This is a genomic window from Moraxella sp. ZY200743 (assembly GCF_050885545.1).
Lineage (GTDB): Bacteria > Pseudomonadota > Gammaproteobacteria > Pseudomonadales > Moraxellaceae > Moraxella > Moraxella haemolytica.
In genome coordinates, this window is record NZ_CP091313.1 from 2,133,847 (window position 1) to 2,249,189 (window position 115,343).

Consider the following 115,343-nt stretch of genomic DNA (forward strand, 5'->3'; position numbering starts at 1 on the left):
GAAACAGACACAGAGGTTGAGTTTCCAAAGATTGATGATGCTGTTGTTTCATCAAATAACTATAAAGGCTCACGGGCTAATTGGAGTAACATTGCTCAGATTGAACATGGCATGAGTAAAGATCAGCTGTATCATTTGATTGGCTATCCGCATTATCATGAAGGCTTGTATGGTGTTTATGAATGGAATTACATCTTTAATTATCGTGATCAAGTAGGTGATTACAGACAATGTCAATTCCAAATTCGTTTTGATAAAAACAAAACCATCAATGCCATGTACTGGTCTGCACCTGAGTGTGAAGAGAAAGTAAAACAAGCAGGTTTGCTACACACTCAAGCAGTGATTCAAGACATCGTTCAGCAGATGCCATCTTCGCCTGCGACACCAACAGAAACTTTTGCCTTGCAAGCAGATGCTTTATTTGCTTTTAATAAATCAGGTATAAAAGATATGTTACCAGGTGGTCTGACCAAACTTGATGAGCTTGCAGATAAGCTAAAAGACTATCAAAGCCAAGGTAAAGTAAAAGCCCATATCATCGGTCATACTGACAGACTAGGTTCAAAAGAGTATAATCTGGCTTTATCAAAAAGTCGTGCTGATACGGTTGCTACCTATCTGTTATCAAAAGGTATTGCATCAGATATACTAAATACCACAGGTGCAGGTGAGTATATGCCAATAAAAGACTGCTCTATCAATGGCACCAAAAAACAACAAATCCGTTGTCTACAACCTAATCGCCGTGTTGAGGTGCAGATTTATGTTGAGCAGTAGTTTTTGGTAGAATTGTTTAAAAAGATGCCACCCTGATGGGTGGTGTTTTTTATACATGGTAGATTGATACATGGTAAAACAATCTACCACCTTTTATTATGACATAGACCAAAATAAACATTTCATACAATCCAAAATTTTGTTAGAATAGGCAGTTTGGGCTTATTTATTTTTAATGAATGCCCAATTTGTATTTATTCTGATACTTTTTGATATTTCGATAGTTTTATCATTGGCTTTTGGTATTTTTTTAGTAAGGCATTTTTGTGTTTGATTTACACGGCTACGGTCCGATTTTACTCAAAGGCACATGGCTGACCATTCAGCTAGGAGCGACAAGTTTGCTGTTTGGTCTGCTATTTGGTTTGATGGGTGCAGGTGCCAAACTCTCTGGCATCTGGCCTCTGCAGCGTCTTGCTGACATTTATACAACGGTCGTGCGTGGCGTGCCTGAACTACTCATGGTGTTTTTTGTTTATTTTGGGGGCGAGGCATTACTACAACTCATCGCCAATCAAATGGGCTATACAGATCGCACTGATTTGAGTAGGTTTTGGGCAGGTGTGACGGCATTGTCTTTGATGTTTGGTGCTTATGCCACCGAAGTCTTTCGCATGGCAATCCAAGACATTCCAAAGGGTCAATGGGAATCCGCCCAAAGTCTTGGCATGAGACCTGTTCAGACCATCAGACGCATCATCTTGCCACAGATGTGGCTGGTCGCCCTGCCTGGTCTTGGCAATCTGACTTTGGTTTTGCTCAAAGACACCGCCCTTGTCTCCTTGATTGGTTTGCAAGATTTGATGTACTATGCCACTCGTGCCGTTCAAAGCACCCAACAGCCTTTTACTTTTTATATCGTTGCAGCACTCATTTATTTGGCATTAACCACCGTCATCACTTTACTTTTGACGCATTTTGAGTGGCGTGCCAACCCCGCTGCTCGCTACGCCAAGTCCATGACCAAACACAAAGGGGGGCAAGCATGAGCCTAAATTGGGGTGCTATTATTGACCAACTGCCCACCATGCTACAAGCATCGGTTCTAACCATTGAGCTTGTGGTGCTGTCGTGTTTGTTTGGTTTGATTGTTGGCGTGGTTTTGGGGCTGATGCGTTCATCTAGGCATTTATGGATAAAAGCCCTACCCTTTGCTTATATTTTCTTTTTTCGTGGCACCCCGCTACTCATTCAGATTTTCTTGATTTATCAAGGGCTAGGTCAGTTTGACTTCATCAAAGACAGCTTTCTGTGGGATCCGATTTTCTCCAAAGCCTACTGGTGTGCCATCATTGCGTTTACCCTAAATACCGCCGCTTATATCGCTGAGATTATCAGAGGCTCTATCGCTGCCATTCCTAAAGGCGAGCTTGAAGCAGCTGATGCCATCGGTATGTCAAATACCCAAAAAGTACGCCGCATCATCTTGCCTCGTGCCTTTGGTATCATGATTCCTGCATACAGCAACGAGGTGCTATTTATCCTAAAAGGCAGTGCATTGGCGGCATCCATCACACTGGCGGAACTGACTTATACCGCCAAAAATTTGGGGGCGGTCAATTATATGCACCTTGAAATGTACACCGCAGCAGGCATCATCTACCTACTGCTTGCGTGGATTTTGATGATTGGTTTTAGACTATTTGAAAACCACATCAATAAGCACAAACGCTACATACCACCAACCACCTAGCATCACAGCCAAACAAAAAGAGCGTTCCAAACGCTCTTTTTTAGTGCCAATACAGCCAAGGTTAAATGAACAAGGCGTTAATTTTCGCCTCATCAAATTGATACGACTGCCCACAAAAACCACAGTCAAGTGCCAACACGCCACCATGTGCGTCCAACGCATTCAAGGCTTCTTCATGCCCTAACTGCAAAATCGCCCCCTCACTTTTTTGGGCAGAACAAGTACAACCAAAACTCAGCGGATTCGCCTCAGGAGTGACCACTTCTTCTTCATGATATAGACGATATAAAATTTCATCTGCCTGCAATTCTGTCAGCTCATCGGTCTTGATGGTGCCAGTCAATGCACTCATACGCTCCCATAGGTCTGGATCGTTTTCACGGTCTTCGTCCGTCTGCGGTAGTAGTTGCACCAAAATCCCACCTGCCACTTCATCACTGGTGGCAAGTTTTAAGAGAGTAGGAATCTGGGCTGACTGCTTTTGATAATGTGCCAAGCACTCTGCCAAATCATCACTGACACGCTCTACAATGCCTTGATACGCCTCGCCTCGCTCTGGATGGATACTGATGAACAGCACCCCCTGCCCTAGCTGACCGAACGCCTGACGACTGGTGTTGATATTCTGCCATGCCTGATTCTCTTTAAAACCTGCTAACGCACGCACGCACCCTGTGTGATCACACTCCGCCATCGCCCATGACAGCAGGCTTGTCTCATCTGATGATTGTAATTGTACAGACAGTCTGCCATTGATTTTTAGAGTACCAATCAATAAACTTGCCGCCACTAGCATCTCGCCAAGCAGTGCTTTGACGGCGGTGGGATAATTTTTTTTGGTGATGATGGTCTGATATGCCTCCGTTAAGCGTACCACATCACCACGCACAGGCGACCGCTCAATAAAAAATCGCTGGCGGTATTGGTTGGCAGAATTTGGGGTTTGAATGTCGGTCATAAGATTGCTTCTTTATTAGATACAGATGATGACTAAATGGGGACGACTTAAAAAAATACAAATCTACATCCAACAGCTGACCGCCCTGCCATATTTTGTTATGAATACTGCCCATGACTGTGCTAAAATAGAACAAATGTAAGCTGATTTTATGTTTTGGTTTGATAAAATTTTGGCAATACCAAACCAAGCACACACCACCCCATCACAACAATCAACAAGGTCATTTATGAGCATTAGCACAGACAAACAACCTCATTGGAAAAAATTCATCTGCCTTGCCTGCGGATATATTTATGATGAGCAAGCTGGCGACCCCACCAGCGGACTACCTGCTGGCACTCGCTTTGATGATATCCCTGACGACTGGCATTGCCCTGTATGTGGCGTTACTAAAGATGGTTTTGAGCCTTATGATGAGCATCAAATCAGCAGTACTGACAGCACGCATAAACAAGGCGTTGTCATCATCGGTGCAGGCTTGGCTGGTTGGAGCGTGGTTGATGCCCTACGCACGCTAAATAAAGACATTCCCATCACGCTCATCTGTGCTGACTTGGGCGACCGTTATCATAAACCCATGCTATCTGTCGCCATCTCTCAGGGCAAGACCGCCCAAGAGCTTGTTCGAACCACAGCGGTACAATCAGCTAAAGACAATCAAATCACACTATTGGCAAACACTGTCGTTACTAGCATTGATACCGCCACAAAAACAGTGCATACGCCTAGCGACAGCATAAGCTATAATCACCTAGTGCTTGCCATTGGGGCGACACCTGCCTATCCACCTACCATCAACCCAAAGGCGACTTGGCATGTCAATAATCTTGAGCAATTTAGCAAACTACAAGCAACTCTTAATCACCAAGACGCACCAAGACACATCGCCATCATCGGTGCTGGCATGGTTGGCACCGAACTTGCCGAAGACCTAATCAATGCAGGGCATACCGTCAGTTTGATTGATGTTAATGCTTATCCATTATCTGCCATGTTGCCTGTGGTGGCAGGCGAACGCATTTTAGCTGCCATCATAAATAAAGGCATCAGTTGGCTAGGTTCAAGCATGGTAAAAGCCATCAGTGAGAACCAATCTGGCGGTCATGACATCACGCTACACGATGGCACAGACAGCGAGCAGACTGTACACGCTGATGAAGTGATTGTGGCGACAGGGCTTGTCATTGACGAGCAACTCCCCACCCAAGCAGGTCTTGACTTTGACAGACGCACAGGCATCGCCATCAATCCTGCTACCTTGCAGACGAGCGTGCCGAACATCTATGCCTTGGGCGACTGCATCAGCATCCATGGCACGCCTTGTCGCTATGTCGCACCACACCGAGCCCAAGCTACCGCCATTGCTCATGAAATCTTGGGCCTACCCCATGCAGGATACGAGCATAAAGCACCAATGATTCGCCTAAAAAATAAGAGCATCAATGTTACCGCCAATGGCAATCCACGAGCAGATGGTGATTGGCATATCATCAAAGATGATAAGGACGAGCTGTCTCTTGAGCTACATGATGGCGGTCAAGTCATCGCTAAAGCCCTACTCAAATCCCCTCAAAGCTAAACTCATCACTCACACACAACCAAAATGAAACACCTTACACGCCATAAGGTGTTTAATTTTTGTAAATCATTGTCAATTTAGCCCCACACAGCACCAAAGTCCACTATAATAACAAGACCAATAAAAAGCATCTGTGATATTGGTCGTATTCTAAGCGATGAAGCTGTTCGCTTAATTTTTCATTGATTTTTTTGATACTAAGGAATGTTTATGTGCGGTATCGTTGGGGCCATTCGTAGCCAAGCTAATGTTGTTGATTTTTTGACCGATGGTCTAAAACGCCTAGAATATCGAGGCTATGATTCATCTGGTATCGCTGTGTATAGCGAAAACGAAAACAAAATCAAACGAGTTCGCCGTGTTGGTCGTGTGGCACTCATGGAAGAAGCAGCCAAAGCCAAAGGGTTATTTAGCAACATCGGTATCGGGCACACTCGCTGGGCAACGCACGGTGGCGTAACAGAGCCAAACGCTCACCCACACATCTCAGGCGGTACGATTGCGGTGGTGCATAACGGCATCATTGAGAATTTTGAGGCGGAGCGTACTCGCTTAGAAGCATTGGGGTTCCATTTTGAATCCCAGACTGACACCGAAGTCATCGCCCACAGCATTCACCACGAATACACCCAAAATGGTGGTCATCTTTACCGTGCCGTTCAGACTGCCTGCTCTCGCTTTCATGGTGCTTATGCCATCGCTGTCATTACCCCAAACGACCCAACCAAAATGGTGGTCGCTCGCATGGGTTGTCCGCTACTCATCGGTTTTGGCGAGCATGAAGTATTCATTGCATCTGATGTGTCGGCGGTGGTGTCATTTACTCGTCAAATCAGCTACCTAGAAGATGGCGACATTGCCCTACTTAGTGCAGACGGCATCGAAACCCTGCTAGATAAAGACGGCAACACCCCACAGCGTCAAATCAAAACTTCTCAGCTATCATTGGCAAGCCTTGAGCTAGGTCCATACAGCCACTTCATGCAAAAAGAAATCAATGAACAACCAAGAGCGGTTGCTGATACGGCAGAGATTTTCTTGGACGGTGGCTTTATTGCCAAGAATTTTGGCGAAAATGCCCCAGAGGTATTCTCCAAGATTAACAGCATTAAGATTCTCGCCTGCGGTACTTCGTACTATGCCGCTTTGACGGGCAAATATTGGCTAGAATCCATCGCCAAAATTCGCTGTGATGTTGAGATTGCCAGCGAATATCGCTATCGTGATGTCATCGCCGACCCAAGCGAGCTGATCATCACCATCAGTCAGTCAGGCGAGACACTAGACACAATGGAAGCCTTAAAATACGCCATCAGTGAAGGTCATGAATACAGCCTATCTGTCTGCAATGTCATGGAGTCTGCCCTACCACGCAATAGCACGCTTGCCATCTATACCCGTGCAGGGGCAGAGATTGGCGTAGCAAGCACCAAAGCCTTTACCACACAGCTTGTGATCTTATTTGGTCTGGCAGTAACCTTAGGCAGGTTGCGTGGACACATCAGCGATGAGCAGGTGGCACAATATGGCGAAGAGCTACGCCTACTGCCCGGTAGCATTCAGCACGCCCTAAATCTTGAGCCACAGCTTTCTACTTGGGCACAAAAATTCGCCACCAAACCATCAGCATTATTCTTAGGTCGTGGCATTCACTATCCAATCGCCCTAGAAGGGGCATTAAAACTAAAAGAGCTGACCTACATTCATGCAGAGGCCTATCCAGCAGGCGAGCTAAAGCATGGTCCGCTAGCACTTGTTGATGAAAATATGCCTGTGGTGGTCATCGCACCAAACGATAAGCTACTCAATAAAGTCAAAGCCAATATGCAAGAAGTCGGTGCAAGGGGTGGCGAGCTGTTTGTTCTGACCGACCTTGACAGCGACTTTACCGAGACCGAAGGGGTTCATGTCATCCGTACACCACGCCATGTCGGTGTGCTATCGCCCATCGTTCATACCATCGCCGTACAGCTACTGTCCTATCATGTCGCTTTGGTGCGTGGCACTGATGTTGATAAACCAAGAAATCTGGCAAAATCGGTAACAGTTGAATAGCCCATTAGCCCATATATAAAAAAGGCGAATTGCTTTATCAGCTCGCCTTTTTTATGTCTCATCAAATAACCAAAATACCAATCGCACAGTAACAAAAACTACATGGGCATTTTATAATCAATCTACACCAACCCCACCACCGCACTGATTGGTAGATGGTCGGATAAATTTGACCACGGAATGCCAGCATGAACAGTGGCGTGATGGACTTTTAGGTTTCGTACATAGATGCGATCAAGGCTTAATACAGGCATTTTGGCAGGATAGGTGGCAGGATACGCCCCATGAATGTCATAAAACGCCTCCACCATGCCTAAAGATTCTAAAACCTTGGTTGATTTTTTTGTCCAATCATTAAAATCTCCTGCCAAAATCAAAGGGGTATCTTTGTTGATATTACCATCAATATAATCAATGATGGCTTGATACTGTTTCACTCTATCCATGTGAAGCAGGTTTAAATGAACACACAGCACCACGACAGGCACACCCCAGCCATCAGGATACACCTCACAATGCAACACCCCTCGCTTTTCTAGGCGAGTTACCGTGATATTGACATTATGCTTGGGGTCAAGTGGGTGGCAAGACAGCACAGCATTGCCATGATGACCGTGTTCGTACTGTGCATTTTTACCATAGCTGTCAGCATATGACAAATACTCACCAAACCATTCATGTTGCGACTGATTAGGATACTCATTAAAAGCAACCGCTCGTTTTAGGTTTTGTCCTTGTACCTCTTGTAAGCACAAAATATCAGGATTAAGGGACTTAATCGCCCCTGCCATGCCATCTAGCTTAACAAGACGATTAAAAGGAGACATACCTTTATGGATATTATAACTGGTAACAGTAATGGGGTTCATGGGGCATGATATTTTTAGCAATAAACAAATCAGTCATTGTAGCACGATTTTTGGCACATTTTTTATCTGACTATCAATTTTATCTCAACTTCAAAGCTCCCAAAAACTGACACCCACAAATAGCACAGCCCAAACCAAAATAAAATCCCCAAAAAACACCGCCCGTCATTGCAAATTGTCCTACTCGCCCTTATAATTTTATAACATTTATTCATATTGGACATACCATGAGCATTGATTTTAACCACAACAACTTTGATTCACGCTTACGCTTAGTAGATTTTAGTAAAGCCAGCCCCCAACAACTTGCAGATGACATTACGCACGCACTTGGTGTTGCTCATGCGTTTTTGGATAAAATAGAGCAAGCAGAAACGGGCGGTATGCCACTTGCCATCATTGATGAATTTGACAGCCTAAACCACGCCATTCATCGCCCTTTTGGTGTGCTATCACATCTCAATAGCGTCATGAATAATGACGAGATTCGCCATGTTCATCACGAGATTTTGCCAAAACTCAGTGAGTTTGGTGTGCGTGTTGGTCAATCAAAACCTTTGTACGACTTGTATAAATCCGTGGAAAGCCAGTTGTCTGACAGTAACGACATCGCTCGTGTGCGTGCTGTCGCTCTTGCCTTGCAAGGCTTTGATTTATCAGGAGTGAGCCTACCTGATCACAAAAAAGCCCAATTTGCCGACATTCAAAGCGAGTTGTCGCTACTGTCTGCTAAGTTTTCAGACAATGTGCTAGATGCCAGTGCTGCTTTTGCCCTGCCACTAACACAGGCTCAATTAGACGGCATCACCCCAAGCGGACTTGCCCTATTAAAAGCAGCAGGCGACAACTACAAAGCCAAGCACCCCACAGCCACTTTGCCAACTGACTATGTCGCCACACTGGATATGCCGATGTATCTGGCAGTCATGCAGTACGCCACCGACCGCAACCTGCGTGAAACGCTATATCACGCCTACAACACACGAGCATCTGACCAGATGACTTTTGATGGCGAAAAAGACGGCAAGCCTAGCAAATTTGACAACAGCGACATCATGACACGCATTCTAACCTTGCGTGCCAAACAAGCTGCCCTGCTTGGCTTTGATAACTACACCCAAGTATCGCTCGCCACCAAGATGGCAGATACCCATGAAGAAATTGAAACTTTCTTATTAAATCTTGCTGATAAGGCACGACCTTTTGCTGAAGCGGATTTAGCACAAGTTAAAGACTTTGCCAAAACTTTAGGGATTGATGAAGTCCAACCATGGGACATTCCATTCATCAGCGAAAAGTTACAAAATGCCAAATACAGCCTAGACAACGAGGCAATTCGCCCTTACTTCCCTGTACCTGTGGTGCTAGAGGGTATGTTTGATATCATTGATACGCTGTTTGGTGTACGCTTTATTGCCAAAGATGCACCAACTTGGCATGATGATGTGCAGTTTTTTGAGGTGCATGACAAAGATGGCTTGATTGGCGGTGTTTACATTGACCTATATGCTCGTGCGGGCAAATCAGGTGGTGCATGGTTGTCAGATTTTCAAAACAAGCACGCCACCTTGGCAGGCGATGAGACTCTACCTGTATGCTTTGTTGTAGGCAACTTCTCGCCTGCCGTCGATGGCAAGCCAAGCCTACTGACCCATGACGAGGTTTTAACTTTATTCCATGAATTTGGTCATGCTCTGCATCATTTATTGACCAAAGTCAGTATCGCCGATGTCTCTGGCATCAGTGGCGTGGAGTGGGATGCGGTTGAGCTACCTAGCCAGTTTATGGAAAACTTTGCTTGGGATAGTGATGGCATTGCCAAAATCAGTCGTCATGTCAAAACAGGCGAGCCACTACCTAGTGATAAGCTATCTGCGATGCTTGCTGCCAAAAACTTCCAGTCAGGCTTGCAAACACTGCGTCAGATTGAGTTCGCTTTATTTGACCTGCGTATCCACACAGGTAATCTAGACAACTACGCCCAAATCTTAGACACCCTGCATAAAGTCCGCCAAGAGGTATCGGTCATCATACCACCTGCCAATAACCGCTTTGGTAATGGGTTTGCCCATATCTTTGCAGGTGGTTATGCTTCAGGCTATTATTCTTATAAATGGGCAGAGCTGTTATCGGCAGATGCTTTTGGCTTGTTTGAGGCGAATGCCGATACCGTAGGCGTGCTAAACCCTGCCATAGGTCAAGCGTTTTATCATCATATCCTAGCGATGGGCGGGTCACGCACAGCCAAAGAGAATTTCATGGCCTTTGCTGGGCGTGAGGCACAGATTGATGCCTTACTGCGTCATAGTGGCTTTACCGAGGCGGCGTGATGCGTTATCAATCCAACCGTCCAAAACGCCAGTTTCTCGCTGGCGTTGCCTGCCCAAAATGTCGCACCATGGACGCTATCGTACAGATTCAAGTTTTTCTCCCTGAATTTGACGAATGGATAGAATGCACTGCCTGCGACCACAGCGAACGCCGTCCCACCATCGATGAGACCGCCACCATGCGTGAACAAGATGGTTTCACACCTGATGGCGTGGGCGTGGTGAAGTTTAAATAAGTGAGCAACATCATGAACCTGCACGACATTCGAGAAGAATACAGCAAACAAGAATTGGACAAATCACACTGCCATGACCACCCCATTGAGCAGTTTAAGATTTGGTTAAACGAGGCAATGACCACTAAGGTCAATGAGCCTACTGCCATGAACATCGCTACCATTGATGCCAACGGTCGCCCAAGTAATCGCATGGTTTTATTAAAAGAAGTCAATGATGACGGCTTTGTGTTTTTTAGCAACTACCACAGTCGCAAAGGTCAAGCATTATCACACAACTCTTATATCGCCATCACTTTTTTTTGGGCAGAATTAGAACGCCAAGTGCGTATTGAAGGCATGGTAGAAAAACTTGATGAGCAAGCATCTGATGAGTATTTTAACAGTCGTCCCTACACCAGTCGCATCGGTGCATGGGCAAGTGAACAAAGCCAAGTCATCAGCGACAAATCCGTCATCGTCAAGCGTGCTGCCATGTTTGGCATCAAACACCCCCTGCATGTGCCTCGACCAACACACTGGGGGGGCTATCTGGTGCGAGCAGATGCCATTGAGTTTTGGCAAGGTCGTCCCTCTCGCCTGCACGACCGCATTCGCTATCGCCTAGATGGCGATGATTGGGTGATTGAACGCCTTGCTCCTTAGGCTTGTGCATCATTAATAGCAACTGCGATATAGGCTGTAGAATGTGTAAACTAAAGCCCGACAGCTAAAGCAAGACTAGCGAACGGCTCTACATCAAGATACAGCTTGTCAGATATATCTGGCATTGTTAAAAGCACACACCAATCAAAACAGGCACAAAAAGTAGCAGTCAAAAATTGGTTGACCCACCCAAGCATACAAAAAAATAAGGGCGGATATACGCTCCGATTTTGCCAACTGCTCTATGACCGCTTTGACTTACCAAAAATATTCTTAGCATTCATCTGCTCAATGGCGGTTGCGATGTCGCCATCATTTAAACTTGCTGTATGGCGAAGCAACTGCATCATGTCAGGAGTTAATACAAACTTGGCATTTTGGGCGATATTATCAATCCGCTCATCAAAGACCACCACACCTGTGTCATCCATCCGTATGTAACCTAGACGCTGCAAGGTGTCAATAAAACTTGTGAACAATGCCTTATCAAACATATCTGGCAAATCATCTGCATATAACACCGAGATTCGCTGTCCAAGTACATGGCACAGATTAACCACTTGCTCTGCCGTCAAGCGACCACTACCCTGCTCTGATAATAATGCTAATGCCATAAAATAGCGTTCAAGACTCTGCTGAGCGGCACTTGCCAATACGATGAGTTGTTGATAGCTATCCGAGTTGGTCTCAGGCACACCCAGAACACCATCACCCAAATCCACAATAACCGCTTCATCAATCAGCACAGACAAGATTTTATCGGTTAGCTTGCCAGTATTTTTTAGGGCGGTGTTTAAGAATAATTCGGCTTGCAAGAATGGATACATCAGCTCAACAATGGCGTCTAGCTTACTACGATAAATGCGACCATTACGCTGTACCAATGCCGCTAAAAAACTTGCCATGATGAACACATGCAAAATGTTGTTTCTAAAATAGCTCAGTAGCGGTGCTTGCTTGTCTGCCACACGAATCATATCACCCAAGACATGGGGCGTGCGTTCGATGAGTTTTAATTTTTCACCATAAGCTATAATCTCTTTGGGCGATAAATCCGTAATATAGGTATCTGCATCATAAGGTAAGGCGTTGGCGATGCGTTGATACAGGGCAAGCTGTTCGGTGCATTGCTCTTCATCTAAGGCGGCTTTTGGTGTGGACAACAATACCAACGCCAAAAGCGATACAGGATTAACCACCGCAGATTTATTGATATTTTGTAATACTTTTACGCCCAAGTTTTGTACCATGGCGTGGGTATTTTTGATGTTTGTTGGGCTTCGGTCTTGGGGCTTGACCGAAAATTTGGTTATAAAATCATCTAAATAAAGCGGTTCGCCAAAGGACAGATTCACCGTGCCAAAGACACGCTCAATCTTGCGTGCAGCTTTTAAAATCCCTAGCCAGTTTTCAGACTCCTTTGGTTTACCCTTTAGCTCACCCACATAAGTTGCCCCCTCCATGATGCGTTCATAGCTAATGTAAGTAGGGATAAATACCACCGGTTTGGCAGGCTCACGCAGATGGCTGTTTACCGTCATCGCCAACATACCCAGCTTCGGTGGCAACAAGCGACCCGAACGAGAACGCCCGCCTTCGATGAAATACTCCATCGGCACCGCCCTTTGCATCAGGCTATGTACATATTCTTTAAACACCGTGCTATAAAGAGCATTGCCTTTAAAGCTACGACGCATAAAGAATGCTCCGCCATTTCGTAGCATCTGACCAAGCACAGGAATATTTAGGTTCTCGCCTGCGGCAATATGCGGAATACGAAGCCCTCGCTTATAAATCACATAAGATAACAGCAGATAATCCATGTGACTGCGATGGCACGGAACATAGACGACCTGATGGTCAGGAGCAAGTCGTCTGACTCGCTCAAAATTACGCACCTCAACACCATCATACAGACGAGTCCATAACCATGTCAAAAAATGGTCAAAAAATCTTAACACCGAGTGCGAATAATCGCTAACGATTTCGTTAATGTAGCCTGCTGCTTCTTTTTTAACAGCAGCGATGGATTTGCCAGATTCTACTGCTTGCTTTTCGATGGCAGCCAACACCACAGGTGATGATAAAATTTTTCCCGCTTCGTTGCGTCTATCGGATAAATCAGGGCCAACGATACTGGTGTGTTGCTTATCCAAAAACCCTTTTAACCTTAGATGAATGGTGCAAGGTAGATTGTCGCTCACCCCTGCTTTGGCATCTTTGATGAGTGTTTGTAGTGATTTAGCTTCAGAGAATCGCACAAAGGTATCACGCCCCATGACAACGATATTAAACAGCTGTTTAGGAATGCTAGGCGAACGCCACTCATCAGCAAACAGCAAACGAAACATGGATTCTTCTTTATCAGGGGCACGCCCCCACAAGATGGTAACTGGTATCAAATTAACATCAAAATCAGGATTATTAAGACAAATCTCAACCAGTCTTTGTAAGCGTGGAGAGACACTTTCTTCACGGTCTTTGTTACGCCCACGCAAAAAAATCATCGCAGATGACTCCGCCAAAAGCAGATGATTGACCTGTGCCAAGGCTGATGGCAACTCCAGCTCATCTGTCATCATGCCCACCAACAGACTGTTTGAACGAGAGTAATCTCGTATCACATAAAAAGTCGGATTGTCATTGTCAATAACAGGTGCATGACCTATCACGGTCGGCTTAACCATCAAAGACAGGCTTTTTGCAGAGGTTTTGCGGTAGGCATTTGGACTCTCCCCTGTCTTTTTTGGGGTGGTTTTGGTGGTATCATGCTCATCATGTGCCGTCAGTGGCGATGCAGTTTTTTTTCCAAAACCTAGTAGGTTGGTCAATTTTGATTTGGGCAGTTTTAACATGGCTTGAATGTGTCGTTATGATTGGTGATATTTTACCATTTTTTATGGCATTGGGCGACAAAAGTTATCAAGAAAATCACCGAAAGAATGCTAGAATAATGCACATTTGTACACATTTGTTATACCATCAAGGCAAGGACTCTGTTTGGTGGCAGATTGGGTAAATTGTTGGCAACCCTACGCACACAACCGTATTTTCGGCTATTTTTTGAATAGCATTCCCCAATCAGTCAGATGATTCATGTAAAATTCATACACAAAAAGGTAATATAATTACCCCCATAAATATTGACAATAGAAAAAGGCCATTAGATAATATCAGATTTTTTAATTCGCACAAATCATCAACACAAGATAAATACCAAACAGGTCTGCATGATTGCTTGTTTTTTGTGTTTTAGCCTGCTTGTTTTTATTATTGAACATTATTCACCAATCGGACCGAGCTTTGACTATGTAGGACCTCGCATTTTTGGTGGTCAGGTGTTAGCACAGGCGCTCATGGCGGCAGCGATGACGCTAGAACATGATAAGCCCTGCCACTCTTTGCATGGGTATTTTTTGCGTGGGGGTGATATCCGCTACGATGTGCATTATCAAGTTCGCCGTCTGCGTGATGGGCGCAGTCTATCCGCCCGAGAGGTCATCGCTGTGCAGTACACCCCCAATGATGCAGGCGAGCTGACCGAGCAGGTGATTTTTTCGATGATTGCATCATTCTCACCGATGGAAGGCGGACTTGAATACCAAAAGACCATGCCAAGCTATCCTGACCCACAGACACTGCTGAACGAACAAGAGCTTAAATCGTCTTATGTGGACAGCATTCCAGATGCCCTAAAAACAAGATTCATGCGAAAACGCCATGTAGAAATCAAGCCCATTGAGGCAAGAGACCCAATCACGCCCAAACCCATGCGACCACGCCAAGCCAACTGGCTACGCATTAGCGAGCTAGGCGAGCATCCTGTAGCGGTACATCAGGCATTGCTAGCTTTTGCTTCTGATTTTTATTTGGTGGGGACAGGGCTGATGAGTCATGGGCTAAGCTACCTAAGTCGTGGATTGCAAGTGGCGAGCATTGACCACTCCATGCACTTTCATCGTCCCTTTGACATCAATGAGTGGTTGCTGTACGATATGTGGAGCGACACCACAAGTCATGCCAAAGGACTCAACCACGGACAATTTTGGCAAGCTGGCAAGCTGGTCGCCACCACACAACAAGAAGGTCTGATGCGTCTGCATTCATCATAGGTTTTATAGTTATTATGCCAAAACGCACATTACCCATCGTGCTTGGTGCTGTTTTTTTGACAGCGTGTAACAGCCCAGAAAGCACCCCCATCAATACATTGAGCGATAAACAAATCGCCAAACTCATTCCTGCTCGTGTGTCCGACAGGGCTTCTTGGGCAGGCGATATCGCACAGATATTTGACCAACTAAAACTACCCAAAACCACCCAAAACATCTGTACTGCCATCGCCGTCATCGATCAAGAATCCAACTTTCGTGCTGATCCGCCTGTTGCCAATTTGGGCAACTTGTCTTTAAAAGCCATCGATGAAAAGCTAGAAGCGAAGTTTGGCAAAATGCTTGCCAAGACCTTTCGTACCATGCTTGAGACCAAACCCTCTACCGAAAACAGCTTCATCAAGCAAATCAAACAAGTCAAAACCGAACGAGAGCTTGATGAACTGTACCAACAAATCTTTGATTATTTTACCAGTACTTATAAGGTCTCAGGGTTGGCACACATTACCAAACTGTCGGGCGAAGGCATTGATGAGCGCATCAATCCCATTACCACACTTGGTTCAATGCAGGTTCATATTGACTATGCTCGCACCCATCGTCGTAGTAGCATGGATGACCGCTCCCTAAGAGCTGACCTATATAGTCAATACGGTGGGCTATACTATGGCATTCACCGCTTGATGATGTACAAGGCAGACTATGACAAGCCTCTGTACCGCTTTGCTGATTATAATTCTGGTATGTATTCTAGTCGCAATGCCGCCTTTCAACAGCGTATCAGTAGCCTAAGTGGCTCAAAAATAGACATTGATGGCGACCTGCTTTTATATAATGGCGGTAGTATCAGCAGTAAAAAAAGCCAAAGCGAGACCGTGCTTATCAAACTGCTCACTAGTGGTCCAACACCATTGAGTGAACGGCAGATTCGCAGCGACCTAAAAAAAGAAAAGTCCAAAGACTTTGAGACAACACAGACCTACCATGCCATCAACGAAATGTTCAAGAAAAAATACAAAAAAGAGCCAAGTTATGCCATCATGCCTCAAGTAATCATTTCAGGTCCTAAACTTAGCCGTGATTATAATACCAATTGGTTCGCCTCTCGTGTGGATAAACGCTACCAAACTTGCATGGCAACCGCCAAAAAATACAAAATCAAATCATAATCCAAAAAGACCGCAGTCAAGATAAGCCAACAGCATGAGCATACCAACCACCCCTACACGCACACCTACCACACTCATCACAGGATTTTTAGGGGCGGGTAAAACCACTTTTATCAACGCCTTGCTGTCTTATAAAGATGATGAAAGATGGGGCATTTTGGTAAATGAATTTGGTAACATTGGTATTGATGGAAGTTTATTTGACACCAAAGACATTGATATTCAAGAAGTGAGTGGTGGCTGTATTTGTTGCAACAGTCAGCTACCCATGCAAGTGGCACTACTACAACTATTAAAACATCAGCCCACCCATCTCATCATTGAGCCAACAGGCTTAGCTCATGCAGATGAGCTGATAGAACAGTTTGAACTACCCCATTGGCAAAACACCCTTCGCCTAAATGCCGTCATCTGTATTCTAAATGCCTCACAATGGCAACAAGAACAATATCGCACGCACACCAGTTATCAGATGCACATTAAATATGCCGACATCATCATCGTCAGTCGTGCCGACACACTAAACGATGATGATTATCAGCAGATGATGAGTTGGGCTGATACCATCAATAATACCGCCAAGATCATAAAGTTTACTGATGATGCCTGCCTGCTTGACCTACTACATACCCCAAGAAAGGCACAGCAACCACACACAAACCCCCTGTCTATCAGACCGCCATCACAAATGGCATCACAGCATACCAACGATGGCACATCTTTACCCTATCGTTATCATGAGCGAATGTCAGGCTATGAAGTCGGTGGGTGGCGACTGCCTAAGTCGTGGCGATTTGACAGCTATCGACTACAAAAATGGCTACTTAATCTGCCCAGCTACGCTCGTATTAAAGGCATCATGCACACCGATGAAGGTTGGCTGTCTTTGAACATCACGCCAGAAAGCATCACCATCAGCCCCACCACCAAAAGAGATGATGGTAAACTTGAGCTGATTTTGACAAACACTGTCTGCTGGGAAAGCCTTGATGATGAACTGATGGCATTTATTCTTTAAATTTCGTTATTTTCTTATCTATTTTCATTCCATAAAAAAAAGAAGAAATACCCCCTCTTTTTTTATCTAACTTATCATAAAACCAACTGAACAAACCTCATCATGGCTATATCCAATCCCGATCTGCCTCATCGGCAGGTAGACGAGTAACAAGCACTTGGTCAATCTTATAATAGTCAATGTCCACCACTTCAAATTTGAGATTCTCATGCACCACAAAGTCAGCAGGTCTAGGAATCTTACGCAAGCGATACATGATAAATCCTGCCAATGTCTCATAATGATCCCAATCATCAAACTCTGTAATATCCAAAGCGTGCTTGACATCATCAATCGGTGTACTGCCATCAATCAACCAAGAATGCTCATCTCGCTTGATGATTTGTTGCTCCTCTTCAATGGGTGCGACCCAATCCCCCATCACAGTTATCATGATATCAGATAAGGTAATCACGCCAACCACAAGGGCGTACTCATTGATGGCAACAGCAAATTTTTCTTTACTAGCACGAAATTTATCCAGTAGCTCTGATAAAGTAAGCGTATCGGGGATAATCAGCACATTTCTAATCGCACTTTCATGGATATTTAAAATAGACTGGTTATTCAAAATTCGCACCAAGATATCTTTGGTGTCAATATAGCCAATCACATTATCAATACTCTCACCACACACCAAAAATTTAGAATACGGATATTCAGCAATCTTTTGGCGGATGCTCTCTTCGCTCTCGTCTAGTGTAAAATACACCACATCTTCACGCACAGTCATAGAAGATGGCACGGTACGCTCTTCTAGCTCAAAGACATTTTCAATAAAATGTTGTTCTTGTTGCAACACCACGCCCGCCTCCGCTCCTGCATCCATGATGGCAGAGACATCATCAAAGGTGATGCTTTCTTCTCGTACGGTATTGATTTTAAAAACACGAAATACCAAGTTGGCGATACCATTGATGACCCAGACAAGGGGTTTGACAATCCTAAACACGACAAGCACAGGGTCAATAACCATGAGTGCCATTTTTTCAGGGTTAATCATGGCAAGGCGTTTGGGAATTAGGTCGGCATACAAGATAAATAGTAGCGTTACCACCACGAAACTGGTAAAAAACGCAATGTTGTCTAAATACTGCCCATCATAAAGATAACTAATCCACTGAGCAAAATAAGGACGCAACGCCCCCTCACCCACCGAACCACCCAAGATGGCAACAGCATTTAGACCAATTTGACTGGTGGCAAAAAAATCAGCAGAGTTTTCTTGCAGGTGCATGATTTTATCAGCACGGGCATCACCACCTTCACTGATGAGTTTCAATTTTAATTTTCTAGCACCCGCTAGGGCGATCTCCGAGATGGAAAAAAAGCTAGACACCAAAATCAAAACAGCAATTAAAAATAAATTTTGTAGTAATTCCATGTGAATGACGAAAGTATTGGGTAGATGAAAGATAGTTTATCAAGTTCATGATAAATTGCAAGTGGCATCCGCACGCACCAAAAAGGGCGAACACTCGCCCTTTTATTATTTTGGTTGGCAATGAATAACTTGCCCCTTAATACCAGATGCCGAATCGGTCATCAAATACACATAAGCACTCATGATATCCTCAGGTGTTTTTAAAGTATTTGGGTCCTCACCAGGAAAGGCATGAGCTCTCATGTTGGTGCGAGTCGCCCCAGGGTTAATGCAATTAAAGCGTAGGGCGGTGTGGTTTTTGGTCTCTTCGGTAAAAATCGTGCTCATGCCTTCTACCGCTTGCTTGGATAAAGCGTATGCCCCCCAAAATGGTCGCACCTTCGCCACACCAGAGCTAGTAAACACCACCGAGCCACTTGGAGCAGACATCAGTAAAGGAAATAGCGACTGGGTCAGCATAAAGACAGCGGTGGTATTTACACGCATGACTTGCTCAAAAGTGATGGGGTCATACATTTCAAGCGGTGTTAATGCCCCCAAAATTGCAGCATTGTGCAACACCCCATCTAGTCGCCCAAACTCTTTTTGGATTAAAGTGGCAAGCTCATTCATCTGAGCAAAACTTGCATTTTGTAGATCCATTGGCAAGATGGCAGGCATGGCAAGCCCCAACTCTTCTATCTCATCATAGACCGTCTCTAGCTTAGATTGTGTCTTGCCCAACAGTAGTACGGTCGCACCACACTTAGCATAAGTTAAAGCAGCCGCCTTACCAATACCAGAGCCAGCCCCTGTTACCAAGATGATTTTATCTTTTAGGCAGGTGGTAGTCGGTGTGTAATGAATGATGTCGTGATGTGTTGTCATGATTGTATCTTTGATTAAAATTGTCAATATCAATGCTTAATTGAGTGCGATGGCTGTTTAATCAATCCTTAAAACACTGTCATCTTAGCAGTTTATTATCTTAATGCCTGCCATGTTACGCTTTAGTCTTAGGCTCATGTTTGTCGTCAACAGCAGTTGGCACAAAAGCATAAAAGTGCGTAGTTCTGATAAGCACATCAACAAGTGCCTAACAGCCATCACCAAGCTGAGCCAAAATAAATTCGCCAAGTTCATGTGTGCTTGCCACCACTTTATCCGCTCCCCACTCGTGTGGGTTCTCATTGGGGACAATATAACCAAACTCCACCGCAACCGTCATCATGTTAGCAGAACGACCTGCTTGTATGTCACGGATATGGTCGCCCACATAAATGCAGTGATCAGCAGTGATTTTTGTGTCATACTTATCATTTAAAAGGCTGACTGCCAAATACATCGGTTCAGGGTCGGGCTTGGTATTGACCACATCATCAGGGCAGACCAGTACACAGCAACGGTCGGTTAAGGCAAGTTTAGCCAATAATTGCTCGGCTAAATATCTAGGTTTATTCGTAACAATGCCCCAAGCCACACCTTGACGCTCAAGGGTCGTTAATAGCTCATCTAGTCCGTCAAAGAGTCGGCTATCCACACAGATATCCTGCTCGTAAAGGTCTAAGAATTCTTGGCGGTAGGCAAGCAATCTCTCATCAGTATCCATACTCTGAGCAAGCTCATCACCGAACATCAGGCGTACCATCGCCCTTGCACCTGCCGAAACTTGCTCACGAATGGCAACATCTGTTGGCGGTAAGTGGTCGTATTTATGACACATCTGCTTGATGATGCGGATAAAATCAGGGGCGGTATCAATGAGCGTGCCATCTAGGTCGAATAAAACAGCCTTGATTGTTGTCATGCTTACTTACCATCATGCTTTTTGGTAAATGCCATCATATAATTAACATCAACATTCGCATTAGATAGCCAAAATCTTTTGGTTAGTGGATTATAATGCAGTCCTGTCATATCCATGCGGTCAAAACCCGCTCGGATTGCCATTTGATCAAGCTCGGCTGGCGTGATGAATTTATGGTAATCATGCGTACCCTTATCCACCAATCTCAACACATACTCCGCCCCCAAAATGGCGAACAAATAGGATTTGGGGTTGCGATTGATGGTTGAAGCAACAAATACGCCACCAGCTTTTAATAGAGTAAAGCACACCTCAATGATGGCAGATGGATTGGGCACATGCTCCAACATTTCCATGCAAGTAACCACATCATAAACGCCCGCCTGCTCTTTGGCTAGCTCCTCTATCGCCACACATCGAAACGACAGGCTGTCTGCCATGCCAGTCCGCTCAGCATGAATCCTGCCAGCATGAAGGTTTTCTTCTCCTATATCCACACCCAACACTTTCGCCCCACGCACCGCCATCGAATGCGACAAAATACCACCGCCACAACCAACATCCAGTACGCTTTTGTTTAACAGTGGTGAGCCATACTGCTCGTGTGCCTTATCTTCAATCCAGTTTAATCGCAACGGATTGATGTCATGCAAAGACTTAAATGCCCCATTTCTATCCCACCATTCATCGGCAAGACGGGTAAATTTACCAATTTCATCAAAATCAACATTCTGCTGTGCTGTGTGCATATTTATTCCAAGATTAGGCATACTGCCAATATCTTATCATCTTAGGCAAAATTAAGCAAAAATTTACGCTTCTGGCAATACATCTCTAACAATACGCACCAATAAACCACAACCATTAACCTGCTCACCAAAACACCACCAAAACCCACAAAAATGCCAAAGTATCACCCCAATCAGCCAAACACAGTCTATCAAATCGCATGAGTATGCAAAATCACCACAATCTGTAAGAGAGTGTTAATAAATCTGTTACTCTTTTTTACCAAAAATGCGGTAAACTATCGCAATATTTTTATTTGCATTATTTCAATGACGAGTCAAATTTGATAAAATGAGTAATCTTGACAATTTTTATCAATGAGTGCTAACAAAAGCGGGTGAAAGTTTCTTGCCCAATGCCGTTTTATAAGGATTTCCAATGAAATACATCCCAAAGTTCTCTCTACTGGTAACTGCCATCGCCTTAGCAGGTCAGGCATTTGCTGCCGATTTTGTTGAAGGCAAAGACTATCAAAAAGTCGCCAACCCTGAAAACATTGCAGGGGACATCATCGTTGTTCGTGAGTTCTTTTGGTATGGTTGCCCCCATTGTTACGCCCTAGAACCACATATGCAAAAATGGGCAAAAACTCGTGCCAAAGATGTGGCATTTTTCCGCACCCCTGCCGCCATGAATCCTGTCTGGGAAGTGCCTGCTCGTGGTTTTTATGCTGCTCAGCAGATGGGGCTTGAAAACAAAACCCATCAAGCACTATTTGACGCTGTGCATAAAGATGGCAAAAGAAACATCATCTCTAATCAAGAAAATTTAGCGAACTGGTATGCTTCACAAGGTGCCGACAAAAGCAAATTTAACAGCTTCTACAACTCATTTTCCGTAAGCACTAAGATTGAGCGTGCCAAACAAGGGGCAACTCGCTACCAGTTGACAGGCGTGCCTGCGGTCGTAGTACATGGTAAATATGTCGTACCTGGTACAGATGAAAAAGTAACACAAGTTGTTGATTTTCTTATTAATAAAGTGCGTAATGAAAAACAATAACTCATACAAATCCCTTCAAAAACCAAGCCTGCATTCTCATGCAGGCTTTTTTGTCGGCAATCGCTTACACTCATTGACGACATTTACCAATAGCAAAACATGGCTGATTTTGAGATACTATGCACACAGCGAAGGATAAGGTAAACGGAGCTACCAACTAAGGATAGATGCTGTAACATGGAGTAAACGCAAAGGACAAGATCGCCGAAGGACTAAAGTAATAAAGCCGAGTGTTTGACATTCGGCTTTATTACTTTAGTCTAGTGCATTTATTCGCTTGATTACATTGGCATGGGCGATGATGCATGGACATTCATCACATTGATAAGATTGCCACTTCTTTGACATAGCTTGTAAAATCTGCTTCACTCTCCAACAATAGTTCATCATCACCTAAATGCTTGGCGTATGCTATCCACAATAACAACTGATAGACACTGTTGTATTCTGCCTTTTTAAACTGCTTAACAAACTGCTTCATCGCACCATCATCGTGTAGCTGTAAGCGAGAGAACCACGCTTCAATCTTGGTGCGTTGCTCAGGCGTAAACAACATCTCAAATAAAGCCTGCGTCAGCACATGACGATCTTCTTCAATGATGAGTTTACCCACTCGCTTGATTTGACGGTTTTTGGCGGCAACACTATTGATTTGGATAAGGTGCTTTAATTCTTCCAAAAAATACTCACTGACAGGCAGATTGTCTAACTGTTTTTTGGATAAATTGGCAAGTGGCTCGCATAGAGCTTGTAGACGCTCATGAGCTTTTTTAATCTCGGTGCGAGATACTCGCATGTCTTGTTTTGACCAGTCGATGTTCATGGATATTCTCTTTTTGATTAACTGAATAAATTCACCAGTGGCGTTTTTCACGGTGCTTGACGATGACTGGCATATTGGCAGGCAATCTAAGCCTTAACAGCTCACCCACCATCTCATTGATATACACCGAGCGATGTTTACCACCTGTGCAACCGATGCCAATAGTAACAATATAGCGGTTATTATTTAAGAAGCTAGGCAACCATTTTTCCAAAAAGTCTGCGATGTCATGTGCCATGTCATCCACTTCTGGATAACCAGCAAAAAATGCCTTAACTTCATCATCACGACCTGTCCGCACCCGAAGACGCTCTTGCCAATATGGATTGGGCAAGATACGCACATCAAAGATAAAATCAGCGTCAATAGGTGCACCATTTTTAAAGCCAAAAGACAGCAGATTGACCACCACGACATTATCCACGCCGATGTGGTCTCTTACCTTTTCTTTTAGCTCGTGGATATTAAGCATACTGGTATCTATCTTAATATCTGCAAGGTTAGCGACAGGCTGTAATAACTCTATCTCTTTGGCCAGTGCGTTAGGCAGGCTATTGACAGTTGGCATGAGCGGATGCACACGGCGAGTCGCTCCAAAACGAGCCACCAGTACGCTCTCTTGGGTGGTGGCATACAACACCTTAACCGCATCGCCATATTTACTCATCAAAGTGGCATAAACCGCAGGAAAATTAGATAAATCCGCTTTCGGTGCACGCACATCAATGCCAAGTGCAACTTTTTTCATGTCGTTGCCAATCAAATCATCCACCGCTTGACCAACCAATGACAACAACAGATTATCAATGACATAAAAACCAAAATCTTCTAAGATATTGAGTATCGAGGTTTTGCCAGAGCCTGATCGCCCTGAGACGATGATGATTTGTGTATCTGTCATACAAAATTCCTTACCGTAGTCATCTGCTTTATGACAAGACCATCTCCAAATTATCCAAAAGCCTTGCACGCCCCACAAAGACAGCTGCCAATACAACCAAATTTTTATCGTCAGGGCTAATCGGTTGTAGCCGATCATTTAAAAGCTCTAAATAATCAACTTTTAGATTTAGGGCTGTCAATTCATCATTGTACTTTTGAATGATATTGGCATAGTCAGCAAAATCTGCCTTTTGAATGTCGCTTTTAATTTTTTGCAAGGTTTGCTGAATGACTGGGGCAATTTTTCTTTGGTCATCAGATAAATAGCCGTTTCTTGACGACAACGCCAAGCCGTCATTAGCACGCACAACATCCACCCCAACGACATCAATGCCAAAATTTAATTCATCATTTAACTGGCGAATGATGGCAAGCTGTTGATAGTCTTTTTTGCCAAAGACCGCCACATCAGGACGCACAATATTAAAAAGCTTTGAAACCACCAACCCCACCCCATCAAAATGCGTAGGACGACTTTTACCGCATAAAACTTTGGTTATCTCACAGCTTAATACCTGTACATTCGGCGGATAAGTCGGATACATCTCTGCCACACTGGGTGCAAAAACGAAGTTAGCTTCAGCGTTTTGTAATTTTTGACAATCTTCATCTAGCGTTCGTGGATAGCTGTCAAAATCTTCGCCTACGCCAAACTGCGTAGGATTAACAAAAATACTCACCACAACAATATCAGCGTATTGTTTGGCGGTTTTGACAAGCTGAATATGCCCTGCGTGCAGATTACCCATTGTGGGGACAAGGGCGATTTTTTGATGGCGATGTGCCGTCAGTTGAGCTTGCAGGTCTGCAATGGTGTTAAGAATTTTCATATTCATCAAACTTTGACTTAAAAACTGTGTTCTACACTAGGGAATGAACCGTCCTTGACCGACCGATGATAATTAACAAACGCTCCTAAAATATCGCCTGTCGTATTGCCATCATCCTTTAAGAAGTCTTTAACAAATCTAGCAGGCTTGCGAGTATGCACGCCCAACATATCGTGCATCACAAGCACCTGACCATCTGTACCTGCACCTGCCCCAATACCGATAACAGGCACGGCAAACTGCTGAGTAACGATTGTAGCAAGGCTTGCAGGCACACATTCAAGCAAAATGATGCTCGCCCCTGCATTGACTAAAATCTCACAATCTTTAATAAGTCTATCCGCTTGCTCATCTGTCTTGCCTTGTACCTTATATCCGCCAAAGACATTAACCGACTGTGGTGTCAATCCTAAATGCACGCAGGTTGGCACACCGTTTTTGGCAAGAATCTCAACAATGGGTGCAAGCTCACTACCACCTTCAATCTTGACAACATTCGCCCCCGCCTGCATCACCGCACGACTGCTGACAATCGCATCATGAATCGTGGCATAGCTCATGAATGGCAAATCAGTCAAAATCAAGGCATGCTGATTGGCTCGTGCGACATTGGCGGTATGATAGACCATATCTGCCACCGTAACAGGCAAAGTAGAGGCCTGTCCTTGCACCACCATACCCAAGCTATCACCAACCAAAATCGCATCAATCTTAGCAAGTTCCATCAGATGGGCAAAAGACGCATCATAGCAGGTCAAGCAACTAAACTTTTCGCCAGTTTTTTTAAATTTGGTTAGGGTGGATAAGGTAGTAGGAACTGTTGGTTTTTCGGCTAAGTAGGTCATATTATTTTTCTTGTTTTATCAATCCGTCATGACAAGAAGCGATGGGCAGTTCGGCAATTTTGATATCACCAATCACAAGGCTAGGGTCCAACTCAAGCAGTGGAATAACCACAAAATTTCTTAGCAAAATCTCTTTATGTGGCACAATTAAGCGTTCATTATGAATTATCTCATCGCCATACAGCAAGACATCTACATCAAGCGAGCGTTCACCCCAGCGTCTTAGCCGTACTCGCCCTGCACTATTTTCTAGAGCTTGACAAACATCAAGTAGCTCAAGTGGGGCAAGCGTAGTCTTAGCAGACAACACCGCATTAACAAAATCAGGCTGGTCGGTAACGCCATAAGCCTTTGATGAATACAACGATGACAACCTGACATCACAAAAACGCTCATCGGTCAGCAGGGCATCACGCACCGCCAAAATGTGGCTGGTCGGGTCGCCCAATTCATTAGCAATGTTGCCACCAAGCCCCAAATAAATCCGTACCATCTCCGTCATGATTGCACCCATTAGTCCTGCAATCGTGGTTTGGCGTTGGGTTTTTTGCGTTTTTTGGATTTGGTGGTTTTGTCGTTAGCATTGGCTTTTTTGGGCTGTTGTGTCTGCTTGGATTTTGGTTTGGCAGACTTCACAGGCTGACCACTGACATCTGACTCAGTCAATCCAAGTAGCTTATCTTTGATGGATAATAGCGATGATGGCTGACGCTTACGGTAGCGGCGAGCAGGAATGTATGGCTCATCATTATTGAGTAGTTTTAAAAATTCTGCTTGCGTATAATTCACCTGCTCAAAAGTCGGCACAATCACCTCACGCAGGCGAGGCGTGGCTTTTTGGTCTTTTGGTAAAAACTCATCAAGGTTTTTGGCGACAAAGAGTGGCTTGCGAACTTGCGTCTGATCAGTTTCATCATACTCAGATGCTGATAACTGCTGTAATTGTAACAGCTCATCATTCATGCCACTTCTTTGACGGCGGCGGCGTGATGGGGTGCCTGCAGTGCTACCACCATTGGCAAAAGCCTCAATCATCTGTGCTTTTTGGATAGCATCTGCATCTTGATAAGCCTGCCACCACTTACCCATACCATTGGTCGACTCGGACAGTTCATGCTTATCATACGCCTCTCTTACAACCAAAAAATCAAACGCCGCACGGAACTTGGCGTGACGCTCAAGAGTAGCAATATCACGCACACGAGGATTGGTAAGTTTGGGCTGCATTAGCCAAATACTTGTGATAAATTCTTCAGCAAATTTTGGAATGGCGGTTTTTAGACGCTGAGCGTCAATGACCTTGGCAGCAGATTTTTGCTGTGCTTCATAAAAAGGCAAGCCTTTTTTCTTAAGTTTGGCAAGCTGATGCAAATAATTTTCCCACAAAAGTGCCGCATAAAAAAACGCAGGATTTACCCCTTTGCCCATATTAACACGCTTATCGGTATTATTTGCAATAGCCATCATCAATGGTGTCGGCTGTTTTGGTGCATAGGTCATCAAGCTACTCATCGCACCATGTTGAAAAAGCAGTGGCAACAGTGGGGTCAGATAACCCCCCACAAACATTTTGACCGTCTCATCATATAAGCGATGAGCAGACACCTGCTCAAGTAGCGACCAGTTAGTCTCATGAAACTGCCGTACCAACTCATCATCAAATTCAAAGCTCAATTTCGCCTTAAATCGCAAGGCACGAAGCAGACGCACAGGGTCTTCTTCTATTCGCACTTTAGCATCGCCTAGAAGCCTTAATACACCGCTTTTAATATCAGCAGTTGCCCCACAAAAATCAAGCACTTCGCCTTTGATTGGCTGATAATATAAAGCATTAACAGAAAAATCACGACGAGCAAAGTCCTGCTCTATCGTCCCCCAGACATTATCACGAGTAATCATGCCGTCTTCGGTGGTATGTGTGTCGTCCTTAGGCGGTGCACGAAAAGTCGCCACTTCTATCATTTCACGCCCAGAATAAACATGGGCAAGCTGAAAACGCTTACCAATGATACGACAACGACCGCCAAAAACTGCCTTAATCTCATGCGGACGAGCATTCGTTACTGCATCAAAATCCTTCGGCACAAGCCCCAAAAGACTATCACGCACACCGCCCCCCACGATATACGCCTCAAAGCCCGCCTTAGTCAAGGTACTGGCCACCTCAATAATGCTGTGTGGCAAAGCCGACTTGCTCAGACCAAGTGCTTTATCATGATGCACAACCATTTTTTGTGTTTTCTTGGTTTTTCTGCTTCGGCTTGACTTATTGGATCTACCAAAGTTCGCTGGCTGATACGCCATGCTTAACTTCTCCTTGATGGTTATAAAATATTTTTTATGATAAAACCATCTATTTTAACTGTTATTGACAAAAAAAGCGACAACCGCCTCTTTTTTATCCAAAAATACTGCCCAAACACCCATCTGATCAATCCAAAACACTCAATCGGTGCCTGTTTTTATCCAAAATCGCTTGCCCAATACCCTTTACCTGCATCAAATCATCTACCCGCTCAAACCGTCTTATCTGTGTGCGGTACTTGATGATGCGTTCGGCAGTGGCAACACCCACCCCTTGCAGGCTAGCAAAGTCGCTGGCAGTGGCGGTGTTAATGTTGATGGGCTTAGTGCGTGGTTTTTTAATGAGTTGCTCATAGGCACTGATGGCATCAAGATAGCATTGTTCTTTGGCGGTGGCGGTAGGTGAAAGAAAAACCGTAGCAATCACGCCCATGACAAGTAAGATGTTCAATCGTGCACACATACCATCACCGCTTTTCATCAGCCTTTGCCATGTTCCAATAGTTATCCATCTCAGCCAAGTCGCTTTCTGCTAGCGTTTTGCCTTGTGCCATCAACGACTGCTCAACATAGGCAAATCGGCGTTAAATTTACTATTAGCATCTTGCAACGCCATTTCAGCGTCAATATCTAGATGACGAGCCAGATTGGTCAGCACAAATAACACATCGCCAAGCTCGCCTGCAATCTTGTCTTTTTGGGTGTCATTGAGCTTATCGGTCTTATAAGCAAAATCAGGCGTGGGCAATTCGGCTTGTAACTCGCCTAGTTCCTCTTGCAATTTACCCAATACACCACCCAGATTTTCCCAATCAAACCCCACCTTAGCAGATGATTTTTGTAAATTTTGGGCTGTCATCAGTGCCGTACCTGCCCTTACCTCTGATAGCAACCGTTTTGGACGATTTTTATTTTCGGCAGCTTTAATCTCGTTCCAACGGCGTTTGACATCTTCATCTGTTTGTAGGTTTTCTTTGTCAAAGACATGGGGGTGCCTGCGTATCAGCTTTTCTTGCAAGGCATGAATGACATCACCCATATCAAATCTTCCTGCTTCAGCATATAGATGAGCATGAAAGATGACCTGCAACAACACATCGCCAAGCTCACCTTTAATATCATCTGTGGCAGATGGGCTTTGGTCATCATTGCTAATTGCCTCTATGAGTTCAAAGACTTCTTCTAGGGCGTATTTTTGCAAAGATTGGTTGGTTTGTTTAGCGTCCCAAGGGCAATCGGCACGAAGGCGTTTCATGAGAGCGACAAGGTCAGTAAAATTGGGCGTAGGAGTCATGACACCATCCAAAAATAAACCCCATGATAGCACATCATGGGGTTTGATAAAAGAGATACTATTGAGCCAAATCAGCAAACAACGCCGTGGATAAGTACCGCTCGCCTGATGAAGGTATCACCACCACAATCATTTTGCCTGCATTTTCAGGACGACTTGCCACTTGTAGTGCTGACCAAACGGCTGCTCCTGCACTAATACCCACCAAAATCCCTTCTTTTTCTGCCATCTGGCGAGCTGTGGCAAAAGCAGAGTCTGCCGTAACCGTGATGACCTCATCATAAATTTTGGTGTTTAAAATACTTGGTACAAAACCAGGAGCCAAACCTTGTAATTTATGAGGTCCTTTTTCGCCGCCACTAAATACGGGTGAATCAGATGGCTCTACTGCGATGATTTGCACGCTTGGTTTTTTGGACTTTAATACCTCGCCCACGCCTGTAATCGTGCCACCTGTGCCGATACCTGCCACCACAATATCCACCTGTCCGTCCGTATCATTCCAGATTTCTTCGGCGGTTGTCTCACGGTGAATCTTGGGGTTGGCTAAGTTATCAAACTGGCGTGGCATAAAATAGCCGTCTTGGCTTGCCAGCTCATTTGCCTTAGCAATCGCCCCACCCATACCCTCTGATGCAGGGGTTAGCACCAGCTCTGCTCCGTATGCACGAAGCAAAGCACGGCGTTCTAAGCTCATGCTCTCTGGCATGGTGATGACAAGCTGATAACCCTTAGAAGCACACACCATGGCAAGCCCGATGCCTGTATTACCACTCGTGGCTTCTACAATTTTGGTATTTTTGTCAATCAAGCCATCTTTTTCAGCTTCATTAATCATAGAGATGGCGATGCGGTCTTTAACCGAGCTTGCTGGGTTGAAATACTCTAGTTTAGCAACCACACGAGCAGGCAGACCTTCAGTTAGGCGGTTTAACGCCACCAAAGGCGTGTTGCCAATGAGATCTGTGATGTTCTTAGCGATATTCATGATAGGTCTCCGATATATAATAGCATAATCATCATAACAAACTTTTCTTAAAATTTATAGGCAAAAAAAGTTAAGAGTTATTCTATTTTAGAATTTTAACAACCCATCATTTTTGTTGGTAAAAACATGGTAAAATTAAACTTATTTTTATTGATAATCAGGATAACCTATGACCACTTTTGCCCCCATCTCCATCTCCTGCTTTAAAGCATATGATGTGCGTGGCGAGCTTGATGTTAATTTAGATAGCACCATTGCTTATCGCATTGGGCGTGCTTTTGCCCAGTATTTAAACAATGGCAAAGACAACCCCACCATCGTGGTTGGTTCAGACATTCGCCCCTCTAGCGAATGCCTAAAACAATCTGTCATTGACGGCATTACAGATGCAGGTGTTAATGTCATTGACTTGGGCATGACAGGCACCGAAGAAGTTTATTTTGCCACCAGCCACTACAACGCCATCGGTGGTGTTGAAGTAACCGCAAGCCACAACCCCATCAATTACAACGGTCTAAAAATGGTGCGTGAAAACTCTCGCCCCATCAGTGCTGACACAGGTCTGACAGACATTCGTACCATCGCCGAAAACGGTGAGTTTTTACACGCCACCAAAGGCAAAGTTAGCCTAATTACCAACAAAACCGCCTATATTGACAAGCTCATGAGCTTCACCAACACCGCCAAATTTAGCCCAAAAAAAATCGTAGTCAATAGCGGTAATGGGTCAGCAGGTCCTGTGGTTGATGAGCTTGAACAGCGTCTTGGCGATAAAATTGAGCTCATCAAAATACACCACACCCCAGATGGTTCATTTCCCAATGGCATTCCAAATCCCATGATTACCGCCAACCAACAAGTCACTTCACAGGCGGTCATCGCTCACAAGGCAGACTTTGGTGTGGCGTTTGATGGGGATTTTGACAGATGTTTTTTGTTTGATGAACAAGGCAGATTTATTGAAGGCTCATACATCGTAGGTATGTTGGCCGAGGTCTTTTTAAAAAAACATCAAGGTCAATCCATCGTCTATGACCCTCGTGTGATTTATAACACCCAAAACATCATCGTCAACAATGGTGGCATACCTGCCATCAGCAAATCAGGGCATTCATTCATCAAGCAAGTCATGCGTGAAACAGGGGCGATTTATGGTGGCGAAATGTCCGCCCACCATTATTTCCGTGATTTTGCCTATTGCGATAGTGGCATGATTGTCTGGCTACTTGTCATTGAGCTTTTATCGGTAACAGGTAAAACATTATCAGAGTTGGTCAACGGCTACATTGCCGATTTTCCAAGTTCAGGAGAGCTAAACTTTCGCTTGGGTGCTTTGACCGCAGATGACATTTGTGCCAAACTTGAACAAACATACAAAGAATTTCACCCCACCAAAAACACCCTAGATGGTTTGAGTCTAGATTTTGGTCATTGGCGATTCAACCTGCGTTCGTCCAATACCGAGCCACTCATTCGCCTTAATATTGAAACCAAAGGCGACTCAACGCTCCTAACAACCAAAACCGATGAGATTTTGACGCTACTAGCAGAATCTGGAGCGGTGAGTGCCGATCATTAGGTGTATGCCAGTATAATAAAAGTCCTACCAACCGCAGGACTTTTATTATTTTTTTATGGCAGATTTGTTGTTAGAGTGCATCACACCGCCAAATCTGCCAAGTCTCCTTTATCTTCTAACCACGCCTTACGATCGGACGAGCGTTTTTTTGCAAGTAGCATATCCATGACACTACTGGTGCTGCCAAAGTCATCAATATCAAGTTGCACCAAACGGCGAGTATCAGGATTCATAGTTGTCTCACGCAAATGATCAGGGTTCATCTCGCCTAAACCCTTAAAGTGGGTAATTTGTGGCTTACCCTTAGACTTGGTTTGTTTCAAGATGGCGTTTAGCTCATTATCATCTAGGGCATAATGCACATCTTTACCAATGTCTATGCGGTACAAAGGGGGCATGGCAACAAACAAATGCCCTGCTTCCACCAGCGAGCGAAAATGCTTGACAAACAATGCACAAATAAGCGTAGCAATATGCAGTCCATCCGAGTCTGCATCCGCTAGGATACAGATCTTGTCATAGCGTAATTCAGATAAATCATCAGATGCTGGATCTACGCCTATGGCGATGGCGATGTCATGAATCTCTTGACTGGATAATACGGTGTCATGCGAAACTTCCCATGTATTTAGGATTTTGCCACGCAGGGGCAAGATTGCCTGAAAATGTCTGTCTCGGGCTTGCTTAGCAGACCCACCTGCACTGTCGCCTTCCACCAAGAACAACTCTGCACCGTCTTTGAATTCACCCTTACAATCAGCCAACTTACCTGGCAAGGCAGGACCTTGGGTGATTTTTTTTCGGGCGACTTTTTGGGCAGATTTTAACCGCTTGCCTGCTTTACTGATGGCAAGCTCAGCAATCGCTTTGGCAGTGTTAGGATAAGTATTTAACCACAGACTAAACGCATCTTTAGCAAGTGCCTGCACCAGTGGCGACGCTTCACGGCTTGATAAGCGTTCTTTGGTTTGACCGCTAAACTGCGGCTCAGCAAATTTTAAGGATAAAATATAATTAACGCCGTCCCACACATCATCAGCAGTTAGGCGAACATTTCTAGGCAAAAGGCTGTGAATCTCACAAAACTCACGCAAAGCGTCCGTAATCCCTGTGCGAAGTCCATTAACATGCGTACCGCCTTGTGCTGTGGGGATAAGGTTGACATAACTTTCACAAATGGGCGTGCCAGACTCAGGCAACCACGCAATCGCAAAAGTCGCTCCACCACGCTCGCCTGCTGTCGGCTCTCCACTAAAATAAAAAGGCACCTCAGGAATGATGGCAAGCTCGCCAAGCTGTTCGGTCAAATATTGCACCACACCATCTGTGTATTGCCAGCTTTCGCTGGTATCAGGCTCGATTTCGTTGATAAAGTCAATCTTTAGCCCTGCTGATAGGACGGCTTTGGCTTTTAAGTTGTGCTTTAGGGCTTTGATGGAGAACTTAGGATTATCAAAATACTGCTCATCTACCCAAAATCGCACCTGCGTGCCTCGTTTTTTCTTGATGGCAGACGGCTGATTCATCAAGGGGCTGATCGCTGTGCCATGCTCAAAATTCATCTGATACTGTATGCCATCTCGCCACACAGTAACCTCCACACGCTTGGATAAAGCATTGACCACGCTAATCCCCACGCCATGCAGACCACCAGAGATGGCGTAATTATCGGTGGAGAATTTTCCTCCTGCGTGCAGACGAGTCAAGATAAGCTCCACACCTGACTGGTTAAATTCAGGGTGAATATCGGTGGGCATACCTCGTCCGTCATCAAGCACAGATAGCGAGCCGTCAGTATGCAGGGTAACAATGATATTTTTGGCGTGTCCAGCCAACGCTTCATCCACAGAATTATCAATCACCTCTTGAGCCAAATGATTGGGGCGAGTGGTGTCGGTATACATACCAGGGCGGCGGCGGACAGGTTCTAGCCCTTCTAGGACTTCTAGGTTTTGGGTGGTGTAGCTCATATGTATTGGAATGTTATGATGAAAGAGAGTATTTTAGCCGATTTTTGATTTAATTTGAATGCTTAGTTTAACTGATTGATTTTATTTATTTTTATTATGGCGTATTATCAAAAAGACATTTTTGATATCATCATCAGACTTACACTTTGAGTAAAGCACTTGTGGGCTTATGGCATATTTTATGGGGCTTGGGTTCGTGATACCTGTTTAGGGGCTGAAAGTGTTAAACGCTCATACAAGCCCGTAGAACCGCTTTTACTGCGTGAATTAGGCAAGATAGGGGCAACCTTAACCAAATCGCCAAATACGCCAATACGGACGCATTAGGGGACAAAATAGACCGTTTACGGCTACTAGGGGAATTAGCCATAATTCGTGAACAATTAGACGAGCTTTTGAAACGCTATGATGACAGCATAGGCAATTAAGATGATTGTAAAATTTTTCTCTCGTGGGCGTGGTAATTGTTCGGCAACAATGAATTATTTGCTAGGCAAAGACAAAGACCGAGAACAAGCCAAAGTATTGCAGGGCAATCCAGAGCTAACTGAACGATTAGCAGATAATTTGGAGTTTAAAAACCGTTACACGGTTGGCGTGCTATCTTTTCAAGAAAGTAACCTTGACGACAACGCCAAGCGTGAGATTATGGCAAGTTTTGAGAAATCATTACTGGCAGGACTAGACCAAGACCAATACGACATTACTTGGATAGAACACAAAGACAAAGACCGCCTAGAACTTAACTTTGTGATACCCAATGTAGAGCTTACCACAGGCAAACGCTTACAACCCTACTATGACCGAGCCGACCGCCCACTGGTTGAAAACTGGAAACAAGTCATTAACCACGATTACGGATTATCTGACCCTAACGACCCAAGAAAAGCCCAAGCAATCAAAATAGACCCTCACAGGCTCCCAGAGAGCGTACAGGCGATTAAAGAGACCATAGGTATAATAAACCAGCAAATTGAGAAAGGGGCTATAACGAGCCGTACGGGCGTTTTAGAGCTATTAGGGCAATCAGGCTTTGAAATCGCCCGAGTTACGGACAAATCAATCAGCGTTAAAAATCCTAACGGCAAAAGAAACATCAGATTAGAGGGTTTTATTTATGAAAATAGACGATTTAGTGGCGAACTTGGAGCGGAACGCACAAGAGCAAAACAAGATTATGACCGAGAAAATACAGAGCGTTACCAATCAGCACTTGGCAAGTTACAACGAGCTATTGCAATCAAATCTGAAAGCAACACAAAAAATTTTAGACGACCAGCAAGCGACCATACGCCAAAGCCTATCCAAATTGGCGATTATCAACAGAATTACAGCAATGACATCAGCCATAATGGTAATTTTGATGATAGGGCTAGGTCTTGGCAACCTATGGCTTTACAAGAAGTCCCAAGACCAAACAGAAGTATTGATACAGATACAAGACAAGATAGACCAATCACCCCTAGAAGCCAAGATATTATCAAAAGTGGAGATTGGGGAGGAGAACGGTACATATTTCATCATCAGCAACCACAAGAAAGCGACAACTTATACCTCAGACAAGAAACAACAAGTATTGACCTTTCCAAGCAACTAGGGGTTTTTGACCGTGCAAAACAGCTTCATGAACGACTACAACAATTTACTAACCGAGTTAGAACAGCAATTAAACGAACTTACCGAGACGAACGCCAATCAGAACGAGCGGATACAGAAATTAACGGCAGCCAATCAGTCTTTGAGAGTGCAGAACGAGCAATTACAGGGGTTAATCAGCAGATTAAACAGCGAGAACAACAGGCTAATGAACTTATTGCAGGGCAACAAAAAGCCCTAGATAAGGGCAAGGGCTTTGATTTTGGACGGTAGGTTGGTTAAATAATTTGCTATGGCTGTCAAGATAGTATAGTAGCTCTATGATGTTATCAAAGATTTTATATCCCAAAACCAAATCAGGTTTAATTATGATGGTCTCGCAAGCCTTACTTTACTAGCAATATTCAAAATTCTGTATTATTTTCATAAATTATCTTAAAACATAAGGAGTAACGCCATGAAACTATTAGAGATACAATACCCAATCAGCGCTCTTAATTGTTTCAGGTCGGTGTGCTATCATCACTCGTGTGATACCTAGTGATTTGATCATCTTATTAATCTGATGCTCTTTTTTAACATCCAAATGACTAGTGGCTTCATCCAAAAATAAAATTTTTGGTCTGCGGTATAGGGCGCGGGCAATAAAAATACGTTGCTTTTGACCGCCTGATAGTATATTACCCATATCGCCGACAAGCGTCTGATAGCCCATAGGCATTGACATGATTTCATCATGAATCCCAGCCATAATGGCGCATTTTTCCACCCATTCATTATCTGGTTTATCATCAAAAAAGCTGATATTTTCAACTAAAGAGCCTGCAAATAGTGTGTCATCTTGACTAACACAGGCAATAATATCACGGGCATTTAGCTCTGCCATGCTGTGGTGAACCTTGCCTGCAATTTTAATCTCTCCTGATTTGGGCGTAAGTTCACCCATAAGTAAGCTCATCAGTGTACTCTTTCCACAACCTGTTGCCCCAACGATGGCTACCGATTCTTTATCTTTGATGTGAAAACTCAAATTGTCAATAATATAGGGTTCATCATCATTATAAGCAAAGGATAGATTGTTTACCTGTATATCATAAACCAGTTTATCTTTTTGCTCTATTAGAGGTAGATAGCTATTTTTTTCTGTTTTTTCTAAAACAATGTCTGCTAACCTTTCACCATGCAAGTTTAACATTTTTACTTCAATAAATTTATCTATTAGATTGCTCACTCGTCCACCAAACTGGTTTTTGTAGGCGATAAATGCCATTAAAATGCCAACTGTAAAAGTACCATCAATAACTAAATTTGCACCCAAATAGATAATGATAAGGTTTTCAAACCCAAAAATAATACCATTAATAAATCCAAACATAAGCCCTAATTTTTGGGTATAAAGTCCTGCATTAATGGTATTAACAAATAAGGTAAGCCATGTACTCTTTCTTATATCTTCCTTGTTGAAACGTTTAATAGCACGAATACCGTGCATAGTCTCCATAAAATGCGTACTCTGCTTAGCTGCATGTATAATTTGCTCTTCGGTAGCTTGTTTTAGGGGTGTATACCAGAGAAAGCGCAGGAGTCCATAGATCATCATTGCACCCACTGCAACCCATGCCAAAGCCGGGCTATAAAAGAACATCAATACAAGTGTAAATACTGTCATCACACCATCTAAGACAACGGTCAAAAAAGTTGTGGTCAGCGTAGACTGAATGCTATCAATTGCTCCAAAACGAGAAATAATATCACCCAAATGTCTTTTTTGAAAAAATTGACTGGGTAGATGAGTTAAATGATGAAAAACATTAGACTTCCATTGTATATTGAGTGTAGTAGAGATATACATACTTATCCATGACTGAAGCAAGCTGGTTAGCTGTGTTAAAAACATAAGTATGCCAAAGCCAATAACCAGTGTCGTTAATAAATCTTTGTCAGCCGAAACAATAGCATGATCAATCACCCACTGCATAAAAAATGGACTGGTTAGAGCAAATATCTCTAGCACCAATGCCAGTATTAATATCTGACCCAAAGACTTGTAAAGTCCTTTTATTTCACCAATCAGTTTGGATAAACGAATATTGACCTTATCTTCTTTTTTCTCAAAATCACTATCCGCCCATACCTCTAGGGCTATTCCTGTAAAATGATCTGATGCCTCTTGAAGTGTCATTAGTCTTTGTCCAGCACTTCGGTCTAGGATGGTAATTTTAGTTTTGGATACAGATTTTAATACCACAAAGTGATTCATATCCCAATGCAGAATACACGGCGTACGCAGCTGATTAAGCTCATTCAGTTCCAGCCTTAAAGGGCGTGTGCTAAGCTTTATTTGTCTAGCAATCTTAATAAGCGTGTGCAAAGTTGCACCTTTTTGAGAAATAGGATATTTTTGGCGCAAACTCCATAAATCAGTAAGATACCCATGATAATGAGCTATCATAGCAAGACAGGCTAGACCACATTCAGCAGATTCGGTTTGTAAAATAACGGGCATTTTGGCTGATAAACCAAAATTAATGCGTTTTAAAAAATCCATGACTAAGATTATCCATAAAAACTTTGACAACAAAAAAGGTGCAATTGCACCTATGACAAATTGATTGGTTTAAATTTTACCTGTGAGACTATATAGCGGTTCAAGCACCCATTCATATAATTTGCGTGTTTCATGCATGACATCACCCTCCAAGGTCATGCCAACTGCTAGGGGTAGTTCTTTGCCGTAGGCTGTTATGGTTTGCTTATCTAAATGTGCTTTGATGACATACATCGGTTCATTGGCGATTTGTTCAGTGGCTGATACTGTGCCAATGGTGGGTAAATTTTGTCCTGCATGAGCAGTTTTGGCACAGAGATAATACGCCCCTTGGCATGTCCAAATTTTTGATAAGGATACGCTACATAGCGAAGCAATACTTCATCATCCGTCTTAACAAAACCAATAGCACGACTCGGTACATACATCACTGCAATCAAATGGCTGTCATTAGGTAGGATGCTTACAAGTGACTGACTACTATCCACAAATTGCCCCACATCGGCATGAGCGACACTTGCCACACCATCTACTTGGGCTTTGATAATCAAAGTATCGTTGGCTTGGTTTTGGATGCTATCGCTTTTGTTGTCAGACAATGTGCGTTCATACTGCAAAAGTGTTGTTTTATGCTCATGTTCTAGACGGGATAAGGCGATGGTTTGCTCTTTGATTTGCTTAGCAATCATCTCCTTTTCTCGCTCAAGGGCGGTCAGACTATTTAACTGTGTATTGTGTGCCATTGTTTGTGATTCTAGCTCTTGTTTGGATACCGCCTCACTTTGCATGGCAAATTCATATCGTGCCAAAGTCTCTTTGGCAATGGCAACCTAATGTGCCTGTAAATCTATTTGAGCTTGCAGTTTATCCATGTCTACTTGTAGACGCTCTATGGTATTTGCGATATTTCTTTTTTCAGCAGCTTGAGCTTGCTTGGTGCGAGTGATTTCATGTTCTATCAGCTGTCTTTTAAAGGCGAGCTCTTTATCTATAATACTTTGTACATTACCTGCATCGGTATGACGAGTGGTAGAGATTTTATATAGCATATCTCCTGCCTTAACCGCCTGACCTTCTGATACATATTTTTCTATAATAACTCCTGCTGTTGTGGTATAGACTTGTACCAACCCTTTGTCAGGAATGAGTTGACCTTTGACTGTACTACGCTTGGTATATTCACCCCATACCAAAAATATCATTAGTACAAGCCCTGCCATAAACGCACAAAACGTCAAAAAAGCAAAGCTAATCGGCGTTACTATCACAACTTTACCCACCCAATCTATTTTTTGGGCAGATAAAGCTTCAGGACGAAATAGACTGGACATGATAGGTGTTATGATTTATAAATAAATTTATCATAAGGCATAATACAAGCACATATACAGCCATCCCTAAAATAGCATTATCAGGAATTATGTCATTGTAATTGTGATAAACAACTTTTGATAATGTAAAAAATGATAGAATGGCCAAAACTCTAGATATGGTCATCATTTTATCGCGCATACTCATACATATTTCTAATCATTAAAAGTATTGGTCATTATGAAATAGACCATTTTGCAAATGTCTGTCTACGTAATTTTTGTAATCCTCACCCATTTTATGATAATCCTGTATTTCTACAACATGACCTATGGTAAATACTGCCGCTACTTTTTTGTTTGGTGTTAGAACTATCCGACACCCCCAGATACCATTAAGACTTGTCATTCTTGTTAGAAAATTTTCTTTTCTTAAATATAAAAAATATACCCAAAAAAACCAAAGAACAATATATTACCCAATAAATATAGACGTCAAAATTTGTTATCGTATCTATTTTTTGAACAAATAAACCGACAGCTAAAATATAAAAAAATACAACAACAGGCCTTGGGATTAAATCCATATTTACATCCTAATAAGAAAATAAATTAAAGGGTAATAATAAAAAAATACACTAATCAGATTTCCTGTTTGGATTAAGTTTGTTGAAGTACAGGAAAATCATACCATTTTAAGTTTGTGACGAATGTTTTTCTTTATAGTATATTTTTTAAACCAAAACCACTTCAAAGAATAAGCTAGGGTAAAATAATACCTAATTTATCACGATGATCTTGAACTTTGCGATACATATCTAATGCCTCTTTTGTTAACTCACTATTCTCTATATTCTGTTATCAATACAGATAAAATAAAAGAATTTAAATCTGACATTTCTAAAGTAATAATTGTCATCTTTTTGTCTATAATATTAATCCGTGTGATAGCTGCCGATTTTAATTTCTTGATTTATGCTTAATTTAAAATATTCTAAAAAAATTAGCGAGATTGCGATTTAGTCTTAATCATTTTTTTTGATATCTTAGAAAAAATAATCATTATAAATATAAACAATAACCATGAACTTGCATTTGATAAATCAAATAAATATTTAATAAACATATATATCAAGAAGCCTACTGTGAATGAAACCCATCCGCAATCACCAACAATATTTTTTAATAATTTTTTCATTAAGGTAGTCCTCCAGAATACTCTAATTCGTAAGGTTCAGCAATTGTTCTATATTTACGATACCATTCCCAATCAAAATTTTCTACAGAATGTCCAATAACTACACCAACTTCCATACCTTTTGTTCCACCAAGCCTTTGTCCAGCAATACCTCCTATTAGAGCGCCCCAACTAGGCGGTTTTGATAAATCTGTTTTTGGTAATCCTAAAGACTGATTACCGCTATCCCCATAATTGTTCCCAGAACTATCCAACCCACCCCCAGATACCATCTTCATTTGCTCAATGTTTAGTTCAAACATAATAAACTCCTGTGAATAAAAAACAACTTAAAGTACCAATTCAATAATATCCAACTCAGCCATTTTGGCTATCGCCGACCTAATATCATTGGACATACTTTTATCAGTTGTCTGTAAAAGATTGCATAAACTAATTGGCTCATATTGTATAATTTTCTTAAGCAAATATTGACTATCGTCATTGATATTAATCTTTAAGCCATTTGCAATGACATAGCCTTTTTCAAGCGTTCTGCCATCTACAATGTTAGAGATAATCAACGCATCATCAGGAATGTCATTTGCGTCAGCATTGGCATTACCAAACAACTGCATATTAAAAGCACTGTCACTGCGATAGTTCGCCATATGTTCTTGCATGAATTTATCATAAATCACTGGGTCTGTCATGATGGCAGACAATTCATTACAAGCTTGTATAATATTATCTTTGTCACTTTCCCAGTCAGACAAATTGTATCTTAAGGGTAGGATGTTGGGGGTTTGTTTGGCTAACCACTGCATATAATCATAGCCTGTTGGGGCAAATGTTCCTATCGCTAAATGGAATGTCTCGCAACCCATTGGAACAGGATTGTGCCACCACCCACGTGGGATATATAGCACATCACCAGCTTCCAATACAATCTCCATGTCAGGTGTGGTTGGCTCTGGTACATCCACATCTTTGGATTGTTGCATATATAACGGACTTTCAAAATTGGGTTTGTATAACGCCCAGTGTTTTTTGCCCATCAGTTGCACTGCAAACACATCACGAGTATCCCAATGGCTTTTAAAAGAGGCCTCACTACCAAACGCCAAATAACCACTTACAACCGTTGGCGCTTGTACAAAATGGGAAATTTGTTTTGCCAAATTATCTACAAAAGGTTCATTGTTAATGCGATTATAAACAATGGTTGCACCATGTTTCATATGATGATAAATGGCAGATTTAATAAAACGATAGCGAGTTCGTCCCATGTCATTAAAGCTTTCTACATACTCAGAAATGGGTACGATTTCACCCTTTCTAAGGCGAAAAAGCTCATCTGTGGGATTGGCTCGCTGATATAATTCGTTGATTTGTTTCCAAGTAATATTCAAATCTTTGACTGCACCCTTGAATACTTTGGGTGCTTGGTATAGCACTTGCCGCCTAAAATCTTGAGATGACATACCAAGATCCATGTGCATATAATACATCCCTATTCAATTAAAACATTTTATAAAAATTTTTATCATTATATTCAAATAAAGGCAATTTGACAACACAGAATAACAAAAGCCCTAGATAGGGGGATAAAAATTGGGATTTTGGGCGATGACTTTGGGTTACCCCCCCACAAGGTTTGTATTTGCTAAAATTTTTGATTTAGTATATTGCAAACAAAGAAAAACCCACCATAAGGCGGGCTTTTCACTTAATACTAGGGGGTAGGCGTAAGCCCTCAATAGACCCTAGCAAACAGTAATATTTTAAGGATTTATCCCTATGAAATCAAGTGAAAATTACCCAAATGTCAAAAATACCCTATCGCATCCACGCCTTGCCACTTACGAGAAGTTTGCCAAAGATGCCGAACAGGCAATAAGTTTATATCAATGGAACTTACAAATATCATCCGCCCTGTTTGAGTGTTTGGCGGTGTGCGAAGTGGTTATTATAAATTCCGTTGCCAATGCTACACAAGCTGAACATGGTGCAGATTGGGCTTTCAATGTGCGATTTGTCCGAAGTATGCAACAAAACCGTCGAAATGAACTCCTAAACGCACGTCAAGAAACCACAGAACAGACCATTTGCGAATTGCCGTTTGTGTTTTGGCAAGGATTTTTTTACAGCTCGTTTTGATGATGAGATTTGGAAGAAGCATTGGGCTGTTGCCTTACCCAATGCCAAGCACGCAGATTTAGCCACAATGAGAACAGAAGTATTTGATAATCTTGAAAAAATTAGAAAACTAAGAAATCGTATTGCCCACCACGAACCAATTTTTAACCGCAATCTGCAAGGCGACTACAAACGGATTATTAAAATCATTGGCTACTGCTCACAAGATACCGCAGAATGGGTAAAATCTTGGCAAAGGGTTGTTGAATTATTAAAAATCAAGCCTACACTCCCATAACTTGCTTAAATACTCCACGATACATCAAATCCTTATGAAATGAACCATTTTTGACGGATTTATCAAAAAATTGTTTTAAAAATGGTTCAATAGTATGCCCAACTTCATCAATAATCCAACTTTGCTCATCTTGGGGCAAATTCTCAAAATATTCAATAAATGCCCTGTTTTCGCTTTCTTGGCGTTGTTTCTCGGCTTGTTCCGCTATTTTGGCTTGTCTTTCACGCTCCGCCTGTTCCTTGCCTGCTAGGCGTTCATTCTCGGCTTTTTGTAGGTTCTCATAGTACTCATCAAGCCCCCAACGCTCATCAATGGCTTTATTCTCAATGTTTCTTTTGCGAAAATGATTGACTGTTTCGCCCTTGCTTTCCAAATAGGTAATATATTCAGCGACTTTTTGACGGACAATAACAAGCTCTTTATCAGTCAAGCCATGCAAAATGTCTAGCGTGTCAGGGTCTCTTTCCTTGCTACTAGGGTTCAAAGCATTTGCCAATGAGTCAGCCTTTTTGCGTTTATCATTGATAATTAGCGTAAAATGCGTGATGATTTTACCTAGTTTTTCCTGTTCAAGGGTCAATTCAAATTCGCCTTGTTCGTTAATTTCTTTTATAACTGGGTTTAAAACATATCTTTTAAAATTATTGACCGCACTATATTTATCAATACACCCAAAGAAATCTTTCCATTCATCAATAACCATTGTTACTTGTGGGTGTTTTTTGCCTTGTGGCGGTTTTGCCCCTGCTCGTTTACAGCATAATTCATAAAGGCGTTTTGTATGAAAACGCTTTAAATCTATGGTTTTCTCGTATGGATATTTTGTGTATGCTTCCCCTGTTTTTTGGATTAAATACGCCAAAACATCTGAAAACATCAAATAAATAAAACCGCTCTTTTCTTGGTAGGCTACCGCCTGCACCCAATTAGCGTGCAAGTCTAACAACTCATAATCACCTTTTGGGTTTATAAAATACAATCTGACAAAAAAGGAATGCAACACTGCATTCCTTTTTATTTAAAAACAGGATTATAAATCCTTGACGCTACTTGGTTTTGCCTCTAGTGCCTCAGCGTTGAGCTGTTGCATGAGCGGACTTTGATGAAAATCATAAACCGCTTGTTTATTTGATTCGCTTAGCGTCTCAAATACATCGGGCAGTCGCACACCAATCCAAATCAATGCACACATCAACACCTTATCGCCCCACGAGTTGCTGTCGGCCGATAGGGGTGCTAGATTTGGCAAAGTACCTTTTAATAACTCAGTGGAGCGAGCCACAAAGGGGTGAAGCTCTTGTCCTTCTGGTGTAAATCGCTGGATTGAAAAAGCACGCACACCCTGAGCCAAAATCCCAAATGCTTTGGCAATTGAAGGCAAATCGGTGCTGTTATTGGCATAAAATTGCGGAGCAATCGCCTGAATGATGAGCATGGTCTCAGTGATGACCTCGCCTGTATCTAAGAGCAAAGCTGGCACTTGGCTGAACGAATTGACAGAGACAAGCTCTGTAGGATTATCCCAAGGCATGACAAACTTTAATGCCAAGTCCACCTGCTCTAGCTTGGCAATCATAAGTAAAATACGAGTATAAGGCGAAGTGGTGCTGACGTATAAAGTGTGCATAAAAACTCCATAATGATTAATTAGTGAATAATAAAACCCAGTCCATCACCTGCTGAACCTGACTATCGTAGTCGCTCATGCGGTGGTCGCCCCCATCTTGGGCGGTTACACCAACACAATGGCTTTCAAAAAAATCTTTGGTAGCATCAGCATCTAATAGTTCATCACCCATTTTTAATAGAACTTTGATTTTATTAGGATGCTTGACTGTTAGGCGGTGGTTTTCAAACCAACCAAGATCGGCATATTTGATTTGCCAACCGCCAGTTGTGCGATAAATCACGCTATCATTGCTAAGATCTTTGGTGTCAAAATTATCCTGCAAAAAGCGTCTGAATGACAAATCAGGGCGTATGCTTGGGTTTAGCAGGATACATGGCGTGCCTGTCATATCAGATAACAGCGTGGCAAAATAACCCCCAAGCGATGAACCCGCCAGTACGCAGTTAGGGTGGTCATTGATGAGAGCCAAGATTTTTGCTACCACCTCATCAGGTGGACAATTCAAATCAGGACGAATAGTCTCAATGCCAACTTTCTTGGCATGGTCAGCAGTGATAATGGCTTTGTTGGCGTTAGGGTCGGCATCTAGTCCGTGTAGATAGATGATGGTCATAAGTTTTTCCAAATCAACATTAAAATATTGATAAAATTAAAAAAAATTACTATAGTAATCTTTGAATAAATTTTAGATGTGCCATTATGTTACAATTTGAGCTGTTCGCCATTGATACCCCCTGTATTGGTGTCTGCACCATGAACAAAAAGGGCTACTGTATCGGTTGCCTACGCAATCGCACCGAACGCCAATCATGGCATACACTCAGCGATGGCGATAAGCATAAGATTTTGATGCTCATCACCAAAAGACGAAAACGACTGCTAGAAGCCAAACAACAAAAAAGACAAGGCGAGCTAGATTTTTGGGAAGCGATTCAACTTGAACTGACCGATTAGTCTCTTGTCCGTACCTCAAGCAGTTCAATCTCAAAGGTTAAATCACTATTTGGCGGAATGCTCCCCACCGTTCGCTCGCCATAGCCAAGATGGGCGGGCACGACAAGCTGTCTTTTGCCACCAACTTTCATCGGCTCGTATTCTGACAAATCAAAGGTCAGCCCCCATTTCTCCAGTAGCTTTTTGCCCACATCACTACCTAGCACACCCAAATCCCAGCCCTTAATGACACGCCCTGTGCCAATGACGCACTCGAAGGCTTGTCCACGCTGATGCGAGCTATCAAACACCGTGCCGTCCGACAAATAGCCTGTATAATGAGCGGTAATAAGTGCCCCTCGTTCGGCTGATTTTCCTGCACCAATGACAAGGTCGGTTATTTTAAATGCAGTCATGATAACTCCCGAATAAACTCAAATCGTGGCACAGTTTGCTCACCAATTTTGATATTTTCTATAAACATCGCCAACGGTCGTACCCACACCCCATAATCACCGTATAAGGCACGATAAACAACGAGCCATTCGCCAGTTTCAGAATGACAAGCGGTGTGTAGAACCTGATAAAGATTGCCTTTATGGTGGCGGTAAATACCCAACTTTAGCTCATTCATCACGCACCCGAACCTTAGCCACCGTCTGCACGCCACACGCATCGCTCAATAAAAACACCTCACAGTTTTTTGGGCGAATGGCAAGTTCATAAGCACGAAATGCGGCCATATCCATCATGCGAAGACCATCGTCATGGAGAATCTGCCACATGAGCATACCAATCCACATACCATGCGTAAACACCACATAAGTGCCATCAGGCAACTCATCAAACATCTGTCGAACTTGACGCACACGCCCAACAAAATGCTCAAAACTGTCGCTTGCCGTACCGTCTTGATAGGCGGTATCGCCCTGCTGCCAAAACGCCTCTGCAGTAGCAACCAAATCTTCAAAAGACAAGTCTTTAATACGCTCAAAATCTAAATAATCAAACTCGTGCAACGCTTCAATCACACTTGCCGTTTGCCCTGTCGCCATCAGGTATGGCTCAGCTGTCTGAGCAGTACGCACATAATGAGAGATAAACACCCCATCAATGTGCGGTAGATGCTCACATAGCCAATCCGACAGCTCCAAAGCCTCTACCTTACCCACCTTAGTCAGGTTAATCAGAGAGTTTGGGCGAATGGCGAGCCGAGCATTAGATTCGCTTTGGGCATGGCGGACTAGATAGATTTTTTTCATAAGCATCTTGTTGATTTAAGGTGGTTTTAAAAACCCATTCATTATCATACTGCCTAGCAAACAACCAAAACCAAACAGCATGTATGATGGCAATCAGATATTTTTTCTAGCAATTCTGCTTAACCATCTTGCAACATCATCATGCAAAATTAAGCCACACTCACCCTAGCATACGCCTTTTTGCCTGCTTGTATTACAACCGTTTGCCCCACACTTAAAGCAAAAGATGCGTCCACAACTTGCCCATCGACCTTAACCGCCCCACGAGAGAGCATGTCTTTAGCTTGGGCAGAGTTTTTGGCAAGACCGGCTTGATTTAGCACTTGAGTGATGAACAACTTATCTTGACCGTCTGCCAAGTTTAACGCCACTTCTGGCAAATCAATCGGTAACTCGCCATCTGCCAAACGATTACCTGCCGATTTATGGGCATTCTCCGCACTTTCTTTATCATGGAATCGCTCAATCAATTCCAACGCCAAAATGCGTTTAATCTCTTGTGGGTTGCGACCGTTCGCCATTTCATCAAGTAGGGCATTTACTTCACTCATCGGCTTAAAACTTAGTAGCTCAAAATAACGAGCAATCAGCGTATCGGGCATTGACAGAATCTTTTGGTACATCACGCCAGCACTCTCATCAATGCCAATATAATTACCAAGCGATTTAGACATCTTGTTCACGCCGTCCAAGCCTTCTAATAAAGGCATGGTTAAGCAGACTTGAACCTCTTTACCATAGCGACCTTGTAGGGTACGCCCCATCAGTAGGTTAAAGGTCTGGTCGGTGCCGCCAATCTCCACATCAGCATCCATCGCAATGCTGTCGTAGCCTTGTACAAGAGGGTATAAAAATTCGTGAATGGCGATGGGTGTTTGGCTGGCATATCGCTTTGAAAAATCATCTCGCTCAAGCATACGAGACACCGTAACCTGACTGGCAAGACCAATCATGTCGCCTGCTGACATTTTGGAAAACCACTCAGAGTTAAAGACGATTTTGGTTTTATCTTTATCCAGGATTTTAAAGACTTGCTCGGCATAAGTCTTGGCATTGCGTCTGACATCCTCTTCGGACAATGGCGGACGGGTGGTGTTCTTGCCTGTAGGATCACCGATACGAGCGGTATAATCACCAATCAAAAATAACACCTCATGCCCCAAATCCTGAAAATGACGCAGTTTATTTAGTACCACCGTATGCCCAAAATGCAAATCAGGGGCGGTAGGGTCCATGCCGAGCTTGATACGCAAAGGGCGACCCAATGCCAATTTTTTTAATAAATCTTCTTCTGAATAAAGCTCAACCACGCCTCGTTTTAACAGTTCAAGCTGTTCTTGGGGCGGTAAAAAGTTTGACATGATACACCTATTTATAAAAATTAATTATCGCCCTAGTATAGCAAACTTTTTCTTGTGAAAAAATGCCCAAGTTGGGATTTTCTTTGCCATTGTACGCCCTTAGCTTTATAATAAGCACAGACAACTTCGCTTTTACCATTAGTGATATGCAAAATTGGCAAAAACAAGGACCCAAAAAAGCCTTATAATATCAGCACATTTTACTCAAGCAACGATTTTTCAAGGAATTTTTATGACAATCAATACTTTTTATCTACCAACATGGTTTTCGCCTAAATTGATTGCAGGTATACAGCGTGGCATTGAAAAAGAAGGACTGCGTATGCGTCCCGATGGTTTTGCCGCCAAGACCCCACACCCCACCAAACTCGGCTCTAAACTAACCCACCCTTATATCACGACCGATTATTCAGAAAATCTGCTTGAACTCATCACCGAGCCGTTCTCATCCATTAAAGAAGCCTTGGACATGCTAAGAGAACTGCATGTGCTGGTACATCGCTCATTAGATGACGAACTGATGTGGCCTCTTTCCATGCCCTGCATGACCTCAGATAATGATGAAGACATTCCACTAGCGGATTATGGCACAAGCAACATCGGTAAACTAAAAACCCTATACCGCTCAGGGCTTGGCGTGCGTTATGGCAGAAAAATGCAGACGATTGCAGGACTGCATTATAATCTGTCGGTAGGTGATGACTTGTTTAAGACTTGGTTTGATTGCCAAGATGAAAGCCTTGATTTTACCCAATTTAAAAATAACAAATACCTTGCTCTTATTCGCAACTTTAAACGCCTAACACCGCTTGTACTATACCTACTGGGGGCAAGTCCTGCAGTTTGTGCATCATTCATCAAAGGTCGCAATCATAACCTTGTTCCACTCTTTGAGGGTAGCTGTACTTATTATCAGCCTAACGGCACTAGCTTACGCATGGGCAAGCTAGGCTACACCAACAGCGTCCAAGAGGACCTAAACATCGAATACAACGACCTAGATGAATACATCAAAGGACTGCGTGCCGCCATTGGTACGCCGTTTGCCGATTTTACCGCCCTTGGTGTAGATGACGAACATGGCAATCCTCTACAGATCAATGACCACATTTTGCAAATTGAAAATGAATTTTATAGCCCCATTCGCCCAAAACAAATTACCAAATCTGGCGAAACACCGACTGCAGCCCTTGATGCTCGTGGCATCGCTTATGTGGAATTTCGTGCCATTGACCTAGACCCATACAGCGACATCGGTATTCGTATGCAGACCGCTTGTTTCTTAGAAGTACTAGCAATATACTGCCTGCTACTTGATTCGCCTGCTTTATATAAAGACGAAGAAAAACGCCTACAAGCCAATATTGACACTGTGGTCAATCACGGTCGTAGCACAGGCGTGGTCATCAAAACCGAGTCAGGCGATATGTATCTGCACGACTGGATTGTCAAACACCTAACTAATATGCAAATCATCGCCGATGCCTTCGATCATCATCATGGTGGCAATGCCTACCGTGAAGCATTGGCAATGATGCAAGGCAAGGCGACCAACCCAGAGTTTACACTCTCTGCCCAAATTGAAGCAGATAGCCGCCGCTTAGGTGGCACTTGGGAGCTGGGCAAATTGCTCGCTAAAAAACACCAAGAACAACTACAAAAACACGCTTTAAGTCAAGAGCACGAAGAACGCTTTGCTAAGCTCGCCACTGACTCCATCGCAGAACAAACCGCCATCGAACAAAAGGACAGTGTGTCATTTTATGAGTACATTCAGACTTATCGTCAGTGATTTTTTAGTTCATTTAAGAAAATTTATGGCTTATCGTCAATGCAACGCCTTGCTACTTGCCATCTGTATGGTAGGTAGCGTATTTGCCATTGGCTACCTTCAACACACCCTAGGGCTTGAACCTTGCCCTTTATGCATCTTTTAGCGAATTGGGCTTTGGGTGATGGGTGGCTTTGCTTTGCTCGGACTGATTTTTAATCCAAAAAGAAAAAGCACTCGCCTAGTGCTGTGGCTAGGCTCGCTCATCGGCACGCTATGGGGAACAGCAGTAGCAGCACGCCATGTTTGGCTACAACACTTACCACCCGACCAAGTACCTGCCTGCGGTCCAGGGCTAAACTACTGGGTGGAAACCCTGCCCATCATGCAGGTCTTTGAGCAGGTATTAAAAGGCTCAGGGGAATGTGCCAAAATTGACTGGACTTTTTTGGGGTTATCCATTCCCATGCAGACACTGATTTTGTTTGTGGTGATTGGCTGATTTTGTTGGTTCAGTTGGGCAGTATCATCAAAAAACACTCAAGCTGATTTTTAAAATTCAAACAAATCATCATCAAAATCACAAACGCCATGCACGCCAATACCATTTAACAAATAAAAAACCGCCCTTGATAAAAAATTTGTTATAATTTGCCAAATTACCAACATTGCTATAAGGCATCATCATGCACATTCATTTTTTGGGTATCTGTGGGACTTTCATGGGGTCTCTTGCTCTGATTGCTCGTAGTCTTGGACATACCGTTACAGGCTCAGACACTGCCATTTATCCGCCCATGAGCACACAGCTTGAGCAAGCTGGCATTGAGATTTTAGAAGGTTATGATGCCGCCCATCTTAATCCTAGCCCTGATTTGGTCGTGGTGGGCAATGTCTGCAAGCGTGGCATGGAAGCGGTTGAATATATGCTAAGCCATCATCTGCCATACACTTCAGGTCCGCAGTTTCTTTGCGAGCATGTCTTACAACATCGCCATGTTCTAGCAGTGGCAGGCACGCACGGCAAGACCACAACCACGACCATGCTGTCTTGGATTTTGCAGTACGCAGGGATTGACACAGGTTTTTTAATCGGCGGTGTGCCACTCGTCAATACTGATGATGAGCGACTAAAATCCGCCTTTGCTCACAGTTCACATCTTGGCAAAGATTACTTTGTCATTGAAGCGGACGAATACGACTCTGCATTTTTTGACAAACGCTCCAAATTCGTGCATTACCGTCCAACAACTGCGATTTTAAACAACTTAGAATACGATCATGCTGACATTTTCCCTGACTTAAAGGCGATTCAGACTCAGTTTCATCACATGATTCGCATGATTCCAGCAACAGGGCAAATCATCATGCCTGCCAATACCAACAGCCTAGAAGAGACGCTTAACATGGGCGTGTGGACACCTGTATGGCGAACCAGTATTGATGGCGATTCAGATTGGCAAGCTAGCCTAATAAAAGAAGACGGCTCGCTGTTCCATGTGAAACACGGCGATGATAAGAGCACGGTCAGTTGGAATATGAGTGGCACACACAATGTCCATAATGCCTTAGTTGCCATCGCTGCAGCCCATCATGTCGGCGTCAGTGTGAGCAAGGCGTGTGAAGCATTATCAAACTTCGGTGGCATAAAACGCCGCATGGAGCTGATTGGTGAGATAAATGGCATTCAAGTCTATGACGATTTCGCCCACCACCCTACCGCCATCACCACCACTCTAGACGGTGCCAAGAAAAAGTTAAACGGTCGCACCATCTGGGCAGTCATTGAGCCACGAAGTAACACCATGAAGCTTGGTAGCCACCGTGAGCAACTTGCTCCTTCTGCCTTGCTTGCTGACCATGTGCTATGGTATGAGCCTGAGAATTTGACTTGGGGACTGACCCAAGCCATCGGCAACACACCCAATCAATTAGTACTAACCAGTACCGATGCCATCATCAACCATCTGGTCAAGCACGCCAAATCAGGCGATGTCATTATCATCATGTCCAATGGTGGCTTTGAGAGCATTCATACCAGATTGCTTGATGCACTACACAAATAATCCACCTTTGATAAAGCCATCTAAAAATCCGAATGCCCAACGAAACATTCGGATTTTTTATGAACTACGATAACATTTAGGACGCTAACAATGCTCGACCTTCAAACTGCTCAAAAATCGCACGCTCATCATCACCCCATGCCATTTTTTTACCATCACTATCTGCCTTAACCATCACCGACTCAGCTGTCGCTACAATGGCAGATTGAGCAATACTATAAAACACCTTTTCAAAAACAATGCTTGTATTACCCAAACTTTTGGTACGCACACCGATAAGCAGTGTGTCAGGATAGGTAACAGGGCGTTTGTATTGGCAACTGCTTGCCGCCAAAATGGTCATGATGTCGGTGCGTGTTTGTACCATGCCTGCCGCCCGCAGATAGCTAATGCGTGCCGATTCAGCATAACGGTAAAATGCCACATTATTGAGATGATGAAAGCCATCCATCTCCCCCCAAGCCACAGGCTGTACATGTACGCTAGGGTAGTCCGCCAACTCTGATGGGCGGTCATCGCCTATCAATATCGGCTTGAAAATTCCTTGAGCCTCAATCATTTAAACATCCGCCTTTGGTTTAAAACCTGCTGGGCGTTCATAATCACCATTATCCAAAAACAACTCTCGTTGTTCAGCAAGATATTTTTTGGCATCTTTATTCACCATACTTAGGTGCTTTTCATTGATGAGCATGGTCTGTAGCTCAATCCATTCATCCCATGCTTTTTTTGAAACGGTGTTTTGGATTTCCTCACCTTTGGTATTGGGGAATGGTGGAGCAGGTAATTTAGGCAACTCCTGCTTGTATTTACGACACATAACAAGGTTGGCTTTAGGGTTAAAGATTTCCATGACATTCTCCAAGTGATAAAACCGCATTATAACAAATGTAAATATTTTGGCAAAACAGCACAATGCCCATCAACATACAAATCAAACAAGATGACAAAGCCTAACAATCCAGTTTTGATACCCAAATACGCATCAAAACCTTATAACCAAGCAGTGTTCATACAAACTGTGTTTTTGATGAGTTAATCATCTAATTTTATTCTTGCCACGCTCAATCGCCTGTAACACCTGCTCTGGGGCAGTGCCGCCGATATGATTACGGGCGTTTAGTGAACCCTCTAAAGTCAAGCAATCAAAGACATCATCGCCGATAAGCGGACTAAAACCTTTTAATTCATCAAGGCTAAGCTCACTTAAGTCCACGCCTTTTGATACACCCAACGCCACCGCCGAGCCGACCACTTCATGAGCATCACGAAACGGCAAGCCTTTTTTGACGAGATAATCCGCCAAGTCAGTCGCTATGGCATAGCCTTTCATTGTGGCGGTACGCATATTTTGTTCGTTTGGCGTAATATTTGGCAACATATCAGCAAAGGCGATGAGCGAATCTGTCAGTGTATCCACACAGTCAAACAAAGGCTCTTTATCTTCTTGGTTATCTTTGTTGTACGCTAGGGGCTGATTTTTCATGAGCGTAAGCAAGGTGGTGAGCTGTCCGAATACACGGGCGGTCTTGCCACGCACAAGCTCTGGTACATCGGGGTTTTTCTTTTGGGGCATGATGGATGAGCCAGTGCAAAAGCGGTCAGGAATATGAATAAAACCAAACTGTGCCGACATCCACAAAATCAACTCTTCACTCATGCGAGATAGGTGCATCATCAAGATACTGGCGTTGGCAGTAAATTCAATGGCAAAATCACGATCAGAAACCGCATCTAGCGAGTTCTCACAAATCCCCTCAAAACCTAGCAACTGTGCGGTCAATGTGCGGTCAATCGGATAAGTCGTTCCCGCTAAAGCTGCTGAGCCTAATGGCATTTGATTGATGCGTTTGCGAGTTTCAACAAATCGCTCGCTATCACGACTAAGCATTTCAAACCACGCCATGACATGATGAGCAAAACTGACAGGTTGGGCAGTTTGTAGATGAGTGAAACCAGGCATGATGGTATGGGTGTGGCGACTTGCCAAATCAAGCAATCCATGTTGCAATTTGCCAATCAAACCGACAATCTTATCAGTTTCATCACGCAGATATAGACGAATGTCTGTCGCCACTTGGTCGTTTCGGCTACGACCTGTATGTAGCTTTTTGCCAACATCGCCAATCAAGGCGGTCAGACGACTCTCCACATTCATGTGAACATCCTCTAGCTCCACACGCCATTTAAACTCACCACGCTCAATTTCGCCTTGAATTTGGGTCAAACCCTCCACAATTTGACGACTTTCATCCTTAGTGATGATACCACATTGCCCCAACATGGTAGCATGAGCAATAGAGCCTTGTATGTCCTGATGTGCCATGCGTTTGTCAAAACTCACAGAAGCGGTAAATTCTGCCACAAATTTATCAGTAGCCTCGCTAAAGCGTCCGCCCCACATACTAGAAGTGTTATTAGTCATGGTATTGCCTTATCATTTATTGATGGATAATAGAATTGGTCGATGATAAATTATAGCACAGCCCACATACAAATATCGGCACGAATATGGGAAAATTCATACAAAAATGCTATGATAGCCCCAATTTATCCGCCTTAACCACCCATGATTCTTCTGCTCATCAGCACACACGCCCCACTCATTCGCCATGCACGCCAATTAGCAAGTGATGACGCTCACACACTCATCACGGCTAGCACCGTAACAGGTACCGTCAAAGCCTGCAAGCTACATCAGCCAGTCATTATTCTGCTAGACATTGATAGCGTTGATGTCTTATCTTTTGTGCAACAATTAAGTGTTCTGTACCGCCACAGCACTCAGCCTACTCTTATTATCCTAAGCCAAGTGGCACAGCCCTGTGATGGGGTGTTAGAGCTTGGCGTTGGCGGATTTGCTCGCTATGATGACACCCAGATGCCACCGCTTGCATCACTCATCAGCCATGCACAAAGACCAACTTTAGCTCAGATTCCACCCCAACAATCTACCATCATTATTCGGAGCCATCGTGGCGATGAACGCATTTTGATTGATGATATTTGGTATTGCCAAGCCGAACAAAAATACACCAAAATACACCACAGACACGGCATCACACTCACTGACAAAACCCTAAAATCACTTGAGACCACTTATTCTAACGATTTGATTCGTATTCATCGGCACACCCTAGTTGGCATTCGCCACATTCAGCAAATCAGCTCTGCCAATGGTCACAAGTCATACAATAACAGTCGCCATGACAATAATCATGACGGCGACAAACCGCAAGATAAACACTGGCTATTGCTCTACCCCCTTGATGAGCCATTTGCCATCTCCAGACGCTGCCTGCCCAAGCTAAGATTAAGATTGTCAGACTTGATAAACTCCCAACAAACAACCAATGTGGCACCATGACATAACCATGATTTAATCAAAAACTGATGGGCAGGCTCCAAACCCACACCAAGCCACCAAAAGCCATTTGCCCAAATGCGATTATTATGGTTAAATATTAACAGTTTTTAAACTTTAATCTTTCAAATATCAGACCGCCCAAAGAACAGCGACTCAATATGAACACTTCAATAACTAATCCAGAAATAACCATTCCAGACACCCTAACTATCGCCACTCGCCAATCGCCACTGGCACTATGGCAAGCTCATTTTGTCAAAACCACCCTAGAGACACTCTATCCAACCATGGAGGTTGAGCTACTAGAAATGGTAACTAAGGGTGATAAAATCCTAGACACTCCGCTTGCCAAAATCGGTGGTAAGGGTCTGTTTGTCAAAGAACTAGAGTCCGCTCTATACGAAAAGCGTGCCGACATCGCTGTGCATTCACTAAAAGATGTACCAATGGTGCTACCAGAAGGGCTGACTTTAGGAGCTTATCTCGAACGACACACGCCGACAGATGCCTTCGTGTCAAATACATATGAGTGCTTGGACGACTTACCCAATGGGGCAGTTTTAGGCACATCAAGCCTACGCCGTGAATGTCAAATTGCTCACGCCTATCCGCATCTCAACATCAAATCCCTGCGTGGTAATGTTGGCACTCGCCTAGCCAAACTTGATGCCGGCGAATACAATGCCATTATCCTAGCCACCAGTGGGCTTGAGCGATTAGAACTGCACGAACGCATCCGCCATGAGTTAGACGACAGCCTAAGCCTGCCTGCGGTCGGTCAAGGAGCATTAGCGATTGAATGTCGATCTGATGATGAGATGATTTTACAATTACTTAGCGTACTAAACCACCCATCAACTCGCCTGTGCGTTCTTGCCGAGCGTGCCATGAATCGCACCCTTGAAGGAGGCTGTCAAGTACCGATTGCAGGCTTTGCCACCATCTCTGGCGACACCCTAACGCTACGAGGGCGTGTGGGTAGTATTGATGGCAAAACTCTCCTAAAAAGCGAAGGTTGTATCACCCTTACTCACAGTAGTGATGATGAGCTTACCGCTGAAAGGTTGGGTGAAAGTCTTGCCAAAGACCTGCTTTGCCAAGGTGCAGACGCCATCTTAAAAGAAGTCTATGGTAAATAAACCATTATTCATCAACACTCGCCCCACCCATCGAAGCCATGAGTTAAATCAGCTTGGTGATGGTTGCGTGCAAATAGTCAACCTACCCTTGCTTGCCATTAACGACTTATCGCCAAACGCTCAAGAACAAGCTATGCTTGATGCCCTGATGAATGGGGTCTATCAAGCCTTAGTCGTTACCAGTGCTGAGGCTGCCAAGCGTGCCATCAGTCATCTAAGGACGCTAGGGCATCAGCACGCAGATGATTTGCCCAAACTTATTGCCACACCCACCATCACTGTAGGCAAGGCGACCGCTAAGGCATTGTATGACTTTGGCTTATCTGTCGCTCTCCCCGCCATCGCCAACAACGAAGGTATGCTAGCAATGCCAGTAATTGATAAATTGCAGGCAGGGGATAAAATACTCATCTGGCGTGGGGTCGGTGGTCGCAGGCTATTGCACGACACACTGGCAGGCAGGGGCGTACAAGTGGATGCAATGGCGTGGTATGAACGAGTCGCTCCCCATGATTTGGCACAAAATTATCACGCCATCGCCCCACAACTGGCTTATGCCAACACCCACAATATACCCATGTTTATGCTCATTGCCAGTCAAATGGTATTTGAGCATTGGCAAAACTTAGATAGTCCTTTTGCCAACAACATCCATTATCTGACGCTTGGCGTACGACTATTTGACATTGTCAAATCCGCCAGCCCTACCACCTGCGTACATCTGATTGATGAATTGAGCAGCAATCATCTTAAAAAGGTTATTGCAGATATTCACAAAAGTGTTTTATCATCTTAAAAACAAACCAAGCACAAGCCCATCTGATATCAACCAACTATCCTTACAAGTTTTGCACCATAAATACCGCCACAAGTGGTGAGTCGGTCTGCTTTGCTTAAAAATCATCTTTTTAAGCAACAACTACAAACAAAAAACCCTGCGTCATTTTAGAATAATTTAACCAATACGGCTTGAAATTTTACACCACAACCTTTATCAATAAGAAAAATTTAACCCAATCGGAGGACGCCATGAACGAACAAGAACAAACCCAAGACCCAATCTTAAATGACAACCAAGAAAAGCCAGAATCAAACGAGACAGACGAGCTTGCCAAACTGACCGCAACCATTGAGACACTAGAAAACGAAGTCAAAGAAGCTAAAGAAGCCGCCGCTCGTGCCAATGCCGAATCCTACAATGCCCAACGCCGTATGGAGCAAGAAACCGATAAGGCCAAAAAATTTGCCCTACAAAAATTCGCCAAAGAGCTACTTGATGTCGTAGATAACCTAGAGCGTGGACTTGAAGCAAGCGAAAAATCAGGTGCCGATGAGAGCGTACTAGAAGGTCTAAAACTCACTCATAAATCTTTGCTTAGCGTCCTTGAGAAAAATGGCGTGGTAGCAGTAGGTGAAGTTGGTAAGACTTTCAACCCCGACTTACACGAAGCGGTAGGCATCTTCCCTGATGCAGACAAAGACACCATTGGGCAAGTGCTACAAAAAGGCTACACCTTAAATGAACGCACATTAAGACCTGCAATGGTACTGGTGGGAGCATAATTCCGCTGTAGATACTCGCCATTGCATCAGGCTGAACTTATCTTATATTGAGTACTGATTGCTACAGCCAACCATAAATGGTGTTTCTTTTATGGATTTTGTTTTAAATTTCAATGGCTTAAAACAAAATTTTTATAAAAATTTTTGAAAAATTTGTCAATTTTTCTCTTGAAAATAAAAATTTGACACAAATATATAAGACAAATTTGGCAAAACTCATTCACTGCCAAAATCAACTAACAAATCGGAGAAGAATCATGAGTAAAGTCATCGGTATTGACTTAGGTACTACCAACTCTTGTGTGGCCGTTCTAGAAAATGGTAATGTAAAAGTCATTGAAAATGCAGAAGGTGCTAGAACCACACCATCTATCGTTGCATTTAAAGACGGTGAAACACTGGTTGGTCAATCTGCCAAACGCCAAGCAGTTACCAACCCACAAAACACTCTATTTGCCGTAAAACGCCTAATCGGTCGTCGTTATGACGAACAAGCAGTACAAAAAGATATCGGTCTTGTACCTTACAAAATCGTTAAAGCCGACAACGGCGATGCGTGGGTAGAGGTCAATGGTAAAAAACAAGCTCCACCACAAATCTCTGCCGAAGTCTTGAAAAAAATGAAAAAGACTGCCGAAGACTATCTTGGCGAGAGTGTAACCGAAGCGGTGGTGACTGTGCCTGCTTATTTTAACGACGCTCAGCGTCAAGCCACCAAAGATGCAGGACGAATTGCAGGACTTGATGTTAAACGAATCATCAACGAGCCGACCGCTGCCGCCCTTGCTTTCGGTCTTGACAAAAAAGGCGGAGACCGCACGATTGCTGTCTATGACTTAGGTGGTGGTACATTTGATGTGTCTATCATTGAGATTGCCGATGTAGATGGCGAGCAACAGTTTGAGGTTTTAGCGACTAATGGCGACACCTTCTTAGGTGGTGAGGACTTTGACATTGCCTTGATTGACTACCTTGTAGAAGAGTTCAAAAAAGAACAAAATGTCAATCTAAAAGGCGATCCGCTAGCCATGCAACGCCTAAAAGAAGCTGCCGAAAAAGCCAAAATTGAACTGTCAAGCTCAACTTCTACCGAAGTGAACTTACCTTATATCACCGCCGATGCCACAGGTCCTAAGCACTTGGTAGTAACTATCAGCCGTGCCAAACTAGAAGCCCTAACCGAAGAGCTTGTGGCTCGCACCATCGCTCCTTGCAAGATTGCCCTAGAAGACGCAGGTCTATCAGCGAGCGACATTGATGATGTCATCTTGGTTGGTGGTCAAAGCCGTATGCCATTGGTTCAACAAAAAGTACAAGAATTTTTTGGCAAAGAGCCTCGTAAAGACATTAACCCTGACGAAGCGGTGGCTATCGGTGCTGCCATTCAAGGTGCGGTACTCTCTGGCGATAAAAAAGATGTCTTGCTACTTGATGTTACACCACTAACATTGGGTATTGAGACCATGGGCGGTGTGATGACAGCCATCATTGAGAAAAACACAATGATTCCTACCAAAAAATCACAAGTGTTCTCAACCGCTGCCGACAACCAACCAGCGGTAAGCATTCAGGTGTATCAAGGCGAGCGTAAAATTGCCAACCAAAACAAACTGTTGGGCAACTTTGACCTAACCGATATTCCGCCTGCACCCCGTGGCGTACCACAGATTGAAGTTACCTTTGACATCAACGCCGATGGTATTATGAATATCTCAGCCAAAGACAAAGGCACTGGCAAATCACAATCTATCCAAATCAAAGCCGACAGCGGTTTGACGGATGAAGAGATTGAACAAATGGTGCGTGATGCTGAAGCCAATGCTGAAGCGGACAAGAAATTTGCCGAGCTTGCAGATGCACGCAATGAAGCAGATGGTCGCATCAGTGCGGTGCAAAAAGCCCTAAAAGAAAATGGCGATAAAGCCACCGATGAAGAAAAACAAGCGGTAGAAACAGCAATCAGCGAGCTAGAAATTGCAACCAAAGAAGATGATGTGGACGCAATCAAAGCCAAGCTAGAAGCCCTTGATAACGCATTCTTGCCAATCGGCACGAAGATTTATAGCCAAGAGCAAGGCGGTGCAGGTGCGGACGCAGGTCAAGCACAGCAACAAGCCAAACCTGCTGATGACGGCGTGGTAGATGCTGAGTTTACCGAAGTTAAAGATGATAAATAATCTTTAGTCGTTAGGCAAAAACGAAACACCGCTCAATTTGATTGGGCGGTGTTTTTTCGTGTGGCGATATGAATTTTGAACCGCACCCCAAAAGTTAGACACTCTAACCTTTGGGGTGCTTTTCTATGGCAAAATACACAACCAACTTTAAGTTGTCTGCAATAGCATATTATCAGGGCAGACACAGCTACAAACAAACTGATAAACAGTTTAACCTACCCACAGACAGCATTGTTAAACAATGGGTCAAACTCTACCAAGCACATGGCATTGATGGTATTAAAAGACGCAATACCAAAGCTGTCTATGATACAGATTTTAAACACAACGCTGTTTTAGAAATGATGGCTGGTAAACCCTCTCATCAATTGGCAATAGAGCTTAACATTAGCAATCACGCACTTTTACTCAATTGGTTTTAGTCTTATCAGTCCTTTGGTATAATGGGGAATGCCCCAAAACCCAAAGGCAGAAAAATAATGTCTAATTCAAGCCACAGCACCAACAAAAACCAAGTAAGCAAACCAAAATCCCATTGGCAAACCAAACCAGACAATGAAAAAAGCGTTGATGACTTATTAGCTGAACTGGCTTACCTTAGAGCAAAAAACGACTACCTAACAAAGCTAGATGCCTTAATTCGTCAGAAACAACAAACAAAGAACAAATAACCATCGTGCAAGAATTAAGGCATAAGCATGCCCTAAACACCTTACTTGGTATTGCTAACTTGCCAAGAAGTGTGTTTTATTACCACATTCATCAAAACAAAAAGCCTGACAAAGATTTATCCTTAAAAGAGTACATCAAGCACATCTACGATACCCATAAAGGCAGATATGGCTATCGTAGGATTTATGCAGAACTGAACAACCAACTTGCCAGTCAAGGTATTGTCATCAACCACAAAAAGGTACAACGCTTAATGCAAGTCATGGGTTTAAAAGCTAAAATCAGACAAAAAAGACACAAACCTTATTCATCTTATCAAGGTGAACAACAAGACAAGATAAAAGACAATGTGCTACAAAGAGACTTTCAAGCCACAAAGCCTAATCAAAAGTGGGCAACCGACATCACAGAGTTGAAGGTTGAAGTTGCATCAAGCAGAGGTGATGATAATGCCAATAGCAGTGGTAAAAGTAACAACAAAACTTACCACAAACTCTACCTATCCCCCGTTATAGACTTGTTTAATGGGGAGATCATCAGCTACACCATCAAAGAACGACCCACTTATGAGTTGGTACAAGAGATGATAAGTAACGCACTTTGTAGGCTTGGTAAAGATGATAAACTTATTATCCATTCTGATAGAGGTTGGCATTATCAGATGTTTGATTATCAACAAACCTTAAAGAACAATGGTATCATCCAAAGTATGTCAAGAAAAGGCAACTGTCTTGATAATGCAGTGATAGAAAGTTTTTTTTGGCACACTAAAACAGGAAGTCTTTTATGAACAAACTAAGTTTACAAGTCTTGATGAACTTAAAATCACCATTGATGAGTACATACACCACTACAATCATGATAGAATAAAGAGCAAGCTAAAAGGACTAAGTCCTGTAAAGTACAAAAACTTAGTCCTTAGCGAAACCACTTAGTTTTATCAACCTAGCCTTTAATCCTGTGTTTAAGATTTGGGGGTTGGTTCAGACAAGGCAGTTCATAGTAGCCGGATTGAGATTATTTTATCCATTTGCCATAGATAGGTCTACCAAAATGTGCAAGCACTGCAATCATACATACCTCAATAGAAAACGCCCAATAAATATGACCCAAAAGCTCACTAAAGTTTTCAGCAAAGTTTAAATTCCACAACCATCCTGTTTTGCCATCAGCATAAACAGGATTTCTAAAGCCAAAGGCAGGAATTACAAAACCATGAAAAATAATGCTGATCATAATCCCATAAAATGCCCCATACCATAGACGGGTCACCTTATTCCAGCGTGTAGCAAGCATTACATAAACAAAGGCAAAGGCAAAACTAAATAACCAGTGATATAAACTTACTGCTCCTAATACGGTATTGCCTTGATAAACATAATCCAACGAATGCTGGTTAAAGCCTGTCCAACCAAGCCACGCATCAATGTGTGCTCCTGGTGGTGATATTTCACCTTTGACTCGTGGCGGAGTATTAACCTCAGAACCCCATTTAACCAAAGAACTGATGAAACCACCAACTAAGGTTGTCCAAAGGATGATTTTTGCGTTAGTTTTTTTGTCGTGTACTGATGTAGAGTGAGCCGGTTGCATAATACCTCTTGTGACTGAATCATATAAACAGATTTAAAAATTTGACCAATATGATTCATGATACTTTTGACAAGCGTCAATTTACCGGCCCAATTTTCTTGGAAACTTAATCGATTTTTTAGTATTGATTAGATGTTGTAATCCATCTTAACTTAATTTATCATTCATGGCATTATTTGTCAATAAATGTATTTTATTGCTGGTACTCAGCACCGTCTATCTCACTACAACATTGGGTATATCGCTACCGTTGCCTCATAAGTTCAGACATCAAACTTATTTCTATTAAAAGAGCTGTTTAGATTGAAGATTCAACACTCAGTACAGTCTTTGATAGAACAAGAGTGGTTTAAACCACCTTGCCACCTACCAAAAGCCCATGCATAGGACTTGCCCCAATCAAATAACACAAATCAGCAAGTCTATCAATATCCCAAATCGCTAAATCAGCATCAAAACCAATGTCTAATTTGCCTTTACTCTCTTGTAGTCCCAATGCTTTTGCTGCGTAAAGTGTCGTCCCCGCTAACGCCTCTTCACAGGTCAACCCAAATAGCGTACACGCCATATTCATGGCAAGCAGTAAAGATGTGCTTGGCGATGTACCAGGGTTTGAATCGGTAGAAACTGCCATATTAACACCCATTTGTCGCATTTTATCAATCGGTGGCAGCTTAGTTTCTTTTAAAATATAAAAAGCAGTCGGTAAAAGCACACCAACCACACCATGCTCCGCCATTTTGGCGATACTTTCATCACTTAGATACTCAATATGATCAGCAGATAATCCATGAAAATCCGCCACTAATGCTCCACCACCCATATCGCTCATCTGCTCAGCGTGCAGTTTGACAGGTAAGCCTAACGACCTTGCCACATCAAAGACCTGTGCCACCTCATCACGATTAAACGCAATGGATTCACAAAAGGCATCAACAGCATCAACCAGCCCTTCATCATGCAAGATTTTTAGCCACTCACAGGCATTTTTAACATATTTTTCTCGGTTATCTTTGAATTCTGGTGGTATGGCATGTAGAGCAAGGTAAGTTTTTTTAATTGTGATGCCAAAATCATCGCCTAATTTTTTGGCAACAGTCAACATTTTGCGTTCAGAATCTAAATCAAGTCCATAACCCGATTTGATTTCAACAGTACCAACTCCTTGATTGATAAGCGTTTTTAGGCGTTTTGCAGAAAGTTTGTACAGATCATCAAAACCTAGGTCTCTTGTGGCATTGACCGTTGCCATAATGCCACCACCTGAGCTGGCAATATCTTGATAACTAACCCCATTTAGTCGCATTTCAAATTCATTACTGCGATTGCCACCGTACACCAAATGTGTATGGCAATCAATTAAGGCAGGTGTTATCCATTTATCGCCAAAATCCAGACTGTTATCCGCGGTTAATTGAAGCGTTTTGGTATCTTGTTTTGTGCCAATCCACGCAATTTCACCACCGACAATACCCATCGCCCCTTGGTGAATTACTCCATAAGGGGTATTGTGTGTAAAGCCGAATTCTTCATTGAATGTAGCTAGATTGGCAAAAAGTAGCATATCAAAATGTGTTGTCATGATTTTTTCCTTACTCTCACTTTATCTTATTTACTAAAATTTGTTCAATCATCATACCAAGCAGTCTTGCCACCACCTTTATACCACGACCATCAATATCGTATTTCGGGCAGGTTTCGGCAATATCAATGACCTTGACTTTACCACTGTTAATAATATGCTTAACACACCGTTTCAAAAATGGCAAATCAAGCCCAAACGCTGCCACCGCACTGACACACGGCATAATCGCTCCCGCTAGGCAGTCCATATCAAGTGTTAAATAAACAATGTCTTTATCAATCAAAAAATCATCGATTTTTTTGATAATATCTTTAAAATCAATCTCATAGCATTCATCATCACTGATAACTTGCACGCCCAATGTTTGAGCTTTATCAAATAGCGCCTTGGTATTACCAAATCGGCTAATACCAATCGCCATATAATTAAAATCGGTGTTTTGGGCGTGTAAAAATTCACTAATCTGTAAAAATGGTGTACCAGATGTGGCGTATTTATCAGATCGTAAATCAAAATGTGCGTCAAAATTGATAATACCAATATTAGAGCTTAATTTTTGGTTTTGCAAATGTTGCCACAGCCCCAAAAATGAACCCCAAGCAATCTCATGTCCACCACCAAGCCCAATGGCAACAGAGTTTGCATCCAGTATGTGCTGAATATTGTCCGCATATTTTTTTTGGGCGACCTCCAAACTATCATGAGCAATAGCATCATTATCATCGCAAATGACATTGCCACAATCACCCACAAGCATGGACAACTTATCACCATCAATAAAGCCCTGAACACCTGTCATGGGTAATTTGCCAAAGGCGGATTTGATAACATCAGGGGCGTATTTTGCCCCAATACGACCTTGATTGCGATTAACCCCTTGGTCGGATGCAAACCCAAGAAGTCCAATGCTCTGGACATTAGGGTGTTCATTAAAGGCATGAACATGCTGATACCAGTATTGGGCGGCATCAAGCTCGAAAGGTTCAGCCCTACCTGTATAAAGTTTTGGATTATAGGAGGTAGTTTTTATCATTGGATTATTTAATCAAATTGGTTTGTAATGAGTTAAAAAAACAAAACCCAAAAAGTATTTTGAGTTTTGCTTAAAAATCAGGCACTTAAATACCACTCATCACGCAGATCTGCCCATTCTTGTGACAGCTTGCCTGATAGCACCAAGTTTTTGGCGTTTTCAATATCAGGGGCAAAATAGCGGTCTTGATCATAATAAGCGACCGTTTCACGAAGAGCTTTGTGAATATAATCAAGTAGATTAGATGTCTGATAGCCAAAATCATCACGCACTATGTCCACGCCTTGAGCCGCCGCCAAAAATTCAATACCTACAACACAAGCGGTATTCTGTGCCATATCAAACAGGCGGCGTGCAGCAAAGGTTGCCATAGATACATGATCTTCTTGATTAGCAGATGTTGGAATGCTATCTACACTAGCTGGGTGAGCAAGCGATTTGTTTTCGCTGGCTAAAGCAGCAGCGGTAACATGGGCAATCATAAAGCCTGAATTCACGCCCGCATTGCGAACCAAAAATGCAGGTAAACCTGAAAGACTTGCATCAATAAGCAGGGCAACACGGCGTTCACTCATCGAACCAATCTCACTAATGGCAAGAGCAAGCGTGTCAGCAGCAAAAGCAACAGGCTCTGCATGAAAGTTGCCGCCAGAGACTGCTATAGGGTCATTATCATCATTAAAAATCAATGGGTTATCAGTTACTGCATTGGCTTCAATGAGCAGTGTCTTACCCGCTTGGTTAATCAAATCCAAACACGCCCCCATAACTTGTGGCTGACAGCGTAGGCAATACGGGTCTTGCACACGCAAAGGTTCTTTGCCATGAATTTCGTGGCGAAAACCGCTATTATCAAGCAGTACCTTATAAGTTGCCCCAAGTGCCATTTGCCCATGATGACCACGCACCGCATGAATGCGTGCATCAAATGGCGAAATATTGCCACGAGCAGCCTCAACCGATAATGCTCCAATAACGGTAGCAGATTGCAATAAATCCTGTGCCAAAAAATAACCTTGAATAGCAAGAGCGGTGGATGCTTGTGTGCCGTTAATGAGTGCTAAACCTTCTTTGGCGGCAAGAGTGATGGGGCTAAGCTTGGCATTTTTTAGGGCGGTTTTGGCGTCTATTCTTTGACCATTGACCAGTACATCACCCACACCCAATAAAGCCAAGGTCATGTGCGACAGCGGTGCTAAGTCGCCAGATGCCCCAACTGATCCTTTAGCAGGAATGGCAGGAATGATGTCATGATTTATCAAGTCGATAATACCATCAACCACACAAGCCCGAACGCCAGAGTATCCTTGGGCAAGGCTAGATAACTTCATCACCATAATTAAGCGAACCACCTTGTCAGACAACAGCTCACCTGTGCCAACCGAATGACTTAAGATAAGATTTTTTTGGAGCAATTCAAGTTCATCATCATTGATGCGAGTCTTGGCAAGTAGCCCAAACCCTGTGTTAATACCATAAGCAGGCTCATCTTTGGCAATAATATCTTGCACCGCTTGGTGTGATTTGTTAATGGCATCATAAGCACTACCATCAAGACTAATGGTTACAGGCTCATCATAAATTTGACGAAGCTGTTTAAAGGTTAATTGGCGAGGGGTAAGCGTTAAAGTGGGTTTCATAGTATACTTCCGTTTAGAGTCAAAAAGTTTATAAAATTTAGTATGAATGAATGTTGTCTAAAAAATTAAGCCAACCAGCCCATAGTCATTGCCAAATGCCCAACCAAACAGGCAAGCACAATGCCCAAAGCTGTGCGAATTAGCCAAATTACAACCATTTTACCAACAGTTACAGGTAGTTTGGTTGCCAAGACACAAGGAATCATCGCCGAAAAAAAGATAATGCTACTCACCGATACAATAGCAGTAACAAAACGCGTCAAAATATCACTATCTTTTAATACAAGTGCTGGCAAAAACATCTCCGCAAGCCCCGTAGATATACCTTTAGCAGCAACCAATGGCTCACTCATACCACCGAGAAATGTAAATGGTGCAAGCAGCAAACCAAGCACATCAAAAATTGGTGTATATTTTTCAAGCAGCAAACCAAGTAGCCCAATAGCAATAATGGACGGTACAATCGCCGCTGCCATATTGATGCCATCTTTAAAATTATCCCATAAAACCTTAGCCACAGGGTCGCTATGTTTTGCAACATCAACCCCTTTATCAATAGCAAGACTTAATCGTGACCGACCGTTAAGATTGGCTGTTTTAGCTTGGCTTGTGTTATCCATACCACGAATGGGTGGCAAGTGTACCGTAATGGCGGTAATTACAAAGGTAATGATAAGACAGCTCCAAAAATACAGCGACCAATACGCCATTAGGTCTAGGGTTTTTGCGATAATGACCATAAAAGCGGTAGAAACGGTTGAAAATCCTGTGGCGATAATGATGGCTTCTTTGGCAGAATATTGCCCTGATAGATACACACGGTTAGTGATAAGCAGTGCTACTGAATAGCTACCCACAAAACTTGCCACCGCATCAATGGCGGACTCACCAGGTGTTTTAAATAGTGGACGCATAACAGGTTGCATCAGCACACCAACCAATTCAAGCAGACCAAAACCCAATAAAAAAGCCAAAATTAACGCCCCAATCGGCACAATCATGCCAACATTTAATGCCAATTTATCAAATAAAAATGGCAACATATCTTTGGTCATGATAGCATCAGGGGCTGTGTTGGTGATATACATCACTGCTAAAATCAGTCCAATGATTTTAAATAGACTTAAAATTTTATTGGTGGTATTTTTATGCCAATCATTCATCCCATTTATTCTGACAAAAGGCCTAATAACGCCATAAATCATCATCAAAAAAAGCAAACCCACCGCCAAAGGCTTTAAATCACTGACCAAAAAACTGGCCAAATGGTCAAAAGCAATCGTTTCTTTACCACGCCAATCAAACGGCACAAAAAACATAACAATACCGATAGCACTAAACACGGCCATTTGAGTAATGGCAAGTGATTTAGACTTCAATTTTTTAGGTGATTCATTCATGACTTGTTCCTTAAGTTTTTGATGAAATAACACAATAAATGGTTTTTGAATGGCTTTTAATTTAACAATGCTAAGATGGTAAAAAAACAATCTTAGCATGTCATTTTATGTCAATTTACTTAACCATTGGCAAGTTAAGCCCATAGTCTTTAGCGGTTTTAATGGCAAGCTCATAACCTGCATCGGCATGACGCATGACACCACTACCGCAGTCATTCACCAAAACATTAGCAAGGCGTTTGGCAGCTTCATCTGTGCCATCTGCCACAATGACCATGCCAGAATGCTGACTGTAACCCATACCTACGCCACCGCCGTGATGTAAGCTAACCCAAGTTGCACCGCCTGCCACATTGAGCATGCCATTTAACAATGCCCAATCAGACACAGCATCCGTACCATCTTTCATGCTTTCGGTTTCACGGTTAGGACTTGCCACAGAGCCTGTATCTAGATGATCTCGCCCAATGACAATCGGGCCTTTTAGCTCGCCATTTTTGACCATCTCATTAAAGGCAAGCCCTGCTTTATCACGCTCACCCAATCCCAACCAGCAAATGCGTGCAGGTAAGCCTTGAAAATGAATGCGTTCTTTTGCCATATCAAGCCAATGATGCACATGCGTGTTATTAGGGAATAATTCTTTGATTTTTTGATCGGTTTTGTAGATGTCTTCTGGGTCGCCAGATAGAGCAACCCAACGAAACGGCCCTTTTCCTTGGCAAAACAACGGACGAATGTAGGCAGGAACAAAGCCTGGAAAATCAAAGGCATTTTTTACCCCTTCATCAAAAGCCACTTGACGAATGTTGTTGCCATAATCAGTTACAGGTATGTCCATGGATTGAAAATCCAACATTGCTTGCACATGAACAGCACAGGATTTGGCAGCAGCAGCTTTTAGCTCGGCGTGGCGTGCGTGGTCGGAGGCGGCATTTTTCCACTCTTCAACCGTCCAACCAATTGGCAGATAACCATTAATTAAATCGTGAGCAGAGGTTTGGTCAGTAACCAAATCTGGTTTTATCTCGCCATTTTTGGCACGCTTGACCATTTCTGGTAAAATCTCGGCAGCATTGCCAAGCAGAGCAATCGATATCGCATCACCATTTTTAGTGTGTTCTTTAATCAAGCGATAAGCATCGTCCAAATCACGGGCTTGTTTATCTACATAACCTGTCCGCAAGCGAAAATCAATGCTTGACTGCTGACATTCAATATTTAAAGACACAGCCCCAGCAAAAGTTGCCGCCAGAGGCTGAGCACCACCCATACCGCCAAGTCCTGCGGTCAAAATCCAACGACCTTGCCAGTTTTTACCATCATCGCTTGGATAATGTTGACGACCTGCTTCGGCAAAAGTCTCATATGTCCCTTGCACAATGCCCTGCGTACCAATATAAATCCAGCTACCAGCGGTCATTTGCCCGTACATAAACAAATCTTTTTTATCAAGTTCATTAAAGTGCTCCCAAGTCGCCCAGCGTGGCACCAGATTTGAGTTGGCAATCAATACTCGTGGGGCATTTTCATGAGTATTAAACACACCCACAGGCTTGCCTGATTGAATGAGTAGCGTCTGATTATCTTCAAGCTCTTTTAGGCTCGCTAAAATCTGGTCATAGCATTCCCAGTTACGAGCCGCCCGCCCAATACCGCCATACACCACAAGACTTTGGGGGTTCTCTGCCACATCAGGGTGCAAGTTATTTTGAATCATACGGTATGGGGCTTCGGTTAGCCAACTTTTACAGGTTAAGTGAGTGCCTGTGGGAGCTTTAATGACACGGCTTGTGTCGGTACGGACAGATTGACTCATGATTTTTCCTTAAAAAAGTTAAATTGATGCAGATAAATTTGTCTATACAAATTTAAGGCTTAATGTAGCAAAAATTTTGGTATCTGACAATGGTTTTTAAAAAAAATTTTAAATTAACTGTTATAATATTATTTGCACAATCATTTTTTTAGTCTTGCCATGAAAACACCCGCCTACCAAACCATCAAAAATACCATCTTAGCAAATATTCATGCAGGAGTTTGGCAGGCAGGGCAAGCTATTCCAACCGAACACGCTTTATGTGATAGCTTTGGCGTATCTCGCATGACAGTCAATCGTGCCCTAAAAGAATTGGCTGATGAGCATGTTTTAGAACGCCGTCAAGGTTCAGGGACATTCGTTGCCCAAAAGCAGTTTCATCACACCTTTGTGGAAGTTAGGAATATTGCTTATGACATTATCGCAAATGGTCAGGCTTATCATGCAACAGTACTGGACAAAAAAATTATCAACCATCAAGACTTGGGTAAATTAAAGACGGTGTTTGACATACCAACGGATGTGTACTTTGTAGCAATTGTACATTATGCTGATAATGTACCACTACAGCTAGAAGAGCGTTGGGTATCAGCAAAGCTTGTGCCTGACTTTATTCACCAAGATTTTGAGAATATCAATACAAGCCAATATCTCATTGATACCGTACCGTTGGAGCGTGGACATTATCGGATTTTTGCAAGCAACGCCGATAAGCATGTCGCAGCAGCACTTGATATTAAGCCAAAAGATGCTATTTTGGTTTTAGAACGCACAACGCTATCAAAAGGATGTGCAGTAACCTTAGTCAAAATGAGTCATGTAGGTGGGCGTTATGAGTTTAGTGGCACATTATAAACTTAGCATTTGCACTCACCACATTGACCACCCAAATTGGGTGATTTTGTTTTAAGGCAATTAAGGCGTATTAAACTTGATTAACAAAACAAAAACGATTTTGATATCATGACAGTCCAAACCAAATCACCAAAATCATTCTGTCTTGCTCTCTGCTTACAGATTTGCAACAAGTGCAATATTAGACCAACCATAGACTGATTGAATGGGGCAACATTTTTCTGTTATAATCAGTCATTTATTATTTTTAGCCCCAAAGGAGATTTTATGAAACTTATCGCTGCCGTCTGTGCTACTGTCATGATGACTGCGTGTAGCCATTTTACACCAAACAACAAACCAATCATCAATCAAATCAGCCCAACATCCAAAAACGATACATCAGCCATGACAGCCAAAACTATCACCATCAAGAGTGCCTACAATTTTGACACCACCACTGCCAAACTTAGCCAAGCCATCACATCAAAAGGCATGACAATTTTTGCTACCATCGACCATCAAAAAGCGGCCGCCGATGTCAATTTATCCATGCAGCCTGCCACTGTTATTGTCTTTGGCACACCAAAAGCCGGCACACCACTGATGATAAAAGATCCAAATTTTGCCCTACAACTACCTTTAAAGGTCTTAATCACTGAGGTAAATGGCGATGTTTTGGTGAGTTTTAATGACACCAAAGCCTTGATTAACGGTAGCGACATCAGCTTTGATGATGTTAAAAATACCTTAGCGGCAGCAGAAAATCTAATCAAAACAACCGTACAATAACACCATAGGATAAAATGATGACCACAACCAAACATTTAATCATCGGCTTTGGTAAAGCCGGTAAGACGCTTGCCAAAACCTTGGCAAGTCAAGGGCAAGATGTCATTTTGGTGGAGCAATCACAAGCAATGTATGGCGGTACATGCATTAATGTCGGCTGTATCCCCAGCAAAAAACTAAAATTTTTGGCAGAAAATGGCAGCGAATTTCATCAAGCAGTCCTACAAAAAAATGAATTGATAAAAAAACTAAACCAAGCCAATTTTGAAATGGTTGATAAAGTAGCAAAAGTCATTACAGGCAAAGCCGAATTTATTGACCAAAACACCGTGCAAGTTACAACCGATGCAGAGGTTCTGACCATCCGTGCTGATCACATCTATATCAACACAGGAGCAATCAATCGTGTTCCGAACATTGATGGCATTGATACTGCTCACAACATCTATGACAGCACAGGTATTATGCAGATGAGCCAGTTGCCAAATACACTGGCAATTATTGGCGGTGGTTATATTGGACTAGAATTTGCCAGTATGTTTGCAAAATTTGGCTCAAAGGTCATCGTGCTAGACAGCAGTGACAAATTCGCTCCAAGAGAAGATGTAGAAATTGCCCAAACACTGCAAACAATCATGCAAAATCAGGGAATTGAGTTTAGACTTAACACACAAATAACACGCCTTGAAAATGCAGATGACCAAACCAAAATCATCACAACAGACGGAGAGATTATCGCTGATGCGGTACTGATTGCTGCAGGGCGTGTGCCAAATACTGATTTACAGTTACAAAAAGCGGGGGTGGAATTAACCGAGCGTGGGCATATTCATGTCAATGAACATCTACAAACCACTCAGCCACACATTTATGCGATGGGCGATGTGGCAGGCTCACCGCAGTTTACTTACATGTCGCTTGATGATTTTCGGATAGTCAAAAGCCATCTTATCGGCGATGGCAGTTATACCACCGTTGGGCGAACTTTTGCCTATTCAGTATTTACCAACCCGCCACTGTCTGTGGTTGGCATGACCGAACAAAGTGCCAAAGAGCAAGGCTATCATGTCAAAACAGCAACGCTCAGTGCCAACAGCATACCAAAAGCCAAAATCCTAAACCAAACGGACGGCTTATTAAAAGCCGTTGTTAATGCCGATAATGATGAGATTTTGGGCGTACAATTATTGTGCGAAGCATCACATGAAATGATTAATTTTGTGGATTTAGCGATTCGCCAAGGCTTAACCGCTCACGACATCGCCAATCACATTTTTACCCATCCAACCATGTCAGAGAGCTTAAATGACTTGTTCGGGCAATTCTAAAAGGAAGTATCATGAAAATTAAATACTTGGCAATAATAGCAACAGCGATTGCGTTGTCAGCTTGTGGCGATAAAACCGCAGAATCCAGACCGACCACCATAGCCAATCAAAGTGATGATATGGTCGTGCAGACGCCCAAAAAAGCCGATGGCATTTGGATTGATGTGCGTTCAGCCGAAGAATACAATCAAGGTCATCTACAAGATGCCGTGAATGTTACGCCTAATGAAATCGCCCAAAAAATTGCCAGTCTAGAGCCCAACAAAGACGCACCGATTAATCTGTACTGTCGCAGTGGTCGCCGTGCAGAAGCTGCTCGCACGATTTTGATCGAGCTTGGCTACACCAATGTCACCAACCACGGCGGTTATGACGACTTAGTTGAGCAGGGGCTTAAATAAATCCATAACATTAGCCTTATTAGCATCATGTAATAAGGCTAATTTTTTATAACCCTAAAACAAGAATAAACAGCGACTTTTAAAATCATAAAAGTTCATTTATCTAGCCTGATGACGATAATCCTTGATTAAAAAGGCGTGTTCATTGATAGATAAAATCTTGCAATCATACCCATAGGTGTGTTTTATCTTTATGTTTTGCCATCTTTAGCCCATCTACTATCATTACAAAAACAGACTGACTTTTTTGGTAAAATTTTTTATAATACTTATTGGTTACACATCAGGAGAACGCCATGACCGACCTTTTTTCCCAATTCATTCCCATGTTTTTTATAACACTTGGCATATTTGTTTTATTTTTCCTGTTTATGGGCATAGGCTATATCATCAAAAAACAACCTCTAAAAGGATCTTGCGGTGGCGTGGCGACATTGATGGGTGATGAGTTTTGCCAGTTTTGTGGCAACGACCCTAACAAATGCGAAAGCCTAACCGATGCCGACAAAAAAGCCATGCTCACTAATAAGACAACATTGGATAAAATCGCCAAAAAAGCATAATACCAACAAAAAACAAAAGGGTGAATGATTCACCTTTTTTATTATCCTTTTATTGATTCTTGATGTTTCACATGAAACACGATATCAAAATCATCAACCTACGAATAAATAATCAGCCCCTGCCTGCCCGCTGTCTTGCCACTTCATATAGTGCCATGCCTGTAGCAACGCTAACATTTAAGCTCTGCGGACGATCGGGATTATCCGCCATTGGGATATACACCAAAGTATCGCAATGCTCTTGGGTCAGCCGTCTCATGCCGTCACCCTCCGATCCCATGATGATGGCAACTTTGCCACTAAAATCGCAGTCGTATAAAGGTTTGGCAGTGTCATCAAGTGCCGTACCAAATACGAATACACCTGCTTTTTTTAGAAGCTCAAGACTGCGAGCCAAATTTGTTACCGCAATCACAGGCACTACTTCTGCTGCCCCAACCGAGACCTTAGCAACAGTTGGGGTGATAGAGACGCTTTGATGCTTAGGAATAATGACCGCATCCACACCCATCGCACTGGCAGAACGCAAGCACGCCCCTAAATTGTGGGCATCAGTGATTTGGTCAAGCACCAAAAACAACACATCGCCTTGATCTGTCATGCTTGCTAGATGATGCTCATCGTACAGCTGCGGTAATCTGGCAGCAGCGACCACCCCTTGATGTTGGTGGCTATCGCACAGCTCAGCTAGCCTATCTTTGTGCGTCATCTGCACGCTCACACCCGCATTTTTTGCAAACTCTATCAGCTCATCATGCGTCTGACTCACCCCACCATCATCTCGTAACTGCACAAAAAGCGTCAGCACATCATGCGAACGGTGCTTTAATAAAGCTCTCACAGCGTGTATGCCATAAAAATGCGGAATGCGTCCTTGCTTATTTGTTTTGGCGGTAGATTTGATATTGGATTTGGAGAGTTTGTGGGGTTTGACATCTTTTTTTTCAAAAGATTTTTGGGAGAAATTTTTGCGTAACTTTGACATAAATAAACCAGTAATAATCGTAAGATAGTAATGAGTAGTATGGAAGATAAAAGGAATGGTAAAATGGATGATAAACTTGTAAAGACTGATTATATTGTGGCAAATTTATACTTGATTGTCAAAACATCTGCCACACCTAGCGAGAAATTTTTATCGCACTACTTTTGATATGGTATTTTGCCCCCATATCAAATCAAAAGTCGTACTCATCTTGTGCAAAGCCTTAAAAAGACCATTCTTATCATCAATAAAACTTGCAAGCACCATAAGAAGGTCGCAAAATAACATTTTGCAAATTGCCAAAACTGTCCAAATTGATTATCATAAGCCACCGATTTTTTAGGAATCCATATCGCCATGCTGGTATCTTTAAGTCTTAACAATTTTGCCCTAATTGATGAAAAAGAAATCGCCTTTGATGAGAGATTTAATGTCATTACAGGTGAGACTGGTGCAGGCAAGTCATTGATTTTAGACGCATTATCTTTGTGTACTGGTGAACGAGCTGACAGCACCATGGTAAGACATGGCTGTGATGAAGCAACGGTTTTTGGGGAATTTGACATCACGGGCAATGACGAGATTGTGGCATGGTTTGCCGAGCATGAACGAGAACTAGAAGATGATACCCTGCTCATTCGCCGAAAAATCAGTGCTCAAGGACGCTCAAAATCATGGATAAATGGCGTGCCTGCCAGCATCGGTGAATTAAAATCACTGGGGCAAATTTTGGTCAATATCCACTCACAGCACGCAGGGCTTGAACTATTAAAACCGCAGTTCGTCATCGATTGGCTAGATAAAGTGGGTGAGTTAACTCCCCTAAAAAACAACGCCAAAGAAACTTATCATGCATGGCAACGCATCAAAAAACAAGCCGATGAAGCAAAAAGTCAGTTGGCTCAACGAGTTGACCGTATGGCTCTATTGTCCGCCAAACTATCAGACATCAATCCTTTATTATCAGTGAACTTTGATGAGATAGAAAGCGAATATGACGAGCTGTCAAACCTAGAAGCACTCATGACACAAGCGATGACAGCAGCCAATTTTTTAGATAATAGTCATGACGAGCCTAGCGTAGCAAGCCTACTTGGGCGAGCGATGCGTATCTGCGACCAAAGTGCCGATAAAAGCAAAATCTTTGGCGAATGTAGTCAGTTACTTACCCTTGCCCAAGAAAGCATCATGGACGCATCAGCAAAGTTATCTGACTATGCTGAGCAGTCATTACCTGATGAAGAACGCCTGCACGAACTCAACACACTGCTGTCGCTTGCCCATCGCCTATCTGGTAAATACCACACTCCAACCAAAGAACTCATCAGCGATGCTAAAAATTGGCAAAAAGAGCTAGACAAACTAAACTTATTGCCCGATAACGACACACTAGATGCCAAGGTTAATGAAGCTTATGAGCAGTATCTACAAGCAGCAACTGCACTTGATGACGCACGCATCAAGATCGCCCCAGACATCTGTGAACGCCTAGAGGCACGCCTATTGCCACTTGCCTTGCCTAATGCTCGCTGTGAATTCGCCTTTAATACCAAAGACGAAAGTGCCTATAATGCCCATGGCAGATACGACATTGCTTTATTGTTTAGTGCCAATGTTGGTATGCCACTTCAGCCCCTACACAAGGTTGCATCAGGAGGTGAGTTATCTCGCATCGCCCTTGTCATGCAAGTCATGGCGGCAAATGATGGCAAAGGCTGCCGACCAACTTTGGTATTTGACGAGGTGGATGTGGGTATCAGCGGTGCTACAGCACAGGTGGTAGGTGAGTTGTTGCGTAGTCTTGGCAAATATCAGCAGCTACTTGCCATCACTCATCAAGCCCAAGTAGCAGCAGCGGCTCATCGTCATATTCTTGTGCATAAAGACCATGGTGAGCATACCACAAGCGACATCGCCATCATCACAGACGAGCATCAAGTTGATGAGTTGGCACGCATGTCAGGTGGCGTGAACATCACCGAAGCCACTCGTGCCCATGTCAAGAGTCTGCTAGCAGATATCGCCTTAGCAGACCAAATCGGTGCCAACGCCGAATTCATCGAGACGCTACCTAATCAGACCAAACCCACAAAACGCACCAAAACACCACAATAGATAACTCATGAATACAACTACCCACACCAAAAATCTGGCTCATCATTTTTTATTGGCAAGTCCATACATGAATGATGAGCGATTTGAACAGACGCTCATTTATGTCTGTCGGCATACTGCTGATGGTGCATGGGGATTTGTCATCAATCAGCCACTGCCAACTTCGGTGGGTGGGATTTTGAACGAGCTGGATTTACCAAGCTCTCAGCTTGCCATGAATACGCCTGCCATCGCTGGCGGTCCGATACGACCTGAAGCCGGTTTTGTGCTGCATACCGGCTTGCCTAATTTTAATTCATCTTTTGCCATTGGTGAGAATGTTTGCTTGACCACCAGTAAAGACATCTTAGATAGACTGTCTGAAGACAGCTTGGCACATTATTTGATGTGCATGGGTTTTTGTAGTTGGGGTGCAGGACAGTTAGAAGCGGAGATTAACACAGGTGATTGGTTTATCTGCCCTGCTGATTTACAGATTTTATTTCGAGTACCGTTTGATGAGCGACTGATGCAAGCTTATGATAAAATTGGCATCAACCCTGACAATTTTGTAACGACCGCAGGATATGCCTAATGACCACCAATAATCAACCCGCTCTCATTCTCGCCCTAGACTTTGGCATCAAAAAAATGGGCATGGCACTGGGCAATACGCTAAGCTGTGATGCCAGACCCTTTGATATCTTAGCCATGAATAATGGTCAGCCTGATTGGGATAATTTGCTCGGTATTATTGATACTTGGAAAATCAGCACGGTCGTGGTTGGTCTGCCACTCAACATCGATGGCACTGACTCCATGCTATCTAAGCGAGTACACAAGTTCGCTCGTCGCTTGGCACATCGCTTGGGTGAACGCCATTCTCCTACCAAAGTTTTTTTGCATGATGAACGCTTATCTTCCAAAGAAGCACGAGCGTTGGCATGGGAACATGGCTGGATTGATGATGAAAAAGACCCCATTGACGACATCGCTGCTTGTATCGTACTTAACGGATATTTTTATGAGCCAAGTCTTGCCCAGTATGTCGGCAGTTATCATGATAATGAGCATAAGGGCAAAGACTGATTAACGCATCTTTGGGCACACCTAAGTTTTTATATCCGCTATTTTTTCAATCAATTCTTATCAAGGCAATGCCAAAATTACAATGAGCCAAACTACCACACTCATCACTCGCACCACTGAAGCACTTCGTCTGGCGAATATCAGCATCTATCTGGGATTGATTGCCATCGCCTGCTTTGTCGTGTTCGGCACACTAGCTAGCATGACAAACTTTAAGGACAGTACACTAATTTATTATTCATTTCATTACTTGCCTTATGTACTGATTGGGTTTAGCATTCCCATCAGCCTGTTTCATGTGCTGTTTTTAAGGCGTTATCACATCGTGCAAGGCGGTATTTTATTTGTCATACTCATCACCGCTATTAGCCTTGTGCTATTCGCTTTGGGAGTGTATGCGGTCGCTGGCATGACAACAAATTTCTTTATGGCGGTGTTTTTGGCAATGATGGCTTGGTTTGCCATGCCTTATGTGTTTCGAGTGAACCTAAACAAATTCCTAAATTTCTTACAAGACAAACAAAAGGATAATCCTCATGAGTAATTACCTACTAGACACCAAAGGGCTTATCTGCCCAGAACCCATCATGTTGCTACACAAGACCATCAGACAGGCACAAGATGGCGATGTCATCGAAATTCTTGCCACTGACCCTGCAACCACCCGAGACATTCCAAATTTTTGTCGCCATCTGGGGCATACTCTTAACACTCAAGAAACGCTCGATGATGGCAGCTATCGTTACTTGGTCATCAAAAAGATTCCATCATGAGCAAAACTCGTGCCAAAAATCCTCGAACACCCACCATCACCCATGTTGATGGCGACCCCGCCTACCTAACTGAGTTTCGCTCAGCAATGCTGGCTCGTGGGCTGTCTGTGCGTACTCGTAACGCCTATGTTCAGGATTTGCGTGCTTGCCTTATGCACCTAGACAAACCCTTAACCCTATGGGATAAAAAAGATGTGCTAGCGTGCCTAAAACTTGCCCAAACACAGGGCAAAAATCCACGCACCATCGCAAGACTACTCGCCAGTTTGCGTCAGTTTTTTTTGTGGCAAATCGGCAACGAGGGCAGGCAAGACAACCCTTGCGAGGACATCAAATCCCCAAAAACCATCCAATCTCTACCAAAAACACTCTCAGAAAGCGACATCAATCGCCTACTAGACACCCCAGACAGCAGTCTGCTTGGTCTGCGTGATAAAGCCATGTTAGAAATCATGTATGCCTGCGGATTGCGAGTAAGCGAGCTGGTCAATCTATCGCTTGAACAGCTCAACATGAATGCAGGCTGGCTACAAATCACTGGCAAAGGCAACAAAACTCGTCTCATTCCCATGGGTGAATACGCCCAACAAGCCCTACAAAGCTACCTAAACCACCGAGCTGAACTGCTCATCGGCAAATCCGACTGCCAAGCGGTTTTTTTAACCGAGCAAGGTGGCTACATGACACGGCACAACTTTTGGCACATGATCAAAAAATATGCCCTAAAAGCAGACATCAGAACCGATATTAGTCCACACACCCTTCGCCACGCATTCGCCACGCATCTGGTCAATCATGGGGCGGACTTGCGTAGTGTGCAACTATTGCTTGGGCATAGCGACCTATCCACCACGCAGATTTATACCCATGTTGCCACCGCTCGCCTGCAGACACTACATAAAGAACATCACCCTAGGGGGTAGTAAATTGTCTTTTGATGACGGTGTTAAACAGCCCTACATATTCATCTTTCTTATCAATCCCTGTATATTCAAGGCTTGCGTCTTCATAGCGTTTAAATTGCCAAACCGCCTCATTCATCACACTTTCATCAAAGACATTTAAGGACACCAATAATTGAAAATCCTTTTGTGTTAGACCTGTTACTTTTGTAAACAATTCAGGTTCAAGCTCTTGTATCACATCTTTTAATCTGTGTTCCCGAAAATCACTCAAATACATAAAAATCGGAATGCGAGTGGCAAACTTGATGAGTTTTTCTTGAATTTGTTTTCGTAGGGATTTTTGTTCCTTTTCTTCATCGGTTAATGTCTTTTTGTCTTCTTTTGATAATTCGCCATCATTGTCTTTGGCTTTTTGTTTTAAACCTTTGATTTTTTCAGAGCGGTTAATGACAACTTCAATATCATCATTAAGGCTTCTAAACTCTTCAATTTTCATCAAAGCATCCATGGCATCTTGATTTTTCATCAGATTTTGCAAGGTAAAATCATCAACATTGACCAAAAGTGCCGACTGCCAACGGCGAGCCAGTAGCGTTGCCGTTGTGCCACTCATCGCCATATCAAGGAGTAGTTTTGCGTCCACCTGCTGCATCGCACTGCCGTCATAGGCAAGCACAGGCAAAAAGGCGATAAATTCAGACACCTTGCTCTCTGGATTGCCCTCGGCTGGGTTTAGTTTGTGGGCATAATCAGCGATTTGGCGTAAGGCACGATTGGGAGCAAAATCAAAGATATAGCATTGATTTTTAATAATATTTACCCCGTCATCACCCCTCACCGTCCACGGAGTCTGCACCCGAAATCCCGCCTGAAAATAAGTCTCAGGACTGGCACAATTTCTAAGCATAAAAATCCCCGTCCAAGGAGATACAGATACGCCTGTCATCAATTTACCACACGATAGCGTAATAGACTTTGTGGACAAAGGATTATCACCCATCGCTTTTTTGACAGGCTCTAGGGCTTTATCACCCATACCTGCCTGATTACCTGCTGAGATGATAACCTGATAATCGTGATAAAATTTATTATTGGGAGCTTTTAATAAATTTGCCATTGCATAACAACTTGCCACGCTAGGCAAAAACCAAAGCGTATGTAATAAACTGTTTAACAAATTCACATCGCTAAATGGCATTGGCGGTTTGGCATTGCCTTGTTTTAAATTGCTAACAATCATCTCATCAAGATTATCACGAATTAAATCCAGCCATTTTTGCACATAATTTTCGTGTTTAAATTTAGCCGTTTCACCATTGCCATCTGCTTTAAAAAATTCGCCCAAATCAAATTCATTAAATTCGCCTTGTGTGGCAATATGGCGAATATTTTCTGGTAATTGATAAGTTAATAACATCATTTGTGGCAATGACAAATAAGGATTATCGCCTTTTGTCTTATCCCATTCTAATTTGGCTTTTTGTTCATCGCCATAAGTCCAGTTAAAAATCTGCTCTTCAATAAATTCACCACTGGCAATCGCCCGAAATGGCGTACCTGATAAATACAAATAATGCTCTGTGGTAATGGGTAATTCATTTTCATTAAAACTTTCTACCCCAATTTCCATTTCTTGATATTCATTTTGCATTTTTGTCAATTCATCATCTTTGGCAAAAAGCGATTTGGCACTATCACGCCACGCCCCAAAATGATATTCATCAAATACCACACAATCCCAATTCATTGCGTGAATTTCTTGGTTTTTGGCTTTGATATTACCAAATTTGTCTCTACCCAAAACATCTTGAAAAGACGCAAAATAGACCATCGGGCGAGTTTTATCATAGTTTTCTAACTTGAATTCACTATCACGGCTGATAAATTGCCAACCATTAAAATCGCTGTGGCTTGTCAAATCTTCCTGCCACGCATTTTTGACCGCAGGTTTAAAGGTTAAAATCAGCACTCGTTGCCAATTCATCTTTTTGGCTAATTGATAAGTAGCAAAAGTTTTACCAAATCGCATTTTGGCATTCCACAAAAAATGCGGTGTCCGCCCATTATTTTTATCTTGTTTAATAGAATTAAAATAATAAGCGGTTTTATTTACAGCGTCTAATTGCTCTGGACGCATTTTAAAATCTTGTGTGCGTTGCCGTTCAAAAGTTTTGGCTTGCTTGATGTTTAAAATGGCGTTTTTGATGGTATCAATATTACATTCAAACCATTCGCCTGCGATGCGGTTAATGCCCATTGTTTCTAGCATTTTATGCACGGCAAAATCTTTAAAATAACTGCCGTCATCTTTAATCGCCAAAGTCTCAAATTCTAGTTTCCAACTTTGGCTTGGGGTAATGGTTGGATAATGCTGTTTCATTCGCTGGCTTACCGTTTCTTGGGCGGTGTAGCCAACTTTTAAGCAATTTGGATAACGGCTATCAGAATAAACATAAATCTTTGGGGCGTGTATTTGGGCAAAGGTTGGGTTGGTCATTTTAGTTTCTCGGCTTTAATTCAAAATTTAATTGGGTTGCAACTTTGGATTGATAAAAATCAATAAACTCCTGTTTTAGACCTGCATATTTTTGATTTAAAACAGGAACATTAAAACCACTACCATTTGGGGAAATTACTTCATCTAATTTATCTCCAATATCTTTTATGGCAATAAACTCGTCAACAATTTCTTTTGTTGTTGGTTTTTTATGCCATAAATCATATTCATCATAAGATTTTCCAAGTTCTTTGCTTAATTTAATGCGATAATTAAATTTAAAATCTATAATTGTATGAATACAAAATCTTTTAAAATTTATATAAGAAATTGGCGGACAACCAAAATTCCGAAAACTAAAATGTTTTTCTTTATTGGTATTGTTTTCAATAATAAACAAACAAGGTGTATTATAATCTGATGATTTTTTAACAACAAAATAACAATTTTCTAAATCGATATAAGATAGTATTTCTTCTGATTTATCACAATAATCTTGAATAAAATCTTTTAAATCCAAAATATCGTTATTTGTCGTAACTAAACCATTTTTGCTTGATTTTGCTCTATGATAAATGGTTTGTAAATGCTCTACAAACTTGCCCTTTGTTGGAAATAAAACATTTCTAGTTTTTAAAAAATGTGGTTTTGCTCTACTCATCACCATTCTCCAAATCCAATTTCTCTTGTGCTTTATTTTTACCACGAGATTTTTTAAGTTTTACACCAGTATCGTTATCCATTGGGCGTATCATACTTTCAATAAAGTTAATTTCATCTTTGGATAAGCCATATTTGGCATAAAGCTGTTCATCTGTCCACGCACGGCTAAAATCTTGCATTGGTACAAACTGATAAGCACCCCTTGTGGCGTGTTGCGTATTTTTCTTTAAAGTTAGCATAAAATGTAAAAATTTGGTGTTAATATAACTCATTACATTATTGCAAATATATTCATTTTCAAAAGGTCCGATAACCAAATAAGTTTCTGTACAAGCAGTATTGATACCCGCATAAATTGGATTGACTTTATCAGTTTTTCCATCTCCCGAACCAACTGCATAAGGAACAATCACTTTATGGCGTAAAATCCAATCCCTGTTATTGGGTATTTCTTCTCTGCTGACATAACCAATACCGCCATTTTGGTATAAAGTTACATTGTCATTCTTATTTTTATATGGTTTAGAATTTCCTTTAAAATAAGTTCTCAATCCAAAAGGTTTTGCACTGCTAATAATTTCATTAAAACTAGGTTCATTAAACTTTCTAATTTTATTTAAAATAGAAACAGCTTGATTATACCTAATAAATACATCTAAACCGTTTTCTTTTAAAGGTCGTTTTACTTGCGAAATACAATGACCATTATCATAGGTAAACACCATACAATCATCATTATGAGTTTTATCCCATAAGAAATAACTCACACCCCCTTTAATTTCTACATTATCAAAACAATCTTTTGAATTGGGAAAATCGTGAATTTCTTTAATGCGTTTATCATCAAGCATAACATCTCTAAAATCATTCAATCCCTTACCACCTGCAAACCAACGGCTAGGGGTAATCATAATCAGATAATTGGGATTTAATTTTTTGGCTTGCTCCACAAAATAATGATAAATAGGGGACGCACTTGCACGCTTTTCATCTTTTTCATCTTTTAATTGATAAGGCGGATTGCCAATAATCACATCAAATTTCATTTTTAAAATCTCTTTAAATTCATTGTCTTTATCGCTATGAATAAACGCATAAGCGTGATTTTCTAACCCCTGCCGATTACCAAAAACATCTTGGCTTGCTCCGCACTCTGTACATTTGCCGTCTTTGAATTGATGATGAACCTGCCCAAAAATAATATTGCCACTTTCATTATCAAATTCATCACAGATAGAAAATGGCGAATTGGCAACTTTGGCACAATACACACTACGGCGGGATAATAGGGCGGTTAATTGGGTAATGGCAATGCCAAACACTTGATGTTTTAGAATATGGTTAATACGAGTTTGTTTATCAGGAATTTGATTTGCCAAGCCTTTATCTAGGCGTTTGACAATCTCTCGCAAAAACACGCCAGATTTACACACAGGGTCTAAAAATTTGGCGTTTTTATTTGACCATAATTCATCTGGCAACAAATCAAGCATTTGGTTGGCAAGTTTTGGCGATGTAAATACCTCATCATTGGATAGACTGGATAAACAATCAAGCACATCAGGATTGTAAGCGAGTTCAAATAGGTTTAATTGACCTTTGCCGATATTGTCCAAATCGGGGATAAATTGGCTGTCTATTGATAAATTTAGATTTTCCATTCTGTACTCTCATTTAATTCTAAATAATGAACTGGCTTGTATTTTTTATGTAAGTGGTGTTCGGTACGATAATGTTTGTCATCAACCATATTTTGATAAATATAATCGGTACGACACACCATCTCTCCCACAAATGCCCACTCACTAAATACAATCGGTGTGTTAAACAACGCATCGCCATTGACGATATTTTGACCCAGCAAATATTTAACAACCTTGATGATATTTTGGTCGGTTTCTTTAAAATGCGTTTGATAATGCTCTATAAATAAATTTAACAATCGCTCACGGCACTCGTAGCAATTATCTGCCAATATTTCTATGCCATAAATACTAGATACCGCCCCAATGGCATAAAAGCCATAATTAAAGGCTTGGTGTTTCTTTTTGATTTTTTTGGCGGATAAAAGTTCAAGGACAACATTTAATTTTCGGCTTAAAATTTCTGCCAAAAAATTGCCATTGCCACACGCAGGCTCCAAAAATGTGGCGGTGATTTTGTGCCAAATTTCTGGGGGCAATAAATCCAGCATTGCGTTTACTTCTCGCTCACCCGTAAACACTTCGCCAAAATCCGCCACTCGTTTTTTGGACTTGACTTGTTTGTTGCTCGCTTGGCTTGGGGCGGTATCAGTCATTTTGCACCGCCTACCTTAAATTTTTGACAACAAAAAAGCTCACCCCCAATGGAGATGAACTTTAAGGCACGAACAAAAAGTCCGCCAAACCAAAATAGTTTAACAGAAAATAGGCGCAGCTTTAGTAGGTGTGCAGGTGTGCAGGTGTGCAGGTGTGCAGGTGTGCAGGTGTGCAGGTGTGCAGGTGTGCAGGTGTGCAGGTGTGCAGGTGTGCAGGTGTGCAGGTGTGCATTATAGCGTTTTTAATCAAGACATCAATCATAATTTTACAAAACAACTCTTGTTTTAATAAATTTTATCACATAATCAATGCTTTTCAATCAAAAAATACCTTTAATCAATGTTTTATCCGACTTATCTTTTGTTATAATATCCCCAACCTAGCCATAACGAGAATCACATGAGCACCACCCTAGCCGAACTACAACAAAAAGCCAAACTCTGGCGACAAGACATCAGCTTTAGTCAAGAAGTGCTTGGCAAGCCTTTTGACTTTAGTAGCACTTGGGGCATCTTTAGTCCCGAACGGCTTGATGATGGCAGTCTGATGCTACTTGATTATATTGACTTTAAAACAAACGATGATTCTATCGACCTAGGCTGTGGCTATGGCGTGCTAGGCATGACAGCCGCTCGTGAATGCCCAGAAGGTCAGCACTTACTCATTGATAAAGATTTTGTGGCGGTAGAATACGCTCGCCTAAACTGCCAAAAAAATGGTCTAAAAAACACCGAAGTTATGCTCTCAAATGGCTTCGCCCATGTACCAAAAGAGCGTAAATTCTCCCTTGTGATGAGTAATCTGCCTGCCAAAGCAAGCAAAGAACAACACTACCTTTACCTACTAGACGCTTATGAGCGAATGGAAATGGGTGGACGCTTTTATGTTGTTACCATCAATGGACTAAGAGACTTTATGAAGCGTTCATTTACAGAAGTGTTTGGCAACTCAGACAAAATCAAACAAGGCAAGACCTACACCATCACCATGGCGGTCAAAGACAGCTAAACCAAAAGGACGCACATGAACTGGGCAGACCTACTCTCCACCGACCGCCCAAGGCCAGATGACGGCATCATTATCCTAACTCCAAGCCATACGCCAAACGATGGCGTACGCAGCGATTTTCATGCCGACTATGACCGAGTGGTATTCTCGTCAAGCTTTCGTAAATTAGGGCGTAAAACCCAAGTTCACCCTTTCGCCAAGTCTGATCATACGCACAACCGCCTAACGCATAGCGTTGAGGTGGCAAGTGTTGGGCGTAGTCTGGGCAATGGTGTTGGACTAGGACTTCACCAACGAAAGCTATTACCCGACCACATCTCACCTAGCGACATTGGCACGCTCGTACAGGTGGCGTGTCTGGCACATGACTTGGGCAATCCACCATTTGGGCATACAGGCGAGGACGCACTCCGAGAATGGTTCTGCCAAAATGATGAATATTTACAATCACTTAGCCCACCACAAAAAACCGACCTAACCACCTATGAGGGCAATGCTCACAGCCTACGCATCGTAGCACGCACAGAAATGTATGCCCATGCAGGCGGTATGCGTCTGACCTGTGCCAGCTTAGGTACACTATTAAAATACCCTTGGGGTAGTGAATATGGCGATGGCAAATTTAATATTTATCAAAGCGAGTTGCCACTCATGCGTATGACTGCCGAGCGACTTGGACTACCCCCTTTGGGTGTGGATAGATGGGCAAGACACCCCCTATCCTATCTGATGGAAGCGGCCGATGACATCTGTTATGCCTTATTAGACCTTGAGGATGCCGTAGAGCTTGAGCTGATTAGCTTTGATGAATTTTCCAATGTCATGCGACCAATTTTGGGGGCAGATTTTGAAAATTACAAAAACATCAACGACAAAAGACAACGCATTGGTGTCATGCGTGGGCGTGCCATCGGCAATGCCACACATGAGGTCGCCAAGCAGTTCTTTGAGCATCACGATGCACTACTCGCAGGAGAGTTTGACCAAAAAGACTTGCTTGCCGTCTGTGATGATTCGGTTAAGCAAACCCTACAAAACGCCAAAAACCTTGCCAAAAATCAAATCTTTAATCATCATAGCAAACTTGTTACCGAAATAGCCAGTTTCGGCTGTTTAGGGCAGATACTAGATTTGCTTGTCCCTGCAGTTCATGCCAAACTAACAGGTAAAACAACCACCACCAAACATCGCCTTGCCCTAGAACTATTAAAAGACACCCCCATCAAAGATACCGACACACTGTATGATGGCTACATGAAGGTGCTAGATTTTATGGGTGGGCTAACTGATAACTCAGCAGGGCGACTGGCACGAGAGCTTTCAGGCGTGGGGCTGGGTTGATGGAATGATAACACCATGAAACTTCGCACACCTTATCATCTCATCAAGCACAAAAAAGACCGCTTTATCATGCGTTCATTGACCGCTGGGGAGATTGGACTGGCTCAAAGCGTCTTTGGCGACTTGATTGACTATGAACAGGTAAAAATCATCAACTACCCTTACATTCCTTGGCAGTCTGATGAAGTATTTATTGCCCCCAATGGATTTATTTTTGTACCTGACAAGCATTATAAGACGGATTTTTCGGCAGCAGATGAACTGTATCGACAAATTTTTATCCACGAGATGACGCATATCATGCAATATCAGCACGGCTATAATGTGCTACTGCGTGGGGCGTGGTTACAAAGTCTGTATTATCTTTCGTTTAAAAAATACAACCCCTATCACTATGTCTTTGATGAATCCAAGAGCTTTTGGGATTATAATATCGAGCAACAAGGCAAAATCGCTGAGCATATTTATCTAGGAAAATGTGAAAATATCATCCATAAAGCCTAATTTATCTACTCTTTATCATTTTGCAACACCCATTAGACACAAAAAAAGGCAAGCTCATCGCCTGCCTTTTTGTTTACATATCAGCCCTCTAATCACTCAAAAATATTGCCCGTCAGATTAAATTCCACTCGCATCAGCTCTTGGAGTTTAAACTTCTGGGGCTTGCCAGAAGCGGTCATCGGAAACTCATTGACAAAGCTGACATAGCGAGGTACTTTGTGATGTGAGACTTGGGTGCGACAGAATTCTCGAATGTCATCTTCACAACAAGCCGCCCCGTCATTCAAAATGATACAAGCACACAGCTCCTCACCATAGCGTTTATCAGGCAAGCCGACAACCTGCACACTCAGCACGGCAGGATGCTGAAATATCAAATCTTCAATCTCTTTAGGGAACAGATTCTCTCCACCACGAATCACCACATCTTTGATACGACCTTTGATTTTGACAAAGCCGTCTTCGTCCATCTCGGCGATGTCTCCTGTATGCATCCAACCATGCTTATCGACCACTTCTTTGGTTTTATCAGGCTCACCCCAGTAGCCTGCCATCACCGAATAGCCTCGAGTACATAGCTCGCCAGACACACCCACGGGGGTAATTTTACCGTCCTCATCAACAATTTTTACTTCCAAATGTGGGTGGATTTGACCAACTGTGCTGACTCGCTTATCAATCGGGTCATCAACATGGCTTTGCATGGAGACGGGTGAGGTTTCTGTCATACCGTAGCAAATGGTAATCTCGCTCATGTGCATACGGTCGATGACCCTTTGCATGATTTCACGAGGGCAAGGAGAACCCGCCATGATGCCCGTCCGTAAACTTGATAAATCAAATTCATCAAACCGCTTATCTTCTAGCATGGTAATGAACATCGATGGCACACCATATAATGCTGTACAACGCTCATTATGCACCGCTTGTAAGGTTTGGGTTGGGTTGTAGGCAAAATCAGGATAAATGACTGTCGCCCCATGCGTCATGGCAGCAAGATTACCCATGACCATGCCAAAGCAGTGAAATAGTGGCACAGCCACACAGATTCTGTCATCTTCGGTAAGTTTGATGCCTTCACCAACAAAATAGCCATTATTTAGGATATTATGATGGGTGAGCATCGTGCCTTTTGGGTTGCCTGTGGTGCCTGAGGTGAATTGGATATTGACCACATCATCAAACTGTAGCCTTTGGGCGATATATTCGATGTGCTGCTTTTGGGCGAGTGTTGGCGGTGTTAATAAATCATTAAAACGATAAACACCATCATGCTCTTCGTCGCTGGCTTTAATCACGACTTTTAGGTGTGGTAGGTTATGAGAGACAAGCAGTTTACTATGGTTGCTTTCAAGCTCAGGGGCAATGCTGGCAAGCATGGCATGATAGTCTGAGGTCTTAAAGGAATCTGCAATAACAATACCACGACATTCAACTTTATTGAGTACATATTCCAATTCTTTGGCTTTGTAGGCGGGGTTTAGATTGACCAAAATTACCCCGATCTTAAAGCACGCATACTGCGTAATGACCCACTCGATGCTATTTAACGCCCAAATACCCAAGCGATCACCTGTATCAAAACCCAACTCAAGCAGCGATGCTGCAAAAGCATTTACCTGCTCGGATAGCTGTTGATAAGTGAGCCGGCAGTCTTGATGAATGCTGACTACAGCTTCTTTATCAGCGTACTTGATGCAAGCACGGTCGAACATCTCGCCAATCGTCAAACCAATCAGCGGCTTGTCGCTGATGCCTGAAAGATAGCTTAATTTTTGGTACATGATACTCTCCTTGAATCATGATAAATCCGCCTTGACGACAAGATAAGCAACTTCATGTCGCTTCTAAGCTAAACAAGCAAGACCTGCTTAACTTTGTACCGCTTTTAAACAAAAATCAGCGACCGCTTTGGCAAACTCATCCTTGTTCATCGCTTGCGGATTTAGGCTTAAAGGTTCAATCACCGCAAATGTCATCGCACCAACGATACATTGGGCGGTCGTGCCGATATCCATAGCAGCAAATACGCCTTGGTTTTTGCCTTCTTGTAGGATACCTTCTACGACCTCTTTGACGATTTGCTTACTTTTAAAGCGTGCCTCTTCTACTGGTGCATCAGCAGGCTCAAGCATCAAAGAATAGGCAAGTTTTGGGCTGTTTAATGCACGCTTGACGAAAGTTCTCATCGCTCGCTGTAACTTATCGGAAGCTGGCGAGTCTTGTTTGGCAATCTGCATTAAAATCGCAATTTCTGCTTGTATGGCAGCTGACAGAACCTCGATGATAATGTGATTTTTATTATCAAAATATCGATACACCAGCCCATTAGATACCCCTGCCATCTCAGCAATGGTCTGAATTTGGGCTTCTTTGATACCGCCTTGGGTAATCAGTTGCTTAGCCGCCTGCAAGATGGCTTCACGGTTTTGGCGAAGTCGCTCTTGCATCAAAACAGAACGCTTATAACTCATGCTTTTATTCTCTCTCATTTAAAAATGAATTGTCAATCATTTTTTTAATAAAATTCACTTTTTTTATTAAAAATATTATGCTACATTATTCCCAACCACCAAAACCAACCTCATAAGGGTCGATTTACCTTGTTTGGTTTTTGCTGGCAAGTCAAATATTTTAACACAAGCCATTCTTTGTTTGGGCATTTACACAAGGACGACACCATGAATCTAAGCAATCTAACTTTCGGCATCGATGAAACTTTATTGGCAGTACAAGATGAGGTACGCAAATTCTGCCAAAAAGAGGTTGCTCCACTCGCTGAACAGACGGACAAGAACAATCAATTTCCCAACCATCTTTGGAAAAAGTTTGGCGAGATGGGGCTACTTGGCATGACCGTCTCCGAAGAATTTGGCGGTGCCAACTTGGGATACCTAGCCCACATTCTGGTCATGCAAGAAATCTCTCGTGCTTCTGCTTCTATCGGGCTATCCTATGGAGCTCACTCCAATCTATGTGTCAATCAAATCAACCTAAACGGCAATCAAACACAAAAAGAGCGTTTTTTACCCAAGCTCATCAGCGGTGATTTTATCGGTGCATTGGCAATGAGTGAGCCGAATGCTGGCTCTGATGTGGTCAGCATGAGACTAAAAGCCGAACAAAAAGGCGATCGATTTATTCTAAACGGTTCAAAGATGTGGATTACCAATGGTGGTGATGCTGATGTGATGGTCGTCTATGCCAAGACCGACCCAAGTGCAGGTGCTAAGGGCATCACGGCATTTTTGGTAGAAAAAGGCATGAAAGGTTTTAGTCATGGCACACACCTTGATAAGCTGGGTATGCGTGGCTCAAACACTTATCCCATCTTCTTTGATGATGTTGAAATCCCAGAGGAAAATGTGCTTGGCGGTGTGGGCAATGGTGTAAAAGTACTGATGAGCGGATTGGACTACGAGCGAGCTGTACTTAGTGGCGGTCCTTTGGGCATCATGGATGCTTGTATGGATTTGGCGATGCCTTATGTGCATGAACGCACGCAGTTTGGGCAAGCGATTGGCGAGTTTCAACTCATGCAAGGCAAAATCGCTGACATGTACTCTACCATGCTCGCCTGCAAAGCTTTAGTCTATGCAGTCGGTAGTGCTTGTGATAAATCAAATCACGACAGAAGTCTAAGAAAAGACTGTGCCAGTGCAATACTGTATGCCGCCGAAAAAGCCACATGGCTGGCAGGCGAAACCATTCAGACGCTAGGTGGCAACGGTTATATCAATGAGTTTCCCGCAGGCAGACTGTGGCGAGATGCCAAACTGTACGAAATCGGTGCAGGCACATCAGAGATTCGCCGTATGCTGATTGGTCGTGAACTATTCAACGAAACCAAATAAGCATCAAGCGGACAATTCAATACAGGCAAAATCCCAACCAAAAACTAAAACAAGGACAGATTATGACCGCCGATTTTAATACATTGACCAGTAAAATCAATATCCGTAGCGATGCGTTTCAAACCAATCAAGCCGCCATGCTGTCGCTCGTAGAAGACTTAAACCAACAAGCGACTCGCATCTGTCTTGGGGGACATGAACAAGCCCGAGCCAAACACACCGCCAGAGGCAAGCTACTTGCTCGTGAACGCATCAACACTCTTCTTGATACAGGTTCTGCATTTTTGGAGATTGGGCAATTTGCTGCCTTAGGGGTCTATGAAAACGACATTCCTTGTGCTGGTGTGGTGGCAGGGGTCGGCATGGTCAGTGGTGTCATGTGTATGATTGTCGCCAATGATGCGACGGTCAAGGGTGGTACTTATTATCCTTTGACTGTCAAAAAACACTTAAGAGCCCAAGAAATTGCCAAAGAAAATCGCCTGCCTTGTATTTATTTGGTGGATTCTGGCGGTGCTTTTTTGCCATTACAAGACCAAGTTTTTCCCGATAAAGAGCATTTTGGGCGGATTTTTTATAATCAAGCACAGATGTCAAAAGCAGGCATTCCACAAATTGCGGTGGTGATGGGTAGCTGTACTGCAGGAGGTGCTTATGTGCCTGCCATGAGCGATGAAACCATCATCGTACGCAATCAAGGTACTATCTTTTTGGGTGGGCCGCCATTGGTCAAGGCAGCCACAGGCGAGGTGGTGTCCAGCGAAGATTTGGGTGGTGGTGATGTACATACTCGACTATCAGGCGTGGCAGACCATTTGGCAGAAAATGATGAACATGCCCTCATGATTGCTCGTAGCATCGTAAGCAATCTGAATCAGCCAAAACAAACCCTTAAGAATGAGTTTGAGGAGCCGAATTTTTCTCAAGATGAGCTGTATGGCATCGTTCCTGCCGATGCCAAAACCCCTTTTGACATCAGAGAGGTTATTGCAAGATTGGTCGATGGCTCACGCTTTGATGAATTTAAGGCAAGATTTGGCACAACTTTGGTTACGGGATTTGCCCAAATTTATGGTCAAAAAATCGGCATCATCGCCAACAATGGCATCTTGTTTTCAGAATCTGCCCAAAAAGGTGCTCACTTTATTGAACTGTGTTGCCAACGCAAAGTCCCATTATTATTTCTACAAAACATCACAGGCTTTATGGTGGGGCAAAAATACGAAAACGAAGGCATCGCCAAACATGGAGCCAAACTTGTCATGGCGGTGGCTACTGCCAATGTACCCAAAATCACCCTAGTGATTGGCGGTTCATTTGGGGCAGGCAACTACGGTATGTGTGGTCGTGCGTACTCACCACGATTTATGTGGACCTGGCCAAACTCTCGCATTTCTGTCATGGGTGGTGAACAGGCAGCAAGTGTGCTATCGACCATCAAGCGTGAACAAATTGAAAAAGCTGGTCAGTCTTGGTCTATTGATGAAGAAAACAACTTTAAAGCACCCATTCGTGAACAATATGAAAGACAAGGGCATCCCTACTACGCTTCGGCACGCCTATGGGACGATGGTGTCATCGATCCTGCTCAAAGTCGCCATATTCTCGGTCTTAGCTTTGCCATCGCCATGAATGCACCGATTGATGATATGGGCTTTGGGGTATTTAGAATGTAATTTGGTATGCAATGCAACATTTAGACGACAGATAAAAAGGACAATACCATGAATTTTGATACCTTAGAATGCACCATTCACGACCAAATCGCCCATGTTTGGCTAAACCGACCTGATGTGCATAACGCCTTTAATGCGACCGTCATCGCCGAACTGCACGCCTGCTTTGATGAGCTTGATGGGCGTGATGATGTGCGTGTCGTTGTGCTGGGTGGGCGTGGCAAAAGTTTTTCAGCAGGGGCGGATTTAACTTGGATAAAGCAAATGGGTGAAGCGGATTTTAATACCAACAGCCAAGATGCTCTAAAACTTGCCAAGATGCTTCATCGTATCGCCACCTTGACTAAGCCAACCATCGCCCGTGTTCATGGGGCGGCATTGGGCGGTGGTATGGGGCTTGCGTCAGCGTGTGATATTTGTGTTGCCAGTAGTGCTGCCAAATTTGCCACCTCAGAGGTTCGCTTAGGGCTGTCTCCAAGCACCATCAGTCCTTATGTCATCAAAGCCATCGGTGCAAGACAAGCTGGTCGTTATTTTTTAACCGCCGAACGCATCGATGCTAAGCAAGCCCATGCCATAGGACTGGTGCATGAAGTTACTGATGACGAGATGGGTTTGGATGCTTTGATTGATGATCTTATCGATAACATTTTAAAGGGTGCTCCAAAAGCACAGCACGCCTCCAAAGAACTCATCGACATGGTCGCTCATGCCGACATTGATGATGAACTACTACAAAAGACCGCCAATCACATCGCCAAGATTCGCACAGGCGATGAAGCCAAATCAGGCTTAGGTGCTTTTTTGAGCAAACAAACACCCACTTGGATAAAATAACAACTCTACAAAAGGACCATATCATGTTTCATAAAATACTCATTGCCAATCGTGGTGAAATTGCCTGTCGAGTCATCAAAACTTGTCGAAAGCTGGGGGTTGCCACTGTCGCTGTCTATTCGGACGCAGATTCGGACGCTGAGCACACACTACTTGCGGATGAAGCGGTTCATATCGGTGCCTCGCCTGCTACCCAAAGCTACCTGCAAATCGACAAAATCATCAATGCCGCCAAGCAAACAGGTGCTAGTGCCATTCATCCTGGTTATGGGTTTTTGTCCGAGAATGACCAATTTGCCAAAGCCTGTCATGATAACGGCATTGTATTTATCGGACCACCTGTTGAAGCCATTCTTGCCATGGGATTAAAAGCAACCTCAAAGGCTCTCATGGAAAAAGCTGGCGTGCCTTTAACCCCTGGTTATCATGGCAATAATCAAGACCCTGATTTTTTAAAGGCACAAGCTGACAAAATCGGCTACCCTGTTCTCATTAAGGCAAGTGCTGGTGGTGGGGGTAAGGGCATGAGCTTGGTAGAGCATGAAGCCAATTTTCTTACCCAGTTAAAATCCTGTAAACAAGAGGCACTGTCAAGCTTTGGTAATGATGATGTGCTCATCGAACGCTACATCGTCAATCCTCGTCATGTTGAAGTGCAGATTTTTGGCGATACTTTTGGCAATGTCGTACATCTGTTTGAGCGAGACTGCTCGGTGCAAAGAAGACATCAAAAAGTCATCGAAGAGGCTCCCGCTCCAAACATCAGCGAAGACAAGCTACAACAGATGCGTACTGCCGCCATCAATGCCGCCAAAGCGGTCGGCTATGTGGGTGCTGGTACGGTTGAGTTTATTGTTGAACAAGATGGCACTGCTTATTTTATGGAGATGAACACTCGGCTACAGGTAGAACATCCTGTTACCGAGATGATTACTGGGGTTGATTTGGTTGAGTGGCAGCTAAGAATTGCCGATGGGGAAGCACTACCAAAAACTCAAGATGAGCTAATGGCACAAGGTCATGCCATCGAGGCTCGCATCTATGCTGAAATTCCAGAGCAAGGCTATCTGCCCGCCACTGGTAAAATTACCCATCTAACCTACCCAAGCAGTAGCGATGGCATTCGCATTGATAGCGGCATCACCTTGGGTGATGAAATCACCACTTTTTATGACCCCATGATTGCCAAGTTGATTGTTTGGGGGAAAAATCGTGATGAGGCGATTGGAAAGCTGTATCATGCACTTAGTCAGACGCATATTGACGGACTGGGGAACAACATCGCCTTTTTAGGACGCATCTTACAATCTGAACGCTTTAAAAACATACAGTTAGACACCAATCTTATCAACAAAGAAGAAGATTTTCTACTCAATCCTGTCATTAACATCACTGATGAGCTGGTGATTAAAGCATCATTCATTAAGCTGATGAAGCAGATTGGTCAAGGCAATATATGGCAGATGCACCCATTGTGGCGACCAAATACCACCACCTGTCATCGCATTCATCTAAAATATCAAGACCAGGAGTATGTCGTCTCATGGCATAATGATGGCAAGCGGTGGCTGGCGAATCATCATCAACGCACCTTTGTCGTGAATGGTGAATTATTGGATGCCAATACCGCCAGCATCACCTTAGACGATCATCATCAAAAAGTATCTTTTAATCACAGTAAAGATACTCTTACTCTGTATGACAATACATATGGGATTAATGCCGTACCGTTCGCTCTACCCAAGATTGGCTGTGGTCAAAACGATAGTGAAGCACAAGGCGGACTAACCGCCCCCATGCCAGGTATCATCGTTGATGTCTGCGTTCAAGCAGGGCAAGCGGTCGCCAAAGATGAGGTACTGCTCACGATGGAAGCGATGAAAATTATTTATACCATCAAAGCCCCCGATGACGGCATCGTACAAGAGTGCTATTATAAAACTGGCGACCAAGTCAAAGCAGGCGATGAGCTGGTATCTTTTGAGGCAAAACAATAATGACTAAGCGTGCTGTGTTTAAGATACAGCACACACATCAACCCAATGTATCAAGGATGGCATTATGACCCACATAAAAATCGTTGAAGTCGGTGCAAGAGATGGATTACAAAACGAAAAAACCCCACTTAGCGTTGATGATAAGCTGACGCTTATTCATGACCTAATGGCGGCAAATTTAAAATTCATTGAGGCAGGCTCGTGTGTATCGCCAAAATGGGTTCCTCAAATGGCATCAAGCACCGAAGTATATCGTCAGCTACCCAAAGATACAGACATCAGTTTTTCTCTTTTAACTCCCAACACTCAGGGCATCAAAGATGCGTTAGCGGTGGGCTGCCAAGAGGTTGCTGTCTTTACCGCTGCCAGTGAGTCTTTTACTAAAAAAAATACTAATTGCACGATTGATGAGAGTTTTGAGCGAATCTTAGACATCATATCCTTAGCCCAAGAACATGATGTTAAGGTGCGAGGCTATGTCTCTTGTGTGGTGGATTGTCCTTATGAAGGAGCGATTGACCCCACTAAAGTCGCCAGCATCGCACGCCGTCTGTATGATATGGGGTGCTACGAGATTTCTTTGGGAGAGACCATCGGCACAGCCACGCCCAATCAGGTAAGACGACTTTGGCAAGCGTGCCGTGATGAGCTTGATATTAGCATATTAGCAGGGCATTTTCATGACACCTATGGTATGGCGATTGCCAATATTTATGAATCGCTTGAACAAGGCATTGCCATCTTTGATGCCTCTGTTGGTGGTTTGGGTGGTTGCCCTTATGCCAAGGGAGCATCTGGTAATGTCGCTACCGAAGATGTACACTATCTGATGACAGGCTTGGGGCTATCTACAGGCATTGACATTGATAAACTGGTACAAGCCAGTCATGCCATATGTCAAAAATTAGCTCGCCCCAATGGCTCAAAATTTACCAACGCCTATCTGGCAAATTGCCACTAGTTAAAAGAGGTCATCATGAACGCCTACTACACTCGCCTCAGTCGTCACCATGACAATGATACGACCATCAGCCATTATCAATCCACCAAGCACGCACAAGGGGCTTGGAATGACTTTGAGCAGCACATGGCAGTTGCCACAGGGCTTTTGGCACATGAGCTTGAGCAGTTTTGCCCAAGAGATGATTTGATGATTGCTCGTCTTAGTCTGGATATTTTGGGTGTGATTTATTTGGGGGAGACCATCATACGCACTCACTTTATCCGCACAGGACGCACCATTGAGCTGATTGAAAGCACCTTATCTACCATTGATGGCGATGGGCGTGAGCGAGTAAGCCTCATCATGCGTGCATGGCGACTTGCCAAAAGCGACACCCGCAGCATCTCAGGGCTTGAAGACGCCATCCAAGACCCAAGCAACCTGCCCACTTGGCAAGGTCTACAAATATGGGGCGGCGGCTACATTCAAAGCCTACAAGCAAAGTCAGCACAGCATAGAGCAGGTAAAAGTGTGGTATGGCTAGACACCGATATTCAGATGGTCTTAGGCGAGGCAACATCGGATTTTGTGCATTTGATTGGCATGGTGGATACCGCCAATGGGATTGCTGCCAGAACCCAAGATAAGTCGTGGATTTTCCCCAGCATTGACCTACAAATTCACCTGCATCGCACCCCTGTTGGGCGATGGCTTGGGCTTGAGACCGTTCAGCAGATTGGGGAGAGTGGCGTAGGGTTGACCAGCAGTATTTTGCATGACGAGCTTGGTCCATTTGGTCGTGCTCTACAGATTTTGACCGTGCGGCAACTGAACTGATTGCTTGACAATCATGGGTTGCTTTGGTGAGTTTGCAAAAATAGTATTCTGTGCTATTATTTTTTAAGCTCAACTATAATTATCAAAAACCATGAAAATCCATGCCGCCCTAGCCCTGCTATTGGCTTTAACCGCCTGCCAATCGCCAACCAATACCCCAAAAACCACCATCAGCGACATCATGCCGTCAGTGCAAGTTCAACCCGCCACATCACCCAGCCATGTTACCGCTCGCTCTTTGCCCAATCAGACACTCCAACTCATCATCTTTGCCAACCAAGAACCCCTAAACATTCGCAGCTGCAAAGATTCTATCGGCATCACCTTAATCAACGACGACAACCCAAAAGAAACCCATATTCGCCCCCAGTTAACCTGCCTTGATAACGGTATTCATCTTCTTAAAGGCTCAAAACTCTCCTTGCTCATTCCTCTAGATTACGGCTTTATCCCACCTTTGGACATGGATAAGACTTATCGTGCCCACATTAGCCTATATGGTAATAAAACCATCTATGACGGCACCCTCTTACCAAAAGAAAAAACCACCAGCAACCCCTTTGCCATCTTCCCCTAAAATAAGACAAATTTCATGACAAGCACCCCCACCACCCCCCTTGCCGAGCGAGTTCGCCCACGCTCGCTCGCCGACATTGTCGGTCAAACGCACCTACTGGGCGAGAATGCCCCCATTGCCCAAATGGTCAAAAACCGCCATCTACCAAGCTTGATTTTGTATGGTGAAGCAGGCATTGGTAAGACAACCTTAGCAAGACTGCTTGCCAATGCGATTGGGCGTGAATTTCATTTACTATCCGCTCTTGACTTGACCGTCAAAGAACTTCGTGAACTGATAGACAGTGATAAAAGTACAGTTGGCGGTCTAGATTTTGGCTCACCTGTGCTTTTTATTGACGAAATTCATCGCTTTAACAAATCCCAACAAGACGCCCTGCTTGGAGCGGTAGAGTCTGGCAAAATCACACTCATCGGTGCAACCACTGAAAACCCGTCTTTTAGTATCAATAATGCCCTGCTGTCTCGTTGTCAGGTTTATCATTTAGAGCCACTGACAGCAGACGAACTGGTCAAGGTGCTACAAAGAGCGTTGGCGATTGATAAGGTGCTAAAACACTTCACGGTGCAAGGCAACCTTGCAGACATCGCATATCTTGCTAATGGAGATGCTCGTAAGGTATTAAATTTATTAGAAATCGCTTGTCAAAACTCGGACAACAACCAACTAATCATAGACGATACCCTACTACAAAATATCGCCCAAACCGTGCTACCTCGCTATGACAGAGCAGGCGATATGCACTATGATATCATCTCCGCCTTCATCAAATCGGTGCGTGGTTCGGATGCGGATGCTAGTATCTATTGGCTTGCTCGGATGCTAAGTGCTGGCGAAGACCCTGCATTTATTGCTCGCCGTTTGGTCATTTTAGCTTCTGAAGACATCGGGCTTGCCAATCCCAATGCCTTACTGCTTGCTGATACCGCCTTGCGTTCAGTGCGGTCTATTGGTATGCCAGAGTCAAGAATCATTCTTGCCCAAGTAGCCGTTTATCTTGCCACCTCGCCTAAGTCCAACAGCACCTATAAAGCAATGAATGAAGCCCTTGCCTTCGTCAAAAACGACAGTTCGCCTGTACCACTTCACCTTAGAAATGGCGTAACCGAACTGATGAAAAAAGCAGGTTACGGCATTGACTATGTTTATCCGCATGATTATACCAATCATTATTATCCACAGCAGTATCTACCCGATCACCTTATGGGTAAATGCTTTTATCAATTTGCGGATAACCAAAAAGAGCAGGCAAGTTTTGCTTTTATCAAGTGGCTAAAAGGGCAAGCGTAAAGACCCAATAAGACAATTTAGTCATTTGGGTGTTTGGCTTACAATCACAACCTCCCAACACCAGCACGCTCAATATGTGATAGAATAATACCAACCCAACAAATAACACCCATACAACTAAATATGTACCAGATACTTTATCGCCAAACACGCATATAAAGTTCGTTTTATTCAGCAGCCACAAGGATTGTTTCACGTGAAACAACAGCCAAAGCCATCATCAGCCAAAGCCATTCCCATCGCCTTTCTTGCCATAGCATTGGTACTGCTCGCCATCAATATGCGAGCACCCATCGTGATGCTAGGCTCGGTTGCACCCATCTTAAAAGATGCTTTAGGGCTTAATGACGACATGATTGGTTGGCTTGGAGCTTTACCAATGCCTGCATTTGCCTTAGGCTCACTGCTATCACCTTATATCGCCAAGCGATTTGGTCTTGAGATGACACTAGTATCAATGATTGGGCTGATTACCCTAAGCCTTCTTGTGCGTGTGCTTGATGAGTCATCGCTATTTTTCATGGGAACGGCGATGATGGCGATTGCCATTGGTTTTATTAATACACTTGGTGCTCCCATCATCAAAAAACACGCCCCAAATCACATCGCCTTAATGACAGGGCTACTTAGCCTATGTATGTCAGTGTTTGCGGGGATTATCGCATGGGCGGTACTGCCCATCACACACGCTGTTGGTTGGCGACTTGGTATGGGTCTATGGGCGTTCGTTGGTATGGCAACACTCATCGTATGGCTCATCATTGCTCGCTACCCATCATCAAGGTCGGCATTATCACCACCTAACACCTTAGCTACCAATCAAGACAAATTAAGATTTAACGCATGGAAGGATATCAACGCATGGGTTTTGGCGGTATTTATGGGTATTCAGTCAATGTTGTTTTACGGTTTGGCGACTTTTTTGCCAATGATTGGCGTTGCCAAAGGGCTTATCCTTGAAGATGCCACTCAGCTTGCTTTGACCTTTCAAATAGCCGCCCCTTTTACCATCATCGGATTAACTTGGTTGGTTAATCGTGGTGTACCTGTGCGTATGGTGGCAATGATGGCAGCGGTATTGAACACGATTGGCGTAGCAGGTCTAATTTGGCTACCTAGATACTTGCATCTGTGGTCGCTATCAATGGGACTAGGAGCGGCATCTATTTTTACACTATCACTCATGATGTTCTCACTTCGCACATACGACAGCGATACCGCACGAGATGTCTCTGGCATGGTGCAGGCAGTCGGTTATTCCATTGCATTTTTTGGACCGCTCATGCTTGGCAAGCTATTTAATTATTATCAAGATTGGCAAATGCCACTTACTGCCTTGCTAGCACTCATGGTGGTAAATGTTGGTGTTGCATGGTTTGCCACCCGACCCTATATTTTTGGTAAATAAAAACCAAAATACAAAAATCTACAAATCACTCTTTATAAAACCCAGACCACCCCCATATTTAATAAATCATCAGTAAATCAGGCAGACTCTCATGGCTCTAAATACCGCCCAAGAAATCATCGAAGACATCAAAGCAGGCAAAATGGTCATCTTAATGGATGATGAAGACCGTGAAAACGAAGGCGATCTTGTCATCGCATCAAGCCACATCACACCTGAAGCCATCAACTTCATGATCAAGCACGCACGAGGCTTGGTATGCCTAACCATCACCGAAGAGCGAGCCAACCAACTCAATCTTGGGCTGATGAGCGGTAAAAACGGTGCCAAATTTAGCACCAACTTTACTGTATCCATTGAGGCTGCCACAGGGGTTACTACAGGCATTTCAGCAGCCGACCGTTCTTTGACAATCCAAAAAGCCATTGCACCTTATGCCAAGCCAACCGACATCGTCAGTCCGGGACATATTTTCCCTATCGTTGCCAAAAAAGGTGGTGTATTGCACAGAGCAGGACATACCGAAGCAGGTTGCGATTTGGCTCGCCTAGCAGGGCTTGAGCCATCTGCGGTCATCTGCGAAATCATCAAAGAGGACGGTGAGATGGCTCGTCGTGGCGACCTTGAAGTCTTTGCGGTAGAGCATAGATTAAAGATTGGCACGATTGCTGACTTGATTCACTATCGCATGACGAATGAGCAGACAGTTGAGCTTATTGATTCACAGGATTTTGATAGCGAATTTGGACAATTCACCTTGCATCGCTTCCAAGAATATGGTGCTAACGAAATTCACCTTGCTCTCACCAAAGGCGACCCATCAAGCGGTGTTAGTACCGTAAGAGTACACAGTCTAAACCCACTACGAGACCTATTGGGTGCAAGTGATGATACCACAGGTAAGACAGGTTGGACAATCCGTGAAGCCCTACAAGAAATCGGAAACAGCGAGCGAGGCGTGTTTGTATGGATTGACGATGGCAGTCCACTAAACCTAAGTGATGCTTTGGATAAATGCAAAGTCAATAGTAGCATACATCAATCCCAAGAACCTTACCGCAGTATTGGTGTGGGTGCTCAGATTTTAAAACTCTTGGGTGTTCAAGACATGCGACTGCTATCAAGCCCTGCCAAATTTAATGTCTCAGGCTTTGATTTAAACATTGTTGAGTCGGTCTCTGCCCTTAGATGATACGGGTAGTGAATGATTCACATAAAATAACTGTTTGGTTGCTCTATGGATAAAGATGGTTTTTTAAGCCACAAACTCTATACAAATCCATCTTATAGATCACAGCACAAGCTCACATAATCTTGTATAATAAATCTCAAGGTTGTAAAAAATTTTTTAAAAATCTTAAAGGTTTTGCAAAATCTTAAAACACAAAATTGAGGAGAAAAAGATGATTGGGTCAATTATTGCTGGACTTGTGGTAGGTTTATTAGCTCGTGCAATCAAGCCAGGTGCTGATAGCATGGGTTGGATTTTAACCATTATTTTAGGTATTGTTGGTGCAGCTGTCGGTGGCTTTATTGCCAGTGCATTTGGCATCCAAGCGAACGGTGGATTTGGCGGTTTGGTGCTGTCGGTGATTGGTGCAATCATCGTATTGTTCATTTATGAGTTTTTTACCAAACGCACTTAATGACAAAACCAATTTATAGATTAATTAAGCTGTTTTTTAAAATAAAAAGATGGGTATCACACCCATCTTTTTATTCATGCTAATTAACTTATTAACCACAACCTTAGAACTTAAAGGTCGCCCCAATGCTAAAATTACGACCCATCTGTGGAATGTTTGGCAAAAAAGTCTCGTGAGCATAGATTTTTTGATTCAGTAGGTTATTTGCTTTAAAGAACACTGAATAATCCACATCGCCTTGATTGCCTTGATAATTTAGCCCTAAATTTAGCAAATGATGCCCTTTTGTAGCATTTTCAAAACCTGAAGTCTTGGTCTGCTTAAAGGTTCGTATATATTCAACACCCCCCGACCAGCTTTCATTAAATTCGGCCTCAACTTTTGCCCCTACTCGCATCGGTGGCAGGCGTGGCGTGTAGCGGTCGTTGGGTTTGGTATATTCTTTGATTTCTTTGCCAAAAAATCCTGCTGGCTCATAGCGACTGACAATCGGTGCTAAATCATGTAGCCTACCATACACATAATCCCCAAAAATTGAGCCATAATAATTCGGTGAGAATCGATAGCCAACTTTCGCTTCCACGCCATAAAATCTGGCTGGCGACTGATCATAGCGGTTGATGCGTAGGTGTAGCGGATGATTAACTTTGGCAGTGCCTAGATATTCGTTAATGGTGTGCAGGTAGATATAATTATCAAAGTCATACAGATATCCAGATACTTGATAATCAAACTTCTCTCCCTTAAAATCAAGGCTTAATTCATAACTTTTTGACTGCTCTTTGGTTAAGTTGCGATTACCAATCTCAAAAGAATTTGTCGCCAGATGCATACCATGCGTGTATAACTCCTGAGCATTTGGTAATCGCTCTTGGTAAGAAGCGTTAAAAGACAGACGATAATTTGGCAAAAATCTCCAATGCACACCCACGCCATACGAATTGGCATGGCTTTCATGCGGTTTGGTTGTATCAATCGCATCATTGATGGCTTTGTCCAACGCCTCGCCTTTTAGAGCCACGAGACGATGATTCTTGATTCTATCTTTGATATAGTCAATGTCATAGTCCATCGCGACTGTCTGTTTTTCGGTACGCCCGCCCAATTCTAGCTCAACATTACCCAGTTTATATTGTCCCACGCCAAACAAACTTTGATTGGTTAAAGTGTTGTGCGTAAGTAGTGGCAATTTTCGCCACTCTGTCTGCGGTGATAGTCCGCTGTTATCCTGTTTGATGTATTGCACACCCCAAAAAGCACTAAAGCGGTCTGTTGGGCGATGCGTCAACTCAAGCCGTGCAGTCTTGCCTTTATTCTTAAAAGAAGTATTGATGACGCCACCTTCTTTTTCATCATGCTGATAGTCCACCACGCCTGCATTGATGCGAACTTTATTAATGAGTGGCGTTGGGTTCTGCCATTCGCCACGCACATCATAACGGCGAGTGGTTAAGTCAATATATGGGTTGCCAACCTTTTCGTGTTCCGCAACCACACCATGCGAGCCATGCTGAGAACCGCTATGATTATGAATGTGTTTGCCACAGTCAGGGCGTGGATTGATATAGTTAATATCATCAGCATTGATGAGCTGTGGGTATCTTGCCAAGTAAGGCTTGGTGCGAATGGCATCAAAGGTAGAAATCACACCACAACCTTCGTACAGGTGGTTATGTGCAGGCAAGCCATACTTATCCTTTCGCTCACTAACTGACGCCCCCAAAAATCCAGTCTCACCCACCCAAGATATGCCAACGCTGCCCGACTTTGAGTCTGCCCAGCTGTGTGGCAGATGATCAAGGCGAGTTTCTTTAACGGCATTTAGATGCGATTCATACTGCTCTTTTTGTTCTAGATAATCCCGATCGGAGCGAATGTAGTGATTCTCATCACGCCAGTGTAGTTTTTTACCCTGTTTGAATACCTCATATTCAGCATTCAAGCTAGCAAGGCGATTGGGAGCGGCTACATAATTATCCAAATCCTTCAAAGAATCAAAGCTCTGATGAATATAGTCAGGCGTGGCGTAGTCGCTCGAAGTCTTATGTAGCCCCTCAACATGTAAGGCAAAATGACTGCCAAGCTGGGTAGTCAATGCACCCGTTACTAGCTTTTCGTTATTGCCTGTGTTAAAGCGAACGCTCGCTTCGGCATCAATGGGCTTGGCAGGTAGAGTGCGTGGAATTTTATTATCCACAACATTTACCACACCTGCCGAATTGCCAGACTTATATAACAAAGTACTAACCCCACGCACCACCTCAGCACGCCGTGCTAAAGCTGTATCCACCATCACTGCGTGGTCAGGTGATAGGTGTGCCATATCGATGACATCAGCGTTATTTTGCAAGATGGTAATGCGTTTTCCTTCTTGTCCACGAATGATGGGGGCAGATGCACCGCCACCAAACTGGTTGGAATGAATACCAAGCTCCCCATCTAAAGCATCGCCTAGCGTGGTGGGTTTGGTTTGCAGTGTTTCTTTGTTAACAACCACATCACCGATCTTTTTAGCACCACCAAAAGGGGTGGCATCCACCCTTGCTGTAGGCAATTCAACCACCAGCGTATCTAATAGCACCTCAGGCAGTGCAGATGGTATGGACGGTATAGGCAACACCTCATCAGCGAACGCACTCATACTACAGCCAAACAAAACCGCCCCCACTGACAGATGCAACGCATTTTTTACCATCAAAAACTCCATATCAGAAAAATAGAAATATTATATCATTAATATCATAGAAATGTAATAACACAACACCATGAATGATTTAACAAATCCATCAATAATGATGGATTATATGTTTGATAAATGGAGTGACGGTTAAATCATCGCAAAATTTTACCTGTCTTAATATCAACGATCTGACTAGGACTACCAAAACCCAAACTCTTTGTGTTTAAATAACCCACCTGATGCCCAAAATACGCCATCGCCTCCTGTAGTGTGGTGGCAGATGGTTGACCGCTTAAGTTACAGCTGGTTGATACCAAAAAACCATAAGGATTATTCACATCAGTCAACGCTTGGCAAATCCCTGCTAGTACAGGGTGATGCGTTACCCTCACCGCCAAAGTATCAAAACCACCCGTCAGTACGCAGGGCAAGCCAGCCGATGTTGCCACAGGCATTAGCCAAGTCTGAGCTTGCGTGGCAGTGCGAACATCAAACGAATTGTATCGTTGCCTTATGTCTGTCATGAGCATATCTTGCATCTTTTGGGGTAATTCCGCCAACAAAGGCGACAACTTCTCCACACCATCTGTCAGCACAATCAGACCTTTATGCTCTGAACGAACCTTTAGCCTAAAAATCCGCTCTATCGCCTGCTGATGATACGCATCGCAACCAAGCCCCCACACACTCTCGCTTGGATAGGCAAGCACACCGCCTGACTTTAAGAATGTTGCCACCGCCTCGGTATCATCCATCTCAAAGACTCTATACTCGCCCATAACGACCTCCAACACTTGTAATCAATCCAAGCAGTTCTAGTTCTACAAGCTGTGCCAATAGCATACCTATATCCATGCCTGTCTGTGCAACCAAAGTATCTAAATCTTTAGGTGTAAGTTCTATACACTGCATCAGTGATGATAAGTGTGATGGTATTTCTGATGTGATGGCTGATGTCTGCGTCTGTCGCCCCGCTGTTTCTTGACTGGTGTCAGTCGTGACATCAATAAAAGCCGATACACCTTTAGAGAATGATTTGGGTAAGGCATTGTATGGCATACCGCCACAGACATCTTCAATAATTTGGTCAGGATGATAAATCAATGTTGCCCCCTCACGAATCAGATGATGACAACCTTCTGCATTCTTATTATCAATATAACTTGGCACAGCAAATACCTGTTTACCTTGTTCAGCGGTTAGGCGTGCAGTAATCAGCGAACCACTTTGTAGGGCAGCTTCGGTAACCACCGTTGCCAATGACAGACCTGCTACCAATCGGTTGCGGCGTGGAAAGGTATGTTTACTAGCAGGCGTGCTTGGTAAAAGTTCAGTAATCAGCACGCCACCTTGTGCGATGATTTGAGCAAACAAAGCATTATGGTTTTTTGGGTAGCACACATCAATGCCTGTACCCATCACACCGATGGTACAGCCTTTTAGCTTATCTTGACTTAGTGCCCCCAGATGTGCCTCACGGTCCACACCCTGTGCCAGACCACTGGTAATACTAAAACCAGATTGCACCAAATACTGTGCCAAATCAAAGGTGATTTTTCGGGCATGTTCGGTCGGATTTCGGCTACCAACGATAGCAATCTGCCTATCTGTTAGGCGTGCAACCTCCCCTCGATAAAATAACACAGGTGGCGGGTCGTAGATGGTTTGCAATTGCTCAGGATAATCGTCATCATCCATAAACAATAGTCCATATGCCCCACGAGACACCTCATCATACACCCGACCAACAAAGGCAAGTACATCACTACTGTCTTCAAATCGCTTTAGATGAGCAACATGAATGGACAGCGACTGCCATGCTTCTTTTGTCGCAAGCAAAGCTGTGTGTGCATCATCATAAGCATCGATCAGCTTATAATAAGACGACAGTGAGGTATTGACAATATACCATAATGCCAACACCGCCTCATGACTATTTAAATTTTGATAAGTCATACCACCCTTTAAAAATAACAATGCTTATAAATAACCATTTTGAAAAAACAGCCAAACCCAAAGAGCATGGCTGTTTACCAATCATTCACCCCAACTCATTAATAATCAACGAGCCAAAACAAATCGCTCAATTTCTTTAGCAACCAGTTCAGAGCGATTAGCAAGTACTGTTACAAACTGGGGCTTGTCCTCTAAACCAACCGTATGAATGGGTCTTGGTAGAGTTACCTGACCTAATGCCTCAGTCATCGTCTCTTCAAACTTAATTGGCAATGCCGTCTCAGCAACAACAATACGCTCGCCCGCTTTTTGTAGCTCAAGAGCAACTTTTACGCCATCTGCAGTGTGAGGGTCAATCAGACGATCCGCCTTGGCATACACCTCCTTAATGGTGGTCAGGCGGTCAGCATGGGTAGATTTACCAGCAACAAACCCAAATTTATCTTGAATATCAGTCAGATGCTCAGACAATTCAAACCCCTTGCCAGTCTTCACATCACCAAATAGCTGACTTACCCGATTAGCATCTTTATCCAAGAGTAGATAGATAAAGCGTTCAAAGTTTGATGCTTTTGAGATATCCATTGATGGGCTTGATGTAACATAAGTCTCATCCGCCTTGCGTGGGGCATAATTACCTGTATTAAAAAATTCATTTAACACATCATTTTCGTTGGTCGCCACAATCAGACGGTCAATCGGCAGACCCATCTCACGAGCAATGTGTCCAGCACAGATGTTGCCAAAGTTGCCAGACGGCACACAGAAACTCACCGTTTCGTCATTGTTGGTCGTCGCCCCAAAATAACCTTTAAAGTAATAGACAATTTGAGCCAGAATACGACCCCAGTTAATGGAATTAACCGTACCTAGGCTATATTTTGCCTTAAAATCAGCATCTTCTTGCAGTGCCTTGACGATATCTTGACAATCATCAAACATTCCTTCGATGGCAATGTTATGGATATTGTCATCATCTAGGCTATACATTTGGGCACGCTGAAAGGCACTCATCTTGCCATGCGGAGACATCATAAATACCTGAATATTTTCTTTACCACGCAAAGCATATTCAGCAGCCGAACCTGTATCGCCCGATGTCGCCCCAATGATGGTTAGGCGTTCACCTTTTTTTGCCAGTACATACTCAAAGACATTGCCCAAAAACTGCATCGCCATATCTTTAAAAGCAAGGGTTGGACCGTTCGACAACTCAAGTAAATACAGCTCATCATACAGATGAGTAACAGGTGTGATATCATCACTGTTAAACACCGCTTTAGTGTAGGTCTTGTTAATAAGTGCCTGCAACTCTTCACAAGGAATGTCGGTGGCAAATAAACTCATGATTTCTAATGCCAACTCAGGATACGACAACTGTCGCCAAGCATCCAAAGTCGCACGATCAACCTGTGGATAGCATTCAGGCAACATCAGACCACCATCGGGTGCAAGCCCCATGAGTAGTACATCACTAAAGGACATAGGGGCAGTCTGCCCACGAGTACTGATATATTTCATTCTTCTCTCATCTCATCACAACAAATCACTAAATTTTAGCATAATCCACGCCCAGTTTATGTAATAATTTATACACAAAAAATACAAAGACAATAATGCTACACGGCTATTTTTTGTAATAAACCATAATACAACCCATCGCCATCATCATTGTCAAAAGGCAAACATTGATAGCCAACACTTTGCTTAATCTGATTGAGTAAGGTTAAATCAAAATCCACCACTTTGGCATCTGAGTGTGCATTTAAAAAGTTTGATAATTGGTATTCGTTTTCAGCTTTTAACAGCGAGCAAGTAACATACAAAAGGTAGCCACCAACCTTTAAGTTTTGCCATAAATTGGCTAAGATTTGGGCTTGCAACTGCACCGTTTGCACAATATCTTGCTCATCTCTAAGCAGGGCAATATCAGGATGCCTACGAATTACCCCTGTGGCAGTACATGGTGCGTCTAGCACAATCATATCAAAAGGTATATCACTCTGATAGGTTCGCCCATCAGCATAGATGACCTGAACACCATCTGTCAGCGATAAGCGAAGTAGGTTGTCATGCACCCTACTTAGGCGTTTTTCGTCATTATCCAAAGCAATAATGCGTTTCACATGAAACTTACCTACACCGCTCAGCTCAAGTAGCTGTGCCAGCTTACCGCCAGGGGCAGTACAAGCATCCAAAACTTTTAACTCATCAGGCAAGTTTAGTGTTGACAAGATATGCCCACACAACTGAGCATGGCGATCCTGCACACTGACATAACCATCAGTAAAGTTTGGTAACTGAGCGATTCTAACGCCATCAACCAGTTTAATTACGCATTCATCACCAACCCCCAAAGGCAGGATATCATAAGCAATGCTAGCATCTGCCAACTTTTTGGCGTACTCATCAAGCGTAATATACTTTGGATTAACCCTTAAAAATACAGGGGCTACCTGACGCAAAGATTGTCCGATTGGCTCATAATACACTCCCCAATCGCTCTTTAATTGCTTGGCAAGCCAGTTGGGTAAACTGTGGTTTTTATTGATTTTTTTGGCAAACTTTTCAGGACTTGTAGCCACTTTTCTTAAAATGGCATTAATCAACCCCACGCCATAACTCTTGTCAAGTTCTTTAACAGCATTTAAAGTTTCATTGATGACCGCATAGGCAGGCGTACTCATGTAGATAAGCTCATAAATCCCCATGTTCAACGCACAAGTGATGCTAACATCGCTGGGCGGTATCTTTATTAGACTTTCACCAATACGACTGATGGCGTGCCACTGGCGTAGCGTACCCAACAATAACTCATGAGCAAAGCCTCGCTCATTATCTTGAGTGGCATTTAATAGCCCATCAAGCAATGATGACAACGATTGTCCCTGATGGATTTTTTCAAGAGTGGCGATAACATTAGCACGCACCGATGGTTGTTTATTCATATAAATCGCTTTTAATCATTTTTTTGAATTATTTTTTTAAATTTTGGCATATTCTCAATCAAACACCCACCCATCTTGCAACTTATCGCCCACTGCAATTTGCTCAGCGGTCAATGGCTTACCCCCCGCCCATTGCATTTTGGTAATATTAATCAGATGTTGTTCACCATTATCAGCAGTCCCACAAGCGATTAAAATCGCTTTTCGCCCAACACTGACGATTGTACCAACAGGTGCTGTGGTAGTCTGGTCATGTTTAATGGGCAAACACTCAACAATTTTGATGCGTTCGCCATTCATAAAGGTATAGGCATTTAAACTGCGAATCTGGCGATTGATCTGCTCGGCAGAGCTTGTCCAATCAACCCGCCCCTCATCAGTGGTGATTTTTTCGGCATAGCTAGAAAGCATATCATCTTGAGCTTTGGCGTTGTGCTGATAATCTTTGAGATTTTTTAGCACCGAAACAATCGCCTGTCCGCCAAGGTCAGCCAACTTATCATGCAGACTTTGAGTTGTGTCAATATCGCTGATTGCACATTCTACCTTATGCAACATATCGCCTGTATCTAGTCCCAACGCCATCTGCATGATGGTAATACCTGTTGTCTTATCACCTGCCAAAATCGCTCGATGAATTGGAGCTGCACCACGCCATTTGGGCAGTAGCGAAGCATGAATATTTAGGCAACCATAGGTTGGCATATTTAGCACACCCAATGGTAATATCAACCCATATGCAGCAACAACCATGACATCAGGCTGATAGCTCGCCAATGTTTCACGTGAAACCAAGCCTTGCTCACTCTTTAAACTAAAACTCTGCGGTTGCTCCACAGGGATATCATGCAATAATGCCAATTGTTTAACAGGGCTTGCGGTCAATTTTTGTCCACGACCTGCCTTGCGGTCAGGCTGTGTATAAACCGCCACGATGTCAATATTAAGAGCATCTTGGTTATCAAGCAAAGTCTGTAGAGCAACTTTAGCAAATTCAGGCGTTCCTGCAAACACCAAGCGTAATTTTTTATCGGTCATACCTGTCCTTTGAGCATACTTTATCTATGTTTTATTTATATAATGTTGTTTAATCACTTACCTTAGCAACCACATCTTTATCAGTGATGACAAAACTTGATAAACTACCTAAAAAACCCGCTTTTAATTAGCAGCTCTTCAGTAATGTTGCTTTGGGTTGTATTTGATTTTATGCCAATAAGTCGCTCCAGATAGCGCACCACCAAATCCACTTCAATATTCACCGCTCGACCCACCGTCCAATGGCGAGCAATATTTGTCATGTCTGCAGTATGCGGAATGATATTTAGGCAGACAATATTTTCAGCAGGCTTGATGCGGTTGGTGGTCAGGCTAATGCCATCTACCGTGATAGAGCCTTTATCGGCTGTATATTTCATAAGTTCAGCAGGTATAGCAACCTCTATATAAATTGAGCGAGCATCTTTGGCGATTTTTGCGATTTTGCCCACACCATCAACATGACCTGCCACGATATGCCCCCCAAAACGAGTGGTTGGAAGCATTGCTTTTTCTAGATTTACTGTGTCGCCAACTTTCCAGTCATTTAGTGCTGTCATGGACAATGTTTCCCGTGAAACATCAACCGCATAACTATCGCCATCAACCGCCACTACCGTCAAGCAAATGCCATTAGATGCAATAGAATCGCCCAATTTCACATCGCTAAAATCCAAATTAGGAGCATGAATAACCAATCGAACATCTCCACCTATCGGAGTAATAGCACTTAGTACACCAGTTGTTTCTATGATTCCTGTAAACATCTTTCCGCCTTAATCATTCCACCCTCTTTATCACTACCAATCTTAACCCAAGAAATCAAGTCAAATTTTAAACACATAAACCTGTGGATAACCCAACTGCAAGCACATACATTTTATTGACAACAACATTCTATTAAAAACTTATCCACAAGACAAATCTTGTAAAAAACAAAATTATTTATCAATAAAAATCAATAAGTTAAATAAAAAAATACCAAATAAACATAGATCAATGCAAAGTTATCCACAGCAAATGTTTTATATATAAATAAAAGAATCCTTGAATAAAATCAATGAATTTATACTGTAGATAACTTAATTTTTAAGATTTCATACAATCCCAAAACCCATTCTAACTGCGTCTTAGTACTATTTTTAAGTCTTGACCGATTTTTTGATATTCAACCAAATCAAATCGTTTTTGTGCTGAGAGTCGCTCAAGCGTCAACTCAAACCCCGCCTTCGCACCACTACCTAAGATGCAAGGTGCTTGATAAATAATCAACTCATCAACCAAATCTTGTGCAATAAAAGCCCCTGCCAACCCACCACCTGCCTCCACCAAGACATCACGGCATTCAGACATCGCCAACTCATCAAGTAGCTCATCAAGCCCTTCACGCCAAATCATAGTATCTGCACGGTCAAATACTTGATAGGGGCTGTTGGCATGCAACCTGCCACGCCTATCAAGTATCGCAACTTTTGGCTGCACAATGTTATCCATTGGTACACCCAAGCGAGATGATCGCACCGACAAAGCAGGATTATCAGCGATGATGGTGCCAGAACCTGTGATGATGGCACCGCTTTTTGCTCTTAGTAATTGCACATCTTCTCTGGCTTCTGCACCTGTAATCCACTTTGATTCACCATCTTGCATGGCTATCCGACCATCTAGGCTCATGGCCATCTTTAGGCGGACATAAGGTTTGCCGGTTTGCATTGCTTTTAAAAACCCACGATTGAGCTCATGGGCAGCCTGCTCACAAACACCCACAACAACCTCAATGCCCGCCTGCTCCAACCTATGAACACCCCTCCCTGACACCAAAGGGTTAGCATCAAGACAAGCAACCACTACCTTAGACACCCCTGATCGGATAAGTGCATCAGCACAAGGTGGCGTTCGACCTGTATGACTGCACGGCTCAAGCGTTACATAGGCAGTCGCTCCTTGTACATCAGCACCGCAATTTTGAGCATCTTGTAAGGCAAAAACCTCAGCATGAGACAATCCAGTTTGTGGGTGGAACCCTCTGCCTATTATTAAGTTATTCTTAACAAGAATACAGCCAACTATAGGGTTGGGTCTGGCAGTAAATTGCCCTTTTTTTGCCTCTTCAATTGCCAAATTCATGTAATACACATCATCTGAATGAAATGCTATTTTTGCTTTATTTATTGGTAAACTTGATAAATTCACGGGTATTATCTCATTACTTTTTAGTTATGACATCAGCATGGATATTGGCAAGCTCCGCCTGAAATGCAGCAATATCTTGAAAATCTCGATAAATACTGGCAAAGCGCACATAAGCAACATCATCTAACGATTTCAACTCCAACATCACCACCTCGCCTAGTATCTTACTAGACACCTCCCTCTCTCCCATATTGCGTATTTTTTGTTCAATACGGCTGATGGTGGCGTCAATCTCTTCGGTCATGATTGGGCGTTTTTGCAGGGGCAGAAAAATGGAACGCTTCAATTTGTTTTGATCGTATGGTTCAATACGCCCATTTGCTTTGATGATGCGTGGCATAACCACCTCAACCACCTCAAAAGTCGTAAACCGCTCTCCGCATTCAGCACATTGTCGCCGCCGTCTCACCTGAGAACCCTCTGCAGCAAGCCTAGAATCTATCACTTTGGTATCTACCACACCACAATAAGGACAATGCACAAACCCACCTTTTTTTATTTACCAATACAAAAACTTGAAAAAATCCTACCCAATAATTCATCTGCTGTCATTTGACCGGTAATCTCGCCCAATGCCTGCTGTGACAACCTTAGACTCTCCGCCACTAACTCACCAGCAAAAAACACTGTTAATTGCTCCTTAGCATCTAGCACATGATCTTTGGCACGCTTTAAAGCGTCAAGATGTCTGGTACGAGCAATTAAGCTATTTTCCGGTGGATGAAATCCTACTTTTTGCTTTAGCTGAGCCACAAGCTCATCAATGCCCCCACCTGTTTCACATGAAACATAAGTTGGAGAAATGATACATTCGCCAACTTCCAATGTTTCATGTGGAATCTGAATGCCATTCAACAAGTCTGACTTATTGGCAACCATCATTAACTTTTTAGCAATCAAATCAAAGTCATCTGCATCAAACAGCGTGCGAGCCAACGCAACAGGATCGCTCTCTAACACCACATCATACACCATAAGTAGCACATCTGCTTGACCAATCGCCTCTTTGGCACGGCGAATACCAATCTGCTCTACCTTATCTTCAGTATGCCTTAATCCTGCAGTGTCTATCAGATGCACCATCAATCCATCTAGATTTAACTGCTCTTCTAGCGTATCTCGGGTCGTACCTGCGATGTCAGTTACGATGGCACGCTCTGTACCTGCTAAGCGATTAAGTAGGCTAGATTTGCCTGCATTAGGCTTACCTGCAAGCACCACATGAACACCGTCTCGAAGCAACTGACCTTGTTCAGCTGTTGATAAAATCAACTCAAGCTTCCTC

General features: G+C 43.1%; 107 protein-coding genes and 4 pseudogenes (2 of these 111 only partly in view). 55 read left to right on the top strand and 56 right to left on the bottom strand.

Features of this window, described 5'->3' with window-relative positions; genetic code table 11:
• The 3 genes from L3D27_RS10310 to L3D27_RS10320 form a co-directional block, all read left to right on the top strand.
• Positions 1-780: the 3' portion of an OmpA family protein gene (locus L3D27_RS10310; RefSeq protein WP_432481066.1), read on the top strand. 87 nt of this gene lie to the left of the window's left edge; 780 of the gene's 867 nt are visible here — the last part of the coding sequence; the start codon falls outside the window, past its left edge; its stop codon occupies positions 778-780.
• Between the two features lie 266 nt (positions 781-1,046).
• The gene (locus L3D27_RS10315; RefSeq protein ID WP_432481129.1) at positions 1,047-1,769 is read left to right on the top strand and encodes an ABC transporter permease; all 723 of its coding nucleotides are present in this window, start codon (positions 1,047-1,049) and stop codon (positions 1,767-1,769) included.
• Positions 1,766-2,473 carry an ABC transporter permease gene (locus L3D27_RS10320; RefSeq protein ID WP_373628803.1) on the top strand — a complete coding sequence of 236 codons (708 nt, stop codon included), beginning with the start codon at positions 1,766-1,768 and terminating at the stop codon, positions 2,471-2,473. Before L3D27_RS10315 ends, L3D27_RS10320 begins: the two co-directional genes overlap by 4 nt.
• Positions 2,474-2,534: 61 nt before the next feature.
• Here L3D27_RS10320 and L3D27_RS10325 read toward each other — a convergent pair whose 3' ends face one another.
• A complete protein-coding gene (locus tag L3D27_RS10325; protein ID WP_373628802.1) occupies positions 2,535-3,431 on the bottom strand; it encodes an Hsp33 family molecular chaperone HslO in 897 nt (298 codons plus the stop codon).
• Between the two features lie 229 nt (positions 3,432-3,660).
• Between L3D27_RS10325 and L3D27_RS10330 the strand changes: the two genes are divergently transcribed.
• On the top strand, positions 3,661-5,013 hold the full coding sequence (locus tag L3D27_RS10330) for an FAD-dependent oxidoreductase (protein WP_432481130.1): 1,353 nt from the start codon (positions 3,661-3,663) through the stop codon (positions 5,011-5,013).
• 210 nt (positions 5,014-5,223) lie between these two features.
• On the top strand, positions 5,224-7,068 hold the full coding sequence (gene glmS / locus L3D27_RS10335; protein ID WP_432481131.1) for a glutamine--fructose-6-phosphate transaminase (isomerizing): 1,845 nt from the start codon (positions 5,224-5,226) through the stop codon (positions 7,066-7,068).
• Between the two features lie 122 nt (positions 7,069-7,190).
• On the opposite strand, the gene L3D27_RS10340 is transcribed toward glmS, so the two are convergent.
• Entirely contained in the window at positions 7,191-7,937 is a 747-nt protein-coding gene (locus L3D27_RS10340; protein ID WP_284673577.1) for an endonuclease/exonuclease/phosphatase family protein, read from the bottom strand.
• 227 nt (positions 7,938-8,164) lie between these two features.
• Between L3D27_RS10340 and L3D27_RS10345 the strand changes: the two genes are divergently transcribed.
• The 3 genes from L3D27_RS10345 to pdxH are packed head-to-tail and all read left to right on the top strand — an operon-like array spanning position 8,165 to position 11,148.
• Positions 8,165-10,267, top strand: a complete 2,103-nt coding sequence (locus L3D27_RS10345) for a M3 family metallopeptidase (protein ID WP_432481133.1) — start codon at positions 8,165-8,167, stop codon at positions 10,265-10,267.
• The gene (locus L3D27_RS10350; protein WP_432481134.1) at positions 10,267-10,503 is read left to right on the top strand and encodes a YheV family putative metal-binding protein; all 237 of its coding nucleotides are present in this window, start codon (positions 10,267-10,269) and stop codon (positions 10,501-10,503) included. Before L3D27_RS10345 ends, L3D27_RS10350 begins: the two co-directional genes overlap by 1 nt.
• Before the next feature lie 12 nt (positions 10,504-10,515).
• Entirely contained in the window at positions 10,516-11,148 is a 633-nt protein-coding gene (gene pdxH / locus L3D27_RS10355; RefSeq protein WP_432481135.1) for a pyridoxamine 5'-phosphate oxidase, read from the top strand.
• Between the two features lie 242 nt (positions 11,149-11,390).
• Here pdxH and plsB read toward each other — a convergent pair whose 3' ends face one another.
• Positions 11,391-14,003, bottom strand: a complete 2,613-nt coding sequence (plsB, locus tag L3D27_RS10360) for a glycerol-3-phosphate 1-O-acyltransferase PlsB (protein ID WP_432481136.1) — start codon at positions 14,001-14,003, stop codon at positions 11,391-11,393.
• Between the two features lie 375 nt (positions 14,004-14,378).
• On the opposite strand from plsB, the gene L3D27_RS10365 reads away from it, so the two are divergent.
• The 3 genes from L3D27_RS10365 to L3D27_RS10375 are packed head-to-tail and all read left to right on the top strand — an operon-like array spanning position 14,379 to position 17,447.
• Positions 14,379-15,260 (top strand): acyl-CoA thioesterase, encoded by an 882-nt coding sequence (locus L3D27_RS10365; RefSeq protein WP_432481137.1) that lies wholly within the window; start codon positions 14,379-14,381, stop codon positions 15,258-15,260.
• A 14-nt stretch (positions 15,261-15,274) separates the two neighbouring features.
• Complete coding sequence (locus L3D27_RS10370) at positions 15,275-16,429, top strand: DUF1615 domain-containing protein (protein ID WP_432481138.1); 1,155 nt, start codon at positions 15,275-15,277, stop codon at positions 16,427-16,429.
• Positions 16,430-16,463: 34 nt separating this feature from the next.
• Complete coding sequence (locus L3D27_RS10375; protein WP_432481139.1) at positions 16,464-17,447, top strand: CobW family GTP-binding protein; 984 nt, start codon at positions 16,464-16,466, stop codon at positions 17,445-17,447.
• Between the two features lie 106 nt (positions 17,448-17,553).
• Here the strand turns inward: L3D27_RS10375 and L3D27_RS10380 are convergent, their stop codons facing one another.
• The 4 genes from L3D27_RS10380 to ubiG form a co-directional block, all read right to left on the bottom strand.
• Positions 17,554-18,870 carry a hemolysin family protein gene (locus L3D27_RS10380; protein WP_432481140.1) on the bottom strand — a complete coding sequence of 439 codons (1,317 nt, stop codon included), beginning with the start codon at positions 18,868-18,870 and terminating at the stop codon, positions 17,554-17,556.
• A gap of 105 nt (positions 18,871-18,975) precedes the next feature.
• Positions 18,976-19,737, bottom strand: a complete 762-nt coding sequence (locus L3D27_RS10385; protein ID WP_432481141.1) for a YciK family oxidoreductase — start codon at positions 19,735-19,737, stop codon at positions 18,976-18,978.
• A gap of 208 nt (positions 19,738-19,945) precedes the next feature.
• On the bottom strand, positions 19,946-20,656 hold the full coding sequence (locus tag L3D27_RS10390; RefSeq protein ID WP_284673587.1) for an HAD family hydrolase: 711 nt from the start codon (positions 20,654-20,656) through the stop codon (positions 19,946-19,948).
• Positions 20,657-20,658: 2 nt separating this feature from the next.
• Positions 20,659-21,405 carry a bifunctional 2-polyprenyl-6-hydroxyphenol methylase/3-demethylubiquinol 3-O-methyltransferase UbiG gene (gene ubiG / locus L3D27_RS10395; protein ID WP_432481142.1) on the bottom strand — a complete coding sequence of 249 codons (747 nt, stop codon included), beginning with the start codon at positions 21,403-21,405 and terminating at the stop codon, positions 20,659-20,661.
• 418 nt (positions 21,406-21,823) lie between these two features.
• Between ubiG and L3D27_RS10400 the strand changes: the two genes are divergently transcribed.
• Positions 21,824-22,447: a thiol:disulfide interchange protein DsbA/DsbL gene (locus L3D27_RS10400; RefSeq protein ID WP_284673589.1), complete on the top strand. Its 624-nt coding sequence runs from the start codon at positions 21,824-21,826 to the stop codon at positions 22,445-22,447.
• A 316-nt stretch (positions 22,448-22,763) separates the two neighbouring features.
• Here the strand turns inward: L3D27_RS10400 and yjgA are convergent, their stop codons facing one another.
• From yjgA to cysK, 9 genes and pseudogenes are all read right to left on the bottom strand, one after another.
• The gene (gene yjgA, locus L3D27_RS10405) at positions 22,764-23,270 is read right to left on the bottom strand and encodes a ribosome biogenesis factor YjgA (RefSeq protein WP_432481143.1); all 507 of its coding nucleotides are present in this window, start codon (positions 23,268-23,270) and stop codon (positions 22,764-22,766) included.
• Positions 23,271-23,301: 31 nt separating this feature from the next.
• Positions 23,302-24,171, bottom strand: coding sequence for an RNase adapter RapZ (gene rapZ / locus L3D27_RS10410; RefSeq protein WP_432481144.1), 870 nt, complete (start codon positions 24,169-24,171; stop codon positions 23,302-23,304).
• A gap of 28 nt (positions 24,172-24,199) precedes the next feature.
• The gene (gene panC, locus L3D27_RS10415) at positions 24,200-25,042 is read right to left on the bottom strand and encodes a pantoate--beta-alanine ligase (protein ID WP_432481145.1); all 843 of its coding nucleotides are present in this window, start codon (positions 25,040-25,042) and stop codon (positions 24,200-24,202) included.
• 17 nt (positions 25,043-25,059) lie between these two features.
• Positions 25,060-25,887: a 3-methyl-2-oxobutanoate hydroxymethyltransferase gene (panB, locus tag L3D27_RS10420; RefSeq protein WP_373628792.1), complete on the bottom strand. Its 828-nt coding sequence runs from the start codon at positions 25,885-25,887 to the stop codon at positions 25,060-25,062.
• A 1-nt stretch (position 25,888) separates the two neighbouring features.
• Complete coding sequence (folK, locus tag L3D27_RS10425) at positions 25,889-26,380, bottom strand: 2-amino-4-hydroxy-6-hydroxymethyldihydropteridine diphosphokinase (RefSeq protein ID WP_432481919.1); 492 nt, start codon at positions 26,378-26,380, stop codon at positions 25,889-25,891.
• Positions 26,381-26,400: 20 nt separating this feature from the next.
• Positions 26,401-28,116 carry a polynucleotide adenylyltransferase PcnB gene (gene pcnB / locus L3D27_RS10430; RefSeq protein WP_432481920.1) on the bottom strand — a complete coding sequence of 572 codons (1,716 nt, stop codon included), beginning with the start codon at positions 28,114-28,116 and terminating at the stop codon, positions 26,401-26,403.
• Between the two features lie 202 nt (positions 28,117-28,318).
• Positions 28,319-28,672, bottom strand: a complete 354-nt coding sequence (locus tag L3D27_RS10435) for a ComEA family DNA-binding protein (protein ID WP_284673595.1) — start codon at positions 28,670-28,672, stop codon at positions 28,319-28,321.
• Positions 28,659-29,485: pseudogene (mazG, locus tag L3D27_RS10440) on the bottom strand (nucleoside triphosphate pyrophosphohydrolase). Before mazG ends, L3D27_RS10435 begins: the two are co-directional and overlap by 14 nt.
• 58 nt (positions 29,486-29,543) lie before the next feature.
• A complete protein-coding gene (gene cysK / locus L3D27_RS10445) occupies positions 29,544-30,473 on the bottom strand; it encodes a cysteine synthase A (protein WP_432481147.1) in 930 nt (309 codons plus the stop codon).
• 169 nt (positions 30,474-30,642) lie between these two features.
• Here cysK and L3D27_RS10450 point away from each other — a divergent pair, with 169 nt between their 5' ends.
• Positions 30,643-32,052 (top strand): phosphomannomutase CpsG, encoded by a 1,410-nt coding sequence (locus L3D27_RS10450; protein WP_432481148.1) that lies wholly within the window; start codon positions 30,643-30,645, stop codon positions 32,050-32,052.
• A gap of 80 nt (positions 32,053-32,132) precedes the next feature.
• On the opposite strand, the gene parE is transcribed toward L3D27_RS10450, so the two are convergent.
• Entirely contained in the window at positions 32,133-34,022 is a 1,890-nt protein-coding gene (parE, locus tag L3D27_RS10455; RefSeq protein ID WP_432481149.1) for a DNA topoisomerase IV subunit B, read from the bottom strand.
• Between the two features lie 296 nt (positions 34,023-34,318).
• On the opposite strand from parE, the gene L3D27_RS10460 reads away from it, so the two are divergent.
• Together L3D27_RS10460 and L3D27_RS10465 are read left to right on the top strand one after the other, a co-directional pair.
• The gene (locus L3D27_RS10460; RefSeq protein ID WP_432481921.1) at positions 34,319-34,450 is read left to right on the top strand and encodes a hypothetical protein; all 132 of its coding nucleotides are present in this window, start codon (positions 34,319-34,321) and stop codon (positions 34,448-34,450) included.
• A 1-nt stretch (position 34,451) separates the two neighbouring features.
• Complete coding sequence (locus tag L3D27_RS10465; protein WP_432481151.1) at positions 34,452-35,891, top strand: relaxase/mobilization nuclease domain-containing protein; 1,440 nt, start codon at positions 34,452-34,454, stop codon at positions 35,889-35,891.
• 193 nt (positions 35,892-36,084) lie between these two features.
• On the opposite strand, the gene L3D27_RS10470 is transcribed toward L3D27_RS10465, so the two are convergent.
• The 6 genes from L3D27_RS10470 to L3D27_RS10495 all read right to left on the bottom strand — a co-directional run bounded on the left by L3D27_RS10470 (position 36,085) and on the right by L3D27_RS10495 (position 42,155).
• Positions 36,085-38,166, bottom strand: a complete 2,082-nt coding sequence (locus L3D27_RS10470) for a peptidase domain-containing ABC transporter (RefSeq protein ID WP_432481152.1) — start codon at positions 38,164-38,166, stop codon at positions 36,085-36,087.
• 69 nt (positions 38,167-38,235) lie between these two features.
• Positions 38,236-38,400 (bottom strand): hypothetical protein, encoded by a 165-nt coding sequence (locus L3D27_RS10475; protein WP_432481153.1) that lies wholly within the window; start codon positions 38,398-38,400, stop codon positions 38,236-38,238.
• The gene (locus L3D27_RS10480; protein WP_432481154.1) at positions 38,376-38,975 is read right to left on the bottom strand and encodes an HlyD family efflux transporter periplasmic adaptor subunit; all 600 of its coding nucleotides are present in this window, start codon (positions 38,973-38,975) and stop codon (positions 38,376-38,378) included. Before L3D27_RS10480 ends, L3D27_RS10475 begins: the two co-directional genes overlap by 25 nt.
• 21 nt (positions 38,976-38,996) lie before the next feature.
• Entirely contained in the window at positions 38,997-39,497 is a 501-nt protein-coding gene (locus L3D27_RS10485) for a hypothetical protein (RefSeq protein WP_432481155.1), read from the bottom strand.
• Positions 39,498-40,673: 1,176 nt separating this feature from the next.
• Positions 40,674-40,976 carry a hypothetical protein gene (locus L3D27_RS10490; RefSeq protein WP_284673604.1) on the bottom strand — a complete coding sequence of 101 codons (303 nt, stop codon included), beginning with the start codon at positions 40,974-40,976 and terminating at the stop codon, positions 40,674-40,676.
• Between the two features lie 27 nt (positions 40,977-41,003).
• Positions 41,004-42,155, bottom strand: coding sequence for a JmjC domain-containing protein (locus L3D27_RS10495; protein ID WP_432481156.1), 1,152 nt, complete (start codon positions 42,153-42,155; stop codon positions 41,004-41,006).
• Between the two features lie 298 nt (positions 42,156-42,453).
• Here L3D27_RS10495 and L3D27_RS10500 point away from each other — a divergent pair, with 298 nt between their 5' ends.
• Together L3D27_RS10500 and L3D27_RS10505 are read left to right on the top strand one after the other, a co-directional pair.
• Complete coding sequence (locus L3D27_RS10500) at positions 42,454-42,813, top strand: hypothetical protein (protein ID WP_284673606.1); 360 nt, start codon at positions 42,454-42,456, stop codon at positions 42,811-42,813.
• A gap of 67 nt (positions 42,814-42,880) precedes the next feature.
• A complete protein-coding gene (locus L3D27_RS10505) occupies positions 42,881-43,090 on the top strand; it encodes a hypothetical protein (RefSeq protein WP_284673607.1) in 210 nt (69 codons plus the stop codon).
• On the opposite strand, the gene L3D27_RS10510 is transcribed toward L3D27_RS10505, so the two are convergent.
• From L3D27_RS10510 to L3D27_RS10520, 3 genes are all read right to left on the bottom strand, one after another.
• Positions 43,077-44,036 (bottom strand): RepB family plasmid replication initiator protein, encoded by a 960-nt coding sequence (locus tag L3D27_RS10510; protein ID WP_432481158.1) that lies wholly within the window; start codon positions 44,034-44,036, stop codon positions 43,077-43,079. The genes L3D27_RS10505 and L3D27_RS10510 overlap by 14 nt on opposite strands.
• A gap of 84 nt (positions 44,037-44,120) precedes the next feature.
• Entirely contained in the window at positions 44,121-44,717 is a 597-nt protein-coding gene (locus L3D27_RS10515; RefSeq protein WP_432481159.1) for a glutathione S-transferase N-terminal domain-containing protein, read from the bottom strand.
• Between the two features lie 16 nt (positions 44,718-44,733).
• Positions 44,734-45,333 (bottom strand): YqiA/YcfP family alpha/beta fold hydrolase, encoded by a 600-nt coding sequence (locus L3D27_RS10520; protein WP_432481160.1) that lies wholly within the window; start codon positions 45,331-45,333, stop codon positions 44,734-44,736.
• An 86-nt stretch (positions 45,334-45,419) separates the two neighbouring features.
• Between L3D27_RS10520 and L3D27_RS10525 the strand changes: the two genes are divergently transcribed.
• Positions 45,420-45,674: a DUF1289 domain-containing protein gene (locus L3D27_RS10525; protein WP_284673616.1), complete on the top strand. Its 255-nt coding sequence runs from the start codon at positions 45,420-45,422 to the stop codon at positions 45,672-45,674.
• Here L3D27_RS10525 and L3D27_RS10530 read toward each other — a convergent pair.
• The 4 genes from L3D27_RS10530 to tyrS all read right to left on the bottom strand — a co-directional run bounded on the left by L3D27_RS10530 (position 45,671) and on the right by tyrS (position 48,276).
• Complete coding sequence (locus tag L3D27_RS10530) at positions 45,671-46,072, bottom strand: FKBP-type peptidyl-prolyl cis-trans isomerase (protein WP_284674635.1); 402 nt, start codon at positions 46,070-46,072, stop codon at positions 45,671-45,673. The genes L3D27_RS10525 and L3D27_RS10530 overlap by 4 nt on opposite strands.
• The gene (locus tag L3D27_RS10535) at positions 46,066-46,287 is read right to left on the bottom strand and encodes a DUF1653 domain-containing protein (RefSeq protein ID WP_373628786.1); all 222 of its coding nucleotides are present in this window, start codon (positions 46,285-46,287) and stop codon (positions 46,066-46,068) included. The genes L3D27_RS10530 and L3D27_RS10535 overlap by 7 nt, the downstream gene beginning before the upstream one ends.
• Complete coding sequence (locus L3D27_RS10540) at positions 46,280-46,915, bottom strand: histidine phosphatase family protein (protein ID WP_373628785.1); 636 nt, start codon at positions 46,913-46,915, stop codon at positions 46,280-46,282. The genes L3D27_RS10535 and L3D27_RS10540 overlap by 8 nt, the downstream gene beginning before the upstream one ends.
• Before the next feature lie 149 nt (positions 46,916-47,064).
• Positions 47,065-48,276: a tyrosine--tRNA ligase gene (gene tyrS / locus L3D27_RS10545; RefSeq protein WP_432481161.1), complete on the bottom strand. Its 1,212-nt coding sequence runs from the start codon at positions 48,274-48,276 to the stop codon at positions 47,065-47,067.
• A 232-nt stretch (positions 48,277-48,508) separates the two neighbouring features.
• Between tyrS and gshA the strand changes: the two genes are divergently transcribed.
• The 3 genes and pseudogenes from gshA to mpl all read left to right on the top strand — a co-directional run bounded on the left by gshA (position 48,509) and on the right by mpl (position 52,113).
• Entirely contained in the window at positions 48,509-50,068 is a 1,560-nt protein-coding gene (gene gshA / locus L3D27_RS10550) for a glutamate--cysteine ligase (protein WP_373628783.1), read from the top strand.
• A gap of 25 nt (positions 50,069-50,093) precedes the next feature.
• Positions 50,094-50,549 (top strand): annotated as a pseudogene (locus tag L3D27_RS10555) (disulfide bond formation protein B).
• 184 nt (positions 50,550-50,733) lie between these two features.
• Complete coding sequence (gene mpl, locus L3D27_RS10560; RefSeq protein WP_432481162.1) at positions 50,734-52,113, top strand: UDP-N-acetylmuramate:L-alanyl-gamma-D-glutamyl-meso-diaminopimelate ligase; 1,380 nt, start codon at positions 50,734-50,736, stop codon at positions 52,111-52,113.
• Positions 52,114-52,189: 76 nt separating this feature from the next.
• Here the strand turns inward: mpl and L3D27_RS10565 are convergent, their stop codons facing one another.
• The 3 genes from L3D27_RS10565 to argH form a co-directional block, all read right to left on the bottom strand.
• Positions 52,190-52,672, bottom strand: a complete 483-nt coding sequence (locus tag L3D27_RS10565) for an acyl-CoA thioesterase (protein WP_432481163.1) — start codon at positions 52,670-52,672, stop codon at positions 52,190-52,192.
• On the bottom strand, positions 52,673-52,966 hold the full coding sequence (locus tag L3D27_RS10570) for an oxidative damage protection protein (RefSeq protein WP_284673623.1): 294 nt from the start codon (positions 52,964-52,966) through the stop codon (positions 52,673-52,675). It lies immediately after the preceding gene.
• 186 nt (positions 52,967-53,152) lie between these two features.
• Complete coding sequence (gene argH, locus L3D27_RS10575) at positions 53,153-54,538, bottom strand: argininosuccinate lyase (protein ID WP_373628779.1); 1,386 nt, start codon at positions 54,536-54,538, stop codon at positions 53,153-53,155.
• Positions 54,539-54,682: 144 nt separating this feature from the next.
• Here argH and L3D27_RS10580 point away from each other — a divergent pair, with 144 nt between their 5' ends.
• The 9 genes and pseudogenes from L3D27_RS10580 to L3D27_RS10620 all read left to right on the top strand — a co-directional run.
• Entirely contained in the window at positions 54,683-55,480 is a 798-nt protein-coding gene (locus L3D27_RS10580) for a LytR/AlgR family response regulator transcription factor (RefSeq protein ID WP_432481164.1), read from the top strand.
• Between the two features lie 158 nt (positions 55,481-55,638).
• Complete coding sequence (gene hemC, locus L3D27_RS10585; RefSeq protein ID WP_432481165.1) at positions 55,639-56,619, top strand: hydroxymethylbilane synthase; 981 nt, start codon at positions 55,639-55,641, stop codon at positions 56,617-56,619.
• Positions 56,609-57,415 (top strand): uroporphyrinogen-III synthase, encoded by an 807-nt coding sequence (locus tag L3D27_RS10590; protein ID WP_432481166.1) that lies wholly within the window; start codon positions 56,609-56,611, stop codon positions 57,413-57,415. The genes hemC and L3D27_RS10590 overlap by 11 nt, the downstream gene beginning before the upstream one ends.
• Before the next feature lie 197 nt (positions 57,416-57,612).
• A complete protein-coding gene (gene grpE, locus L3D27_RS10595; protein WP_432481922.1) occupies positions 57,613-58,182 on the top strand; it encodes a nucleotide exchange factor GrpE in 570 nt (189 codons plus the stop codon).
• 257 nt (positions 58,183-58,439) lie between these two features.
• The gene (gene dnaK / locus L3D27_RS10600; protein ID WP_432481167.1) at positions 58,440-60,359 is read left to right on the top strand and encodes a molecular chaperone DnaK; all 1,920 of its coding nucleotides are present in this window, start codon (positions 58,440-58,442) and stop codon (positions 60,357-60,359) included.
• A 125-nt stretch (positions 60,360-60,484) separates the two neighbouring features.
• Positions 60,485-60,781 (top strand): helix-turn-helix domain-containing protein, encoded by a 297-nt coding sequence (locus tag L3D27_RS10605; protein WP_432481168.1) that lies wholly within the window; start codon positions 60,485-60,487, stop codon positions 60,779-60,781.
• A 57-nt stretch (positions 60,782-60,838) separates the two neighbouring features.
• The gene (locus L3D27_RS10610) at positions 60,839-61,030 is read left to right on the top strand and encodes a hypothetical protein (RefSeq protein ID WP_432481169.1); all 192 of its coding nucleotides are present in this window, start codon (positions 60,839-60,841) and stop codon (positions 61,028-61,030) included.
• A gap of 71 nt (positions 61,031-61,101) precedes the next feature.
• Positions 61,102-61,314 (top strand): annotated as a pseudogene (locus tag L3D27_RS10615) (IS3 family transposase); the annotation flags it as partial.
• A 108-nt stretch (positions 61,315-61,422) separates the two neighbouring features.
• Positions 61,423-61,966, top strand: a pseudogene (locus tag L3D27_RS10620) (IS3 family transposase); the annotation flags it as partial.
• An 82-nt stretch (positions 61,967-62,048) separates the two neighbouring features.
• Here L3D27_RS10620 and L3D27_RS10625 read toward each other — a convergent pair.
• From L3D27_RS10625 to hutU, 6 genes are all read right to left on the bottom strand, one after another.
• On the bottom strand, positions 62,049-62,624 hold the full coding sequence (locus L3D27_RS10625; RefSeq protein ID WP_432481170.1) for a YagU family protein: 576 nt from the start codon (positions 62,622-62,624) through the stop codon (positions 62,049-62,051).
• A gap of 349 nt (positions 62,625-62,973) precedes the next feature.
• Positions 62,974-64,206 carry an imidazolonepropionase gene (gene hutI / locus L3D27_RS10630; protein ID WP_432481171.1) on the bottom strand — a complete coding sequence of 411 codons (1,233 nt, stop codon included), beginning with the start codon at positions 64,204-64,206 and terminating at the stop codon, positions 62,974-62,976.
• Positions 64,207-64,222: 16 nt separating this feature from the next.
• Positions 64,223-65,242, bottom strand: a complete 1,020-nt coding sequence (gene hutG, locus L3D27_RS10635; protein ID WP_432481172.1) for a formimidoylglutamase — start codon at positions 65,240-65,242, stop codon at positions 64,223-64,225.
• Positions 65,243-65,319: 77 nt separating this feature from the next.
• Positions 65,320-66,882 (bottom strand): histidine ammonia-lyase, encoded by a 1,563-nt coding sequence (hutH, locus tag L3D27_RS10640; RefSeq protein WP_432481173.1) that lies wholly within the window; start codon positions 66,880-66,882, stop codon positions 65,320-65,322.
• Positions 66,883-66,947: 65 nt separating this feature from the next.
• Positions 66,948-68,282, bottom strand: coding sequence for a YjiH family protein (locus tag L3D27_RS10645; protein ID WP_284673637.1), 1,335 nt, complete (start codon positions 68,280-68,282; stop codon positions 66,948-66,950).
• Positions 68,283-68,397: 115 nt separating this feature from the next.
• The gene (hutU, locus tag L3D27_RS10650) at positions 68,398-70,101 is read right to left on the bottom strand and encodes a urocanate hydratase (protein WP_432481174.1); all 1,704 of its coding nucleotides are present in this window, start codon (positions 70,099-70,101) and stop codon (positions 68,398-68,400) included.
• Between the two features lie 159 nt (positions 70,102-70,260).
• On the opposite strand from hutU, the gene L3D27_RS10655 reads away from it, so the two are divergent.
• The 5 genes from L3D27_RS10655 to nqrM all read left to right on the top strand — a co-directional run bounded on the left by L3D27_RS10655 (position 70,261) and on the right by nqrM (position 74,019).
• Positions 70,261-70,956 carry a UTRA domain-containing protein gene (locus L3D27_RS10655; RefSeq protein ID WP_432481175.1) on the top strand — a complete coding sequence of 232 codons (696 nt, stop codon included), beginning with the start codon at positions 70,261-70,263 and terminating at the stop codon, positions 70,954-70,956.
• Between the two features lie 267 nt (positions 70,957-71,223).
• Entirely contained in the window at positions 71,224-71,727 is a 504-nt protein-coding gene (locus L3D27_RS10660) for a DUF302 domain-containing protein (RefSeq protein WP_284673640.1), read from the top strand.
• A gap of 14 nt (positions 71,728-71,741) precedes the next feature.
• Positions 71,742-73,055 (top strand): FAD-dependent oxidoreductase, encoded by a 1,314-nt coding sequence (locus tag L3D27_RS10665; protein WP_432481176.1) that lies wholly within the window; start codon positions 71,742-71,744, stop codon positions 73,053-73,055.
• An 11-nt stretch (positions 73,056-73,066) separates the two neighbouring features.
• A complete protein-coding gene (locus tag L3D27_RS10670; RefSeq protein WP_284673642.1) occupies positions 73,067-73,456 on the top strand; it encodes a rhodanese-like domain-containing protein in 390 nt (129 codons plus the stop codon).
• A gap of 296 nt (positions 73,457-73,752) precedes the next feature.
• Positions 73,753-74,019, top strand: a complete 267-nt coding sequence (gene nqrM, locus L3D27_RS10675; RefSeq protein WP_284673643.1) for a (Na+)-NQR maturation NqrM — start codon at positions 73,753-73,755, stop codon at positions 74,017-74,019.
• A 112-nt stretch (positions 74,020-74,131) separates the two neighbouring features.
• On the opposite strand, the gene rlmB is transcribed toward nqrM, so the two are convergent.
• Complete coding sequence (gene rlmB / locus L3D27_RS10680; protein WP_373628661.1) at positions 74,132-75,004, bottom strand: 23S rRNA (guanosine(2251)-2'-O)-methyltransferase RlmB; 873 nt, start codon at positions 75,002-75,004, stop codon at positions 74,132-74,134.
• Positions 75,005-75,361: 357 nt separating this feature from the next.
• Here rlmB and recN point away from each other — a divergent pair, with 357 nt between their 5' ends.
• The 6 genes from recN to xerD all read left to right on the top strand — a co-directional run bounded on the left by recN (position 75,362) and on the right by xerD (position 79,883).
• Complete coding sequence (gene recN / locus L3D27_RS10685) at positions 75,362-77,119, top strand: DNA repair protein RecN (RefSeq protein WP_432481177.1); 1,758 nt, start codon at positions 75,362-75,364, stop codon at positions 77,117-77,119.
• A gap of 7 nt (positions 77,120-77,126) precedes the next feature.
• The gene (locus tag L3D27_RS10690) at positions 77,127-77,693 is read left to right on the top strand and encodes a YqgE/AlgH family protein (RefSeq protein ID WP_432481178.1); all 567 of its coding nucleotides are present in this window, start codon (positions 77,127-77,129) and stop codon (positions 77,691-77,693) included.
• On the top strand, positions 77,693-78,187 hold the full coding sequence (gene ruvX / locus L3D27_RS10695; RefSeq protein WP_432481179.1) for a Holliday junction resolvase RuvX: 495 nt from the start codon (positions 77,693-77,695) through the stop codon (positions 78,185-78,187). The genes L3D27_RS10690 and ruvX overlap by 1 nt, the downstream gene beginning before the upstream one ends.
• Positions 78,188-78,269: 82 nt before the next feature.
• Positions 78,270-78,731, top strand: a complete 462-nt coding sequence (locus L3D27_RS10700; protein ID WP_284673648.1) for a hypothetical protein — start codon at positions 78,270-78,272, stop codon at positions 78,729-78,731.
• Positions 78,724-78,960 (top strand): sulfurtransferase TusA, encoded by a 237-nt coding sequence (tusA, locus tag L3D27_RS10705; protein ID WP_284673649.1) that lies wholly within the window; start codon positions 78,724-78,726, stop codon positions 78,958-78,960. Before L3D27_RS10700 ends, tusA begins: the two co-directional genes overlap by 8 nt.
• On the top strand, positions 78,957-79,883 hold the full coding sequence (gene xerD, locus L3D27_RS10710; RefSeq protein WP_284673650.1) for a site-specific tyrosine recombinase XerD: 927 nt from the start codon (positions 78,957-78,959) through the stop codon (positions 79,881-79,883). Before tusA ends, xerD begins: the two co-directional genes overlap by 4 nt.
• Here xerD and L3D27_RS10715 read toward each other — a convergent pair.
• Genes L3D27_RS10715 through L3D27_RS10730 form a run of 4 tightly spaced genes read right to left on the bottom strand, consistent with a single transcriptional unit; the run spans position 79,873 to position 85,324 of the window.
• Positions 79,873-82,362 (bottom strand): DEAD/DEAH box helicase, encoded by a 2,490-nt coding sequence (locus tag L3D27_RS10715; protein ID WP_432481180.1) that lies wholly within the window; start codon positions 82,360-82,362, stop codon positions 79,873-79,875. The genes xerD and L3D27_RS10715 overlap by 11 nt on opposite strands.
• 1 nt (position 82,363) lies before the next feature.
• The gene (locus tag L3D27_RS10720; protein ID WP_432481181.1) at positions 82,364-83,023 is read right to left on the bottom strand and encodes a hypothetical protein; all 660 of its coding nucleotides are present in this window, start codon (positions 83,021-83,023) and stop codon (positions 82,364-82,366) included.
• Positions 83,016-84,686, bottom strand: coding sequence for an Eco57I restriction-modification methylase domain-containing protein (locus L3D27_RS10725; protein ID WP_432481182.1), 1,671 nt, complete (start codon positions 84,684-84,686; stop codon positions 83,016-83,018). Before L3D27_RS10725 ends, L3D27_RS10720 begins: the two co-directional genes overlap by 8 nt.
• Entirely contained in the window at positions 84,674-85,324 is a 651-nt protein-coding gene (locus L3D27_RS10730) for a restriction endonuclease subunit M (protein ID WP_432481183.1), read from the bottom strand. The genes L3D27_RS10725 and L3D27_RS10730 overlap by 13 nt, the downstream gene beginning before the upstream one ends.
• 400 nt (positions 85,325-85,724) lie before the next feature.
• On the opposite strand from L3D27_RS10730, the gene L3D27_RS10735 reads away from it, so the two are divergent.
• The 3 genes from L3D27_RS10735 to L3D27_RS10745 are packed head-to-tail and all read left to right on the top strand — an operon-like array spanning position 85,725 to position 88,178.
• Positions 85,725-86,333: a class I SAM-dependent methyltransferase gene (locus L3D27_RS10735; RefSeq protein ID WP_432481184.1), complete on the top strand. Its 609-nt coding sequence runs from the start codon at positions 85,725-85,727 to the stop codon at positions 86,331-86,333.
• Between the two features lie 15 nt (positions 86,334-86,348).
• Positions 86,349-87,674, top strand: a complete 1,326-nt coding sequence (locus tag L3D27_RS10740) for a deoxyguanosinetriphosphate triphosphohydrolase (RefSeq protein ID WP_432481185.1) — start codon at positions 86,349-86,351, stop codon at positions 87,672-87,674.
• Positions 87,675-87,689: 15 nt separating this feature from the next.
• Positions 87,690-88,178: a hypothetical protein gene (locus tag L3D27_RS10745; RefSeq protein WP_432481187.1), complete on the top strand. Its 489-nt coding sequence runs from the start codon at positions 87,690-87,692 to the stop codon at positions 88,176-88,178.
• 92 nt (positions 88,179-88,270) lie between these two features.
• Here L3D27_RS10745 and L3D27_RS10750 read toward each other — a convergent pair whose 3' ends face one another.
• Both L3D27_RS10750 and L3D27_RS10755 read right to left on the bottom strand, forming a co-directional pair.
• Positions 88,271-89,965, bottom strand: a complete 1,695-nt coding sequence (locus tag L3D27_RS10750) for an AMP-binding protein (RefSeq protein WP_284674637.1) — start codon at positions 89,963-89,965, stop codon at positions 88,271-88,273.
• An 84-nt stretch (positions 89,966-90,049) separates the two neighbouring features.
• Complete coding sequence (locus L3D27_RS10755) at positions 90,050-90,652, bottom strand: TetR/AcrR family transcriptional regulator (RefSeq protein ID WP_284673659.1); 603 nt, start codon at positions 90,650-90,652, stop codon at positions 90,050-90,052.
• A gap of 207 nt (positions 90,653-90,859) precedes the next feature.
• On the opposite strand from L3D27_RS10755, the gene L3D27_RS10760 reads away from it, so the two are divergent.
• From L3D27_RS10760 to L3D27_RS10810, 11 genes are all read left to right on the top strand, one after another.
• The gene (locus L3D27_RS10760) at positions 90,860-92,032 is read left to right on the top strand and encodes an isovaleryl-CoA dehydrogenase (RefSeq protein WP_373628648.1); all 1,173 of its coding nucleotides are present in this window, start codon (positions 90,860-90,862) and stop codon (positions 92,030-92,032) included.
• A gap of 62 nt (positions 92,033-92,094) precedes the next feature.
• Positions 92,095-93,708: a carboxyl transferase domain-containing protein gene (locus tag L3D27_RS10765; RefSeq protein WP_432481189.1), complete on the top strand. Its 1,614-nt coding sequence runs from the start codon at positions 92,095-92,097 to the stop codon at positions 93,706-93,708.
• 48 nt (positions 93,709-93,756) lie between these two features.
• On the top strand, positions 93,757-94,545 hold the full coding sequence (locus L3D27_RS10770) for an enoyl-CoA hydratase/isomerase family protein (RefSeq protein ID WP_432481190.1): 789 nt from the start codon (positions 93,757-93,759) through the stop codon (positions 94,543-94,545).
• A gap of 23 nt (positions 94,546-94,568) precedes the next feature.
• Positions 94,569-96,542: an acetyl/propionyl/methylcrotonyl-CoA carboxylase subunit alpha gene (locus L3D27_RS10775; protein WP_432481191.1), complete on the top strand. Its 1,974-nt coding sequence runs from the start codon at positions 94,569-94,571 to the stop codon at positions 96,540-96,542.
• A 61-nt stretch (positions 96,543-96,603) separates the two neighbouring features.
• A complete protein-coding gene (locus L3D27_RS10780; RefSeq protein WP_373628669.1) occupies positions 96,604-97,503 on the top strand; it encodes a hydroxymethylglutaryl-CoA lyase in 900 nt (299 codons plus the stop codon).
• Positions 97,504-97,518: 15 nt separating this feature from the next.
• Positions 97,519-98,322 (top strand): thioesterase family protein, encoded by an 804-nt coding sequence (locus L3D27_RS10785; RefSeq protein WP_432481192.1) that lies wholly within the window; start codon positions 97,519-97,521, stop codon positions 98,320-98,322.
• Between the two features lie 91 nt (positions 98,323-98,413).
• A complete protein-coding gene (locus tag L3D27_RS10790) occupies positions 98,414-98,899 on the top strand; it encodes a hypothetical protein (protein WP_432481193.1) in 486 nt (161 codons plus the stop codon).
• Between the two features lie 15 nt (positions 98,900-98,914).
• Positions 98,915-100,189: a replication-associated recombination protein A gene (locus L3D27_RS10795; protein WP_432481194.1), complete on the top strand. Its 1,275-nt coding sequence runs from the start codon at positions 98,915-98,917 to the stop codon at positions 100,187-100,189.
• A gap of 196 nt (positions 100,190-100,385) precedes the next feature.
• Positions 100,386-101,597 carry an MFS transporter gene (locus L3D27_RS10800; RefSeq protein ID WP_432481195.1) on the top strand — a complete coding sequence of 404 codons (1,212 nt, stop codon included), beginning with the start codon at positions 100,386-100,388 and terminating at the stop codon, positions 101,595-101,597.
• Positions 101,598-101,688: 91 nt separating this feature from the next.
• Entirely contained in the window at positions 101,689-102,789 is a 1,101-nt protein-coding gene (gene ribB, locus L3D27_RS10805) for a 3,4-dihydroxy-2-butanone-4-phosphate synthase (RefSeq protein WP_432481196.1), read from the top strand.
• A gap of 211 nt (positions 102,790-103,000) precedes the next feature.
• A complete protein-coding gene (locus L3D27_RS10810; protein WP_284673669.1) occupies positions 103,001-103,243 on the top strand; it encodes a GlsB/YeaQ/YmgE family stress response membrane protein in 243 nt (80 codons plus the stop codon).
• A 103-nt stretch (positions 103,244-103,346) separates the two neighbouring features.
• Here the strand turns inward: L3D27_RS10810 and L3D27_RS10815 are convergent, their stop codons facing one another.
• The 10 genes from L3D27_RS10815 to mnmE all read right to left on the bottom strand — a co-directional run.
• Positions 103,347-105,938, bottom strand: a complete 2,592-nt coding sequence (locus tag L3D27_RS10815) for a TonB-dependent receptor (protein ID WP_432481197.1) — start codon at positions 105,936-105,938, stop codon at positions 103,347-103,349.
• Between the two features lie 137 nt (positions 105,939-106,075).
• Positions 106,076-106,702 (bottom strand): L-threonylcarbamoyladenylate synthase, encoded by a 627-nt coding sequence (locus L3D27_RS10820; RefSeq protein ID WP_432481198.1) that lies wholly within the window; start codon positions 106,700-106,702, stop codon positions 106,076-106,078.
• A complete protein-coding gene (gene dprA, locus L3D27_RS10825) occupies positions 106,689-107,879 on the bottom strand; it encodes a DNA-processing protein DprA (RefSeq protein WP_432481199.1) in 1,191 nt (396 codons plus the stop codon). Before dprA ends, L3D27_RS10820 begins: the two co-directional genes overlap by 14 nt.
• A gap of 105 nt (positions 107,880-107,984) precedes the next feature.
• The gene (gene thrC / locus L3D27_RS10830; RefSeq protein ID WP_432481200.1) at positions 107,985-109,400 is read right to left on the bottom strand and encodes a threonine synthase; all 1,416 of its coding nucleotides are present in this window, start codon (positions 109,398-109,400) and stop codon (positions 107,985-107,987) included.
• Positions 109,401-109,498: 98 nt separating this feature from the next.
• Positions 109,499-110,827: a 16S rRNA (cytosine(967)-C(5))-methyltransferase RsmB gene (gene rsmB / locus L3D27_RS10835; protein WP_432481201.1), complete on the bottom strand. Its 1,329-nt coding sequence runs from the start codon at positions 110,825-110,827 to the stop codon at positions 109,499-109,501.
• A gap of 54 nt (positions 110,828-110,881) precedes the next feature.
• Positions 110,882-111,865: a methionyl-tRNA formyltransferase gene (gene fmt / locus L3D27_RS10840; RefSeq protein ID WP_373628632.1), complete on the bottom strand. Its 984-nt coding sequence runs from the start codon at positions 111,863-111,865 to the stop codon at positions 110,882-110,884.
• 104 nt (positions 111,866-111,969) lie between these two features.
• Positions 111,970-112,632, bottom strand: coding sequence for a riboflavin synthase (locus L3D27_RS10845; RefSeq protein WP_432481202.1), 663 nt, complete (start codon positions 112,630-112,632; stop codon positions 111,970-111,972).
• A gap of 352 nt (positions 112,633-112,984) precedes the next feature.
• The gene (gene ribD / locus L3D27_RS10850) at positions 112,985-114,022 is read right to left on the bottom strand and encodes a bifunctional diaminohydroxyphosphoribosylaminopyrimidine deaminase/5-amino-6-(5-phosphoribosylamino)uracil reductase RibD (protein ID WP_432481923.1); all 1,038 of its coding nucleotides are present in this window, start codon (positions 114,020-114,022) and stop codon (positions 112,985-112,987) included.
• 49 nt (positions 114,023-114,071) lie between these two features.
• Positions 114,072-114,539, bottom strand: a complete 468-nt coding sequence (gene nrdR / locus L3D27_RS10855; RefSeq protein ID WP_284673677.1) for a transcriptional regulator NrdR — start codon at positions 114,537-114,539, stop codon at positions 114,072-114,074.
• A gap of 14 nt (positions 114,540-114,553) precedes the next feature.
• Positions 114,554-115,343, bottom strand: the 3' portion of a protein-coding gene (mnmE, locus tag L3D27_RS10860; RefSeq protein ID WP_432481204.1) for a tRNA uridine-5-carboxymethylaminomethyl(34) synthesis GTPase MnmE. The gene runs 605 nt beyond the window's last position; only the last 790 of its 1,395 coding nucleotides appear in the window; its start codon lies off the right edge, out of view — the gene reads right to left on this strand; its stop codon occupies positions 114,554-114,556.

Bases quoted from the DNA above. Each gene is read 5' to 3' on its own strand.
- rlmB (WP_373628661.1), bottom strand. From the start codon at position 75,004: ATGTCAAAGTTACGCAAAAATTTCTCCCAAAAATCTTTTGAAAAAAAA.
- glmS (WP_432481131.1), top strand. From the start codon at position 5,224: ATGTGCGGTATCGTTGGGGCCATTCGTAGCCAAGCTAATGTTGTTGAT.
- L3D27_RS10370 (WP_432481138.1), top strand. From the start codon at position 15,275: ATGCCAAAACGCACATTACCCATCGTGCTTGGTGCTGTTTTTTTGACA.
- L3D27_RS10565 (WP_432481163.1), bottom strand. From the start codon at position 52,672: ATGATTGAGGCTCAAGGAATTTTCAAGCCGATATTGATAGGCGATGAC.
- L3D27_RS10690 (WP_432481178.1), top strand. From the start codon at position 77,127: ATGAATACAACTACCCACACCAAAAATCTGGCTCATCATTTTTTATTG.
- L3D27_RS10385 (WP_432481141.1), bottom strand. From the start codon at position 19,737: ATGACAACACATCACGACATCATTCATTACACACCGACTACCACCTGC.
- L3D27_RS10700 (WP_284673648.1), top strand. From the start codon at position 78,270: ATGAGCCAAACTACCACACTCATCACTCGCACCACTGAAGCACTTCGT.
- tyrS (WP_432481161.1), bottom strand. From the start codon at position 48,276: ATGTCAAACTTTTTACCGCCCCAAGAACAGCTTGAACTGTTAAAACGA.
- L3D27_RS10645 (WP_284673637.1), bottom strand. From the start codon at position 68,282: ATGAATGAATCACCTAAAAAATTGAAGTCTAAATCACTTGCCATTACT.
- L3D27_RS10450 (WP_432481148.1), top strand. From the start codon at position 30,643: ATGACCACTTTTGCCCCCATCTCCATCTCCTGCTTTAAAGCATATGAT.
- L3D27_RS10525 (WP_284673616.1), top strand. From the start codon at position 45,420: ATGTTACAATTTGAGCTGTTCGCCATTGATACCCCCTGTATTGGTGTC.
- L3D27_RS10485 (WP_432481155.1), bottom strand. From the start codon at position 39,497: ATGTCCAGTCTATTTCGTCCTGAAGCTTTATCTGCCCAAAAAATAGAT.
- L3D27_RS10340 (WP_284673577.1), bottom strand. From the start codon at position 7,937: ATGAACCCCATTACTGTTACCAGTTATAATATCCATAAAGGTATGTCT.
- L3D27_RS10330 (WP_432481130.1), top strand. From the start codon at position 3,661: ATGAGCATTAGCACAGACAAACAACCTCATTGGAAAAAATTCATCTGC.
- L3D27_RS10775 (WP_432481191.1), top strand. From the start codon at position 94,569: ATGTTTCATAAAATACTCATTGCCAATCGTGGTGAAATTGCCTGTCGA.
- L3D27_RS10365 (WP_432481137.1), top strand. From the start codon at position 14,379: ATGATTGCTTGTTTTTTGTGTTTTAGCCTGCTTGTTTTTATTATTGAA.
- hutU (WP_432481174.1), bottom strand. From the start codon at position 70,101: ATGAGTCAATCTGTCCGTACCGACACAAGCCGTGTCATTAAAGCTCCC.
- L3D27_RS10490 (WP_284673604.1), bottom strand. From the start codon at position 40,976: ATGTTTGAACTAAACATTGAGCAAATGAAGATGGTATCTGGGGGTGGG.
- L3D27_RS10715 (WP_432481180.1), bottom strand. From the start codon at position 82,362: ATGACCAACCCAACCTTTGCCCAAATACACGCCCCAAAGATTTATGTT.
- L3D27_RS10755 (WP_284673659.1), bottom strand. From the start codon at position 90,652: ATGAGTTATAAGCGTTCTGTTTTGATGCAAGAGCGACTTCGCCAAAAC.
- parE (WP_432481149.1), bottom strand. From the start codon at position 34,022: ATGAGCTACACCACCCAAAACCTAGAAGTCCTAGAAGGGCTAGAACCT.
- hemC (WP_432481165.1), top strand. From the start codon at position 55,639: ATGAACACTTCAATAACTAATCCAGAAATAACCATTCCAGACACCCTA.
- L3D27_RS10495 (WP_432481156.1), bottom strand. From the start codon at position 42,155: ATGCACATGGATCTTGGTATGTCATCTCAAGATTTTAGGCGGCAAGTG.
- L3D27_RS10765 (WP_432481189.1), top strand. From the start codon at position 92,095: ATGACCGCCGATTTTAATACATTGACCAGTAAAATCAATATCCGTAGC.
- L3D27_RS10505 (WP_284673607.1), top strand. From the start codon at position 42,881: ATGAGAACAGAAGTATTTGATAATCTTGAAAAAATTAGAAAACTAAGA.
- rapZ (WP_432481144.1), bottom strand. From the start codon at position 24,171: ATGACAGATACACAAATCATCATCGTCTCAGGGCGATCAGGCTCTGGC.
- L3D27_RS10660 (WP_284673640.1), top strand. From the start codon at position 71,224: ATGAAACTTATCGCTGCCGTCTGTGCTACTGTCATGATGACTGCGTGT.
- L3D27_RS10605 (WP_432481168.1), top strand. From the start codon at position 60,485: ATGGCAAAATACACAACCAACTTTAAGTTGTCTGCAATAGCATATTAT.
- yjgA (WP_432481143.1), bottom strand. From the start codon at position 23,270: ATGAACATCGACTGGTCAAAACAAGACATGCGAGTATCTCGCACCGAG.
- L3D27_RS10380 (WP_432481140.1), bottom strand. From the start codon at position 18,870: ATGGAATTACTACAAAATTTATTTTTAATTGCTGTTTTGATTTTGGTG.
- ubiG (WP_432481142.1), bottom strand. From the start codon at position 21,405: ATGCACACAGCACAGCAGAATGTTGATTTTGATGAAATTGGTAAATTT.
- L3D27_RS10820 (WP_432481198.1), bottom strand. From the start codon at position 106,702: ATGGGCGAGTATAGAGTCTTTGAGATGGATGATACCGAGGCGGTGGCA.
- tusA (WP_284673649.1), top strand. From the start codon at position 78,724: ATGAGTAATTACCTACTAGACACCAAAGGGCTTATCTGCCCAGAACCC.
- L3D27_RS10590 (WP_432481166.1), top strand. From the start codon at position 56,609: ATGGTAAATAAACCATTATTCATCAACACTCGCCCCACCCATCGAAGC.
- mpl (WP_432481162.1), top strand. From the start codon at position 50,734: ATGCACATTCATTTTTTGGGTATCTGTGGGACTTTCATGGGGTCTCTT.
- L3D27_RS10815 (WP_432481197.1), bottom strand. From the start codon at position 105,938: ATGGTAAAAAATGCGTTGCATCTGTCAGTGGGGGCGGTTTTGTTTGGC.
- L3D27_RS10475 (WP_432481153.1), bottom strand. From the start codon at position 38,400: ATGTATGTCATCAAAGCACATTTAGATAAGCAAACCATAACAGCCTAC.
- L3D27_RS10580 (WP_432481164.1), top strand. From the start codon at position 54,683: ATGATTCTTCTGCTCATCAGCACACACGCCCCACTCATTCGCCATGCA.
- L3D27_RS10465 (WP_432481151.1), top strand. From the start codon at position 34,452: ATGATTGTAAAATTTTTCTCTCGTGGGCGTGGTAATTGTTCGGCAACA.
- gshA (WP_373628783.1), top strand. From the start codon at position 48,509: ATGACAATCAATACTTTTTATCTACCAACATGGTTTTCGCCTAAATTG.
- argH (WP_373628779.1), bottom strand. From the start codon at position 54,538: ATGACTAATAACACTTCTAGTATGTGGGGCGGACGCTTTAGCGAGGCT.
- recN (WP_432481177.1), top strand. From the start codon at position 75,362: ATGCTGGTATCTTTAAGTCTTAACAATTTTGCCCTAATTGATGAAAAA.
- panC (WP_432481145.1), bottom strand. From the start codon at position 25,042: ATGAAAATTCTTAACACCATTGCAGACCTGCAAGCTCAACTGACGGCA.
- L3D27_RS10610 (WP_432481169.1), top strand. From the start codon at position 60,839: ATGTCTAATTCAAGCCACAGCACCAACAAAAACCAAGTAAGCAAACCA.
- L3D27_RS10785 (WP_432481192.1), top strand. From the start codon at position 97,519: ATGAACGCCTACTACACTCGCCTCAGTCGTCACCATGACAATGATACG.
- L3D27_RS10735 (WP_432481184.1), top strand. From the start codon at position 85,725: ATGAGCACCACCCTAGCCGAACTACAACAAAAAGCCAAACTCTGGCGA.
- L3D27_RS10740 (WP_432481185.1), top strand. From the start codon at position 86,349: ATGAACTGGGCAGACCTACTCTCCACCGACCGCCCAAGGCCAGATGAC.
- L3D27_RS10720 (WP_432481181.1), bottom strand. From the start codon at position 83,023: ATGAGTAGAGCAAAACCACATTTTTTAAAAACTAGAAATGTTTTATTT.
- plsB (WP_432481136.1), bottom strand. From the start codon at position 14,003: ATGTTAAAACTGCCCAAATCAAAATTGACCAACCTACTAGGTTTTGGA.
- L3D27_RS10400 (WP_284673589.1), top strand. From the start codon at position 21,824: ATGAAATACATCCCAAAGTTCTCTCTACTGGTAACTGCCATCGCCTTA.
- panB (WP_373628792.1), bottom strand. From the start codon at position 25,887: ATGACCTACTTAGCCGAAAAACCAACAGTTCCTACTACCTTATCCACC.
- L3D27_RS10795 (WP_432481194.1), top strand. From the start codon at position 98,915: ATGACAAGCACCCCCACCACCCCCCTTGCCGAGCGAGTTCGCCCACGC.
- L3D27_RS10810 (WP_284673669.1), top strand. From the start codon at position 103,001: ATGATTGGGTCAATTATTGCTGGACTTGTGGTAGGTTTATTAGCTCGT.
- dnaK (WP_432481167.1), top strand. From the start codon at position 58,440: ATGAGTAAAGTCATCGGTATTGACTTAGGTACTACCAACTCTTGTGTG.
- L3D27_RS10320 (WP_373628803.1), top strand. From the start codon at position 1,766: ATGAGCCTAAATTGGGGTGCTATTATTGACCAACTGCCCACCATGCTA.
- L3D27_RS10470 (WP_432481152.1), bottom strand. From the start codon at position 38,166: ATGGATTTTTTAAAACGCATTAATTTTGGTTTATCAGCCAAAATGCCC.
- L3D27_RS10770 (WP_432481190.1), top strand. From the start codon at position 93,757: ATGAATTTTGATACCTTAGAATGCACCATTCACGACCAAATCGCCCAT.
- hutG (WP_432481172.1), bottom strand. From the start codon at position 65,242: ATGATAAAAACTACCTCCTATAATCCAAAACTTTATACAGGTAGGGCT.
- hutH (WP_432481173.1), bottom strand. From the start codon at position 66,882: ATGAAACCCACTTTAACGCTTACCCCTCGCCAATTAACCTTTAAACAG.
- ruvX (WP_432481179.1), top strand. From the start codon at position 77,693: ATGACCACCAATAATCAACCCGCTCTCATTCTCGCCCTAGACTTTGGC.
- rsmB (WP_432481201.1), bottom strand. From the start codon at position 110,827: ATGAATAAACAACCATCGGTGCGTGCTAATGTTATCGCCACTCTTGAA.
- L3D27_RS10345 (WP_432481133.1), top strand. From the start codon at position 8,165: ATGAGCATTGATTTTAACCACAACAACTTTGATTCACGCTTACGCTTA.
- L3D27_RS10515 (WP_432481159.1), bottom strand. From the start codon at position 44,717: ATGCACACTTTATACGTCAGCACCACTTCGCCTTATACTCGTATTTTA.
- L3D27_RS10325 (WP_373628802.1), bottom strand. From the start codon at position 3,431: ATGACCGACATTCAAACCCCAAATTCTGCCAACCAATACCGCCAGCGA.
- L3D27_RS10760 (WP_373628648.1), top strand. From the start codon at position 90,860: ATGAATCTAAGCAATCTAACTTTCGGCATCGATGAAACTTTATTGGCA.
- L3D27_RS10670 (WP_284673642.1), top strand. From the start codon at position 73,067: ATGAAAATTAAATACTTGGCAATAATAGCAACAGCGATTGCGTTGTCA.
- pcnB (WP_432481920.1), bottom strand. From the start codon at position 28,116: ATGGTTGTGCATCATGATAAAGCACTTGGTCTGAGCAAGTCGGCTTTG.
- ribB (WP_432481196.1), top strand. From the start codon at position 101,689: ATGGCTCTAAATACCGCCCAAGAAATCATCGAAGACATCAAAGCAGGC.
- L3D27_RS10655 (WP_432481175.1), top strand. From the start codon at position 70,261: ATGAAAACACCCGCCTACCAAACCATCAAAAATACCATCTTAGCAAAT.
- L3D27_RS10350 (WP_432481134.1), top strand. From the start codon at position 10,267: ATGCGTTATCAATCCAACCGTCCAAAACGCCAGTTTCTCGCTGGCGTT.
- L3D27_RS10745 (WP_432481187.1), top strand. From the start codon at position 87,690: ATGAAACTTCGCACACCTTATCATCTCATCAAGCACAAAAAAGACCGC.
- L3D27_RS10665 (WP_432481176.1), top strand. From the start codon at position 71,742: ATGATGACCACAACCAAACATTTAATCATCGGCTTTGGTAAAGCCGGT.
- L3D27_RS10725 (WP_432481182.1), bottom strand. From the start codon at position 84,686: ATGGAAAATCTAAATTTATCAATAGACAGCCAATTTATCCCCGATTTG.
- L3D27_RS10500 (WP_284673606.1), top strand. From the start codon at position 42,454: ATGAAATCAAGTGAAAATTACCCAAATGTCAAAAATACCCTATCGCAT.
- xerD (WP_284673650.1), top strand. From the start codon at position 78,957: ATGAGCAAAACTCGTGCCAAAAATCCTCGAACACCCACCATCACCCAT.
- pdxH (WP_432481135.1), top strand. From the start codon at position 10,516: ATGAACCTGCACGACATTCGAGAAGAATACAGCAAACAAGAATTGGAC.
- L3D27_RS10435 (WP_284673595.1), bottom strand. From the start codon at position 28,672: ATGAAAAGCGGTGATGGTATGTGTGCACGATTGAACATCTTACTTGTC.
- L3D27_RS10540 (WP_373628785.1), bottom strand. From the start codon at position 46,915: ATGAAAAAAATCTATCTAGTCCGCCATGCCCAAAGCGAATCTAATGCT.
- L3D27_RS10845 (WP_432481202.1), bottom strand. From the start codon at position 112,632: ATGTTTACAGGAATCATAGAAACAACTGGTGTACTAAGTGCTATTACT.
- L3D27_RS10790 (WP_432481193.1), top strand. From the start codon at position 98,414: ATGAAAATCCATGCCGCCCTAGCCCTGCTATTGGCTTTAACCGCCTGC.
- folK (WP_432481919.1), bottom strand. From the start codon at position 26,380: ATGGTACGGATTTATTTGGGGCTTGGTGGCAACATTGCTAATGAATTG.
- dprA (WP_432481199.1), bottom strand. From the start codon at position 107,879: ATGACTTATCAAAATTTAAATAGTCATGAGGCGGTGTTGGCATTATGG.
- nqrM (WP_284673643.1), top strand. From the start codon at position 73,753: ATGACCGACCTTTTTTCCCAATTCATTCCCATGTTTTTTATAACACTT.
- hutI (WP_432481171.1), bottom strand. From the start codon at position 64,206: ATGACAACACATTTTGATATGCTACTTTTTGCCAATCTAGCTACATTC.
- L3D27_RS10375 (WP_432481139.1), top strand. From the start codon at position 16,464: ATGAGCATACCAACCACCCCTACACGCACACCTACCACACTCATCACA.
- L3D27_RS10520 (WP_432481160.1), bottom strand. From the start codon at position 45,333: ATGACCATCATCTATCTACACGGACTAGATGCCGACCCTAACGCCAAC.
- L3D27_RS10625 (WP_432481170.1), bottom strand. From the start codon at position 62,624: ATGCAACCGGCTCACTCTACATCAGTACACGACAAAAAAACTAACGCA.
- L3D27_RS10535 (WP_373628786.1), bottom strand. From the start codon at position 46,287: ATGAATGAGCTAAAGTTGGGTATTTACCGCCACCATAAAGGCAATCTT.
- thrC (WP_432481200.1), bottom strand. From the start codon at position 109,400: ATGAAATATATCAGTACTCGTGGGCAGACTGCCCCTATGTCCTTTAGT.
- L3D27_RS10570 (WP_284673623.1), bottom strand. From the start codon at position 52,966: ATGGAAATCTTTAACCCTAAAGCCAACCTTGTTATGTGTCGTAAATAC.
- L3D27_RS10390 (WP_284673587.1), bottom strand. From the start codon at position 20,656: ATGACAACAATCAAGGCTGTTTTATTCGACCTAGATGGCACGCTCATT.
- L3D27_RS10730 (WP_432481183.1), bottom strand. From the start codon at position 85,324: ATGACTGATACCGCCCCAAGCCAAGCGAGCAACAAACAAGTCAAGTCC.
- cysK (WP_432481147.1), bottom strand. From the start codon at position 30,473: ATGAATATCGCTAAGAACATCACAGATCTCATTGGCAACACGCCTTTG.
- fmt (WP_373628632.1), bottom strand. From the start codon at position 111,865: ATGACCGATAAAAAATTACGCTTGGTGTTTGCAGGAACGCCTGAATTT.